109 protein-coding genes (2 of these 109 cut by a window edge) are annotated in these 110,763 nt (G+C 67.5%); 54 read left to right on the forward strand and 55 right to left on the reverse strand.

Annotation, left to right across the window (positions count from 1 at the left end):
- Positions 1-657, reverse strand: partial view of a tRNA (N6-isopentenyl adenosine(37)-C2)-methylthiotransferase MiaB gene (miaB, locus tag A9179_RS03255; RefSeq protein ID WP_187808482.1) — the beginning only. Its footprint begins 678 nt before the window's first position; the window shows 657 of its 1,335 coding nt (coding positions 1-657); its start codon is at positions 655-657; the stop codon falls past the left edge of the window.
- Positions 658-791: 134 nt separating this feature from the next.
- On the opposite strand from miaB, the gene A9179_RS03260 reads away from it, so the two are divergent.
- Positions 792-1,115 carry a DUF1820 family protein gene (locus A9179_RS03260; protein WP_187804429.1) on the forward strand — a complete coding sequence of 108 codons (324 nt, stop codon included), beginning with the start codon at positions 792-794 and terminating at the stop codon, positions 1,113-1,115.
- 59 nt (positions 1,116-1,174) lie between these two features.
- Here A9179_RS03260 and A9179_RS03265 read toward each other — a convergent pair whose 3' ends face one another.
- The 5 genes from A9179_RS03265 to A9179_RS03285 all read right to left on the reverse strand — a co-directional run bounded on the left by A9179_RS03265 (position 1,175) and on the right by A9179_RS03285 (position 5,236).
- Positions 1,175-1,771, reverse strand: coding sequence for a tetratricopeptide repeat protein (locus A9179_RS03265; RefSeq protein WP_187804430.1), 597 nt, complete (start codon positions 1,769-1,771; stop codon positions 1,175-1,177).
- Between the two features lie 91 nt (positions 1,772-1,862).
- Complete coding sequence (locus A9179_RS03270; protein WP_187804431.1) at positions 1,863-2,495, reverse strand: DUF6962 family protein; 633 nt, start codon at positions 2,493-2,495, stop codon at positions 1,863-1,865.
- Positions 2,495-3,778 carry a glutamate-1-semialdehyde 2,1-aminomutase gene (gene hemL, locus A9179_RS03275; RefSeq protein ID WP_187804432.1) on the reverse strand — a complete coding sequence of 428 codons (1,284 nt, stop codon included), beginning with the start codon at positions 3,776-3,778 and terminating at the stop codon, positions 2,495-2,497. The genes A9179_RS03270 and hemL overlap by 1 nt, the downstream gene beginning before the upstream one ends.
- A 17-nt stretch (positions 3,779-3,795) precedes the next feature.
- Entirely contained in the window at positions 3,796-4,428 is a 633-nt protein-coding gene (gene thiE, locus A9179_RS03280; RefSeq protein WP_187804433.1) for a thiamine phosphate synthase, read from the reverse strand.
- A gap of 10 nt (positions 4,429-4,438) precedes the next feature.
- Positions 4,439-5,236 (reverse strand): hydroxymethylpyrimidine/phosphomethylpyrimidine kinase, encoded by a 798-nt coding sequence (locus A9179_RS03285; RefSeq protein ID WP_187804434.1) that lies wholly within the window; start codon positions 5,234-5,236, stop codon positions 4,439-4,441.
- Positions 5,237-5,423: 187 nt separating this feature from the next.
- Here A9179_RS03285 and A9179_RS03290 point away from each other — a divergent pair, with 187 nt between their 5' ends.
- The 3 genes from A9179_RS03290 to A9179_RS03300 all read left to right on the forward strand — a co-directional run bounded on the left by A9179_RS03290 (position 5,424) and on the right by A9179_RS03300 (position 10,205).
- Complete coding sequence (locus tag A9179_RS03290) at positions 5,424-7,808, forward strand: hybrid sensor histidine kinase/response regulator (protein WP_187804435.1); 2,385 nt, start codon at positions 5,424-5,426, stop codon at positions 7,806-7,808.
- A 110-nt stretch (positions 7,809-7,918) separates the two neighbouring features.
- On the forward strand, positions 7,919-8,554 hold the full coding sequence (locus A9179_RS03295; protein WP_187804436.1) for a TetR/AcrR family transcriptional regulator: 636 nt from the start codon (positions 7,919-7,921) through the stop codon (positions 8,552-8,554).
- A gap of 1 nt (position 8,555) precedes the next feature.
- On the forward strand, positions 8,556-10,205 hold the full coding sequence (locus tag A9179_RS03300) for an acyl-CoA dehydrogenase family protein (protein ID WP_187804437.1): 1,650 nt from the start codon (positions 8,556-8,558) through the stop codon (positions 10,203-10,205).
- Between the two features lie 39 nt (positions 10,206-10,244).
- Here A9179_RS03300 and A9179_RS03305 read toward each other — a convergent pair whose 3' ends face one another.
- From A9179_RS03305 to A9179_RS03330, 6 genes are all read right to left on the reverse strand, one after another.
- Positions 10,245-10,910 (reverse strand): YoaK family protein, encoded by a 666-nt coding sequence (locus tag A9179_RS03305; protein WP_187804438.1) that lies wholly within the window; start codon positions 10,908-10,910, stop codon positions 10,245-10,247.
- A gap of 179 nt (positions 10,911-11,089) precedes the next feature.
- On the reverse strand, positions 11,090-11,857 hold the full coding sequence (locus A9179_RS03310; protein ID WP_187804439.1) for a hypothetical protein: 768 nt from the start codon (positions 11,855-11,857) through the stop codon (positions 11,090-11,092).
- A gap of 58 nt (positions 11,858-11,915) precedes the next feature.
- On the reverse strand, positions 11,916-13,070 hold the full coding sequence (locus A9179_RS03315; protein ID WP_187804440.1) for an MFS transporter: 1,155 nt from the start codon (positions 13,068-13,070) through the stop codon (positions 11,916-11,918).
- Between the two features lie 125 nt (positions 13,071-13,195).
- Positions 13,196-13,339 (reverse strand): hypothetical protein, encoded by a 144-nt coding sequence (locus A9179_RS03320; protein WP_187804441.1) that lies wholly within the window; start codon positions 13,337-13,339, stop codon positions 13,196-13,198.
- Positions 13,340-13,438: 99 nt separating this feature from the next.
- On the reverse strand, positions 13,439-14,461 hold the full coding sequence (locus A9179_RS03325) for a lipase secretion chaperone (RefSeq protein WP_187804442.1): 1,023 nt from the start codon (positions 14,459-14,461) through the stop codon (positions 13,439-13,441).
- A 44-nt stretch (positions 14,462-14,505) separates the two neighbouring features.
- The gene (locus tag A9179_RS03330; RefSeq protein ID WP_187804443.1) at positions 14,506-15,423 is read right to left on the reverse strand and encodes a lipase family alpha/beta hydrolase; all 918 of its coding nucleotides are present in this window, start codon (positions 15,421-15,423) and stop codon (positions 14,506-14,508) included.
- Between the two features lie 251 nt (positions 15,424-15,674).
- Here A9179_RS03330 and amn point away from each other — a divergent pair, with 251 nt between their 5' ends.
- Positions 15,675-17,150, forward strand: a complete 1,476-nt coding sequence (gene amn / locus A9179_RS03335) for an AMP nucleosidase (protein WP_187804444.1) — start codon at positions 15,675-15,677, stop codon at positions 17,148-17,150.
- A gap of 154 nt (positions 17,151-17,304) precedes the next feature.
- Here the strand turns inward: amn and A9179_RS03340 are convergent, their stop codons facing one another.
- Both A9179_RS03340 and ahr read right to left on the reverse strand, forming a co-directional pair.
- Complete coding sequence (locus A9179_RS03340) at positions 17,305-17,757, reverse strand: GNAT family N-acetyltransferase (RefSeq protein WP_187804445.1); 453 nt, start codon at positions 17,755-17,757, stop codon at positions 17,305-17,307.
- Positions 17,758-17,818: 61 nt separating this feature from the next.
- Positions 17,819-18,850 carry an NADPH-dependent aldehyde reductase Ahr gene (gene ahr, locus A9179_RS03345; protein ID WP_187804446.1) on the reverse strand — a complete coding sequence of 344 codons (1,032 nt, stop codon included), beginning with the start codon at positions 18,848-18,850 and terminating at the stop codon, positions 17,819-17,821.
- A gap of 140 nt (positions 18,851-18,990) precedes the next feature.
- On the opposite strand from ahr, the gene A9179_RS03350 reads away from it, so the two are divergent.
- Positions 18,991-19,620 carry a pseudouridine synthase gene (locus A9179_RS03350; RefSeq protein WP_262410519.1) on the forward strand — a complete coding sequence of 210 codons (630 nt, stop codon included), beginning with the start codon at positions 18,991-18,993 and terminating at the stop codon, positions 19,618-19,620.
- Between the two features lie 70 nt (positions 19,621-19,690).
- On the opposite strand, the gene A9179_RS03355 is transcribed toward A9179_RS03350, so the two are convergent.
- The 6 genes from A9179_RS03355 to A9179_RS03380 form a co-directional block, all read right to left on the reverse strand.
- Positions 19,691-19,909 (reverse strand): DUF2788 domain-containing protein, encoded by a 219-nt coding sequence (locus A9179_RS03355; protein WP_187804447.1) that lies wholly within the window; start codon positions 19,907-19,909, stop codon positions 19,691-19,693.
- A 92-nt stretch (positions 19,910-20,001) separates the two neighbouring features.
- On the reverse strand, positions 20,002-20,481 hold the full coding sequence (locus A9179_RS03360; RefSeq protein WP_187804448.1) for an Lrp/AsnC family transcriptional regulator: 480 nt from the start codon (positions 20,479-20,481) through the stop codon (positions 20,002-20,004).
- 381 nt (positions 20,482-20,862) lie between these two features.
- Positions 20,863-21,282 carry an MAPEG family protein gene (locus A9179_RS03365; protein ID WP_187804449.1) on the reverse strand — a complete coding sequence of 140 codons (420 nt, stop codon included), beginning with the start codon at positions 21,280-21,282 and terminating at the stop codon, positions 20,863-20,865.
- Between the two features lie 131 nt (positions 21,283-21,413).
- Positions 21,414-22,298: a cation diffusion facilitator family transporter gene (locus A9179_RS03370; protein ID WP_187804450.1), complete on the reverse strand. Its 885-nt coding sequence runs from the start codon at positions 22,296-22,298 to the stop codon at positions 21,414-21,416.
- Positions 22,295-22,801: a DinB family protein gene (locus tag A9179_RS03375; RefSeq protein ID WP_187804451.1), complete on the reverse strand. Its 507-nt coding sequence runs from the start codon at positions 22,799-22,801 to the stop codon at positions 22,295-22,297. The genes A9179_RS03370 and A9179_RS03375 overlap by 4 nt, the downstream gene beginning before the upstream one ends.
- Positions 22,801-23,217, reverse strand: a complete 417-nt coding sequence (locus tag A9179_RS03380) for a polyribonucleotide nucleotidyltransferase (RefSeq protein WP_187804452.1) — start codon at positions 23,215-23,217, stop codon at positions 22,801-22,803. Before A9179_RS03380 ends, A9179_RS03375 begins: the two co-directional genes overlap by 1 nt.
- Before the next feature lie 154 nt (positions 23,218-23,371).
- On the opposite strand from A9179_RS03380, the gene hrpB reads away from it, so the two are divergent.
- Positions 23,372-25,891, forward strand: a complete 2,520-nt coding sequence (hrpB, locus tag A9179_RS03385) for an ATP-dependent helicase HrpB (protein ID WP_187804453.1) — start codon at positions 23,372-23,374, stop codon at positions 25,889-25,891.
- 60 nt (positions 25,892-25,951) lie between these two features.
- On the opposite strand, the gene A9179_RS03390 is transcribed toward hrpB, so the two are convergent.
- Positions 25,952-26,692, reverse strand: a complete 741-nt coding sequence (locus tag A9179_RS03390; protein ID WP_187804454.1) for a type 2 periplasmic-binding domain-containing protein — start codon at positions 26,690-26,692, stop codon at positions 25,952-25,954.
- 97 nt (positions 26,693-26,789) lie between these two features.
- A complete protein-coding gene (locus tag A9179_RS03395; protein WP_187804455.1) occupies positions 26,790-27,872 on the reverse strand; it encodes an endonuclease/exonuclease/phosphatase family protein in 1,083 nt (360 codons plus the stop codon).
- A gap of 135 nt (positions 27,873-28,007) precedes the next feature.
- Between A9179_RS03395 and A9179_RS03400 the strand changes: the two genes are divergently transcribed.
- Complete coding sequence (locus A9179_RS03400; protein ID WP_187804456.1) at positions 28,008-28,823, forward strand: substrate-binding periplasmic protein; 816 nt, start codon at positions 28,008-28,010, stop codon at positions 28,821-28,823.
- 144 nt (positions 28,824-28,967) lie between these two features.
- Here the strand turns inward: A9179_RS03400 and A9179_RS03405 are convergent, their stop codons facing one another.
- Positions 28,968-29,642, reverse strand: a complete 675-nt coding sequence (locus A9179_RS03405; protein ID WP_187804457.1) for a YciC family protein — start codon at positions 29,640-29,642, stop codon at positions 28,968-28,970.
- Between the two features lie 81 nt (positions 29,643-29,723).
- Here A9179_RS03405 and A9179_RS03410 point away from each other — a divergent pair, with 81 nt between their 5' ends.
- From A9179_RS03410 to A9179_RS03450, 9 genes are all read left to right on the forward strand, one after another.
- Complete coding sequence (locus A9179_RS03410) at positions 29,724-30,233, forward strand: NYN domain-containing protein (protein ID WP_187804458.1); 510 nt, start codon at positions 29,724-29,726, stop codon at positions 30,231-30,233.
- Between the two features lie 12 nt (positions 30,234-30,245).
- Positions 30,246-30,845, forward strand: coding sequence for a 3'-5' exonuclease (locus tag A9179_RS03415; protein ID WP_187808484.1), 600 nt, complete (start codon positions 30,246-30,248; stop codon positions 30,843-30,845).
- Between the two features lie 170 nt (positions 30,846-31,015).
- Complete coding sequence (locus A9179_RS03420) at positions 31,016-32,347, forward strand: DEAD/DEAH box helicase (RefSeq protein WP_187804459.1); 1,332 nt, start codon at positions 31,016-31,018, stop codon at positions 32,345-32,347.
- A gap of 207 nt (positions 32,348-32,554) precedes the next feature.
- A complete protein-coding gene (locus A9179_RS03425; protein WP_187804460.1) occupies positions 32,555-33,379 on the forward strand; it encodes a response regulator transcription factor in 825 nt (274 codons plus the stop codon).
- A 212-nt stretch (positions 33,380-33,591) separates the two neighbouring features.
- A complete protein-coding gene (locus A9179_RS03430; protein WP_187804461.1) occupies positions 33,592-34,710 on the forward strand; it encodes an ABC transporter ATP-binding protein in 1,119 nt (372 codons plus the stop codon).
- 194 nt (positions 34,711-34,904) lie between these two features.
- A complete protein-coding gene (locus A9179_RS03435; protein WP_187804462.1) occupies positions 34,905-36,050 on the forward strand; it encodes an ABC transporter substrate-binding protein in 1,146 nt (381 codons plus the stop codon).
- A gap of 96 nt (positions 36,051-36,146) precedes the next feature.
- On the forward strand, positions 36,147-37,058 hold the full coding sequence (locus tag A9179_RS03440) for an ABC transporter permease (RefSeq protein ID WP_187804463.1): 912 nt from the start codon (positions 36,147-36,149) through the stop codon (positions 37,056-37,058).
- Positions 37,058-37,870: an ABC transporter permease gene (locus tag A9179_RS03445; protein WP_187804464.1), complete on the forward strand. Its 813-nt coding sequence runs from the start codon at positions 37,058-37,060 to the stop codon at positions 37,868-37,870. The genes A9179_RS03440 and A9179_RS03445 overlap by 1 nt, the downstream gene beginning before the upstream one ends.
- A 19-nt stretch (positions 37,871-37,889) precedes the next feature.
- Positions 37,890-39,359, forward strand: a complete 1,470-nt coding sequence (locus A9179_RS03450; protein WP_187804465.1) for an aldehyde dehydrogenase family protein — start codon at positions 37,890-37,892, stop codon at positions 39,357-39,359.
- A 6-nt stretch (positions 39,360-39,365) separates the two neighbouring features.
- Here the strand turns inward: A9179_RS03450 and A9179_RS03455 are convergent, their stop codons facing one another.
- The 4 genes from A9179_RS03455 to A9179_RS03470 all read right to left on the reverse strand — a co-directional run bounded on the left by A9179_RS03455 (position 39,366) and on the right by A9179_RS03470 (position 43,662).
- Positions 39,366-39,809: a PAS domain-containing protein gene (locus A9179_RS03455; protein ID WP_187804466.1), complete on the reverse strand. Its 444-nt coding sequence runs from the start codon at positions 39,807-39,809 to the stop codon at positions 39,366-39,368.
- A 3-nt stretch (positions 39,810-39,812) separates the two neighbouring features.
- The gene (locus A9179_RS03460) at positions 39,813-40,832 is read right to left on the reverse strand and encodes a response regulator (protein ID WP_187808485.1); all 1,020 of its coding nucleotides are present in this window, start codon (positions 40,830-40,832) and stop codon (positions 39,813-39,815) included.
- Positions 40,833-40,897: 65 nt separating this feature from the next.
- Positions 40,898-42,625 (reverse strand): bifunctional diguanylate cyclase/phosphodiesterase, encoded by a 1,728-nt coding sequence (locus tag A9179_RS03465; RefSeq protein ID WP_187804467.1) that lies wholly within the window; start codon positions 42,623-42,625, stop codon positions 40,898-40,900.
- Positions 42,622-43,662, reverse strand: a complete 1,041-nt coding sequence (locus tag A9179_RS03470; RefSeq protein ID WP_187804468.1) for an ABC transporter substrate-binding protein — start codon at positions 43,660-43,662, stop codon at positions 42,622-42,624. Before A9179_RS03470 ends, A9179_RS03465 begins: the two co-directional genes overlap by 4 nt.
- A gap of 145 nt (positions 43,663-43,807) precedes the next feature.
- Here A9179_RS03470 and A9179_RS03475 point away from each other — a divergent pair, with 145 nt between their 5' ends.
- Positions 43,808-44,659 carry a mechanosensitive ion channel family protein gene (locus A9179_RS03475; protein ID WP_187804469.1) on the forward strand — a complete coding sequence of 284 codons (852 nt, stop codon included), beginning with the start codon at positions 43,808-43,810 and terminating at the stop codon, positions 44,657-44,659.
- On the opposite strand, the gene A9179_RS03480 is transcribed toward A9179_RS03475, so the two are convergent.
- The 8 genes from A9179_RS03480 to fabR all read right to left on the reverse strand — a co-directional run bounded on the left by A9179_RS03480 (position 44,656) and on the right by fabR (position 50,519).
- Positions 44,656-45,423 (reverse strand): tetratricopeptide repeat protein, encoded by a 768-nt coding sequence (locus A9179_RS03480; protein ID WP_187804470.1) that lies wholly within the window; start codon positions 45,421-45,423, stop codon positions 44,656-44,658. The genes A9179_RS03475 and A9179_RS03480 overlap by 4 nt on opposite strands.
- A 74-nt stretch (positions 45,424-45,497) precedes the next feature.
- Positions 45,498-46,085, reverse strand: a complete 588-nt coding sequence (locus tag A9179_RS03485; protein WP_187804471.1) for an LOG family protein — start codon at positions 46,083-46,085, stop codon at positions 45,498-45,500.
- 222 nt (positions 46,086-46,307) lie between these two features.
- Positions 46,308-47,201: a hypothetical protein gene (locus tag A9179_RS03490; protein WP_187804472.1), complete on the reverse strand. Its 894-nt coding sequence runs from the start codon at positions 47,199-47,201 to the stop codon at positions 46,308-46,310.
- A gap of 137 nt (positions 47,202-47,338) precedes the next feature.
- Positions 47,339-47,911, reverse strand: a complete 573-nt coding sequence (locus tag A9179_RS03495) for a HupE/UreJ family protein (protein WP_187804473.1) — start codon at positions 47,909-47,911, stop codon at positions 47,339-47,341.
- Between the two features lie 10 nt (positions 47,912-47,921).
- The gene (gene ureG / locus A9179_RS03500) at positions 47,922-48,536 is read right to left on the reverse strand and encodes an urease accessory protein UreG (protein ID WP_187804474.1); all 615 of its coding nucleotides are present in this window, start codon (positions 48,534-48,536) and stop codon (positions 47,922-47,924) included.
- Between the two features lie 13 nt (positions 48,537-48,549).
- A complete protein-coding gene (locus A9179_RS03505; protein ID WP_187804475.1) occupies positions 48,550-49,224 on the reverse strand; it encodes an urease accessory protein UreF in 675 nt (224 codons plus the stop codon).
- The gene (ureE, locus tag A9179_RS03510; RefSeq protein WP_187804476.1) at positions 49,221-49,721 is read right to left on the reverse strand and encodes an urease accessory protein UreE; all 501 of its coding nucleotides are present in this window, start codon (positions 49,719-49,721) and stop codon (positions 49,221-49,223) included. The genes A9179_RS03505 and ureE overlap by 4 nt, the downstream gene beginning before the upstream one ends.
- 162 nt (positions 49,722-49,883) lie before the next feature.
- Positions 49,884-50,519, reverse strand: coding sequence for an HTH-type transcriptional repressor FabR (gene fabR, locus A9179_RS03515; RefSeq protein WP_187804477.1), 636 nt, complete (start codon positions 50,517-50,519; stop codon positions 49,884-49,886).
- Between the two features lie 150 nt (positions 50,520-50,669).
- Here fabR and A9179_RS03520 point away from each other — a divergent pair, with 150 nt between their 5' ends.
- Both A9179_RS03520 and A9179_RS03525 read left to right on the forward strand, forming a co-directional pair.
- On the forward strand, positions 50,670-51,758 hold the full coding sequence (locus A9179_RS03520; protein WP_187804478.1) for a flavin reductase family protein: 1,089 nt from the start codon (positions 50,670-50,672) through the stop codon (positions 51,756-51,758).
- A 33-nt stretch (positions 51,759-51,791) separates the two neighbouring features.
- A complete protein-coding gene (locus tag A9179_RS03525; RefSeq protein WP_187804479.1) occupies positions 51,792-52,871 on the forward strand; it encodes a fatty acid desaturase family protein in 1,080 nt (359 codons plus the stop codon).
- A 52-nt stretch (positions 52,872-52,923) separates the two neighbouring features.
- Here A9179_RS03525 and A9179_RS22870 read toward each other — a convergent pair whose 3' ends face one another.
- From A9179_RS22870 to A9179_RS03555, 6 genes are all read right to left on the reverse strand, one after another.
- Positions 52,924-53,517, reverse strand: coding sequence for a heme utilization protein (locus A9179_RS22870; protein ID WP_223123164.1), 594 nt, complete (start codon positions 53,515-53,517; stop codon positions 52,924-52,926).
- Between the two features lie 152 nt (positions 53,518-53,669).
- Entirely contained in the window at positions 53,670-54,407 is a 738-nt protein-coding gene (locus A9179_RS03535) for a class I SAM-dependent methyltransferase (RefSeq protein WP_187804480.1), read from the reverse strand.
- Positions 54,408-54,437: 30 nt separating this feature from the next.
- Entirely contained in the window at positions 54,438-55,376 is a 939-nt protein-coding gene (locus A9179_RS03540) for a lysylphosphatidylglycerol synthase transmembrane domain-containing protein (RefSeq protein ID WP_187804481.1), read from the reverse strand.
- A gap of 227 nt (positions 55,377-55,603) precedes the next feature.
- Positions 55,604-57,904, reverse strand: a complete 2,301-nt coding sequence (locus tag A9179_RS03545; RefSeq protein ID WP_187804482.1) for an FdhF/YdeP family oxidoreductase — start codon at positions 57,902-57,904, stop codon at positions 55,604-55,606.
- Positions 57,901-58,734: a formate dehydrogenase accessory sulfurtransferase FdhD gene (fdhD, locus tag A9179_RS03550; RefSeq protein WP_187804483.1), complete on the reverse strand. Its 834-nt coding sequence runs from the start codon at positions 58,732-58,734 to the stop codon at positions 57,901-57,903. Before fdhD ends, A9179_RS03545 begins: the two co-directional genes overlap by 4 nt.
- A 136-nt stretch (positions 58,735-58,870) precedes the next feature.
- Positions 58,871-59,770, reverse strand: a complete 900-nt coding sequence (locus A9179_RS03555; RefSeq protein WP_187804484.1) for a LysR family transcriptional regulator — start codon at positions 59,768-59,770, stop codon at positions 58,871-58,873.
- 366 nt (positions 59,771-60,136) lie between these two features.
- Between A9179_RS03555 and A9179_RS03560 the strand changes: the two genes are divergently transcribed.
- Positions 60,137-61,579, forward strand: coding sequence for a high affinity choline transporter 1 (locus A9179_RS03560; RefSeq protein ID WP_187804485.1), 1,443 nt, complete (start codon positions 60,137-60,139; stop codon positions 61,577-61,579).
- Between the two features lie 47 nt (positions 61,580-61,626).
- Here the strand turns inward: A9179_RS03560 and A9179_RS03565 are convergent, their stop codons facing one another.
- Positions 61,627-62,214, reverse strand: coding sequence for a HutD/Ves family protein (locus A9179_RS03565; protein WP_187804486.1), 588 nt, complete (start codon positions 62,212-62,214; stop codon positions 61,627-61,629).
- Positions 62,215-62,402: 188 nt separating this feature from the next.
- Here A9179_RS03565 and hutI point away from each other — a divergent pair, with 188 nt between their 5' ends.
- The 9 genes from hutI (at position 62,403) to hutC (ending at position 72,891) form a co-directional block, all read left to right on the forward strand.
- Positions 62,403-63,620 carry an imidazolonepropionase gene (gene hutI / locus A9179_RS03570; protein WP_187804487.1) on the forward strand — a complete coding sequence of 406 codons (1,218 nt, stop codon included), beginning with the start codon at positions 62,403-62,405 and terminating at the stop codon, positions 63,618-63,620.
- Entirely contained in the window at positions 63,610-64,545 is a 936-nt protein-coding gene (hutG, locus tag A9179_RS03575; RefSeq protein ID WP_187804488.1) for a formimidoylglutamase, read from the forward strand. The genes hutI and hutG overlap by 11 nt, the downstream gene beginning before the upstream one ends.
- A 25-nt stretch (positions 64,546-64,570) precedes the next feature.
- Positions 64,571-66,232 (forward strand): urocanate hydratase, encoded by a 1,662-nt coding sequence (gene hutU, locus A9179_RS03580; RefSeq protein ID WP_187804489.1) that lies wholly within the window; start codon positions 64,571-64,573, stop codon positions 66,230-66,232.
- Positions 66,233-66,245: 13 nt separating this feature from the next.
- Positions 66,246-67,778 carry a histidine ammonia-lyase gene (hutH, locus tag A9179_RS03585; RefSeq protein ID WP_187804490.1) on the forward strand — a complete coding sequence of 511 codons (1,533 nt, stop codon included), beginning with the start codon at positions 66,246-66,248 and terminating at the stop codon, positions 67,776-67,778.
- A 41-nt stretch (positions 67,779-67,819) separates the two neighbouring features.
- The gene (locus tag A9179_RS03590) at positions 67,820-68,788 is read left to right on the forward strand and encodes an ABC transporter substrate-binding protein (RefSeq protein ID WP_187804491.1); all 969 of its coding nucleotides are present in this window, start codon (positions 67,820-67,822) and stop codon (positions 68,786-68,788) included.
- Between the two features lie 82 nt (positions 68,789-68,870).
- Positions 68,871-69,722: an ABC transporter permease gene (locus A9179_RS03595; RefSeq protein WP_187804492.1), complete on the forward strand. Its 852-nt coding sequence runs from the start codon at positions 68,871-68,873 to the stop codon at positions 69,720-69,722.
- Positions 69,719-70,549 (forward strand): quaternary amine ABC transporter ATP-binding protein, encoded by an 831-nt coding sequence (locus tag A9179_RS03600; RefSeq protein ID WP_187804493.1) that lies wholly within the window; start codon positions 69,719-69,721, stop codon positions 70,547-70,549. The genes A9179_RS03595 and A9179_RS03600 overlap by 4 nt, the downstream gene beginning before the upstream one ends.
- 10 nt (positions 70,550-70,559) lie before the next feature.
- Positions 70,560-72,092: an HAL/PAL/TAL family ammonia-lyase gene (locus tag A9179_RS03605; protein ID WP_187804494.1), complete on the forward strand. Its 1,533-nt coding sequence runs from the start codon at positions 70,560-70,562 to the stop codon at positions 72,090-72,092.
- An 88-nt stretch (positions 72,093-72,180) separates the two neighbouring features.
- Entirely contained in the window at positions 72,181-72,891 is a 711-nt protein-coding gene (gene hutC, locus A9179_RS03610) for a histidine utilization repressor (protein ID WP_187804495.1), read from the forward strand.
- Between the two features lie 7 nt (positions 72,892-72,898).
- On the opposite strand, the gene A9179_RS03615 is transcribed toward hutC, so the two are convergent.
- The 5 genes from A9179_RS03615 to A9179_RS03635 all read right to left on the reverse strand — a co-directional run bounded on the left by A9179_RS03615 (position 72,899) and on the right by A9179_RS03635 (position 77,949).
- Positions 72,899-73,576 (reverse strand): carbohydrate-binding family 9-like protein, encoded by a 678-nt coding sequence (locus tag A9179_RS03615; protein WP_187804496.1) that lies wholly within the window; start codon positions 73,574-73,576, stop codon positions 72,899-72,901.
- Positions 73,577-73,746: 170 nt separating this feature from the next.
- The gene (locus tag A9179_RS03620) at positions 73,747-74,109 is read right to left on the reverse strand and encodes a cupin domain-containing protein (RefSeq protein WP_187804497.1); all 363 of its coding nucleotides are present in this window, start codon (positions 74,107-74,109) and stop codon (positions 73,747-73,749) included.
- Positions 74,110-74,135: 26 nt separating this feature from the next.
- Entirely contained in the window at positions 74,136-75,530 is a 1,395-nt protein-coding gene (locus tag A9179_RS03625) for an NAD(P)/FAD-dependent oxidoreductase (protein ID WP_187804498.1), read from the reverse strand.
- A gap of 22 nt (positions 75,531-75,552) precedes the next feature.
- Complete coding sequence (locus A9179_RS03630; RefSeq protein ID WP_187804499.1) at positions 75,553-76,836, reverse strand: glycosyltransferase; 1,284 nt, start codon at positions 76,834-76,836, stop codon at positions 75,553-75,555.
- A 183-nt stretch (positions 76,837-77,019) separates the two neighbouring features.
- The gene (locus A9179_RS03635; protein WP_223123167.1) at positions 77,020-77,949 is read right to left on the reverse strand and encodes a GntR family transcriptional regulator; all 930 of its coding nucleotides are present in this window, start codon (positions 77,947-77,949) and stop codon (positions 77,020-77,022) included.
- Positions 77,950-78,136: 187 nt separating this feature from the next.
- Between A9179_RS03635 and A9179_RS03640 the strand changes: the two genes are divergently transcribed.
- The 22 genes from A9179_RS03640 (at position 78,137) to A9179_RS03745 (ending at position 101,228) form a co-directional block, all read left to right on the forward strand.
- The gene (locus tag A9179_RS03640) at positions 78,137-79,189 is read left to right on the forward strand and encodes a polyamine ABC transporter substrate-binding protein (RefSeq protein ID WP_187804500.1); all 1,053 of its coding nucleotides are present in this window, start codon (positions 78,137-78,139) and stop codon (positions 79,187-79,189) included.
- 95 nt (positions 79,190-79,284) lie between these two features.
- Positions 79,285-80,148 (forward strand): ABC transporter permease, encoded by an 864-nt coding sequence (locus A9179_RS03645; protein WP_187804501.1) that lies wholly within the window; start codon positions 79,285-79,287, stop codon positions 80,146-80,148.
- Complete coding sequence (locus A9179_RS03650; protein ID WP_187804502.1) at positions 80,141-80,953, forward strand: ABC transporter permease; 813 nt, start codon at positions 80,141-80,143, stop codon at positions 80,951-80,953. Before A9179_RS03645 ends, A9179_RS03650 begins: the two co-directional genes overlap by 8 nt.
- Complete coding sequence (locus A9179_RS03655; RefSeq protein WP_187804503.1) at positions 80,943-82,022, forward strand: ABC transporter ATP-binding protein; 1,080 nt, start codon at positions 80,943-80,945, stop codon at positions 82,020-82,022. Before A9179_RS03650 ends, A9179_RS03655 begins: the two co-directional genes overlap by 11 nt.
- Positions 82,023-82,051: 29 nt before the next feature.
- Positions 82,052-83,338: a nucleotide disphospho-sugar-binding domain-containing protein gene (locus A9179_RS03660; RefSeq protein WP_187804504.1), complete on the forward strand. Its 1,287-nt coding sequence runs from the start codon at positions 82,052-82,054 to the stop codon at positions 83,336-83,338.
- On the forward strand, positions 83,331-83,696 hold the full coding sequence (locus A9179_RS03665; protein WP_187804505.1) for a cupin domain-containing protein: 366 nt from the start codon (positions 83,331-83,333) through the stop codon (positions 83,694-83,696). Before A9179_RS03660 ends, A9179_RS03665 begins: the two co-directional genes overlap by 8 nt.
- 61 nt (positions 83,697-83,757) lie before the next feature.
- Positions 83,758-84,102 (forward strand): cupin domain-containing protein, encoded by a 345-nt coding sequence (locus tag A9179_RS03670; protein ID WP_187804506.1) that lies wholly within the window; start codon positions 83,758-83,760, stop codon positions 84,100-84,102.
- Positions 84,103-84,106: 4 nt separating this feature from the next.
- On the forward strand, positions 84,107-85,150 hold the full coding sequence (locus tag A9179_RS03675) for an aminoglycoside phosphotransferase family protein (RefSeq protein ID WP_187804507.1): 1,044 nt from the start codon (positions 84,107-84,109) through the stop codon (positions 85,148-85,150).
- 16 nt (positions 85,151-85,166) lie between these two features.
- Positions 85,167-86,669, forward strand: coding sequence for an aldehyde dehydrogenase family protein (locus A9179_RS03680; RefSeq protein ID WP_187804508.1), 1,503 nt, complete (start codon positions 85,167-85,169; stop codon positions 86,667-86,669).
- A 100-nt stretch (positions 86,670-86,769) separates the two neighbouring features.
- Positions 86,770-87,828, forward strand: coding sequence for a helix-turn-helix transcriptional regulator (locus tag A9179_RS03685; protein ID WP_187804509.1), 1,059 nt, complete (start codon positions 86,770-86,772; stop codon positions 87,826-87,828).
- Positions 87,829-87,930: 102 nt separating this feature from the next.
- Positions 87,931-89,766, forward strand: a complete 1,836-nt coding sequence (locus tag A9179_RS03690) for an amidohydrolase (RefSeq protein ID WP_316851812.1) — start codon at positions 87,931-87,933, stop codon at positions 89,764-89,766.
- A 99-nt stretch (positions 89,767-89,865) separates the two neighbouring features.
- Complete coding sequence (locus A9179_RS03695) at positions 89,866-91,344, forward strand: OprD family porin (protein ID WP_187804510.1); 1,479 nt, start codon at positions 89,866-89,868, stop codon at positions 91,342-91,344.
- 101 nt (positions 91,345-91,445) lie between these two features.
- Positions 91,446-92,396: an NTP transferase domain-containing protein gene (locus A9179_RS03700; protein ID WP_187804511.1), complete on the forward strand. Its 951-nt coding sequence runs from the start codon at positions 91,446-91,448 to the stop codon at positions 92,394-92,396.
- A 12-nt stretch (positions 92,397-92,408) separates the two neighbouring features.
- Positions 92,409-93,890 carry an aldehyde dehydrogenase family protein gene (locus A9179_RS03705; RefSeq protein ID WP_187804512.1) on the forward strand — a complete coding sequence of 494 codons (1,482 nt, stop codon included), beginning with the start codon at positions 92,409-92,411 and terminating at the stop codon, positions 93,888-93,890.
- 185 nt (positions 93,891-94,075) lie between these two features.
- Positions 94,076-95,746: a flavin monoamine oxidase family protein gene (locus tag A9179_RS03710; protein WP_187804513.1), complete on the forward strand. Its 1,671-nt coding sequence runs from the start codon at positions 94,076-94,078 to the stop codon at positions 95,744-95,746.
- Positions 95,747-95,873: 127 nt separating this feature from the next.
- Positions 95,874-97,097 carry an RNA polymerase sigma factor gene (locus A9179_RS03715; protein WP_187804514.1) on the forward strand — a complete coding sequence of 408 codons (1,224 nt, stop codon included), beginning with the start codon at positions 95,874-95,876 and terminating at the stop codon, positions 97,095-97,097.
- Positions 97,098-97,184: 87 nt separating this feature from the next.
- The gene (locus tag A9179_RS03720; RefSeq protein ID WP_187804515.1) at positions 97,185-97,529 is read left to right on the forward strand and encodes a YciI family protein; all 345 of its coding nucleotides are present in this window, start codon (positions 97,185-97,187) and stop codon (positions 97,527-97,529) included.
- A gap of 110 nt (positions 97,530-97,639) precedes the next feature.
- Positions 97,640-98,419 (forward strand): DUF899 domain-containing protein, encoded by a 780-nt coding sequence (locus A9179_RS03725; protein ID WP_187804516.1) that lies wholly within the window; start codon positions 97,640-97,642, stop codon positions 98,417-98,419.
- A gap of 14 nt (positions 98,420-98,433) precedes the next feature.
- Positions 98,434-98,865, forward strand: coding sequence for a YybH family protein (locus A9179_RS03730; protein ID WP_187804517.1), 432 nt, complete (start codon positions 98,434-98,436; stop codon positions 98,863-98,865).
- A 30-nt stretch (positions 98,866-98,895) separates the two neighbouring features.
- A complete protein-coding gene (locus A9179_RS03735) occupies positions 98,896-99,450 on the forward strand; it encodes an SRPBCC family protein (RefSeq protein WP_262410520.1) in 555 nt (184 codons plus the stop codon).
- A gap of 93 nt (positions 99,451-99,543) precedes the next feature.
- Positions 99,544-100,470, forward strand: coding sequence for an ABC transporter ATP-binding protein (locus tag A9179_RS03740; RefSeq protein ID WP_187804518.1), 927 nt, complete (start codon positions 99,544-99,546; stop codon positions 100,468-100,470).
- Positions 100,467-101,228, forward strand: a complete 762-nt coding sequence (locus A9179_RS03745; RefSeq protein WP_187804519.1) for an ABC transporter permease — start codon at positions 100,467-100,469, stop codon at positions 101,226-101,228. The genes A9179_RS03740 and A9179_RS03745 overlap by 4 nt, the downstream gene beginning before the upstream one ends.
- Positions 101,229-101,303: 75 nt before the next feature.
- On the opposite strand, the gene A9179_RS03750 is transcribed toward A9179_RS03745, so the two are convergent.
- Genes A9179_RS03750 through A9179_RS03760 form a run of 3 tightly spaced genes read right to left on the reverse strand, consistent with a single transcriptional unit; the run spans position 101,304 to position 103,836 of the window.
- Positions 101,304-101,696 (reverse strand): hypothetical protein, encoded by a 393-nt coding sequence (locus A9179_RS03750; protein ID WP_187804520.1) that lies wholly within the window; start codon positions 101,694-101,696, stop codon positions 101,304-101,306.
- Positions 101,693-102,055 (reverse strand): P-II family nitrogen regulator, encoded by a 363-nt coding sequence (locus A9179_RS03755; RefSeq protein ID WP_187804521.1) that lies wholly within the window; start codon positions 102,053-102,055, stop codon positions 101,693-101,695. The genes A9179_RS03750 and A9179_RS03755 overlap by 4 nt, the downstream gene beginning before the upstream one ends.
- Positions 102,052-103,836, reverse strand: coding sequence for a DUF1538 domain-containing protein (locus tag A9179_RS03760; protein ID WP_187804522.1), 1,785 nt, complete (start codon positions 103,834-103,836; stop codon positions 102,052-102,054). Before A9179_RS03760 ends, A9179_RS03755 begins: the two co-directional genes overlap by 4 nt.
- 281 nt (positions 103,837-104,117) lie before the next feature.
- On the opposite strand from A9179_RS03760, the gene A9179_RS03765 reads away from it, so the two are divergent.
- The gene (locus A9179_RS03765; protein ID WP_187804523.1) at positions 104,118-106,085 is read left to right on the forward strand and encodes a methyl-accepting chemotaxis protein; all 1,968 of its coding nucleotides are present in this window, start codon (positions 104,118-104,120) and stop codon (positions 106,083-106,085) included.
- Positions 106,086-106,091: 6 nt separating this feature from the next.
- Here the strand turns inward: A9179_RS03765 and A9179_RS03770 are convergent, their stop codons facing one another.
- The 3 genes from A9179_RS03770 to A9179_RS03780 form a co-directional block, all read right to left on the reverse strand.
- A complete protein-coding gene (locus A9179_RS03770) occupies positions 106,092-107,468 on the reverse strand; it encodes an L-serine ammonia-lyase (RefSeq protein ID WP_187804524.1) in 1,377 nt (458 codons plus the stop codon).
- Positions 107,469-107,538: 70 nt separating this feature from the next.
- Complete coding sequence (locus A9179_RS03775) at positions 107,539-107,694, reverse strand: hypothetical protein (protein ID WP_187804525.1); 156 nt, start codon at positions 107,692-107,694, stop codon at positions 107,539-107,541.
- Between the two features lie 89 nt (positions 107,695-107,783).
- The gene (locus A9179_RS03780; RefSeq protein WP_187804526.1) at positions 107,784-108,896 is read right to left on the reverse strand and encodes a succinylglutamate desuccinylase/aspartoacylase family protein; all 1,113 of its coding nucleotides are present in this window, start codon (positions 108,894-108,896) and stop codon (positions 107,784-107,786) included.
- Positions 108,897-109,089: 193 nt separating this feature from the next.
- On the opposite strand from A9179_RS03780, the gene A9179_RS03785 reads away from it, so the two are divergent.
- On the forward strand, positions 109,090-109,986 hold the full coding sequence (locus A9179_RS03785; RefSeq protein WP_187804527.1) for a DMT family transporter: 897 nt from the start codon (positions 109,090-109,092) through the stop codon (positions 109,984-109,986).
- A gap of 14 nt (positions 109,987-110,000) precedes the next feature.
- On the opposite strand, the gene rloA3 is transcribed toward A9179_RS03785, so the two are convergent.
- Positions 110,001-110,516 carry a retropepsin-like aspartic peptidase RloA3 gene (gene rloA3 / locus A9179_RS03790; protein ID WP_187804528.1) on the reverse strand — a complete coding sequence of 172 codons (516 nt, stop codon included), beginning with the start codon at positions 110,514-110,516 and terminating at the stop codon, positions 110,001-110,003.
- Between the two features lie 26 nt (positions 110,517-110,542).
- A protein-coding gene (locus A9179_RS03795) for a phosphoethanolamine transferase (RefSeq protein WP_316851813.1) crosses the window boundary here: on the reverse strand, positions 110,543-110,763 show its 3' portion. 1,483 nt of this gene lie beyond the right edge of the window; the window shows 221 of its 1,704 coding nt (coding positions 1,484-1,704); its start codon lies beyond the right edge, outside the window; it ends in the stop codon at positions 110,543-110,545.

Below are 110,763 nucleotides of genomic sequence, written 5' to 3' on the forward strand. Positions count from 1 at the left end.
GGCGAAGTCGGCGATATGCCCGTCGCGGGTGTCGCCGCGGTAGCCGTTGACGTTCTGTCCGAGCAGGGTGACTTCACGCACGCCGTGCTCGGCCAGGTGGATGATCTCGGCCAGCACGTCGTCCAGCGGGCGGCTGACTTCCTCGCCGCGGGTGTAGGGCACCACGCAGAAGGTGCAGTACTTGCTGCAGCCTTCCATCACCGAGACGAAGGCGCTGGGGCCGTCGACGCGCGGCTCGGGCAGGCGGTCGAACTTCTCGATCTCGGGGAAGCTGATGTCGACCTGGGCGGTCTTGGTCGAGCGCGCGGCGTCGATCATTTCCGGCAGGCGGTGCAGGGTCTGCGGGCCGAAGACTACGTCGACGTAGGGCGCGCGGTCGCGGATGGCGGCGCCTTCCTGGCTGGCCACGCAGCCGCCGACGCCGATCACCAGGTCGGGTTTTTCCTGCTTCAACTCGCGCCAGCGACCCAGCTGGGAGAACACCCGATCCTGGGCTTTTTCGCGGATCGAGCAGGTATTGAGGAGGATCACGTCGGCTTCTGCCGGGTTCTCCGTGACTTCCAGGGCCTGGTGTTCGCCCAGCAGATCGACCATGCGCGAGCTGTCGTACTCGTTCATCTGGCAACCGTGGGTTTCGATATAGAGCTTCTTGGCCATCTGTACTTCGTCGCGGGTGGGTTCGTCAGAACCGCGCATTATAGGGTGCAGGCGGCGCGCTTCCTAGGGTTGCCCGCCCATTGGCTATGCTATGATGCGCGCCCCCGAAATTCCCTCCTTCCTGTCTGGCATCCATGAGCAAGCGCGAACCCATCTACAAGGTGATTTTCCTCAACCAGGGCCAGGTGTACGAGATGTATGCCAAGCAGATCTATCAGAGCGATCTGTGGGGCTTCCTGGAAGTGGAGGAGTTCGTCTTCGGCGAGCGCACCCAGGTGGTGGTCGATCCCAGCGAGGAGAAGCTCAAGGCGCAGTTCGACGGCGTGGTGCGCAGCTTCGTGCCGATGCACTCCATCGTGCGCATCGACGAGGTCGAGCGCCTGGGCACGCCGAAGATCAGCGAGGCCAAGGGCGGCGGCAACGTGATGCCGTTCCCCATGCCGATGCCGGAGAAGTAAGCGGTCGGTTGGCCTGTTGGCGATCTTTTGCGCTGGAACCCTGAGGGCGTAAGCCGGTTTTACGGTGCGAAGGCCGGAGCTTGCGGGGTCATGCCCGGGCTCTGGATCGGATCCGGAGTGAGGCTGGGGCCGCTGCTGTCGATGTTCTGTAGTTCCAGCAGGTAGCTGCGGAAGATCTGCCCGAGCACCTGGCTGGCCAGTTCCAGCTCTTCCCGGCCCATGCGCACCTCGACCTGGTCGGCACTGTCCATGGCCTCGTCCGAGCCGTTCACCGCGGCCATCTTCAGTACGATGTAAGCCTGCACATTGTTGGCCGGCACACCTTCGCCATTGGCGAACATGGTGCCCAGGCGCAACTGGGCCTGGGCGTTGCCCTGCAGCGAGGCCTGCTCGAACCAGTGCAGGGCCTGGGGCAGGTCGCGCGCGGTGCGCTGGCCGTCGTAATAGAACTCGCCGAGCTCGTACTGGGCCGCTGGATCGCCCTGCTGGGCGGTCTGCTGGCAGGCGGCGAGAGCTTGCGGTAGGTCTTCCGGGGCGGTGTTCAGCGAGCAGCGGCCGCTGGTGGGGATCAGCAACGAGTTGCCGCCCGCTTGTGCCAGCAGGGGGGAAATGAGCAGCAGGCAGCCCAGAGACAGGGCGCGGCCGGTGCATTTCATGGGAATCACAGCGCCTCGCGAACCAGACGGGCTTCATGCCCGGCCGACGAAACGCGCCGGCCATCACATTATGTGATAAGCCGGGGCGTCCTTACAAAGTCTTTACCGGGATTTCTGTCGCAAGGGGCAGGCGCGCCAGGCTCAGCAGCTGCCAGGCCAGCAGCGGATAGGCCAGGGTCAGCAGGCCGTGGAACAGATCCACCCGCGGCAGCGGGCCGATGAAGCCGTCGCTGCCGACGGCCAGGCCGGCGATCAGGAACAGCGCCACCACGCCAGCGCCGAGCAGGCCCGGCTGGCGCCGTGGCCAGTGCGCCAGGCCGGCATGGAGGATCAGCAGCAGGCTGGCCAGGTTGACCCCCAGGCGATAACCCGAGTCCACGCCCAGCCAGCGGGCACCGATCAGTAGGGCTACCAGGCCCAGCACCAGGGCTGTCCAGGTCGGCCGTCCCCAGGCGTTGCCGCGACCGAGGCAGAGCGCGGCCAGGCCCAGCAGGGGCAGGCCGAGGGCACTGCTGAGCTGGCTGAGCGCGCGGTGTATCTCGACCCAGCCCGGCTCCAGCCCGTAGCGCACGACGCCGCACAGCGCCGCCGTGGCGGTCAGGCCGAAACCCAGCAGCAGGGCGCGCAGCAGCGGCTGGCCGGCGAAGTGCGGGCGCAGCCACAGCAGGCTGGCCAGGCAGGCCAGGGCCAGCAGGCCGTCGCTGAGCGCCGTGCTGTACTGCATCACTTGAGCTTGGCGAAGGCGCGTTCGGCGGCGGCGAAGGTGATTTCCAGCTCCTTGGCGCCATGGGCGATGGAGGTGAAGCCGGCCTCGAAAGCGCTCGGGGCCAGGTACACGCCGCCTTCCAGCATCAGGTGGAAGAACTGCTTGAAGCGCTCGGCATCGCTGGCCATCACGTCGTCGAAGGTGACGATGTCGTCGGCACCGCTGAAGTACAGGCCGAACATGGCGCCGGCCTGGGTGGTGACGAACGGGATGCCGGCGGCATCGGCGCGTTCCTGCAGGCCAGCCAGCATGCGGCTGGTGTAGTCGCTCAGTTCGGCGTGGAAGCCTGGGCGGCTGATCAGCTTGAGGGTGGTCAGGCCGGCGGCCATGGCCAGCGGGTTACCGGACAGGGTGCCGGCCTGGTAGACCGGGCCCAGCGGGGCGATGCAGCCCATGATCGCGCGCTTGCCGCCGAAGCAGCCGACCGGCATGCCGCCGCCGACGATCTTGCCGAAGGTCGACAGATCCGGAGTCACGCCGTAGTGCGCCTGGGCGCCGCCGAGGGCGACGCGGAAGCCGGTCATTACCTCGTCGAAGATCAGCACTACGCCATGTTTGTCGCACTGCTCGCGCAGGCCCTGAAGGAAGCCCGGCGCCGGCGGCACGCAGTTCATGTTGCCGGCCACCGGCTCGACGATGATGCAGGCGACGCTCGAGCCAACTTCGGCCAGGGTCTTCTCGACGGCGGCCAGGTCGTTGAACGGCAGGGTCAGGGTGTGTTTGGCGAAGTCTGCCGGCACCCCGGCCGAGCTCGGTACTCCCTGGGTCAGCAGGCCGGAGCCGGCTTTCACCAGCAGGCTGTCGGAATGCCCGTGGTAGCAGCCCTCGAACTTGATGATCGCGTCGCGGCCGGTGTAGCCGCGGGCCAGGCGGATGGCGCTCATGGTCGCCTCGGTGCCGGAACTGACCATGCGCACCATCTCCATGGACGGCACGATGCTGCACACCAGGTCGGCCATCTCGGTTTCCATGGCGGTCGGCGCGCCGTAGGACAGGCCGTGCTGCAGCTGGTTGCGCACCGCTTCGAGTACGTCCGGGTGGCCGTGGCCGAGGATCATCGGGCCCCAGGAGCCGACGTAGTCGACGTAGCGCTTGTCGTCTTCATCGGTGACGTAGGCGCCTTCGGCGTGCTTGAAGAACAGTGGGGTGCCGCCGACGCTCTTGAATGCGCGCACCGGCGAGTTGACGCCGCCGGGGATGTGTTTCTGCGCGTTGGCGAACAGGATTTCGGAACGGGACATGGCAGCTCTCTCTCGAATCAGGATGACGGGAACAGCACGCTGAAGGCGCGTGCGCGCCTCTCCACCTCTGCGGTGGAGGGGGCGGAAAACAGGGCGTGGACGACGGCCAGCAGGTCGGCGCCGGCGAGGATCAAGGGGCCGGCGTTGTCCAGGGTGATGCCGCCGATGGCCACCAGCGGCAGGTTGAAGTGCGCGCGGGCCTGGGCCAGCAGGTCGGCCGTGGCTGCCGGGGCGCCAGGTTTGGTCTGCGAGTTGAAGAAGCGGCCGAAGGCCAGGTAGCTGGCGCCTTCGCGATTGGCCACGGCGGCCAGCTCCAGCTGGGCATGGCAGGTGGCGCCGATGATCGCCTGGCGGCCGAGCAGGGCGCGGGCGGCGGCCAGCGAGCCGTCGCCCTGGCCCAGGTGCAGGCCGACGCCGAGGCGCGCGGCCAGTTCGGCATCGTCGTTGATGATCAGCTCGGCACCGTACTGGTTGCACAGCTCGCGCAGGGCCTCGGCCTCACGCAGGCGGCGGGCGCTGTCGTCCGACTTGTCGCGGTACTGCAGCAGGCGCACGCCGCCTTTCAGTGCCGCCTCCACGTAGGGCAGCAGGCGACCGCCGTCGAGCAGCTGGCTATCGGTGATGGCATAGAGGCCACGCAACTTCTTCACAGGCGACTCTTCATTGCGCGAAGTCCAGCGGCAGGCGGCGCGGCACGAACTGGCCGCGGCCCGGCTGCTCGGCGTCGCGCAGGGTGCGCCAGGTGTAATCCAGGGCCGAGCGCACGGCGCTGGCCAGGTTCTCGCCGAGGGCCAGGCGGCCGGCCAGGGTGCTGGCCAGGGTGCAGCCGGAACCGTGGTAGCTGCCGGGCAGGCGCTGGCAGGTGAAGGTGTGGCGGCTGCCATCGCGCGAGTACAGACGATTGTGTACTTCCGACTCGTCGCCGTGGCCGCCGGTGATCAGCAGGTGCTGGATCTTCGGCAGCAGCTTCTCGGCGCATTCGTCGGCTGTGCCGTTCGGCAGTTCGGCGAGGATGCGTGCTTCCGGCAGGTTCGGCGTGGCGATGGCGGCCACCGGCAGCAGGCGCTCGCGCATGGCGTAGCCGACATCGTCCTTGCCCAGCGAGCCGCCGCCGCCGGCGCGCAGCACCGGGTCGCAGACCAGCGGCACACCCGGCAGCAACTGCATGATCTCGACCACGGTGTCGACCATCTCGACCGAGCCGAGCATGCCCAGCTTGACCGCTGCTACCGGCAGGTCGGCAATGATGGCGTGGGCCTGGGCCAGCACCCATTCGCGGTCGAGCACGCGGAAGTCGCTGACATTGACCGTGTCCTGCACGGTCAGGGCGGTGACCGCCGGGGCGGCATGGCAACCCTGGGCGAGCAGGGCTTCGATGTCCGCCTGCAGGCCGGCACCACCAGATGGATCGTGGCCGGACAGGCAGAGGACGACGGGGCGGGAGTTGTGTCTGTTCATGGCCGGCGAGCTTACCACTTGGCGGCGGAGCGCCCAAACCGCGGGCATGAAAGTTGTCCCGGTGGGTGGCTTTTTCCATCCGGGCGCTGTGCTAGAGTGCCGCCATTAGAATAGATGGACGCTGCGCCACACCCTGCGCGAGAGGAGGGCTCTCCGGTGCTGGTCGCCAGAGTCATTGCGGGGCGGCATGCGCTACGGTCTCATCCTGATTTTCTGGCTGTTCAGTTCGCTGGCGGTCGCCGTCGAATTCGACGAACACACGCGCTACATCACTCTCGGCCCGCTGATGCAGGTGTTCGAGGATGTGCGCGGCGATGCGACCATCGAAGAGGTCAGCTCGGCCGCGCTCGACGCCAGCTTCCGTACCAACGGCAAACCGGTGCTCAACGCCGGCTATTCGCGCTCGGTGTTCTGGCTGCGTGTCGACCTGCTGTACCGCCCGCTCGGCCCCGGCGCCTCGCCGCCCTGGCTGCTGGAGCTGGCCTACCCGCCGCTGGATCACCTCGACCTCTACCTGCCCGATGGCGCCGGCGGCTACCGCCTGGCCCAGCGCACCGGCGACACCCTGCCGTTCGCCAGCCGGCAGATCAAACAGAACAACTACCTGTTCGCCCTCGACCTGCCGCCGAACCAGCTGCAGCGCGTCTACCTGCGGGTGCAGAGCCAGGGGTCGATGCAGATGCCGCTCGGCCTGTGGTCGGGCCAGGCGTTCATCGAGGAGCAGCCGGCGCGCATCTACGTGCTGGGCATCATCTACGGCGTGCTGCTGGTGATGCTGGTGTACAACCTGTTCATCTTCTTGAGCGTCAGAGATACCAGCTACCTCTACTACATCCTCTACATCGCCTCGTTCGGCCTGTACCAGGTCTCGGTCAACGGCGCCGGGGTGCAGTACTTCTGGCCTGACAGTCCCTGGTGGGCGAACGTCTCCACACCCTTCCTGATCGGTTCGGCGGCGCTGTTCGGCTGCCAGTTCGCCCGCAGCTTCCTGCACACCGCCGAGCACAGCCCGTGGATCGACCGCTCCCTGCGCCTGCTGATGGCCATCGGTGCGCTGGTCATGCTGCTGGCGCTCAGCGTCAGCTATGCGGTGTCGCTGCGGGTCGCCACCTACCTGGCCCTGCTGTTCACCGTGGTGATCTTTACTGCCGGGATTCGCGCCTGGCTGCGCGGCATGCGGGTGGCGCGCTACTTCATTTTCGCCTGGAGCGCCTTCCTGATCGGCGGAGTGATCAACACCCTGATGGTGCTGGGCCTGCTGCCCTATACCTTCTTCACCATGTACGCCAGCCAGTTCGGCTCGGCGCTGGAAGTGGGGCTGCTGTCCCTGGCCCTGGCCGACCGCATCAACGCCATGAAGGAAGAGCGCACGCGCATCCTGCAGCAGGCCAGCGGCGAACTGGAGCAGCTCAACCGCGAGCTGGCCGACAGCAACCGCCTGAAGGACGAGTTCCTCGCCACCGTGACCCACGAGCTGCGCACGCCGATGAACGGGGTGATCGGCTCCCTCGAGCTGATGCAGACGGTCAAGCTCGACGTCGAGCTGGAGCAGTACCAGAGAACCGCCGCCAGCTCGGCGCGTGACATGATGCGCATGGTCAATGACATACTCGCCCTCACCGAGTTGCAGGCCGGCAAGCTCTACCCGCGGCGCGAGCCGTTCAGCCTGCGCGGCCTGTTCGACGGCCTGCGTGCGCAGTACAGCACGCGTGCCCAGGACAAGGGGCTGGCCTTCACCCTGGAGCTGGAGGACGGCCTGCCCGACACCCTCGAAGGCGACGCCGCCAAGCTGGCCCAGGCGCTGGGCTACCTGCTCGACAACGCCATCAAGTTCACTCCCCAGGGCCACGTGCTGCTGCGGGTCGGCGCGGCCGGGCCGCTGTCCGGCGAGCTGCCGCTGCGCATCGAGGTGATCGACAGCGGCATCGGTTTCAGTGCGCCGGCCGATGGCAGTCTGTACCAGCGCTTCAAGCAGCTGGACGGCTCGATGACCCGTCAGTACGGCGGCCTCGGTATCGGCCTGGCGATCTGCCGGCAGCTGGTCGAGCTGCTCGGCGGCAGCCTGCAGCACCAGTCCAGCCCCGGCCAGGGCAGCGCCTTTGCCGTGACCCTGGCGCTCAACCTGCCGATCCAGCCGCGCGAGCCGCTGGCCAGCCAGCGCCGCGGCGGCGGGGTGCCGCGCCGGCATCCGGAGCAGTGCACGGTGCTGATCGTCGAGGACAACCCGATCAACCAACTGGTGACCCGCGGCATGCTGCTCAAGCTCGGCTACCGGGTGCGCACCGCCGATGACGGTGCCCAGGCCCTGGAGCGGTTGCGCGAGGAAGCGGTGGATGCGGTGCTGCTGGACTGCCAGATGCCGGTGATGGACGGCTTCGCCACCTGCCGCGCGCTGCGCGCCATGCCCGGCTGCGCCAGCCTGCCGGTGCTGGCGATCACCGCCCACAGCCACAGCGGCGACCGCGAACGCTGCCTGGCCGCGGGCATGAGCGACTACATGGCCAAGCCGGTGAAGTTCCTCGAGCTGCAGACCCTGCTGCACGACTGGGTGCTGTGCCAGGCGCCCAGCTGAGGCTTTCCTATCGTTAACAACGATTCGGCCGCAATTTGGCCGATTCGTCGTTTCTCTCAAGAAGTGAATCGTGATTCACTGAGCTGAATTCATGAACAGGGATTCAGCTCATGGCCTATCGCACCACCGCCGCGCGTCTCGATCGCGCCCAGGAACTGCGTGAACGCATCGTTGCCTGCGCCCATGCCCGAGTCGCCGAAGGCGGCTTCGCCAGCCTTACCATGCAGGCCCTGGCCGAGGACGCTGGCATCGCCACCGGCAGCCTATACCGCCACTTCAGTGGCAAGGGCGAGCTGGCAGCTGAAGTGTTCAGCAACGCCTGCCGCATCGAGGTCGAGGTGCTCGGCGAGGTGCTGCGCGGCCCCGGCACGGCGGCCGCGCGCCTGGCAGCCGGGCTGGAGCAGTTCGCCGCCCGCGCCTGGCACAGCCGGCGTCTGGCCTTTGCGCTGATTGCCGAGCCGGTCGAACCGGAAGTCGACGAGCAGCGCCTGCTGTTTCGCGAAGCCTATGCCGAGCTGTTCATCGAACTGCTCGCCGAGGGCGTGCGTAGTGGCGAGTTCCGCGTGACCCAGCTGCCCCTGGTGGCTGCCTGCCTGGTCGGTGCCATTGCCGAAGCCCTGGTCGGCCCGCTGTCGCCACCGGCGCGGGCGGCCCGCGATGCCGGCCTGCCGGCGGTGGATCTGGCCACCGTCAGCCAATCCCTCACTACTTTCTGTCTGCGCGCCGTCGGCGCCCCGGAGTCCTGAAATGTCCCTGCAGCAGTTCGCCGAAACCCACGACGTGTTCAATCAGGTGCCCTCGCTGGATGGCGCCAACCTGTACCGCGTCGACCTGCCGCTGCAGGAGTGGATCCGCCGCTACGACGGCGGTTGGGCCGAGGACAAGTTGAACACCTACGGCGCCCTGGCCGGCGGCCCGCTGATGCAGGCCGGCTTCCTGGCCAACGAGCACAAGCCGCAGTTCAAGACCCACGACCGCTACGGCAATCGCATCGACCTGGTGGAATTCCACCCGGCCTATCACGAGCTGATGCGCACGGCCGTCGAGCACGGTCTGCCGTCGTTGCCCTGGGTCGACCCGCGCGCCGGTGCGCATGTCGCCCGTGCTGGCCTCACCTACCTGCACAGCCAGGCCGAGGCCGCCAGCGGCTGCCCGCTGACCATGACCTTCGCCGCCGTGCCGGCCCTGCGCCTGCAGCCGGAGATCGCCGAGGTGTGGGTGCCGAAGATCCTCTCCACCGAGTACGACCCGCGTAATGTCGGCATCGAACAGAAGGCCGGCGTCACCATCGGCATGGCCATGACCGAGAAGCAGGGCGGCACCGACGTGCGCGCCAACACCACCCGCGCCTACCCGGTGGGTATCGGCGGCCCGGGCCAGGCCTACGAGCTGGTCGGCCACAAGTGGTTCTGCTCGGCGCCGATGTGCGACGCCTTCCTCACCCTGGCGCAGACCGACAAGGGCCTGTCCTGCTTCCTGCTGCCGCGCCACCGCCCGGACGGCACGCGCAACCAGTTCTACGTGCAGCGCCTGAAGAACAAGCTGGGCAACTGGGCCAACGCCTCCAGCGAGGTGGAATACCGCGGCGCCCTGGCCTGGATGATCGGCGAGGAAGGTCGCGGCGTGCCGACCATCATCGAGATGGTGGCGATGACCCGTTTCGACTGCATGGTCGGCTCCAGCAGCCTGATGCGCCAGGCCCTGACCCAGGCCGCGCACCACTGCGCGCACCGCAAGGTCGGCGGCAAGCTGCTGGCCGACCAGCCGCTGATGCAGAACGTACTGGCCGACCTGGCGCTGGAGAGCGAGGCCGCCCTGGCCCTGTCGATGCGCATGGGTCGCGCCCTCGACCACCTGCATGACGAGCAGGAGGACAAGTTCGCCCGCCTGGTCACCGCCATCGGCAAGTACTGGATCTGCAAGCGCGCGCCGGAGATGGTCTACGAGGCCAGCGAGTGCATGGGCGGTGCCGGCTATGTCGAGGAGACCATCCTCCCGCGGCTGTACCGCGAGGCACCGGTCAACTCGATCTGGGAAGGCTCGGGCAACGTGCAGTGCCTGGACGTGCTGCGCGCCCTGTCCAAGGAGGCCGGGGTGCTCGACGTGCTGTTCGCCGAGCTGGGCGACGGCCATGGCGACGCGCGCCTGAAGGCGCATATCCAGCGGCTCAAGGCCGACTTCAGCGATACCGCCGAGATCCAGTACCGCGCCCGTCAGCTCACCGAGGACGTGGCCGTCGGCCTGCAGGCCAAGCTGCTGCTGGAGGCCGGTAACAGCACGGTGAGCGATGCCTTTATCGCCAGCCGCCTGGAGGGGCGTGGCCGGGTCTATGGCACCCTGCCGCGCGGCGTCGATGTCGAGGCGCTGGTGGCGCGCAGCACCCCGCATCTGGTCTGAGCAGCGTCGGCGCCCCCTAAGGACGCTCGTTGTCGGCGCTCAGGCGTGGCGCTGTTGCCGCCAGTAGAGCAGGTAGACCAGCGCCAGCAGTGCGGCCATGCCGGCCGGGCCGAGCAGGGCGCGGTAGTGCCAGGCGCCGTAGCCGAGGGCGCCGAGCAGGCCGCCGCCGATAAAACCGGCGATCAGGATCAGGTACAGCAGGATGCGCCGGCGATCCGCCGGCTGTCCGCGCAGCTTGAGGCCGAGCATGATGCCGAGGTCGGTGAACAGCCCGGTGACGTGGGTGGTGCGCACCACCGCGCCGCTGTAGGTGCTGGTCATGGCGTTCTGCAGGCCGCAGGCGGCCGAGGCCAGGTAGTGGCCGAAGTCGCTGCCGCGCTCCAGCATCAGCATCGCCAGCAGCAAGGCCAGGCTCTCGGCCAGCAGCGCCACGCTGTAACGGCGGCCGAGCTTGAGCGACTGGTTGCCGATCACGCAGCCGCTGATGGCTGCCCCCAGCACGAAACTCAGCAGGATCAGCAGCAGGTGCAGGGCCGCCGCCGCGTCGCCCCGGGCCAGCTCGACGCCGAGCAGGCTGGAGCTGCCGGACAGGTGCGACACGCCCTGGTGGTTGAAGCCGAGCAGGGCGATGGCGTTGACGCCGCCGGCGATCAGCGCCAGGCAGAAGCCGCCGACCTCCACCCAGCGCGGTAGTTTGTGGATCATGGGCAGGCACCCTGCGTGACGTGGGCGTGCCCCCGCACGCCGCTTGCGCTGTTATGCCCGATTCGCTGGCGGGCGGCCAGTCGCGGGTTGCCGGGGGACTGTTGCGTAGGGTCCGCGGTGCGCTCCGAGAGGCCCGCAGGGTGCGCCTGGCGCACCCTGCGGGAGGAGCGGGCCGGTGCTCAGCGGCGCTGCCAGGTCATCTGCCCGGTATTGCTTTCGGTGACCAGGAACGGCTCGCTGAAGTGGTAGCGGGCCGCCGGCTGGTACTCGCGGCTGCCCTGCAGCTGCACCAGCAGCAGGCCGTCGGCACTGCGCCAGCGCCCGCTGTACTGCAGCTCGCCGGGGCGGTCGTAACTCCATTCGCTGCCGCCGGCCACCGTGCGCCGCCACTGGTCGATGCTGCCGTCGGCGCGGATGCGCAGGGTGGTCACGCTGCTCAGTGAGGCGAATTCCTCGCCGCTGCTGGTGGTCATCTGCTCGTAGATCCAGGTGCCCACCAGCGCCGGATCCTGATCCGGGTTGACCGGCACCGTGGCCAGCTCGGTGGCCGCTACCGCAGTGGGGCCGGCGCTCGGGGGCGGCTCGTCAGCCACTGCCATGCGCTGGAACAGCGCCTCGCGCACCAGGGTCTGGCCATTGCCCGGATCGCGCGCGGCGATGCTGGCATTGAGCATGTCGCTGGCGTAGTTGGCGTTCATGTTGGCCAGCACCTGGCCGCTGCGTGGGTCGCTGATCTGCGCCTGCAGGGTCTGGCCGTCGAACTGGCCGCGCAGATTCAGGCGCAGGCGGTGGTTCTCGATGTACTCGCCGCTGACCTCGGCGTCCTGGCTGTGCAGGATCAGCTCGGCCGGCTGGCCGTCGAGGGTGGCCTGGTAATGGCCGTCCAGCTCGCTGGCCAGGGCGGGCTGGAGGAGGGTGAGCAGGCACAGGATGGACAGGACGCGCACGGGCGAACTCCTAAGCGGGCATAGGCCAAGCCTAGATCGCCGCGGCGCGTCCTGCCGCTCAGGCGATGCGGGCGACCGTGCTGCGCTGGCCAGTGCCGATGGCGGTGACCACGAACAGCGCCGCCGCCAGGCCCAGGGCCAGCGGCAGACCCTGCGGGCTGCTGGCCATCAGGCTGCCACTGAGTAGCGGGCCGAGCAGGCTGCCGACGCCCCACAGTAGACCGACGCTGGCGTTGGCGGTGACCAGGTCGGCGCCGCGAAAGCGCTCGCCGATCAGCACCAGAGCCAGGGTGTAGACCCCGCCGGCCACCGCGCCGAGCAACGCCAGGGCCGGCCACAGCAGGGCCGGCGTCTCGATCAGCCAGGGCAGCGCGCAGCCGATCAGCAGTGCCAGCACGCCACACAGCAGGTGCAGGTGGCTGCGCACCCAGCGATCCGACAGCCAGCCCAGCGGCACCTGGCAGAGCATGTCGCCGAGCAGGATCACCGTGACCATCAGCGCGGCAATGCCGATGGCATAGCCGTGGCCGGCCGCGTACACCGGAAACAGCGACAGCACCACGCTATCGAAGAAGGCGAAGAACAGCACGCCGGTGCACAGCGCCGGGGCGACGCGGAAGAAGCCGGCCAGGGAGAAGCTGCGCGGCTCGTCGTGGGCCGGCTCGGCCCAGCTGGCCGGCAGGCTGTGCCAGATCAGCGCCAGGGCCAGCAGGTTGGCCAGGGTGACCACGGCCACCAGCCAGGGACTCTGCGCACCGAGCAGGCTGATCAGCGCCGGGCCGAGCAGCTGGCAGCCGGTGAAGCAGGCGGCATACAGTGCCACCAGCTGGCCACGCTTGCGCTCCTCGCACAATTCGTTGACCCAGGATTCGCCGAGGATCACCGCCACGCCCATGCCGATGCCCAGCACCAGGCGCGCGCCGGCCAGCAGGTAGAGCGAGTCGGGTAACCACTCCAGGGCGCTGGTGCTGAAGGCGCACAGGGCAAAGCACAGCAGGTACAGGCGGCGCCCGCTCAGGCGTTTGCTCAGCGGGGCGACCAGGAACGCGGCGAGGATCATGCCGGCGGCCGGCATGGCCGAGAGCAGGCCGATCTGCAGCGGCGAGGCGCCACCTTCGAGCAGGCGCAGGGCCACCAGCGGCAGGGTTGCGCCCATGCTCAGGCCGATCACGGACACGGCGAAGATGAGGACGCCGAGCAACCAACGGTTCATGTGTTTCTCCTGCCCGTTACGGCCCGGGCCTGGCCAAAATGCGACGGATACCGACGCGGCAGGGCACGGCGGCACAGGGAATGACGGCAACGGGAGCGGCAGCGCGGGGCGCGCGGCCGAGTGCCTCAGCGCAGGCTGGCGGGCGGGGAGAAGGTGAAGGCGAACAGCACGCTGCGCCGGCGCTTGAGCTTGGCGTCGCGCGGCCAGGTGCGCGCCAGCAGCCGCGGGTCGGGCTGGGCAGAGCAGGGCTGGTGGGCGAGCGAAAGCATCGGGGCGCTGTGGGTCGGGCTGCGAGGGGCGCGAAGTCTAGGCTGCCTGCCGGTGCGGGTCAATCCGTAACCGGCAGGTGGTATTCAGTCCGTCCGTGACTAGTTCACCGGGGTGCTGTCCATGATTTCCACTCGCCGCTGCTCATCGGCACGAAACATCTGCTGGCGCAGCTCGTCCAGTTGGCGCTGGCGATCCTCGCTGGCCAGGGCCGCGTGGCGCAGGTTGTCGGCCTGCACCCGGTAGTCGCGGTAGCGCAGCTGCAGATCCTGTTCCGCCTGGCGTTCGGCAAGCAGGCGCTCGACCACCTCCGGCTCGTACAGCTGGCCCAGCTGGCCGCGCAGCTGCTGAGCATCCTGCGGGCTGTCGAGCAGCTGGCGGGTCTGTTCGGCCAGTTGCTGCTGCTCGGCATAGCGCTGGCGGCTGGCCTGGATCGCCGGCGGCAGCTGGCGCTCCAGTTCGGCCAGGGCCTGCTCGCGGCTGGCCGGGTCGCTGTTGCCGGCCAGCAGCTCCATGCGCGCCAGGCTGTAGTTGCCGTAGGCCTCCTCGTCGGCGAAGAAGGCCTGCGCCACCTCTGCGCCGAGGTAGTGGCGACGCATCTGCTGCAGCTGTTCGCCGACCTGGCGCAGCAGTGCCAGCTGGGCCGCCGGGTCGTGCTGCTGCTCGGCGCTGAGCGGGGCGTCCAGCAGCGCCAGCACGGCCTGCTTGTACTGCAGGTAGTGGTCGAGCAACTGGCCGAGCTGCTGGCGGGCCTTGGGTGCGAGCCGTGGCTGGGCGTCGGCATAGAGGGCGGCGGTGGCCCGGGGCAGGCCGACCAGGTCGGCGCGGCTGAGGAAGTAGTCGAGGTAGTCGCGCAGGGCGAGGTCGATCAGCAGGTCGCCGTGTTCGTCCTCGCGTACGGCGCCATCGGTGTGGGTATCGCCGGGAGCGGCAGCCCTGGCGGCGGGGGCTGTCTGGAGCGGCGTGGTCGTGACGGCGGGCGCTGCCGCCGCGCTGCTCGCCAGGCGTGGCAGCGGGCTGGGCTGCGGCAGTTCGGGGGCCAGCAGCAGGGGCATGGCCAGGGGCACAAGGGCGCCGAGCAGCAGGGCGGCAGCCAGTACGGCAAGCAGTCTGGGATTGAGCATGCGTGCTTCCTGAAAGTGCGCCGCCGGGCGGCGGCGCGTGGGGGTCAGATGCCTTTGCCCTGCAGGCGGTTGGCGTGCTGGCGGTACAGCGACACGGGGTCGGTCAGGCCGCGCAGGCCGAACATCTGGTTGACCTCGTCCATGTGGTTCATGTTGTAGCTGTCACCGATCACCAGGCCCAGGTAGCTGCTGCAGACGCCGACCAGGCCATCGTTCTTCTCGCTGCCGTAGAGGGCGCTGAGGGTCAGCAGGGACGCGTCGATCACGTCCAGGGCGTTGGTGTAGGGCGCGTTGCCCGTCCACGAGTAGTAGCGGATCGGATAGCCGTTGACGCTCTGTAGCTCGCTGGACTTGGCGCAGCTGCTGGCAGTGTTCACCCCCCAGGGATACTTCTTGGTCAGCGCCGCGCTGCCGCTGGTGCTCAGGCTGTAGAGCGCGGCCTCGGCGTCCTGCTGGTGGTAGTTGCCGGAGAGGATGCCGACCAGGTAGCCGGTGGCTTCGGCGTAGGCGGTGGTCCAGATGCTGGTGCCCTGGGCATCGGCGGCCTTGGCGCCCTTGTTGACACCGCCGACCGAGGTCACCGAGGCCACCAGATCCGGGCGCAGGCCGGCAGCCACGCGGGCGGTCGGAGCGCCCTGGCTGTGGCCGATCAGGTTGACCTTGCCGCCGCCCGCCGCGGCCCAGGGGATCATCTGCTTGACCAGCTCTGCGCCGCGCTGCTCGCTGCTGTTGAAGGCAGCCACGCTGGCGACATACACCTTGGCGCCGCTGCGCTCGAGGTTGAAGGGCACGGTGTAGAAGTAGTCGTACAGTCCGGCGATGCTGTCATAGCCCGTCAGGCCATGGACCAGCACGATGGGGTACTTGGTCTGGGTGTAGCCGGCCGCCTGGAGCGGCTGGGCGAGGCTCAGGCAGGCCAGGCTGGCCACGCCCGCCAGGGCGAGCTTGTTGAGGTTGGGCATGTGTTGGGTCTCCGCATATTGTTCTTGTTGAGGCCGGGAGACTGCATCCGGCTGCGCAATCTAGGAGCAACAGGGGCCGCGCTCCAATCGTGCCAAAGAGGGTTTTCGCCGGGGTGCGGGGCTACTCCCGGCAGGGAGGGGGAGTGGCGAAAAGGAGTGAGCGGGGCTGTCCCTCCTGCACTTGCCCGGCTGGCGGCGCGGCGGCGGATAGGCGCAAGATAGGGCCATCCCAGCCGCCAGGAAGCTGCCCCGTGTCTGCCATCGCCTCCAGTGAATTTGTTGTCGCCGCCACCGCCGAGGAAGCCGTCGAGCACCTTGCCGCCCTGCACCGCCAGGCCACCGGGGCGCTGAGCCAGGCGCTGCGCAATTACCTCAAGGAGCGCGTGCAGCCCGGCGAGGCCGAGCGCGCGCTGTTCCGTTACCCCGAGCTGCGCCTGACCTACCTGTGCCAGGGCGAGGTGCCGAGCAGCGTGCGTGCCTATGCCAAGGTGCAGGTGCCGGGCACCTACCGGGTCACCGTGACCCAGCCGGATGCCTTCCGTGGCTACCTGCTCGACCAGCTGCGCCCGCTGATGGAAGACTTCACCGTGACCGTGGAAGTCGGCTTCAGCCAGCAGAACATTCCCTATCCCTACGTGGTCGAGCAGGGTGACGAGCTGGCCGGTTCCGGGGTGACCGCCGCCGAGCTGGCGCGGGTATTCCCCAGCACCGACCTGTCCGCCGCCACCGACTCGGTGGCCGACGGCCTGTATGGCTGGGGCGACAGCAGCGACCTGCCGCTGGCGCTGTTCGACGCGGCGCGCACCGACTTCTCGCTCAAGCGCATCCAGCACTACACCGGCAGCGACTGGCGCCATGTGCAGCCGTGGATCCTGCTGACCAACTACCACCGCTACGTCGACCAGTTCATCCGCCATGGCCTGGAGCAGCTGCGCGACAACCCGCGCTTCGTGCGCATGGTGTTGCCGGGCAACGTGATCATCGAACGCGGCACCTCGGAAGAAGACGCCCAGGCGGTGGCCGACGCGGTGGTCTGGCATCGCTACCAGATGCCGGCCTACCACCTGATCGCCAACGACGGTCACGGCATCACCCTGGTCAACATCGGCGTCGGCCCGTCCAACGCCAAGAACATCACCGACCACCTGGCCGTGCTGCGCCCGCACTGCTGGCTGATGATCGGTCACTGCGGTGGCCTGCGCCAATCGCAGACTATCGGTGATTACGTGCTGGCCCACGCCTATATGCGCCGCGATGGCATCCTCGACCGGGTACTGCCGCCGCATATTCCGATCCCGGCCCTGGCCGAAGTGCAGCAGGCCTTGCAGGAGGCGGCTGCGACCGTCACTGGGGAGAAGGGCGAGACCCTGAAGAAGCGCCTGCGTACCGGCACCGTGCTGACCTACGACGACCGCAACTGGGAGCTGCACTGGGCCCACGAGCGGCCGCTGATCAACCTGGCCCGAGCGGTGGCGGTGGACATGGAAAGCGGCACCATCGCCGCTCAGGGTTACCGCCTGCGGGTGCCCTACGGCACCCTGCTGTGCGTGTCGGACAAGCCGCTGCACAGCGAGATCAAGCTGCCCGGCTCGGCCACCGGCTTCTACCAGCGCGCGGTCAGTCAGCACCTGTCGATCGGCATTGCCGCCCTCGACCTGCTGCGCTGCCAGCTCGACTCGCTGCACTCGCGCAAGCTGCGCAGCTTCGACGAGCCGCCGTTCCGCTGAGAGCCTGTTCAAAGGCTGCTGCGCGTCGGCCATGCTGCGTTGAAATCGGCCTCAGAATGCTCATTTACTACTCGTAAACTGCGCTTCTTCGCCCAATTTCGCCTTGCCTGGCTCTAGCTCGCGAGCCTTTGAAAAGGCTCTTAGGGCGCGGCCGTCAAAGGCCCAGGTGCAGGATCGGGAAGGGGCGGCCGCCGCCATCCACTGCTGAGCGACGCAGCACCCTGAAGCCCTGGCTCAGGTAGAAGCCCAGGGCCTTGGGGTTCTGCTCGTTGACGTCGACCAGGGTCGCGCCCAGGCGCTCGATGGCATCGCCCAGCAGCGCGCTGCCGATGCCGCTGCCGTGGGCTTGAGGCTCGACGAAAAGCATTTCCACCTTGCCCTCGGCATAGCCGAGAAAGCCGGCGACCGGCGTCCCGGCGACCCGGCCATCCGCGGCGCGCACGCAGCTCAGCTGCAGCTGGGGGAAGTACTGCTCGACCAGCAGCGGCTTGAGCACCTGGATGTCGTGTTCTTCGAGAAAGTCATGGCTGGCGCGCACCGCTGCCTCCCAGACCTCGAGCAGGCGCGGCAGGTCGCTGCTGCTGGGTGTTTCGATCAGGTGCGGCATAAGGGGGATCACCTGGGGCAGAAAAACAGGGGCGGATCATGCCGGCGATCCGCCCCGTCTGTCACTTGCTGGCGTCCAGCACCACCCGGTAGCGTGCCTTGCCGGCACGCAGGTGGTCGATGGCCTGGTTGACCTGGCTCATCGGGAAGATCTCCACCTGCGGCAGGATCTGATGGCGGGCGCAGAACTCCAGCATGGTCGCCATATGTGCCGGTGAACCCACCGGCGAGCCGGACAGGCTCTTCTGCTGCGGGATCAGGCTGAACACGTGCACCGGAATGGCATTCGGCGCGATGCCGACGAAGTGCAGGCGGCCCTTGCCGCGCAGGGTGGCGAGCAGGGCGTTCCAGTCCAGGTCGGCGCTGGCGGTGATCAGCAGAAAATCCAGGGTGCCGGCAATCGCCTTCAGCGCGGCGCTGTCGGTGGACGCCACCACCTTGTGCGCGCCGAGGCGCTGGGCTTCTTCCTGCTTGCTCAGCGAGGAGGTGAAGGCGGTGACTTCGCAACCCCAGGCATTGAGGAAGCGCAGGGCCAGGTGGCCGAGACCGCCGATACCGACCACGCCGACCCGGTCGGTGGGTTTGATGTCGTGCTCCAGCAGCGGCGCGAACACCGTGGAACCGCCGCAGAACAGCGGGCCGGCGGCGCTCGGCTCGAGGTTGTCCGGCAGGGCGATAGCCCAGGCCCAGTGAGAGCGCAGGCGATTGGCGAAGCCGCCGTTGCTGCCGACTATGGTCGGTTTCACTGTGCGGCACAGCTGGTGGGTGCCTTCCATGCAGGAGTGGCAGTGCATGCAGCTGCCCTTGTACCAGCCAATGCCGACCCGCTGGCCGAGCTTGAGGCCGCGCACCTGGTCGCCGACGCGAACCACCTTGCCGACCACCTCGTGGCCGGGAATGAAGGGGAAGCGTGCATTGCCCCACTCGTTGTCGATCATCGACTGGTCGGAGTGGCAGATGCCGCAGAACTCCACCGCCACTTCGACTTCCTCGGCGCCCAGCGGGCCGGGGTTGTAGTCGTAGGGTTCGAGGGCGGCGCCGGCGGCCTTGGCGGCCCAGCCGGTGAAGGTGTCGAGGACGGACTCGCTGCTCATCTGTGGCTCCTGGTTCGGGCGGAAAAACGATCTCGCCAGCATAGCCGCCCTGGCGCTCTAGCGGGGCATGATCAATGGCGCTGATAAGGCATCGGTCGGCTCGGTTACACTGCGCTTCCCCTTGCCTGATCGAACCTGCCATGTCGCGTCCGCCTCGCCCCTCCGCTCCCCGCCGCCCCGCCGGCAAACCGGCTCCACGCCGGGAGGCCAAGGCACCGCCGAGCGAACCGCGGCTGATCGTGCTGAACAAGCCGTTCGACGTGCTCACCCAGTTCCAGGACGAGCAGGGCCGCGCCACTCTCAAGGACTTCGTCAGCGTGCCTGGCGTCTACCCGGCCGGGCGCCTGGATCGCGACAGCGAAGGCCTGTTGCTGCTGACCAACGATGGCCGCCTGCAGGCGCGCATTGCCGACCCCAAGCACAAGCTGGCCAAGACCTACTGGGTGCAGGTGGAAGGCGAGCCGAGCGAGGAACAGCTGCGTCAGCTGCGCGAAGGCGTACAGCTCAACGACGGGCCGACCCTGCCGGCCGAGGCGCGCCGCCTGGATGAGCCGCAGCTGTGGGAACGCAACCCGCCGGTGCGTTTTCGCAAGAGCGTGCCGACCGCCTGGCTGGAACTGGTGATTCGCGAAGGGCGCAACCGTCAGGTACGGCGGATGACTGCTGCCGTGGGCCTGCCGACCCTGCGTCTGGTGCGGGTGCGGATCGGCCCGTGGAGCCTGGATGGCCTGCAGCCGGGCGAGTGGAAGGATCTGCTGCCGCAGCTGTAGCGGCAAGCGTAGGGCGGGTACAACCCGCGAGTGCGATCTACGCGGGTTACACCCACCCTACGGTGAGGCCTCAGCCGTGAATGCCGCGGGTCACTTCAATGATGTAGGTGATCAGCGGCTTGGCCAGGAAGGCGAACAGGCACAGGCCCAGGCCGAGGAACAGAATGGCGGTGCCGAGGCGGCCGGCTTTGGACTTCTTGGCCAGATCCCAGATGATGAAGAACATGAAGATCATCAGGCCGCCGACCAGCACGTACATCATCAGGTTTTCGAACTGTTCGGTTTCCATCGGGGACCTCGGGCGGCACTAGCGGACAACGGGGCGGCGATTATACGCGTCCCGTCCGCTTAAGCAGCAGGCATCGGTCGGCCCTGCGGCGATCAGCCGCGCAGGTGCTCCAGCGGCAGCTCGGTGCTGGCGATCACCGAGTCGAGCACGAAGCTGGAACGCACGCTGGTCACCCCTTCGATGCGGGTCAGCTGGCCGAGGAGGAATTTCTGGTAGTGATCCATGTCCGGCACCACCACCTTGAGCTGGTAGTCGGCGTCCATCCCGGTCACCAGGCTGCACTCCAGCACTTCCGGGCACTGGCGGATCACCGACTGGAAGTGTTCGAAGCGCTCCGGGGTGTGGCGATCCATGCCGATCAGGACGAAGGCGGTCAGGCTCAGGCCGAGCTTCTTGCGATCCAGCAGGGCCACCTGGCGGGCAATATAGCCGTCGTCTTCCAGCTGCTTGACCCGCCGCGAGCAGGGCGACGGCGACAGGCCGATGCGCTCGGCCAGCTCCTGGTTGGAGATGCGCGCATCGCGCTGCAGTTCGGCCAGAATGCGCAGGTCGTAGCGATCAAGCTTGTTCATTGGTTGCTCTTTTTCTTGATGGATTGCGCTGATGAATTTATCAGGGGTGAAAAATTGCGCAAGTTGCTATCTGTTGAGCAATATTCGCAATCCTGTGCCGGCGCTGGCTGGTTAAGCTTTCCCTCAGTTTCATGGCCCGGACGTATGTCCACCCGCAGCGCCCAATCAGGTGCCGCGGCGCCGGCGACCCTACCGGGTCGTGCAGGCTCCCGGGTCCGCACCGCCCAATCAGGCGGGCGAGGAAAGCGGCGACACGATCGTCAGTGCCGGACAAGAAAAAGGGGAGGCCAGGTGCCTCCCCTTTTTCTTGCCTGCAATTTAGCGAGTAGGGCGTGCCCTGTAAGGGCCAATCGGTCGCGGCCGGTGCGGGCGTTTGGCGACTCAGGCCAGCGCCGTCAGCCTGAGCAGCCACCAGACCATAATCAGCAGCTGCACCAGGAAGCCGGCAAAGCGCAGCCAGACGAACAGCGCGCTGGTGCTGATCAGGTGCATCAGCGCCTGGAACAGGCGCGCGCCGAGCAGGACGCCGGCCAGCGGGTCGGTGAGCGCGGTCTGCCCGCTGGCGATGGCGTACAGCAGCACGGCCGCCTGCATCGGCAGGTTCTCCAGGCAGTTGGCGTGGGCGCGCACCAGGCGCTGGCCGAAGCCGCTGGGGGTGTTGCTGCCGTCGGGGGCGAAGCCGTTGACCTGCATGCGCCCGCCGAGCACCAGCAGGCCACGCTGGTTGACCATCAGCAGGACGAGCAGCAGCGGCAGGGCGACCAGGCCGAGCAGGGCGAGGGCGGAAGAAGTGAGTGGCATGCGCGAATCCTCGATCTTGTTGTTGTGGGAGGGGCGCCAGTCTACGGGGTTTTAGAGTAATTGCTCTAGATGGTCGCGGTGCGTTTCATCGCCTGTCCTGCGGCCTGCAGTGTTCCCGCATGGTTCGGCCATCAATGGCCGGCGCTTTCCACCGGGTCGGGATGCACCAGTACTTCGGCGCGCGGGAACTCGGCATGGATGGCCCGCTCGACCTGTTCGCATAGGTGGTGAGCTTCCGACAGCGGCAACTTGCCCGACAGCTCCAGGTGCAACTGGACGAACCAGTGACTGCCGGAAACCCGCGTACGCAGGTCGTGGGTGCCGAGCACGCCAGGCACACTGGCTGCCAGCAGCTGGATGCGTTCACTGACCTCTGGCGCCAGCTCCTGATCCATCAGCACCGCCACTGCCTCGCGCACGATGCTCACCGCACTCCACAGGATGTAGGCGGCGATGCCCAGGCCGAACAGCGCATCCAGGCGCTGCCAGCCGAAACTGGCGAGCAGCAGGGCGAGCAGAATGCTGCTGTTGAGCAGCAGGTCGGAGCGGTAGTGCAGCGAGTCGGCGCGTACCGCGGAGGAGCCGGTCACCCGCACCACATGGCGCTGGAACAGCAGCAGCGCGGCAGTCAGCACCAGCGATGCAATCATTACCGCGATGCCCAGGCCGGGCGCGCCCAGAGGGTGCGGGTCTTGCAGGTGCTTGACCCCTTGCACGGCCACCAGCACCGCACTGGCGCCGACGAACAGGGCCTGGGCCAGCCCGGCCAGGGCCTCGGCCTTGCCATGGCCGTAGCGGTGATCCTCGTCTGCCGGGCGCAGGGCGTAGTGCACGGCGATCAGGTTGAGCAGCGAGGCGGCGCCATCCAGCAGCGAGTCGGTGAGACCGGCGAGCAGGCTCACCGAGCCGCTCAGCCACCAGGCGACGGCTTTGGCTATCGCCAGGGTCAAGGCCAGGGCCAGGGCGGCGCCGGTCGCCAGGCGCATCAGGCGTGCGTGGGAGGGATCAATGTTCATGGCAGTTCGGTCAGGGCGTAGATGTAGTCCAGCTTCGGCGCTGGCTGGCCGAGGGCGGTGAGCGCCGCGGTGATCTGCCCGCGGTGGTGGGTGCCGTGGTTGACCAGGTGGCTGACGATATCCAGCAGCGGGCGCTGGAACGGCTCGCCGGCCATGTTGCAGTAGGCGATGGGCGTCAGCAGCTCGACATCGGTCAGGCCGTCTAGCTGGTTGTGCCAGGCGGCGACGCCGACCTGCAGAAAGCTCTCCATGGCCGCACGCTCGCTCACTGCCTCGACATCCAGCTGGGTGAAAGGTGGCGCCTCGCCGCGCACCCGCGCCAGCCAGATACGGTCGACCACGGCCAGGTGGTTGAGGGTGCCGTGGATGCTGCCGAAGAACAGTCCGCACGGCGCCCGGTACTGGGCCTCGTCCAGGGTATTCAGGGCCGTGAGCAGGCGCGCATAGGCCCAGCCGTGGTAGGCCAGCAGGCGCTGCAGGTGGGTTTGCAGCGCGCCGTGCATCAGGCCGCCGGACGCAGGCCGAAGGCGGCCAGTTGCTGCAGGGTGCCGCGCTGCTGGATCAGCCGCGGGTCGTCGAGGGGCAGCTGGCGGCCGGTCTCGCGGGCGATGATGGCCTTCAGCTTGAGCGGGTCGACCTGGCCGTTGGCGCCGATGGCGTCCTGCAGTTTCTCCGGCGCTACCGAGTACTGGTCGTTCTCCAGGTAGATGGCGCCGGTGGCGAAGTCGATGCCGAAGGCGATCAGCCCGGGGATCACATAGAACAGGATGCCGATGGCATCCAGGCCGGCCACCAGCGGGTCGATCTGCCCTTCGATCTGGCCGCGGCGGTCGGGGAAGAACAGGGTGCCGCAGGCGGTCAGCTGGCTGACCAGGGACAGGGCGAGAACGCCGCCGATAACACGAGACTTCATGTGCATGGGCACCTCCGGAAAATGATGCGGCACTATACCAAGGCCGCTGTTGCAGTTGGATGGCTCGGCGCAAATCCGGCGCAGTTCTGAGACCGCGACAGCGCATGCCCGGTTCGTCGCCCCGGCGCTCTATAATCGCCGCCTCGTTTGCGGAGCCGCCATGAATCCCCTGCCCATAGATGCCGTTATTCCTGCCCTGCGTGCCGCCCTTGGCGAGCGCCATGAGGCCGTGCTGGAAGCGCCGCCCGGCGCCGGCAAGACCACCCGTGTGCCGCTGGCGCTGCTGGGCGAGCCGTGGCTGGCCGGGCAGAGCATCCTCATGCTCGAACCACGCCGCCTGGCCGCGCGTGCCGCCGCCGAGCGCCTGGCCAGCGAGCTGGGCGAGGCGGTCGGCGAGACGGTGGGCTACCGCATCCGTCTGGACAGCAAGGTCGGGCCGAAGACCCGCATCGAAGTGGTCACCGAGGGCATCCTCGCCCGCCGCCTGCAGGACGATCCGGCGCTGGAGGGCGTCGGCCTGGTGATCTTCGACGAATTCCACGAAAGAAGCCTGGATGCCGACCTGGCCCTGGCCCTGACCCTCAATGGCCGCGAGCTGCTGCGTGACGAGGCGCCGCTGAAGGTGTTGCTGATGTCCGCCACCCTGGAGGGCGAACGCCTCTCGGCCTTGCTCGGCGCTGCACCGGTGGTGCGCAGCGAGGGGCGCATGCACCCGGTGGCGATCCGCTGGGGCAGCCCGTTCCAGCCCGGCGAATGGATCGAGCCGCGGGTGCTGCAGACGGTGCTGCAGGCCCTGGCCGACGAGCCGGGTAGCCTGCTGGTGTTTCTTCCCGGTCAGGCCGAGATTCGCCGCCTGCACGAACAGCTGGCCGAGGCCCTGGGCGGGCGGGGCGACATCCTGCTCTGCCCGCTGCACGGTGAGCTCGACCTGGCGGCCCAGCGCGCGGCCATCGAGCCGGCGCCGGCGGGGCTGCGCAAGGTGGTGCTGGCCACCAACATCGCCGAGACCAGCCTGACCATCGACGGCGTGCGCGTGGTGGTGGATGCCGGCCTGGCGCGGGTGCCGCGTTTCGACCCGGCCAGCGGCATGACCCGTCTCGACACCCAGCGCATCTCCCGTGCCAGCGCCACCCAGCGCGCCGGCCGCGCCGGGCGCCTGCAGCCGGGGGTGTGCTACCGCCTGTGGTCGGAGGCCCAGCACGAACAGCTGGCCGCCTACGGCAGTGCGGAAATTCTCCAGGCCGATCTGGCCGGCCTGGCCCTGCAGCTGGCGCGCTGGGGCGTGGCGCCGGCCGAGCTGGCCTTTCTCGATGCGCCACCCGCGGCGGCCTTCGCCCAGGGCCGCGACCTGCTGCAGCGGCTCGGCGCGCTGGACGAGCGTGGCGGCCTCAGCGGCCATGGCCAGGCCATGGCCGAGCTGCCGGCGCATCCGCGCATTGCCCACCTGCTGCTGCGCGGCCAGGCCCTGGGCCTGGCCGCGCTGGCCTGCGACCTGGCGGCGCTGCTTGGTGAGCGCGATATCCTGCGTGGCGGCGGTGCCGACCTGCACAGCCGCATGAGCCTGCTGGCCGGCGAGACGCGCGCCTCGGGCAGCTCGCGGGGTGGCGTACAGCGAGCGCGCCAGCTGGCCCGGCAATTCCGTTCCTATCTGCGCGGCAAGCCCGATGCGGCGGTACTCGACCCCGAGCGCCCGCGCTGGCTTGGCTGCCTGCTGGCCTTCGCCTATCCCGACCGGGTGGCCCGCCAGCGCCGCGCCGGCGGTGGCGAGTACCGCCTGGCCAACGGCCGCGCCGCGCTGTTCGGCGAGCCGGATGCCCTGATGAAGCACGAGTGGCTGGTGGTGGCCGACCTCGGCAGCCGTCAGGGCCAGCGCGAGGAGCGCATCTACCTGGCCGCCGACCTCGACCCGGCGCTGTTCGACGGCGAGCTGGCCGAGCAGGTCAGCCAGCGCGACGAACTGGAGTGGGATGAGCGCGAAGGCGTGTTGCGCGCCGAGCGCCAGCGCCGGGTCGGCGAGCTGGTGCTCAGTCGCGAGGCGCTCAGTGGCCTGGACGAGGAGGCGCGTGCCCGTGCCCTGCTCGGCCTGGTGCGGCGCAAAGGCCTCGAGCTGCTGCCGTGGACACCCGAGCTGCGCCAGTGGCAGGCGCGGGTGGCGCTGCTGCGCGGCCTCGACCTGGCCGCCCAGGGCAGCAGCGAGTGGCCGGATCTGGGCGACGCGGCGCTGCTGGCCAGCCTGGAGAACTGGCTGCAGCCTTACCTGGGCAAGGTCAGCCGGCTCAGCCATTTCGCCAACCTGGACTTGTCGGCGCTGCTCGCCGGGCTGCTGCCCTGGCCGTTGCCACAGCGTCTCGACGAGCTGGCGCCGCGCAGCCTGACGGTACCGTCCGGTTCGCGCATCGCCATCGACTACAGCGAGGAGCCGCCGGTGCTGGCGGTGCGCCTGCAGGAGCTGTTCGGCCTGGCCACCACCCCGCGCATCGCCGGCGGCCGTCTGGGCCTCAAGCTGCACCTGCTGTCGCCGGCGCGCCGGCCGGTGCAGGTGACCCAGGATCTGGCCAGTTTCTGGGCCAACACCTATGCCGAGGTGAAGAGGGATCTCAAGGGCCGTTATCCCAAGCACTACTGGCCGGATGACCCGCTGATTGCCGAGCCCACGGCACGGGCCAAACCGCGCAAGTAACCTCCGGCGCGGCGCACCCTACGCCACAGCGCGCAGTGGGGACGAGGAGGAATTGCGGGGCTACTTCAGATCCAGGTCATGGCCGCTGGCGCGCAGCTCGTCGTAGGCGCTGTCCAGCTGCTCCAGCAGTTGCTGGCTGCCGGGGGCGTGGCGCGAGGCGATCAGGCGCAACGGCATGCGCTGCAGCACGGTGACCGGCAGCGGCGACAGGCCGAGGGTCTTGCGTGTCTGCTCGACCGGCGCCTGGTAGTCCAGCAGGTAGTCGCCGCGCTTGCGCAGGAGCATTTCCAGGGCCGAGGCATGGGTGCTGGTGCGGTGGGTGGTGATGCCCAGGGCCGGGTCGGCGAGCAGGTCGTTGACCGACTTCCAGTAGCTGTAGCCGCTGATCACGATCACCGACTTGTCGCGCAGGTCGAGGGGGATCGCCGGCGCCGGGGTGCCTGCGCGGCGGTACAGGGCCAGGCTGATCTCGCCCAGGCTGTTGCGCGCCTCGAAGGTGTGACCCTGCAGTTCACTCTTGCCGCCGGCACCGGGCCACAGCTGCACGCTGCCATCGCGCACGGCGGCATACAGGCGCGCGCCCGGCAGCGAGCGGTATTCGCCGCGGTAGCCGGCATGGCGCAGCAGGCGTTCGGTGAGGGCGAGGATCGAGCCTTGCGGCTTGCCGTCGGTGTCGGTCCAGGAATAGGGCGGGAATTCGTAATAGCCGACGTGAACCACGTTGGCGGGCGCCGGGGCTTGCGCATGGGCGGCGGCACTGCTCAGCAGCACCAGGAGGACGGCGAGAAGGAGTCTGGGCATGTCCACTTCGCGGCTGTGAGCCGTCTTGTTGTTATTGCGCTGGTTCAGGCCCAGAGCATGGCGAGCGCCTCCGCCTTTGTCCAGTGGCCTGCCGGGCTCAGTTGAGTGGCAGCAGCAGGCGCGCGCTGAGCGGCAGGTGGTTGGAGATTTCCGCGGTGTCGTGACGCCGTACCTGGGCATCGAGGCGGCTCAGGCGCGGGCTGTACAGCAGGTGGTCGAGGGTGCGGTCGGCGCTGGCCTGGCCGAATGGCGTGAAGCTGTACCACTGCTGGCGTTCGGGGCCGGCGGCATCGGCGCCGCTGGGAATGCTCGGCAGCTGGTGGGCGAGACTGGCCAGTTCGCTGTGCGCGGCATAGCCGGCGCGCTGGGTCGCGGGCAGCTGGGCGTACTGCCCGGGCGGCAGCAGGTTGAGGTCGCCGCCAAACACCCAGGGCGTGGCGCTCTGTTCCAGGTGGTCGAGCAGGCTGCGGGTCATCTGGGCCTGCAGGTAGAGGTTGTCGGCATGCCGCCCGGCCGGGGCGAAGTGGCTGTTCAGCGCCACCAGTTCGCCGCCGCCATGCAGCGGCAGGCGGCTGACCAGCAGGGCCGGCTTGGGTGCGAACGGGCGGGTCAGCGGGTTGCCGTCGCTCATTGGCAGTTGCTGGCGCTCGGCGCTGCTGATGTGGAAGCGGCTGAGGGTGGCCAGCTTCATGCCGACGCTGCCGAAGATGCGCGGATGCGGGACGAAGGCGGCGCGCCAGTAGAAGGCTTCGCTGCGGCACGGGTAGAGGTCGGAGAGGCGTTCCATCAGCAGCGCCAGCTGATCCTCGTAGTCACTGGCGCGGGCGCCGTCCTGCAGTTCCTGCAGGAAGAGGATGTCCGGCTGTTCCTCGCGCAGCACCCGCACGACCTGGTCGAGGGTGGCAGCGCGTACGGTGGCGCTGGCCTGGCGCGTCGGCGGTGCGGTGGCATCGAGCAGGTATTGCGGCACGCGGCCGCGGCCGCCGAGCGACTGCAGGTTCCAGGTCATCACCTTGAGGGCCTGGCCGGGACGCAGCTGGGGCGCGGCGATATGGCAGGCGACCGGTACCTCTTCGCGCGCGACCGGGTGCCAGGTCAGGCAATAGATCAGGGCCGCGAAAATGGCGGCGGCGCTGGCCAGGGTGAGCAGGCTGATACGCAGCGGACGAGGCAGGGTCATGGGCGAGCGGTGCGGGCAAGGAAGGCGCACAGCATACCCGAGAAGGCCGGCGCCGGCATGCCTGGCGGGCTGTCGCGATTGGCACCGGCGTGCATAATGCCTGTCAGATTCCTTACCGGTTGTCTGGAGGCGGTCATGGGTCGCGAAGTGTCCAGCCAGGACGTACGCCGCTTGCCGGCGCACGTGAGCGCGCCGGCATGGCGCGGGGCCTGGCTGGCCTTGTGGCTGGGTCTGCCGTGCGCTGGCTGGGCCGAGCAGGTGGCGCCACTGCGCGTCGAGGTCGACAACTACTGGCCGCCGTTCCGCATGAGCGATGACAGTGGGCGCCTGCAGGGGCTGGATATCGACCTGCTCGACGAGCTGAGCCGGCGTACCGGCCTGCAGTTCGAGATCCAGGTGGTGCCCTGGGCGCGGGCCCTGGCCGACATGCGCAGCGGCCATACGCAGATGATGACCGGGCTGGCGCGCACCAGCGAGCGCGAGGCCTTTATCGACTACCTGCAGCCGTCCTACTACGCCTGCTCGCCACGCTTCTACGGCCCGCCGCCACAGGCCGCGGCCATCACCGAATATGCCCAGCTGCGCGGGCCGCGCATCGGCTACGTGCTCGACTCGGCCTATTTCCAGCCCTTCGACGCCGACGCCAGCCTGACCAAGGTCGGGGTGAAGAACGAGCAGCAGCTGCTGCAGATGCAGTTGCGCGGACGGGTCGAGCTGCTGGTCGGCACCGACTGCCAGCTCGACTACCAGCTGCGCGATCCCGAGCTGGCCCGGAGTCTGGTCAAGCTGGCTTACCGGCCGCAGTCGACCACTCACCTGTACATCGGTTTTTCCCGCGAGAGCCCGCGCCCCAGGGAGCAGGCGCTGATTGGCACCGCCTTGCGCCAGATGCTGGAAGAAGGCTGGCTGGAGCAGACCGCGGCGCGCTACTGGGGTACAGCGGCCCAGTGAGCCAGGTTCTGTACGAAAAGTGTCTGCGCTCGGCCATGCTGCGTTAAAAACCGGTTCGGAATGCTCATTTACAGCTCGTAAACTGCGCTTCCTCACCGGTTTTTGCCTTGCCTGACCTTCGCTCAACGACTTTTCGTTCAGAACCTAGTTGGTGCGGCCGTCCGGGGTCGGCTGCGCGGCGCAGAGCATGTAGCAGCGGAACAGCACCACGCTGGCGAACAGCTGCAGGAAGCTGTTGACGCAGTCCAGCAGCAGGCTGTCGATCGGGTCGTGCTGCTCGCCGAGCAGGCGCAGGCTCCAGTCGTCCAGCAGCCATAGCGGCACCATCACCAGCAGCACGCAGGCCAGCAGCGACCAGAAGTGGCCGACCGTGAGCAGGAAGCTTTCGCGCATCGCCTGCAGCGGCGTCAGGCCGCGCAGCACCAGCAGGTATTCGGCGAAGGCCAGCTTGACCATCACCCACAGCGCCGGCAGCAGGTAGGCGCTGGCGGCCAGCATCAGCAGCAGGGTGGTGAAGCCGGACAGCACGGCGAAGGAGGGCCACAGCGGCAGGCTGGCGGCCAGCAGGTTGCGGATGCTCGGGCGCTTGCCCTGGCTGCGCGCGTCGAGGAAGAGGATCAGCGCGGCGCTGTACAGCGGGTAGAACAGCAGGCCGACCAGCAGCCCGTAGGCCGGCGCGTGGGCCGGTTCGACCAGGCTGGAGACCAGCGCCCGGGTCAGGCTTTCCAGGGCAATCAGCGGCAGGCACAGCGGCACGATGCTGGGCAGGTGGCGGCTGAAGAAGAACAGGGCATCGCGCAGAACGCTGAGTGGATTCATCGGCAGAAGTCGCGGCAGTACTACAGAACTTCACTGTAGCCGATGGCCGGGGGCGTCGAACATGGGGTGCTTTGGCGCATAATGGCGGCCGTTTCCTGTGTGGGCCCCAGCGTGAAGAAGATCGCCCTGTTCGTCGATGTGCAGAACCTCTATTACACCGTGCGCCAGGCCCATGGCTGCCACTTCCACTATGCCGCGCTGTGGGCCCAGGTCAGCGCCGCCGGCGAGATCGCCGAAGCCTACGCCTACGCCATCGACCGTGGCGACCCCAAGCAGCGGGCCTTCCAGCAGATCCTGCGCAACCTCGGCTTCGAGGTGAAGCTCAAGCCCTATATCCAGCGCAGCGACGGTTCGGCCAAGGGCGACTGGGACGTCGGCATCACCATCGACGTGCTGGATGCCGCGGCGCGGGTCGACGAGGTGGTGCTGGCTTCCGGCGACGGCGACTTCGACCTGCTGCTGGACAAGCTGCGCAGCGCCCATGGCGTGAGCAGTACCGTGTATGGCGTGGCCGGGCTGACCGCCAACTCGCTGATTCGTGCCGCCGACCGCTATGTGCCGGTTGAAGGCGCCCTGTTGCTGAAGAACTGAGGAGTCCCGATGCTGGAACGCATCGCCGTTATCGACTTTGAAACCACCGGCATGTCGCCAGCGCAGAATGCCCGGCCGACCGAGATCGGCGTGGCCATCATCGAGGGCGAGCGGATCGTCGAGCGCTACCAGAGCCTGATGAATGCCGGGGCGTGGATTCCGCCGTTCATCGAACAGCTCACCGGCATCAGCAATGCCATGGTGCGTAGCGCGCCGCCGGTGGCCCAGGTGATGGCCGAGGTGGCCGACTTCGTTGGCGACACACCGCTGCTGGCGCACAACGCTGCCTTCGACGCCAAGTTCTGGGACGCCGAGCTGGAGCTGCTGCGGCGTACGCGCCGGCAGGCGTTCGCCTGCTCACTGCTGCTGTCGCGGCGCCTGCTGCCGGAGGCACCCAGCCACAAGCTGGGCAATCTCAACCACTGGGCCGGCCTGCCCAGCACCGGTCAGGCCCACCGCGCCCTGGCCGATGCCGAGATGGCGGCCAACCTGACCCTGCACATGGCCGGCCAGCTGCGCCGGCGCCTGGGCTTGGGCGAGGTCAGCCACGCCTATCTGTGCAGTCTGCAGAAACTCTCCGCGGCCAAGGTGCGGGCCCTGTTCAAGGCCTGAGAAGGCAGAGTAGGGCGGGTGCAACCCGCGAGCGCTGTCTGACGCGGGTGTCACCCGCCCTACGGGCATTGCCAGGCGCTGCTCGATAGGACAGGTGCACGGCCGGCGGGCGCTGGGACGGCGCAGCAGGTAAACTGCACGCCTGTTCTTCTTTTTCGGTTCCCTGCGCCATGAGCTTCACCTCCCTCGGTCTGATCGACCCCCTGCTGCGTACCCTCGAAGCGCTCGACTACCGCACGCCGACGCCGGTGCAGAAAGAGGCGATTCCCGCCGTGCTCAAGGGCCGCGATGTGCTCGCCGCAGCGCAGACCGGCACCGGCAAGACCGCCGGCTTCGCCCTGCCGCTGCTGCAGAAACTGACCATGGAAGGCTCGCAGGTAGCGGCCAACTCGGTGCGCGCGCTGGTGCTGGTACCGACCCGCGAGCTGGCCGAGCAGGTGGCGCAGGCGGTGCAGCAGTACGCGCAGAACCTGCCGCTGCGCACCTACTCGGTGTACGGCGGGGTCAGCATCAACCCGCAGATGATGAAGCTGCGCAAGGGTATCGACCTGCTGGTGGCCACCCCCGGCCGCCTGCTCGACCTGTACCGGCAGAACGCGGTGCGCTTCGACCAGCTGCAGGCGCTGGTGCTGGACGAGGCCGACCGCATGCTCGACCTGGGCTTCGCCCGCGAGCTGGACGAACTGTTCAGCGCGTTGCCGCGCAAGCGCCAGACCCTGCTGTTCTCCGCCACCTTCTCCGACGCCATCCGCCTGATGGCCAAGGAGCTGCTGCGCGACCCGCTGTCGATCGAGGTCAGCCCGCGCAACGCGGCGGCCAAGAGCGTCAAGCAATGGCTGACCACGGTGGACAAGAAGCGCAAGAGCGAGCTGTTCCTGCACCTGTACCGCGAGAAGGGCTGGGATCAGGTGCTGGTGTTCGGCAAGACCCGCAAGGGCGTCGACGAGCTGGAGCAGCTGCTGCTGGCCGAAGGCATCGCCGCCGACTCGATCCATGGCGACAAGCCGCAGCCATCGCGCCTGCGCGCCCTGCAGCGCTTCAAGGCCGGTGAAGTGCGGGTGCTGGCTGCCACCGACGTGGCCGCGCGTGGCCTGGACATCAGCGAGCTGCCACGGGTGGTCAACCTCGACCTGCCGATCGTCGCCGAGGACTACGTGCACCGTATCGGGCGTACCGGTCGTGCCGGCGCCACGGGCGAGGCGGTGTCGCTGGTGTGCGCCGACGAAGTCGAGCTGCTGGCGGCCATCGAGACGCTGATCGGCCAGATCATCCGCCGCGAGGATGAGCCGGGCTTCGAACCGGATCACCGGGTGCCGCAGACCGCCCCCGGCGGCGCGGTGCTGAAGAAGCCGAAGAAGCCCAAGGTCAAAGTGATTCCCGGCGCCGGCAAGGGCAAGATCCACATGGGCAACTGGTTCGAGGAAGAGCCGGCCAAGCCCAAGGTCAAGGCCGTGCGCGCGCTGCCCAAGTTCGGCGAGAAGCCGCGCCCGAAAAAGGGCTGAGGCGCACTCCGGCGTCACCTTTCTGTGGCATTGGGTGACGTCTTGGCTGGCAGTCGAACCCAGGTCGGGGCAGGGCCGGGGGACGCCAGGCCCGTGGCAGAGGGCATGGCCGGGGTTTCAGCATATTGGCGCATTTCCTGCATTTTTGTGCGAAATGCTGAACGGCTACACTGAAGGTCGTGCAGCCCACCCTCAGGCAGCCAACCCATGCGCCACAAGGAACTGAAACACTGGACGAGCGGCGTCGCCCAGCTGCTGGCCCAACCCGCCGGGCGCGCGCGCCTGCTCGGCCTCAGCCAGTGGCTGCAGCAGATCTGCCACGTCGACCACTTCGTGCTCTTCGTCTACGAGGGCAACCACCGGCCGCTGGCGCTGTTCGATACCTTCCCGCCGGACAAGCGCCACGTCTATGTCGACGACTACCAGGTCGGCCCCTACCTGCTCGATCCCTTCTACCTGGCCTGCACCCGCAACCAGGCGCCCGGCCTGTGGCGCCTGCGCCAGTTCGCCCCGGATCACTTCTACCTGGGCGAGTACTACCTGACCTACTACCAGCAGACCGGTCTGACCGAGGAAGTGGCCTTCTTCATCGACCTGGCCGACGGCGCCAAGGCGGTGCTGTCGCTGATGCGCAGCGCCTGCAGCCCGGCCTACAGCCGCGACGAGATACAGCTGCTGGACTGCGCCCAGGCGGTGGTCGAACAGGTGGTCGGCCAGGCCTGGGAACTGGCTCGGGCTCAGGCGCCGCGCCCGGCCCATGACCTCGACTTCAAGATCCGCGAGGCCTTCGACCAGTTCGGCGCCCAGGTGCTGACGGCGCGCGAGCAGGAGGTGGTGCAGATGCTTCTGCGCGGCCATTCCAGCGCCTCGGTGGCGGAGCAGCTGGCGATCAGCCCGGGCACGGTGAAGATCCACCGCAAGAACATCTACGCCAAGCTCGGCATCGGCAGCCAGTCCGAGTTGCTGGGCCTGTTCGTGCGCGATCTGGGCGGCCAGCGGGATGAGCCGGAGCCGCTGCGCACGGCGGTCTAGCGCTTCCCGCACCCGCTAACGGGTGAAAATCGATCAATCACCTGCAGGCCCCGCCGCGCGGGGCCTGCAGCCGCTCATCCAGAACTTGTCCACAGCACGCTCCACAGTTTCTGTGGAGTTCCGGCCTATCCCCCGAGGGATATATACAGCCGAAAAGCCCCCTCGCTAGCCTGTTGCTACATGCCAAGCACAGCGGGAAAAAGGGGCCGGTCGTGAGCGATGCCAGCGAAACCTTCGATATCGAATTCCGTCACGTGGTGAAGCGCTACGGCGCGGTGACGGCCGTCAACGGTCTGGACTTCAAGGTACGCCGTGGCGCCTTCCATTCCTTCCTCGGCAGCTCCGGCTGCGGCAAGACCACCACCCTGCGCATGATTGCCGGTTTCGAGCAGCCCAGCGCCGGCGAGGTGCTGCTGGCCGGCCGCCCGGTGGCCGGGGTACCGGCGCACCAGCGCCCGGTGAACATGGTGTTCCAGAGCTACGCGCTGTTTCCCCACCTGTCGGTGCTGGACAACATCGCCTACGGCCTGCGCTACCGCCAGCCGCGCCCGGACAAGGCCGGCCAGCGCCGCCTGGCCGAGGAGGCGCTGGAGATGGTGCGCCTGTCTGGCTTCGGTCAGCGCAAGCCGCATGAGCTGTCCGGCGGCCAGCAGCAGCGTGTGGCCCTGGCCCGCGCCCTGGTCAACAAACCCACGGTACTGCTGCTGGACGAACCGCTGGCGGCGCTCGACCGCAAGCTGCGCAAGGAGATGCAGTCCGAGCTGCTGCGCCTGCAGCGCGAAGTGGGCATCACCTTCGTGCTGGTCACCCACGACCAGGAAGAGGCGCTGTCGATGAGCGACAGCATCAGCGTCATGCAGGACGGCCGCATCCTGCAGAACGCCAGCCCCGAGCAGCTCTACGAGACCCCGGCGAGTCGCTACGTGGCCGACTTCATCGGCGAATCCAATCTGTTCGACGGCACGGTGCGGCGCATCGAAGACGGCCGCGTGTTGCTGGAAACCGCCCAGGGCCTGCAGCTGGCCAGCCCGCAGACGCCCTCCGGCCCGGCGCTCAGGGCGGCCGAGGCGGGCTGCATCGCCGTGCGCCCGGAGCTGATCGCCATCGGCGCCGGCAACGAGACCCTGGCCCGCGAAGTCAGCCTGCCCGGCGAGGTGGTCGATCGCATCTACCTGGGCAACCTCACCGAGTACCGGGTGCGCACCGATCCTTTCGGCATCGTCTGCGTGCGGGTGCCGCGCCACGGCCTGGCCGAGCGCTCGGCCTTCGAGCATGGCGCGCCGGTACGCATCGGCTGGGATCAGGCCAGTGGCCTGGCCATGGGCCTGTAACAGGCAGGCAAAACGACAGAACCTGTTCACGATCTTTGGGACTAGAGCCAGGCAAGGCAAAAACAGGCGAGGAAGCGGAGTTTACGAGCTGTAAATGAGCATTCCGAGCCTGTTTTTAACGCGGCATGGCCGACGGGCAGGAGATCGTGGGCAGGTTCTAAGAACAATCAACCCTTGAAAGGCAGGTGGCAGCAATGGATCGGAAAGACTTCATCAAGCAACTGCGCAGCTGGCAGAACGGCTCCATCAGCCGTCGCGACTTCCTCGGCAAGACCGGCCTCGGCCTGGCCATGGCGGTGACTGCCGTCAACATGCCGAGCCTGCTGCTGGGCAACCGCGCCTTCGCCGGCGAGAAGGGCAGCATCGGCGACCGGGTGACCCTGGCCACCTGGCCCAACTACCACAACGCCGACAACCTGGCCGCCTTCGCCGCGCAGACCGGTGCCCAGGTGCAGATGAACGTGTTCGGCTCCAACGAGGAGATGCTCGCCAAGCTGCAGGCCGGTGGCAGCGGCTGGGACGTGTTCGTGCCGACCAACTACACCATCAGCACCTACGTCGAGCTGGGCCTGATCGAACCGCTGGATCTGTCGCGCTTGCCCAACTTTGACCCATCCGCCTTCGAGAAACGCTTCATGGAGCAGGGCAGCGTGGGCGGCAAGGTCTACGCCGTGCCGAAGAACTGGGGCACCACCGGCTTCGTCTACGACAGCGAGCAGATCAAGGCGCGCCCGACCAGCTGGAAGGAGTTCTGGGAACTGGCCAAGGGCGAGGCCACCGGCCGGGTAATGGTGCACGACTACCAGCTGACTGCCATCGGCAACGCCCTCAAGTCCTTCGGCTACAGCTTCAACTCGCTGGATCCGAAAGAGCTGGCCGATGCCGAGAAGCTGCTGCTGGAGGTCAAGCCGCATCTGTTCGCGATCAACTCCGACTACCAGCCTTCGATGCGCAGCGGCGATGCCTGGATGACCATGTGCTGGACCGGCGACGGCTCCCAGCTGCACCGCGACATGCCGCAGATGCAGTATGTGCTGGGCCGCGAGGGCGGCGAGCTGTGGAGCGACTTCTTCGCCATTCCGAAGAGCGCCGAGCGCCGCGATGCGGCCTACGCCTTCATCAACTTCCTGCTCGATCCGCAGGTCAACAAGCTGGAAGTGGAGGCCCACGGTTACCCCAGCGGCGACAAGCGGGTGGATGCGCTGCTGCCCAAGGAGATGCTCGACGATCCGATCATGTACCCGGCCGCCGAGCTGCTCAGCGCCCTGGAGTTCGGCGCCGCGGCGACCCTCACCAGCCCGGCCCGCGCCGAGCTGATGGCGCGCTTCAAGGCGGCCTGACCGGCAACGCTTTGGTAGGAGCGAGCTTTGCTCGCGAGCAGCGCTCGCTCCTACATAGCAAAGAAAGCCGCTTCCATGAATCGTAAGGACTCTGCCATGAACGTCGCTCTCAGCGCCCCCGCGCTGGCCGATGCGGGCCAGGCCGTGCCGGCATCCGGCCGTAGCCTCGGCCGGCGTGTCACCCTGCTTCTGCTACTGCCGTCGACCCTGTGGTTTCTCTTGCTGCTGCTGTTGCCGCTGGTGATCATCCTGGTCTTCAGCCTCGGTGAGCGCAGCCCGGTCGGTGGCTACAGCGCCGCCCTGACCCTGGACAACTACCTGAACCTCGGCTCGCGGGCCAAGGCCTTCTACAACACCCTGCTGCTGGCGCCCCTGGGCACCCTGGTGTGCCTGGTCGCGGCTTACCCGCTGGCCTACTTCCTGGCGGTCAAGGTGCAGCGCAACCGCTCGCTGCTGCTGACCCTGGTGATAGTGCCGTTCTGGACCAGCTTCCTGATCCGTACCTACGCCTGGATCTTCATCCTCGGCGGCAAGGGCCTGCCGGCGCTGCTGGCGATGGTCGGGCTGGACAATGTGCGGCTGATCAACACGCCGACGGCGGTGCTGATCGGCATCGTCTACGGCTACCTGCCGCTGATGGTGTTCCCCATCTACGTGAGCCTGGAGAAGCTCGACAAGCGCCTGCTGGAGGCCTCGTCCGACCTCGGCGCGAGTGCCTTCGAGACCTTCCGCCGGGTGACCCTGCCGCTGTCGGCGCCGGGGGTGATCACCGGCTCGATGCTGGTGTTCATCCTGCTTATGGGCGAGTTCCTGATCCCCGCCATCCTCGGCGGCGGCAAGGTGTTCTTCGTCGGCAACGCGCTGGTCGACCTGTTCCTGCAATCGCGCAACTGGCCGTTCGGCAGCGCGGTGGCGATGACCCTGGTGGCGATGATGCTGGTGATCATCGCCCTCTACCTGAAGCTGGTGGCGCGCTACGGCAAGCGCGGCACGGAGGGCATGCTCTGATGTGGCTGCGCAGCTATTCCACTTCGCTGTACCTGTTCCTCTATGCGCCGATTGCGCTGATCGTGCTGTTCTCCTTCAACGCCGGGCGCAGCGGACTGTCCTTCCAGTGCTGCTCGACCCAGTGGTTCGGCCGCGCCTTCGGCAACCCCTTCATCATGGAGGCGCTCGGCACCAGCGCGCTGATCGCCCTGTGCTCGGCGGTGCTGGCCACCCTGTTCGGCACCCTGGCGGTATTCGGCCTGCAGCGGGTGGGCAAGCGGGTGCGGATGGTGTTCGATGCGCTGATCTACTGCGCCATCATCATTCCCGGCATCGTCATCGGCATCGCCACCCTGATCGCCTTCATCAGCCTGTTCGAGGTGGTCAACCCGCTGCTGGATGTGCTGCTGGGCATCGGCCTGCCGCGCCTGCGCATGGGCCTGTTCACCGTGATCGCGGCGCACTCGCTGTTCACCATGGCGCTGGTCATGGTCATCGTGCGTACCCGTGTCGAGGCGCTGGACAAGGCCTTGCTGGAAGCCTCCGCCGACCTCTACGCACCGCCCCTGGATACCTTCCTGCGGGTGACCCTGCCGCAGATCGCCCCGGCGATCCTGGCCGGCTTCCTGCTGGCGTTCACCTTCAGCTTCGACGATTTCATCATCGCCTTCTTCGTCGCCGGCTCGGAGACCACCCTGCCGATCTACATCTTCTCCTCCATCCGCCGGGGCATCACCCCGGAGATCAACGCCATCTCCACGGTGATCATCTGCGTCTCCCTGGCGCTGCTGTTCACCTCCCGCCATTTGCAGAACCGCCGCAGCGGCGCCTGAGCGCCCATGGAGCAGAGCCATGCGTGACCAGCTGTACATCAACGGACAATGGGTCAGCCCGGATCTGGGCGGCTACTTCGAGACCTTCGATCCGGCCACCGGCGAGGCGCTGCAGCGGGTGCCGGCGGCCACCGAGGAAGACATCGACCACGCCGTGCACGCGGCCCGCCAGGCCTTCAACCGTGGCTGGGGGCAGAGCAGCGGGGCCGAGCGGGCCGGCTGGCTGGAGGCCCTGGCCGCTGAGCTGGAGCGCGGCCAGGAGGCATTGGCCACGCTGGAAGTGCGCGACAACGGCAAGCCGCTGCCGGAGGCGCAGTGGGACATCGCCGATGCCATCGGCTGTTTCCGCTACTACGCCGGGCTGGCGCGCGAGCTGGACGGCCGCCAGGACGAACCCCTGGCGCTGCCGGACGAACGCTTCAGCTGCCGCATCCGCCACGAACCGGTGGGCGTGGCCGGGCAGATTATCCCGTGGAACTACCCGCTGCTGATGGCCGCGTGGAAGGTTGCCCCGGCTCTCGCCGCCGGCGCCACCTGCGTGCTCAAACCCTCGGAACTGACCCCGCTGACCGCCCTGGAACTGGCTGGCGCCGCCGAGCGTATCGGCCTGCCCGCCGGGGTGCTGAATGTGGTCACCGGCCTCGGCGGTGAGGCTGGCGGGCCGCTCAGCCAGCATCCGGGGGTGGACAAGCTGGCCTTCACCGGCAGCGTGCCGACGGGGAGCAAGATCATGTCGGCGGCGGCGGCCGACATCAAGAACATCAGCCTGGAGCTGGGCGGCAAGTCGGCCTTCATCGTGTTCGACGACGCCGATGTGGACGCTGCGGTGGAGTGGATTCTGTTCGGCATCTTCTGGAACCAGGGCCAGGTGTGCAGCGCCACCTCGCGCCTGCTGGTGCAGGAGGGCATCGCCCCGCGCCTGCTCGAGCGCCTGGTCGAGGAGACCCGGCGCATCAGCATCGGCCCCGGCCTGGAGCGCGGCGTGCTGCTGGGGCCGCTGGTCAGCGCCGGGCAGTACCAGAAGGTCACGGGCATGATCGAGCAGGGCCGCCAGGAGGCGCGCCTGCTCACCGGCGGCAAGCGCCCGGCGCATTTGCCGCAGGGCTATTTCCTGGAGCCGACCATCTTCAGTGAGCCGGCGGATAACGCCAGCATCTGGCGCGACGAGATCTTCGGCCCGGTGCTCTGCGTCAAACGCTTCAAGAACGAGGCCGAGGCGCTGAAGCTGGCCAACGACAGCCGCTTCGGCCTGGCCGCGGCGGTGATGAGCGCCGACCTCGAACGCGCCGCGCGGGTGGCCAACGGCCTGCGCGCCGGCATCGTCTGGGTCAACTGCTCGCAGCCCACCTTCACCCAGGCACCCTGGGGCGGCATGAAGCAGAGCGGCATCGGTCGCGAGCTGGGCCGCTGGGGCCTGGACAACTACCTGGAGGTGAAGCAGGTCACCGAGTACCGCAGTCGCGAGCCCTGGGGCTGGTACCTCAAGTAGAGCGACTCAGGCCTGGCGCAGCTGCGCCTCGGCGGCTTCGGTCATGTCGTAGATCATCAGGCAGACGTGTTGCACTTCGCCGCCGGTGGCGGCCAGCGGCAGGATGGTCAGGTTCTGGTACATGAACTCCGACTGACCGGTGATCGGCCGGTAGGTCTCGAAGCGCAGCAGATAGGGGCGCTGCTGCCACAGGCTGAAGGCGCGGGTGCCCAGGCGCAGCACGGTGCCGACCTTGCGCTCCAGCCAGGTGCGGTCGATCTCCGGGAACAGCTGGAACAGGCTGCGCCCCTGCACCTGGTCGGCGCCGAGGCCCGAGTGGTTTTCCATGAAGCTGTTCCACACCTCGACGCGGAAGTTGCGGTCGACCACCAGCACGCCGACATCCAGGCACTGGACGATATCGAGCAGCCAGTGCAGTTCACGCAGATCGACCTGGGCTTGATCGGACATGGCTCACTCCATCAGGTACTGGATCTTGGCCGTCAGCCGCGGCACCGAGGCCTCGGTGAACAGCAAGAGCAGGTCGAAGTGCACGGCGTGATCCTCCAGGCCGTAGCTGATCTCCACCGCCAGGGTCTTGCGCCAGCGCGCGCCGTTGAACTGGATCAGCTCGTCGATGCTGCGCGCGTGCTGGCCGAGCAGCTGCGGATGACCCTGGGAAAAACGGATGTCGAGCTGTTCGGCGATGCCGGCCAGGCAGGCGCCGATCAGGATGCTGGCCAGGTCGAGGAGCATCTCCGAGGTGGCATCGTCGCCGCCCGGACGCAGCCCCAGCAGGCGGGCGATGTCGGCGATCTGCGAGTCGTGGAACAGCAGCAGCGCCTCGCCGGCGATGGCCTCGCCGATAAAGCCCTGGCACACCGCGCTGAGCTGCTCGCCGCGGTTGGCGTCGGCCAGTGCCATATGCAGCTCGCTGGCCTCGAACAGGTCGACGGCCGGTATGGGCAGCTGCACGAACACGCTCAGCTCTTCGGCCAGCAGGGCGGCGGCACGGCCCATGGCGACATTGCTGACTTCGCGCAGGGCGTCGCGGAAATTGACCTTGAGCGCCAGCTCGGCGCGTGGCGCGGCGGCCGCGGCGGTTGCGGCGGTTGCCGGTTCGGTGGCGACCTGGAACAGGCCATGGCGTTCGAGGGCGGAGCGCAGTTCGGCTGGCTCGACCGGTTTGCGCAGGAACTCCAGGGCGCCGAGCTCGAGTACCCGCCGGCGGGCTTCGTCCTGCACGTCGCCGGACACCACCAGCACCTGGCAGGCCAGGCCTTCCTCGCGCAGTTGGGCGAGCACCTGGTAACCGTCCATGACCGGCATGGTCAGGTCGAGCAGCAGCACCTGGCCGAGGCCCTGGCGAATCGCGTCCAGCGCCTCGACGCCCTGGGTCGCCTGGGTGATGGACACCGACCATTCGGGGGGCAGGGCGCGGATCAGCTGCTTGCGCGCCATGCCGGAGTCATCGCAGACCAGAAGCGGAATCAACACAGGTACCACGCTAGGAAGTCGCTACAGGGCATGCAGCAAGCATAGCCGCTGCCCGCACAGCGCTAGTTGACCAGGCCGGGCGGCTCGAAGGAGTAGGTATTGCGCCCGTCGTTCTTGGCCTTGTACATGGCGCGGTCGGCCTGCTGCACCAGCGACTCGATGTCGTCGCCGTCACGCGGGAACAGGCTGACGCCCATGCTGGCCTGCACCTGCACCTCGTGGCCGTCGATCAGCATGGGCAGCTGGAAGCGGTCGAGCAGCTTCTGCAGGATGCTGATCACCTGCTGGGCGTCTTCCACCACCTCGAACAGGATGACGAACTCGTCGCCGCCCAGGCGCGCCACCGTGTCGCTCTCGCGGGTGGCCGAGCGCAGCAGGTTGGCCACGGCCTGCAGCACGTGGTCGCCGAGGCTGTGGCCGAGGCTGTCGTTGAGTTCCTTGAAGTGGTCGAGGTCGATGAACAGCACGGCCAGCTGCTTGCCGCTGCGCCGCGAGTTGGCCAGGGCGTGTTCCAGGCGCTCGAAGAACACCCGGCGGTTGGGCAGGCCGGTCAGCGGGTCGTGGCGGGCCAGGTGCTCGAGGGCGTTGCGGCTCTGGTTGAGCTCCTCCATATGGTCGAGCACTTCCTGTTGCATCTGCACGAAGCTGCGCGCCAGCTGGCCCAGCTCGTCGCTGCGGCGTTCGGCCAGCGGGCTGACCTTGTGCTCGCGGGAGAAGCGTTGCACCGCCTCGGTCAGGCTCTTCAGCGGGCGAGTCAAGGTGCGTGCGGCGACGATCGCGATCAGCAGGGCCAGCACGCTGAACAGCAGTACCACCTGGCTGATGCGCTGACCGAGGTGGGCCGCGGCGGACAGTACCTTGTTCTCGGGCATGGCCAGGCCAAGGATGACGAAGTCTTCCGGGCTGTGGGCGGCGATGTCGAGGCGGGTGAAGGCGGCCACCAGCGACTGTTGCTGGTCGCTGCCGGAACGACTGACCAGGCTCTCGCGCTGGTCGTTGGTGAGCAGCTCGCGTACTTCGGGGAACTCGTCCTGGATCAGCATGCGCCGGCCCTGGTCGAAACCGAAGGTGCGCTGGTGATCCGGGTGGATCAGCAGGTCGCCCCAGTTGTTGCTCAGGTAGACCCGGTAGTAGTCGGGCAGGTCGCTCTTCAGCTGGCTGAACAGCTGATCGAGGTCGACATTGATCACGATCAGCGCGGAGGGACGCTGCTGCCCGTCGTACAGCGGTGTGGACACGTGCAGGGTCGGCCGATCCAGCGCCGAGTGGGCGCCCAGTTCGCGGTTGATCACGATCGGCGACAGCAGCACGTCGCCCTGGGCGATGCCCAGGGTCTCGAACACGTAGGGGTAATGGGCTTTTTCCTGCAGGTCGTGGCCCTCGACCCGCAGCAGGCGGTCGCCGTCGCGATCCACCCGCACCTGCTCGAGGCCATGGCCGGCGGCATTGATCAGGCGGATCTGCAGGAACTCCGGGTGCACCTGCATCTGTGCGCGGAACAGCTCGGCCAGGTCACTTTCCGCATCCAGGCGGGCGGCGTCTTCGCGCAGTTCGGGCAGTTGCCGCCCTGCGGCCACGGCGGCGAGCAGGCGGGCATCGCGCGAGACACCCTCGATGCTGCCGCGCAGGTTGCGGCCGAGCACCTGGGTGGCGGTCTGCAGGTCGCGCTCGGCGGCCTTGAGCAGCATGCTGCGGCTGTTGCTGTAGGAGTAGTAACCGGTCAGCCCGGTGACCAGCACGCCGAACAGGGCGAGCAGGCAGCCGAGCTTGAAGGCGATGCCGTACTTCATGGCGTCTCCTCCAGTGGCGGGCGTTCACCGGAGATGATGCGCTGCCACAGGCGGGCGCGGCGGCTGGCATCTTCCACCGGACGCAGCCATACCAGGCGCGAGGCGCGATCCACTTCGGCCGGTTCTTCCAGGGTGTTGGACAGGCCCTGGCGCTGGGTCAGGGTGTGGCTGATACGCGGCTCCAGGGTGAAGTCGATCCACGCCGCGGCCAGTTGCGGGTCGCGTGCGCCACGGCTGATGGCCCAGCAGTCGAGCCAGGCCAGGGCACCCTCGCGGGGAATCACGTAGCCGACATCGGCGCCTTCGTCCTGCAACTGCTTGAGTTGCTGGCGCCCGTAGTTGGCGAACAACAGCGCCACCTTGTGCTTGCGGAACAGGTTGGCGGCTTCCTCCGGCAGGGCGTAGAAGGCCAGCACGTTGCGGCGCAGGGCGATCAGCTGTTCGGTGATCTGCGGGAAGTCCTCGTCGGCGATCTGGAACGGATCGCGGCCACGGGCCTGGCTGGCGATGGCGAAGTTGTGGCTGCTGGTGTTGAAGGCCAGCACCCGGCCCTGCAGCTGCGGATCCCACAGGCTGGTGATCGAGGTCGGCGGCTCCTGGAACTGCTGGCGGTCGTAGATCAGGCCCATTTCCGAATAGGTGTAGGGGATCGCATAGACCAGGCCGGCGTGGGTGATGCCGGGAATTTTCGGGTAGTCGCGAAAGCGCCAGAGCTGGCGGGTGGTGTTGCCGATCTTCTGCGGCTGCAGCGGCTGCAGCAGCTGCTGGTTGACGTACTGCTCGATCTCCGCGGTGTTGGCGGCGATCACGTCGTAGTCGCCACCGTTGTTCGCCGCCAGCTTGCTGCGCAGCACTTCGTCGCTGCCGACCAGGGTGACCTCGACCTTGACCTCCTGGCGCTGCTCGAATTCGGCCACCAGGTCGCTGTCGGCGTAGCCGGGCCAGGCCAGGATGCGCAGTGGCGCCTTGGCCGCCAGGGCGGTGACTGGCGACAGGCTGAGCAGGGTGAGAAGCAACAACGGGCGAAGGTACGGCATCGGCGGAGTCGCGGCTGAAGGGCTTCTGCAGTGTATACGATGGCAATCTGCCTTGCCCTAGGCAGTATTACTAAAGAGCGCCGGGTAGGCGGCGTCAGGCGTGCTAGCGTTCTTCGGGTCAGCCACTTTTTGCAGGTAACCCATCATGGAAGAAAACGCTCTGCTCAGTGCCGGTACCGCCAAGGCCAACCAGTTACTGGAACTGGTCACCACCTACGGTGCCGCCTTCGCCGTGAAGATCCTCGCCGCCATTGCCTTCTGGGTGATCGGCCGCTGGCTGATCGGCTTCGCCGTCGGCCTGGTGCAGAAGGCCCTGGGCCGGCAGAAAGTCGATCCTACCGTGCTGCGCTACCTGGGTAACTTCATCACGGTGACCCTCAACATCCTCCTGGTGATCGGCATCCTCGGCTACTTCGGGGTGCAGACCACCACTTTCGCCGCGCTGATCGCCGCAGTCGGCCTGGCCATCGGCATGGCCTGGTCCGGGCTGCTGGCCAACCTGGCGGCCGGCGGCTTCATCATCGTCCTGCGGCCGTTCAAGGTCGGCGACTTCATCTGCGCCGGCGGGGTCACCGGCACGGTCACCGAGATCGGCCTGTTCGTCACCGCGATCAACACCCCGGACAACGTGCTGACCCTGGTGGGCAACAACAAGATATTCTCCGACAACATCCAGAACTACTCGCACAACGCCTTCCGCCGGGTCGATCTGCAGGCCCAGCTGTCCGGCGCCGCCGATTGGAAGGCCGCCGTGGCCCTGCTCAAGCAGCGCATCGCGGCCATCGACAACGTGCTGGGCGCGCCGGCGGTGGATGTGGAAATCCTCGAGTTCAACCTGGTCGGGCCGGTGCTGGCGGTGCGTCCCTACTGCCATACCGACCACTACTGGCAGGTCTATTTCGACACCAACAAGGTGATCAAGGACGCCCTGGGCGAGGCCGGCTTCCCGGCGCCGATGCCGGCGCAGATGGTGATAGTGCAGCAGAGCGGCGGCTAGGCCCGCTGCTGCTGGGCTTGCTCCAGCTCCTGCAGCTCACGCCGGGCCTCGCCCAGGCAGTCCTGGTGCAGGTTGCGGTAGTGGCGGGGCGCGCGGCGGGCGTAGTCGGCGATCTGGGTCAGCAGGTTGTGGGCCTCGTCGCTGCGGCCCAGCTGGCGCAGCAACTGTGCGTAGTACAGACGCGCCTCGGGCCCGGCAAAGTAGGCGACCAGGGCCTGGAACTCTTCTTCGGCCTTGGCGCTGTCGCCCAGGCGCGCCAGGGCGCGGGCATACAGCAGGTGGCCGTCGGCCGAGCGGAACTGCGGGTTGTGTTCGATCAGCTGTTCCAGGGTGGTGCGGCAGGCGCCGGCGGCATTGCCGGCGAACTGGGCGCGGGCCAGGCCGAGCATGATGTCCGGGGCGTGGCTATGGATGCCGCGCAGGGCCGTCTGGTAGTGGCTGGCGGCTTCCTCGGCCTGATCCAGGCGTAGCAGCTCGTCGGCCAGGCGCACGCGGGTTTCGCGGGTATCACTCATTTCCAGATCGGCGCGCAGGGCACGCAGATGGCGCTGCGGGTCGAGGCGGTCGTGCAGCTGGTTGACCGCGCGGCGGCCGCTGCGGCTGCCGAGCATGTCCGGCAGCATGATGGCCAGGGCGTAGATCAGGCAGCCGAGGCCGGGCAGGGCGATGATCAGGTACAGCCAGTAGCGTTCCTGGCCGCTGCGCACGACGTGCAGACCGCAGACAACCTGGCAGGCGATGAGAAGCAGGGCGAGTATGGGCATGGGACTGGTTCGGCATCCGTGCTGAGGGAGGCCTTATGTAACATGCCGCCGTTGCCCTGTCAGGCTACTGCTGCTCAGCCCGGATTGCCGGCCGGCCACTTGGGCGCCACGTCGGCCTGCCACTGGCCCAACTGGTCGAGCAGCTCCACGGGGTTTTCGCTGCGGTGCAGCATGGCGCGGTGGTGCGGGCGGACGAAGCCTTCGCCGACCAGGTGATCGAGGAAGGCGCCGAGCTGGCGGTACAGGCCGTTGACTTCCAGCAGGCCGAGGGGCTTGCCGTGGTAGCCGAGCTGGCCCCAGGTCCACACCTCGAACAGTTCTTCCAGGGTGCCCAGGCCGCCGGGCAGGGCGATGAAGGCGTCGGCCAGTTCGGCCATGCGCGCCTTGCGCGCGTGCATGCCGTCGACAACTTCCAGGCGGGTGAGGCCCTTGTGGCCGATTTCCGAGCGTTCCAGGCTTTGCGGGATGATGCCGATGACCTGGCCGCCGGCAGCCAGGGCGGCGTCCGCCACTATGCCCATCAGTCCGACCGCGCCGCCGCCGTAGATCAGGGTCAGGCCGCGTTCGGCCAGGGTGCGGCCGAGCAGGGCGGCGGCTTCGGCGTAGATCGGCTGGCTGCCGGTGCTGGCGCCGCAGAAGACGCAGACGGATTGCAGTTGCATGGGGCTCTCCCGGGGAACAAAGGCGCCCAGAGTAGAGCCCCGCGAGCGATCAGGCCAGCTCGTGGGGGCAGTTGCCGCTGGCGCCGGCGGCATAGGTGGCGAGCAGGCAGCGCAGCAGGTCGTGGACGTTCATCGGAGTCGCTCCTCGGTTGTCTGCCTTGATACTAGGCGGGCGGCGGGTGCCGTGCCGGTTGATTGTCTCGATGGTGGCGATAGAGCGATTCAGTGCGGCAGCGTGGTCAGATCCTGCTGCGCGCGCTGGGCGAAGAAGCGGTCTATCCAGGCCTGGTAGTGATGCAGGGTAGCGGGCGGCACATAGGCTTTCTGCGCGGCGATGAAGTGGCTGATGACCTCGGGCTGGCGGGCGATGGTATCGATGCGGCGGATCAGTTCGGCGCCCTCGGCGGTCTTGCTGCAGTAGATGCCACTGACATAGGGCGTGCTGGTTTCCTGCAGCGGCAGCAGGCTGAGGTCACGGGCGAAATCCTGCTGGCGCTGCACGTACTGGACGACCTCGGCGTAGTCCAGCAGGTAGTCGATGCGCCCGTGCTCGAGCATGCCGTAGAGGTTGCTGCCGGCGCTGCTGGTCTGGATACGCAGCAGTTGCGCCTGCACATCAGCGGCTTGCAGCAAGGGGTCGAGCACCGGGCCGTAGCTGCGGTCGAGCACCAGGCCGCCACGCAGGTTGCGCTCATGCAGCAGTTGCTGCAGGGAAATCTCGGCCTGGCCGGCACGGATCCGCTCGACGTCCGTGGTACGAACCACCAGTTGGTGCGGCATGGTGGCGAACAGGCCGACGTAATAACCGTGCTCGGCACGCTCGGGCGTGGGGAAGGCCGGCAGGAAACAACTCAGCGATTCGCGCTTGAGCTGTTCGAGGCCACGGGTCAGGTTGGCCATGCTGTAGCGGTGCTGGTAGTCGGGCAGGCGCTGGGTGATCTGCTGCAGCAGGTCGACGATGATGCCGTTGTCTGGCTGGCCATTGCGGATATTGATCAGTCCTGGCCAGGGGCTCATGTGCCAGGTGATCTCGTTGCTCGGCGCCTGCCCGGCCCAAGTCGGCGGTGCCGCGCAGAGCATCAGCAGAACCAGCAGGGCGCGAAGGCGCGGGGACATGGGCGAAACCTGACAGGAGGTGACCCTGCCAGTTTAGGGGCTGTTGCCGTTTCATGCTCGCTGGTGGCGGCGCCAGTTTTCCGCGCAGCCGGGCTGCGCGCCTTGCCACTGCGCGCGGCCCGGAGCCAATGGTGGGCTCAGCCGGCCAGCAGCCAGACCCCTGCCCCAGCCGAGGCCGCACCAGCCAGGCGCACCAGTGGCGCGGCCGCTCGGGGCAGACTGCGCACCAGGGCATAGCCGCTGGCATGCAGAATCGCGGTGGCGGCGACGAAGCCGGCGGCATAGCTCCAGGGGCTGGCCAGTTCCGGCAGTTCCAGGCCGTGGGCCAGGCCATGGCTGAGGGCGAACAGCGTGGTCATGCCCAAGGCCAGGCTCAGCGGCAGGCGCGCGGCCACGGTGACCAGCAGGCCGAGGGCGAGTACCGAGGCGGCGATGCCGGTTTCCATGAAGGGAATCTGCAGCCCGGCAAAACCCAGCACGCCGCCCAGCAGCATGCTGGCGACGAAGGTGGCGGGCAGCGCCCAGCGTGCGGCGCCCTGCTGCTGCGCGGCCCACAGGCCGACGGCGAGCATCGCCAGCAGGTGGTCGAGGCCGGTGAGCGGATGGGCGACGCCGGCCAGCAGCCCGTAGCTGTCGTGCCCGGGGTGGGCGAAGGCCACAGCCGGGGTGAGGAACAGGGCCAGGGCGTAGAGGGCTTTGCGTACTTGCATGAGGGTCTCCTTAGGCGGCGCTGAGCATGCCGTGGCGTTCGATGAAGGCGATGATCTCGTCGAGACCCTGGCCGACTTTCTGGTTGCTGAACACGAACGGCTTGTCGCCGCGCATCTTCTTCGCGTCGCGATCCATGACTTCCAGGGAGGCGCCGACCATGGGCGCCAGGTCGACCTTGTTGATCACCAGCAGGTCGGACTTGCAGATGCCCGGGCCGCCCTTGCGCGGCAGCTTGTCGCCGGCGGAGACGTCGATCACGTACAGGGTCAGGTCGGACAGCTCGGGGCTGAAGGTGGCGGACAGGTTGTCGCCGCCGGACTCGACGATGATCAGGTCGAGGCCGGGGAAGCGCTGGTTGAGCTGCTCCACTGCTTCCAGGTTGATCGAGGCATCCTCGCGGATCGCCGTGTGCGGGCAGCCGCCGGTTTCCACACCGATGATCCGCTCCGGCGCCAGGGCTTCGTTGCGCACCAGGAACTGGGCGTCTTCCTGGGTGTAGATGTCGTTGGTGACCACGGCGATGTTGTAGCGCTCGCGCAGGGCCAGGCACAGGGCCAGGGTCAGGGCGGTCTTGCCGGAACCGACCGGGCCGCCGATGCCGATACGCAGGGGTTGGCTGTTCATCTGAGCTTCCTTATCAAGAGCGGAAAAGACGGCTGTACTGGCGCTCGTGCGCCATGCTCGCCAGGGCCAGGCCGAAGGCGGCGCTGCCCCAGTGGGCGGGTTCGAGTGCGCTGGCCTGGCGCTGCGCCTGCTCCAGCGTCGGCAGCAGTTGCGAGGTCAGGCGCTGCGCGGCTTGCTGGCCGAGCGGCAGGGTTTTCATCAGCACTGCCAGCTGGTTTTCCAGCCAGCCCCACAGCCAGGCGGCCAGGGCGTCCTGCGCGGCGATCTGCCAGGCGCGGGCGGCCAGGGCCCAGGCCGTGGCCAGGCCGATTTCGCCCTGCTCGGCGAGGAAGGCGCGGGCGGCCTGATCCAGCTCCGGCAGGCCGTCGAGCAACTGCTTGAGCGAGTAGCCCATCTGCCGGCTCTCCAGGGCCAGCTCGCGGGTTTCGCGGCTGGCGCGATGACGTGCCGCCAGCTCGCTCAGCTGCGCCCAGTCCTGCGCGGCGGCCGCGTTGCAGTGGGCCAGCAGCAGCGGCGCTTCGAAGCGCGCCAGATTGAGCAGCAGCTGGTCGGCCAGCCAGCGCTCGGCGCTGTCTGGGTCGTGCACCAGGCCTTGTTCCACGGCCATTTCCAGGCCCTGAGAATAGCTGTAGCCACCGATCGGCAGCTGCGGGCTGGCCAGCCTGAGCAAGGCCCAGGCAGGGTTCATGGGCGCACGCCGAACTGGTGCAGGCGCGGCGCGTAGCTGAACTCGGCGTCGCCAGCATGGGAATGGTGGTGGCCGCCGCCGTAGGCGCCATGTTCGGGCTGGAACGGCGCCTCGATCACGCAGGTGCTGGCGCCGAGCTGGTCGAGCATGGCCTTGAGCACGTAATCGTCGAGCAGGCGCAGCCAGCCGTCGCCCAGCTGCAGGGCGACATGTCGGTTGCCCAGGTGGTAGGCGGCGCGGGTCAGCTCGAAGGTGCTGGCGCAGGTGACATGCAGCAGGGTTTCCGGGCGCGCACAGACGCGCACGATGCGGCCGTCCTCGGCACGCAGGAAGTCGCCATCGTGCAGCGGCGGCTGGCCGCGCTCGAGGAACAGACCGACATCTTCGCCGGCGGCGCTATAGCAGCGCAGGCGGCTCTTGCTGCGCGCGTCGAAGCTCAGGTGCAGCTCTTCGTCCCAGTGCGGCTGGGCGCCGAGACGGTGGTGGATCACCAGCATGGGGATTTCCGGCCAGGTACAGGAGCCATTGGCAGAGCAAGGGGCTTGCCAAGATGGTGCAGGGCGCGGGGATAGAGTCTGGGCGGGGGCTGTGCCAGAAGTTGGGGCTGGCGCTGTGCTGTTTTGGTGCGCAGTGGCTTTTGCTGCGCTCTTGTGGTGCCTTTACTCGGGGCGCCGGCCCAGGCCACGCCAGTGCTTGGCGCCGATGAAGATGAAGCGCAGCTGCTGGGTCATCTTGGCTTCCGGGGTCAGGTGCGCGGGGAGCGGGATGGCAGGCGGGTCGATCAGTTCCGGCAGGGTGGCGAACACGGTCTTCACCACCAGGTCGGAGACGACGTCCAGATCCGCATCGGCGAGGTGCGGGGTGCGGTTGAGCAGCTTGAGGTCGGCGGCCAGGTCGTCGGTGATCTGCTGGCGCAGCTGGCCGATGGCCTGGCGCACCGATTGCGAGCCGCCGTACTGCTCGCGGGCGAGGAACAGGAACTGGTTGCGGTTGGCGCTGACGGCGTCGAGGAAGATATGCGCACTGGCCTCGATGATGCTGCCCATCTCGAACTGGCTGCGGCGCACTTCGCGCAGGGTGCTGCGGAAGGTGGCGTCGACTTCGGCGACCAGTGCCAGGCCGAGCTGATCCATGTCCTCGAAGTGCCGGTAGAAGCCGGTCGGCACGATGCCGGCGGCGCGGCTGACTTCACGCAGGCTGAGACTGTCGAACCCGCGATTGCTGTCCATCAGGCTGCGTGCGGCATCCATCAGGGCCTGGCGGGTCTGCTGTTTCTGTTCGGCGCGTGGCGACATGGGCTCTCGAAATTCCGGCCTGCTGCGGGTTTGCGCCGCACTCTAACAAATGCCCTTTGGGGGCGTCGAACCGGTATTTCAGTGAACAAGTGTTGACTGATAAGGCTGCGCCTGCCATTTTGTGTACAAGTGTTCACTGGATGGCCGATCATGACTCTTTTTCCTCTCGCCTGGGGGCGCGCCTTGGCGCCCCTGTTGCGCCCGCTGCGCTGGCTGGTGGCCCATGCCTGGCTGCGCGAGTCGGAGATCGACGGCGTGCTGGCCTGGCTGCAGCCGACCTGGCGTCTGAACCGGGTATTCGCCCGTGTCGAAGGGCGCGAATGGGTCAGCCAGGACATGCTCGCCTTGCGCCTGCGCTGCAATGGCAACGCTCGGGGCTGGAAGGCCGGCCAGCATGTGCAGCTGTACCTGGTGCTGGATGGCGTGCGCCACAGCCGCAGCTACAGCCTGACCCGCGTCGGCGCCGGCGGGCGCATCGAGCTGGCGATCCGCCGCCAGCCGGGCGGACGGTTGTCCAACCGCCTGCTCGATCACCTGGCCGTCGGCAGCGTGCTGGAGCTGGGCGCGGTGGGTGGCGAGCTGCACTGGCCCGCGCAGGCCGGCGGGGTTGCGCTGCTGGCGGCCGGCAGTGGTATCACGCCGCTGCTCGGTCTGCTGCGCGAAGCGCTGGCGCGCGGCTTCAGCGCGCCGGTGCGACTGCTGCACTACGTGCGCGAGGCTGGGCAGTGCGCCTTCGTCGGCGAGCTGCGTCAGCTGATGCAGGAGTACCCCAATTTCTCGGTGAGCTGGTCGCTGACCGGCGTGCAGGCGCCCGCGCAGTTTCCGGTCGGGCGCCTGTGCGCCGAGCATCTGGCCGGTCTGGACGGTTTCAGCCTGCTGGCCTGCGGCTCGGCCGGTTTCGTCGAGTCGGTGCGCAGCTACTGGGCCGGGCCGTTGCAGATCGAGGCTTTCACTGCCCCGGCGCGCCGCGTCGAGCCCGGCAGCGCGGTGCAGCTGCAGTTCGTGCGTTCGCGCCAGGCCATGCAGGGCGACAACGCGCACAGCCTGCTGGAGCAGGCCGAGGCCCATGGGCTGCGCCCGGCCCACGGCTGTCGCCAGGGCATCTGCGCCAGCTGTACCTGCACCCTGCTGGCCGGCACGGTGCGCGACCTGCGCAACGGCGAGCTGTTCGCCGAACCGGGGCAACCCATCCGCCTGTGCATCAATGCCCCCCATGGCGATGTGCAGATCGATCTCTGAAACCTGTTTCTGAAACTTTTGCAGGATGCCGCCATGCGCCATGATCGCGAATTGACCCCAGCCGAGCTCGACGCCTTCGGTGCCGAGCTGGATGCCTTGCGCAAACGCATCCTGGCCGACCTCGGCGAGGTCGATGCGCGCTATATCCGCCGGGTGCGCAGCGCCGTGCGGCTGTGCTGCTGGAGTGGCCGGGCGCTGCTGATGCTCGGCTGGTTCCCGCCGACCTGGTTGCTCGGCAGCCTGCTGTTGGGACTCGGCAAGATCCTCGAGAACATGGAGCTGGGGCACAACGTCATCCATGGCCAGTACGACTGGATGAACGACCCGGAATTCGCCGGACGCACCTATGAATGGGACATAGCCGGGCCGGCTGACTTCTGGCGGCACACCCACAACCACGTACACCACACCTGGACCAATGTGCTGGGCATGGACGACGACGTCGGCTATGGCGTGGTGCGCCTGTTTCCAGAGCAGCGCTGGAAGCCGTTCTACCGCTGGCAGCCGCTGTGGGTGACTCTGCAGGCGTTGCTATTCCAGTACTCGGTGGCGATCCAGCATCTGCGCCTGGACAAGCTGTACAAGGGCAAGATCAGTCGGGACGAGGTACGCCCGCTGCTGCGCCAGTTCAATGCCAAGGTGTTGCGCCAGTGGTTCAAGGACTACCTGGTGTTCCCGCTGCTGGCGCTGGCGTTCGGCGCCAATGCCCTGGCCGTGCTGGCGGGCAATGGGCTGGCCAACCTGCTGCGCAACCTGTGGACTTTCACCGTGATCTTCTGCGGCCACTTCACCGAGCAGGCAGCAGTGTTCGCCAAGGAGTCGGTGGCCGGCGAGAGCCGTGGCCACTGGTACCTGCGCCAGCTGCGCGGGTCGAGCAACCTGTCAGGCGGCAAGTTGCTGCACATCCTGACCGGCAATCTCAGCCACCAGATCGAGCATCACCTGTTCCCCGATCTGCCGGCCCGGCGCTATGCCGCGCTGGCCGTCGAGGTGCAGGAGATCGCCGCGCGCTATGGCCAGGTCTACAACTGCGGGCGACTCTCGGCGCAGTTCGCCACGGTGCTGAAGCGCATCTGGATCTACCGCCTGCCGCCGGCGCCCAGCGTGGGCTGAAGACGTAAAAAAGCCCGGCCGGTGCCGGGCTTTTGATTGGTTTGCGTCTGGCTTATGCCGCAGTAGAGCCGCCAGTGCGCTCGTAACCGCTTTCGGCGACGGTGGAGCCGCCAGTGCGCTCGTAACCGCTTTCAGCGACGGTGGAGCCGCCAGTGCGCTCGTAACCACTTTCAGCGACGGTGGAACCGCCAGTGCGCTCGTAACCGCTTTCGGCCACGGTGGAACCGCCAGTGCGCTCGTAACCGCTTTCAGCGACGGTGGAGCCGCCAGTGCGCTCGTAACCACTTTCAGCGACGGTGGAACCGCCAGTGCGCTCGTAACCGCTTTCGGCCACGGTGGAACCGCCAGTGCGCTCGTAGCCGCTTTCAGCGACGGTGGAGCCGCCAGTGCGCTCGTAGCCGCTTTCGGCCACGGTGGAGCCGCCAGTGCGCTCGTAACCGCTTTCGGCGACGGTGGAACCGCCAGTACGCTCGTAACCGCTTTCGGCCACGGTGGAGCCGCCGGTGCGCTCGTAGCCGCTTTCATTGACGGTGGCATGGCTGGCTGGCTTCAGTTCGATCAGCGGCGGCTGGTCTTTGCCCGGCAGGGCGAAGGCGCTGGTGGTCAGGGTGGCCAGGATCAGGCTGGCGAAGATGTGCTTGTTCATCTTGGGCTCCTCGTGGGGGCGTAAGTGAGTACGGAGCCCATCTTACGGATCGCGCCAAGATTAAGAATTTGACCCTTCTGATAGTAACCATCGATGCCAGTAATACGGGCTGAAAGCCATATGGCTACTGGCTTGGTTGATTGTCTGCTCGGTCAGCTTTGCAGCTTGCTGGGGGTGAACAGACAGGTCAGGTAGCGGTTGCTGAAGCCGTAGCGCAGCATCGCGGCGAGGCGGGCGAACAGGTACAGCGGGTGCTGCCGATAGTACAGCAGCACGGCATTGCCGACACCTTCGGAGCGGTGCTGCTTGGCCTTGTCCGGGCGCCGCGAGAACAGGCCCTTGAACTGCCACCACTGGATCTGTTCCAGGTGCTGCTGCGCCTGCAGGCCATGCTGGCCGAACAGGGCAAGGAACGAGCGCCGGCTGAAATCGTGCAGGTGGTGCGGGTTACCGTCCAGGGTCGGGGTAATCGGCACCGAGGCGATCACCCGACCGCCGCTGCCCAGCAGGCGCGCGTAGTTGGCGATCAGCTGCTGCGGGCGCGGCAGGTGCTCGATGGTTTCCAGGCTGACGATGCTGTCGAACGGCGTGCTGTCGGCGAACTGCTCTGCATCGGCGCAGACATAGCGCAGGTTGGGCAGCTGGTAGTGCTGCTGGGCGTAGGTGATGGCGGCCGGGTCGATGTCGACGCCGGTGACCAGCTTGTCCGGGTGGCGCTCGGCCAACAGCGCAGTGCCGTAGCCGCAGCCGCAGGCCATGTCGAGCACCCGTGGGCCATGCAGGTGGACGGCGGCGAACTCGTAGCGCTCGAGATGAATGCGCAGGGTGTGCTGGTCATCCTGGCTGTGCGGGTCGAAATCCTTGGGGTAGATCCGCTCGATGCTGTGCATACCACAACCCTGTGGTGAAAGGAGATTGGCTCAGTCGCCGCGTCGGCGCCTGGCCCATTGTGTCCATTCGAAGCCCAGTACCACCAGCAGGGACAGGGCGAACGGCAGCAGCAGGTAGAACACCCGGAACACGATCAGCGCCGCCAGCACATCGGCGGTGGGCAGTTCCGGCATGGCGGCGAGGAAGCTCACTTCCAGTACGCCGAGGCCGCCTGGGGCATGGGACAGCAGCGCCAGGGAGAAGGAGACGAGGAACACCCCGAGCACCACCAGATAACCCGGATTGCTCTCCACCGGCAGGGCGAAATAGATGATCGCCGCGGCGCAGGCCAGCTCCAGCGGGCCGGCCAGCAACTGGCGGGCAACTATGCCCAGGCGTGGGTATTCGACATGCAGCTTGCCCCACTTCCATGGCTTGAACTGGCGCCAGGAGCCGAGCACATAGAGTGCCACCAGGCCCAGCATCAACAGGCCGAGGGCCACCGACAGCCAGGGGCTGACATTGGCCACGCGCTCGATCAGTTGCGGTTGCGAGACCAGCACCGTGCCGCCGCAGAGCAACGCGCCGAGGGCGAAGGTGAAGGAGCAGAAGAAGATCAGCAGGCCGATTTCAGGTGGCGCCAGGCCCTTGCTGGAATAGGCCCGGTAGCGCACCACGGCGCCGGAGAACACCGAGGCGCCGATGTTGTGGGCCAGCGCATAGGTGGTGAAGGAACAGAGGGTGATGAACCACCAGGAGATCTTTTTGCCCAGGTGGGCGATGGCGATACGGTCGTACCAGGCCAGGGCGAAGTAGGCACCGGCGGTGGCGCCTGCGGCCATCAGCCAGTTGTGCGCGCGAATGGCATGCAGGCTGTGCGACAGCTCGTTCAGGGAGATGGTGCGAATCTCCTTGTAGAGCAGGTAGCAGGAGAGCACGACGGCGAGCAAACCGATCAGGGTCCAGATCCAGTCGCTCCTTTTCATCATCCGCGGTGGCTCCTCGAACCCTTTTCGCCGCTCTGCTGGCGGCACGTGCAACTGAAAAAACAATAGGTGCGCTCACCGAAAATGGCGTGAAAACCGGCAGAACGGGGCGCAAATCGCGGTGCAGTATCACGGACGCGGCGGCGCGGCTCAAGTCGTTCGCCTCTCAGGACGTAACCGACTGTTTCCGCAAACGCGCTGCGCCCAGGCCCGCCGGGGCCTGGCGCGATTCAGAGGATGCGCTGTTCGGTCGCAGCCGCCTGCAGGCGAATGGCGATGAACTTCGAGGTGGGGGTGTGGCTGCCAACCCCGTAGCTGTCCAGCGGCACCAGCGGGTTGGTTTCAGGATAGTAGGCGGCGGCCTGCCCGGCCGGAGTGTCGTAGGCCAGCAGGGTAAAGCCGTGCACCTTGCGCTCGATGCCGTCGTCCCACAGGGACAGCACATCGACCTTCTGTCCGGGGACGAAACCCAGGCGCTGGATGTCCTGCGGGTTGACGAACAGCACTTCGCGCATGCCGCGCACGCCGCGGTAACGGTCGTCGAGGCCGTACAGGGTGGTGTTGTACTGGTCGTGGGAGCGCAGGGTCTGCAGCACCAGGTGCGGTGCTTCGGCCTGGCTGCGCACTTCGGCGGGGAGCAGGTGCTCGGGCAGCGGGTGAGCCAGGAAGCGTGCCTTGCCGCCCTCGGTGTTCCAGCGCCGGCTGGCGGCGGCATTGCCCAGGTAGAAGCCGCCGGGCTGGGCGAGGCGGGCGTTGAAGTCGGCGAAGCCGGGAATGCAGTCGGCGATCAGCTCGCGGATGCGCGCGTAGTCCTCGGCCAGGTGCAGCCAGTCCACCGGGCGGGTACCGAGCAGGGCGTTGGCGATGCCGGCGATGATCGCCGGCTCCGAGCGCATCTCCCGCGACAGCGGTGCCAGTTGGCCCTTGGAGGCGTGCACCATGCTGAACGAGTCCTCCACCGTCACCGCCTGCGGGCCGCCGGCCTGCAGGTCGAGGTCGGTACGCCCCAGGCACGGCAGGATCAGCGCCTGCTTGCCGTGCATCAGGTGGCTGCGGTTGAGCTTGGTGCTGATCTGCACGGTCAGCGCGCATTGCTGCAGGGCGGCGTGGGTGCGCGGGCTGTCCGGAGTGGCCTGGGCGAAGTTGCCGCCGAGACCGATGAATACCTTGCTGCGGCCCTCCAGCATGGCGTTGATCGCTTCCACCGTGTTGTGCCCCTGGGCGCGCGGCACCGGGAAGTCGAAGCGGCGCTGCAGGGCGTCGAGGAAGAACGCCGGTGGGCGCTCGTTGATGCCCATGGTGCGGTCGCCCTGCACGTTGCTGTGGCCACGTACCGGGCACAGGCCGGCGCCGGGCTTGCCGATATTGCCGCGCAGCAGCATGAGGTTGGCGATTTCCTGGATGGTCGCCACCGAATGACGGTGCTGGGTTATGCCCATGGCCCAGCAGGCGATTACCCGCTCGGCGCGGACATACAGGCGCGCAGCCTGCTCGATCTCGCTGCGGGCCAGGCCCGACTGGGTCTCGATCTGCGCCCAGTCGCTGGCCTCCACGGCCGCCAGCCAGTCGCTCAGGCCGGCGGTGTGTTCATCGATAAAGCGCTGGTCGAACACGCTGCCCGGCCGTTCGCGCTCCCATTGCAGCAGGTACTTGGCCATGCCGCGCACCACGGCCATGTCGCCGCCCAGGTGCGGGCGGAAGTAGGCGCTGCTGGTCGGTTGCGAGCCGTTGCCGAGCATTTCCAGTGGGTGTTGCGGGTGCTGGAAGCGCTCCAGGCCGCGCTCCTTGAGCGGGTTGAAGCAGACCACGCTGGCGCCGCGCTGCACCGCCTCGCGCAGCGGTTCGAGCATGCGCGGGTGGTTGGTGCCGGGGTTCTGGCCAAACACCAGGATGGCGTCGGCATGCTCGAAGTCGGCGAAGGTCACCGTGCCCTTGCCGACCCCGACGCTCTGGCCGAGGGCCACGCCGCTGGCCTCGTGGCACATGTTCGAGCAGTCGGGGAAGTTGTTGGTGCCGTAGGCGCGCACCATCAGCTGATAGAGGAAGGCTGCTTCGTTGCTGGCCCGCCCGGAGGTGTAGAACTCGGCCTCATGCGGGCTGGCCAGGCGCTGCAGCTCGCTGGCGATCAGGGCGAAGGCGCTGTCCCAGTCGATCGGCAGGTAGCGGTCGCTGGCCGCGTCGTAGCGCAGCGGTTCGATCAGCCGGCCCTGGTGCTCCAGCCAGTAGTCGCTCTGTTCGCGCAGCTGGGCGACGCTGTAGCGGGCGAAGAAGGCGCGGCCGATGCCGCGCTTGGTGGCTTCCCAGTTGACCGCCTTGGCGCCGTTCTCGCAGAACTTCACCAGGTGGCTGTCGGGCGAGTCGCCCCAGGCGCAGCCGGGGCAGTCGAAGCCGTCGTCCTGGTTGGTCTTGAGCAGGGCGCGCAGGTTCTTGATCGGTTGCTTACTGTCCAGCCAGTGCTGGGTCACGCTGCGCAGCGCGCCCCAGCCGGCGGCCGGGCCGGAGTAGGGCTGGTAACGGGGCTGGGCGCTCATGCTCGGGACTCCTCGCTGCACGGTGCCGGGCTGTAGACCCGTGGCGCGTGCTGGTGGGGCAGGTGGATCAGGTTGAGGTGGTGGTGGCGGGCCCAGTCCACGGTCAGCGCGGTCGGCGCGGACAGGCTGACCAGGCTGCCGATGCCGGCGCGTACCGCCTTGTGCAGCAGCTCCAGGCTGCAGCGGCTGGTGACCACGGCGAAGCCGGCGCGGCCATCCAGGCCTTCGTCCTGCAGGGCACCGATCAGCTTGTCGAGGGCGTTGTGGCGGCCGATGTCTTCGCGGCACAGGCGGATGCTGCCCTGCTCATCGACAAACAGCGCGGCGTGCAGGGCGCCGCTGCTGCGCGCCTGCAGCTGGGCCTCGGCAATGCGCGGGCGCAGCTGCTGCAGGTGGGCGGCGGGCGGCAGCGGGGTGGGCGGCAGTGGGGTGAGCTGCGGCAGGGCCTGCTCCAGCGCCTCCACGCCGCACAGGCCACAACCGCTGGCCCCGGCCAGCTGGCGGCGCTGGCGCTTGAGGGCCCAGAAGGCGCGGCTGCTGATGCGCACCTCGGCCTGGCGGGCTTCGCCGAGGCCTTTCAACTGGATGTCATAGATATCGTCGATGGATTCGACCAGGCCGGCACTCAGGCTGAAGCCGCGGACGAAGTCTTCCAGATCGCCGGGGCTGACCATCATCACCGCATGGCTCAGCCCGTTGTAGCTGATCGCCAGGGCGCACTCCGCAGCCAGAGCGGCTTGCGCGCAGCTGCTCGGGCTGCCCAGTTCGGCGTAGGCATAGCCGGCGGCGACGGCGCTGATGCGGCTATGAGTGATGGCGCTTGCAGGCATGATGCGGGCCTCCCGGGAGCAATTGGCTCAGCCTAGGCCTGTGGCGTAGGGGCGTCTAATCGCTGTTGCCGATAGATTGATCGAGCCAATCTATGATGTCCGCGGTCGAGCGCTGGCGCTCTGGCGAATGCGCTGTTCAGCCGGCGGTGCGCAGCTCGCTCAGCAGGCGCTCTGCCTCGACGAAGCAGGCCTCGGCCAGGGCCGAGCCGGGCGTGCCGTGGTGGCGGATCAGGCCCAGCGGGGCGAGGGTGTGGGCGTCCTCGATGGGGGTCAGCTGCAGATGTTCGCTGAAACCGTCCAGGCCGCTGTCCAGCGGCATCACCGCGCAGCACAGGCCGGCACTGGCGGCCAGCAGCAACTGGTGCACGGCGTCGCTTTCCAGGCGTGGTTGCGGGGTCAGGCCGCGGCTGCGCAGGGCGTGGTCGATCGACTGGCGAAAGTGCATGCCGCTCGACAGCAGGCCCAGCGGCAGGCCGGCCACGGCCTCCCAGCTCAGGCTCGGGCTGGCGAAGCTGAAGTGGCGGCGGTCGTGCAGCAGGCCCATGCGCGTGTCGGCCAGCTCCAGGCTGGCGAACTGGCTGCGATCCAGGCGCTCCAGGTAGGAGATGCCCAGATCCAGCTGGTTGCGCCCGAGGCGTTCGAGGATCTGCTCGCTGCTCAGGGCGAACAGGCGAAAGCGCAGCTCCGGATGGGCGCTGGCGAAGCGGCTGACCAGGCGCATCGGGTCGAAGCCGCCCAGCGGCACCACGCCCACGCGCAGGGTGCCGACCAGCTGCCCGCGGCAGGCAGCTGCCTCGGCGTACAGGCCGTCCTCGGCGGCCAGCAGGCTGCGCGCCCAGCCCAGCACGCGCTGGCCGGCCTCGGTGAAGCCTTCGAAGCGCTGGCCGCGCTGCACCAGCTCCAGGCCCAGCTCCTCCTCCAGGTTGCGCAGGCGCATGGACAGGGTTGGCTGGGTCACGTGGCAGCGGGCGGCGGCCTGGCCGAAGTGGCGGGTTTCGTCGAGGGCGACGAGGAACTTGAGCTGCTTGATATCCATGGCCGGGCCGCTGCAGGGGGGTGTGGCGACGATACTGCCTGGGCCGGCGCCTGTCAGCCGCGGCCGACAGAAAAGTGGGTGTCAAAAATATAGAACTGCCTGGTTCTGGTGCGCGCTGTAAAAGCCACTATTTTCAGTGAGTTGGTGGATGTAACAGGGCGTGTCGTCGGGTTGTCGCAGGAAAACGGCCAATTTCGTTTGACATATTTTACGCTTTTGCCACACTGCGCCCCCGCTTCGCAGGGCTGGGTCGAGTTCCGCCTGCGATAGCCCGAGGTCAATAACAAAACACCACCTGTTGTCCGCCTGGTCGCCTGCCGTGCACCACGTCGAACCAAGCGGACTGATGTATATGGACGGGGAAAAATGCTGATCTGGTTCGTTGCGCTCTACTTGCTGGTTACCGTGGGCATCGGCTTCTACGCTGCCACTCGGGTGAAAAACTCCCGCGACTTCGCCGCCGGCGGTCGTAGCATGGGCTTCCCGATCGTCGCGGCCATGGTGTTTGCCACCTGGTTCGGCTCCGAGGCGGTACTGGGCATTCCGGCCAGCTTCATCGAGGACGGTTTTGCCGGGATCATCGAAGACCCGTTCGGCTCCTTCGGCTGCCTGATGCTGGTCGGCCTGGTGATTGCCCGTCCGCTGTACCGGATGAATCTGCTGACCATCGGCGACTACTTCAAGAAGCGCTTCGGTCCGAACGTCGAGATGATCATCAGTCTGGTGATCATCGTCTCCTACCTGGGCTGGATCGCCGCGCAGCTGACCGCGCTGGGCGTGGTGTTCAACGTGATCTCCGACGGCGCCGTGACCACCACCCAGGGCATGCTGCTGGGTACCGCCATCGTCCTGCTGTACACCCTGTTTGGCGGCATGTGGTCGGTAGCCCTGACCGACTTCTTCCAGATGCTGATCATCGTCTGCGGCCTGGTCTACCTGACCTGGCTGGTCGGCGACATGGCCGGCGGTGCCGACGTGGTGATCAGCCATGCGGCCAGCGAAGGCAAGTTCACCTTCATCCATAACTTCGAGGCCAAGGACATCGTCGCCTTCATCGGCGCGGCGGTAACCATGATGCTCGGTTCGATCCCGCAGCAGGACGTGTATGCCCGGGTGATGTCGGCCAAGACCGAGAACATCGCTGCGCGCGCCTCGATGTTCGGTGCCGCGTTCTACCTGTGCTTCTGCATGCTGCCGATCTTCCTGACCTATGCCGCGTCGATGATCGATCCGGAAATGGTCAAACGCTGGCTGGCCGAGGACGCGCAGATGATCCTGCCGCACCTGATCCTCGAGCGTACCCCGCTGTTCGCCCAGATCATGTTCTTCGGTGCGCTGCTGTCGGCGATCATGTCCACCGCCTCCGGCACCCTGCTGGCACCGTCGGTGACCTTCACCGAGAACGTGCTCAAGCGCTTCATGCCGGTGATGAGTGACAAGCAGTTCCTGCTGGCCATGCGTATCACCATCGTGGTCTGCGCTGCCGCCACCCTGACCTTCGCCCTGTACTCGGACGCCAGCATCTACGAGATGGTCGGCAACGCCTACAAGGTCACCCTGGTCGCCGCCGTGGTGCCGCTGTTCGCCGGTCTGTTCTGGAAGCGCGCTACCACCCAGGGCGCCCTGGTGGCCATCGCCTTCGGTCTGACTTCCTGGATCTACCTGGAAGCCACCCTGACCGACGAGGCCTTCTGGCCGCCGCAACTGGCCGGTCTGCTGTTCAGCCTGGCCGGCATGCTGATCGGTTCGCTGCTGCCGCAACTGCATCGCAACGCCGGTGAGTCGACCATGGTGGCTCAGCCCCAGTAAGCGCAGCGTTGTCTGACAAACCCCGCCCTTTGGCGGGGTTTGTCGTTTCAGGGCTGGCGATACAGGCGACCTATATAAAGAAGGGCGCCCGTGGTGGTGCTCAGCGTCGGTTCGGCGAGAGGCTGCTCCAGCAGCAGGCCCTGGCCTTCGTCGAGGCTGTAGGCGGCTGCGCCCGGCAGTTGCACGACGAGCGGGCCGGCCTGGCAGTAGATCAGCAGGATATCGGCGGCGTGGGGCAGTATCTGTGTGCCGTCCAGCTGCAGGGCCTGCAGTTCATGGCGCCAGGCGCTGCGCCGGGTCATCAGGTTGAAGTCGCTGATCGGGCCGTCCACCAGCTCGGCGCTGACCTCGTCCTCGCCGGCGAACACCAGCGGTGGGTCGCCAGGGCGCAGCGTTCGCGGCTGGCCGTTCAGCTGCAGGTCGAGGCCTGCGCCATCGAGCAGGGCCAGGCTGCGCTCGACGCCGGCGAAGCGCGAGAACGGCCCGCTGCTGGCGACCCGTGCGCAGCTGATGCGCCAGGCGAAGTCCTCCAGGTCGGCGCCTGCCGGGGCGATCGCCAGTTCGCAGGTGGTGCCGCCGCCATTCTTCCAGGGCATCTGCCGCGCCAGGTGGCGGTCGAGTCGCTGAATGTGCATGCCGTTCGTCTCCTGGCTAAATGTATATACATAATGATCAATCCTTGAGCGCCTAGCAACTCTGCGGCCTGCGCACGATTCTGTCTAGGTTGGCGGGCATGCTTCGAGAATGCTGGCGCGATGCCATGGCTTGACGTGGTAAAGCTTTCCCTTTAAATGTATATACATTGAAGCGAGAGAGCACTTCCATGTCCCTGTCTCCTCAGTCGCGCCGGCTCTGGCGTGACGTCACTCTGTTTGATGGCCTGCATGTACTGCCTGTGCCTATGACCGTGCTGGTCGCAGGCGCGCAGGTGGCCGGCCTGTGGCCCCGGGGCGAGTTCGACGAGCGCCTGGCGGCTGGTGCCGTCGAGTCCGGCCGCGGCGGGGTGATGACTCCCGGCCTGATCGACTGCCACACCCACCTGGTGTACGCCGGCAACCGTGCCGATGAATTCGAGCAACGCCTGGAAGGCGCCAGCTACGCCGAGATCGCCAAGGCCGGCGGCGGCATCCTCAGCACCGTGCGCGCCACCCGCGCCGCCAGCGAGGAACAGCTGATCGCCGCCAGCCTGCCGCGCCTGGACGCGCTGCTGGCCGATGGCGTGACCACGGTCGAGATCAAGTCCGGCTATGGCCTGACCCTCGCCGACGAACTGAAGATGCTGCGCGTGGCCCGCCAGCTGGGCGAGCTGCGCCCGGTGCGGGTAATGACCACTCTGCTCGGCGCCCATGCCCTGCCACCGGAATACGCCGGCCGCGCCGACGATTACATCCGCCTGGTCTGCGAGGAGATGATCCCGGCGGCTGCGGCCGCAGGCCTGGCTGATGCGGTGGACGTGTTCTGCGAAGGCATTGCCTTCAGCCCGGCGCAGTGCGAGCTGGTGTTCCAGGCCGCGCAACGCCACGGCCTGGCGCTCAAGGCGCATGCCGAGCAACTCTCCAACCTCGGCGGCAGTGCCCTGGCGGCGCGCTACGGTGCGTTGTCCGCCGACCATATCGAATACCTCGACGAGGCCGGCGTACAGGCCATGGCCGCCGCCGGCACCGTAGCCGTGCTGCTGCCCGGCGCTTTCCACTGCCTGCGCGAGACCCAGCTGCCGCCCATCGACCTGCTGCGCCAGTACGGCGTACCGATGGCGCTGGCCAGCGACGCCAACCCCGGCACCTCGCCAATCTGCATGCCCAGCCTGCTGGCCAACCTGGCCTGCACCCTGTTCCGCCTCACCCCGCGCGAGGCCCTGGCCGGCATGACCGCCCACGCTGCCAACGCCCTCGGCTTGCCGGGCCTGGGGCGCATTGTCGTCGGTGCCAGCGCCGACCTGTGCCTGTGGGATATCCAGCACCCGGCCGAACTGGCCTACGCGGTGCAGGCCGGGCGCCTGCGCCAGCGCATTTTCAATGGAGCTGTCAGCCATGAACGTTGATCGTTTTTCCATGGACGCCTGGAGCGGCCGCGTCGACCCCGAGCCGGACAGCGCCCGCTGGCACCAGCGCATCCAGCCGCTCGCCGCCGACAGCCAGCCGGGCGTGGCCCTGCTCGGTTTTGCCTGTGACGAGGGGGTACGGCGCAACCATGGTCGTGTCGGTGCGGCCAATGCCCCGCACAGTGTGCGCCGGGCCCTGGCCAACCTGGCCTGGCACCGCCAGGCACCGGCCTTCGATGCCGGCGACGTGACCTGCAGCGATGGCGATCTGGAAGCCGCCCAGGCGCGCCTTGGCCACAGCGTCTGCGCGCTGATGGATGCCGGCCACCTGCCGCTGGTGATCGGTGGCGGCCACGAGGTGGCCTTCGGCAGCTGGTCCGGCCTGGCCGAGCATCTGTCCGGCCATCCGGCTCCACGCATCGGCATCGTCAATTTCGACGCCCACTTCGACCTGCGCGACCCGGCCCATGTGCATTCCTCCGGCACCCCCTTCGCGCAGATCGCCGAGCAGTGCGCCGCCCGCGGCTGGCCGTTCCGCTACGCCTGCCTGGGCGTCAGCCGCGCCAGCAATACCCGCGCGCTGTTCACCCGCGCCGCCGAACTGGAGGTGCTGGTACGCGAGGACCGCGAGATTCGCGAGTCGACCCTGGAGGCGATCGGCGCCGAGCTGGACACCTTCGTCGCCGGCTGCGATGCCCTCTACCTGACCATCGACATCGATGTGCTGCCCGCCTGCGAGGCCCCCGGGGTCAGCGCCCCGGCGGCCCGTGGCGTACCGCTGGCCCTGCTCGAACCGCTGCTGGAGCGGATCAAGGGCAGCGGCAAGCTGCGCCTGGCCGACCTCGCCGAGATCAACCCGAACCACGACATCGACAACCGCACCGCCAAAGTGGCGGCGCGCCTGATCCACCTGCTGACCCTCTAAGCCCCAACAAGAACCAGGAGCCCCCATGACCAAGTTCCGCGATATCGAAATCCGTGCCCCGCGTGGCAACCAGCTGACCGCCAAGAGCTGGCTGACCGAAGCGCCGCTGCGCATGCTGATGAACAACCTCGACCCGGAAGTGGCTGAGAACCCGAAGGAACTGGTGGTGTACGGCGGTATCGGCCGCGCCGCACGCAACTGGGAGTGCTACGACAAGATTGTCGCGACCCTCAAGGAACTGAACGACGACGAGACCCTGCTGGTGCAGTCTGGCAAGCCGGTCGGCGTGTTCAAGACCCACAGCAATGCGCCGCGTGTGCTGATCGCCAACTCCAACCTGGTGCCGCACTGGGCCAACTGGGAACACTTCAACGAGCTGGATGCCAAGGGCCTGGCCATGTACGGCCAGATGACCGCCGGTTCGTGGATCTACATCGGCAGCCAGGGCATCGTCCAGGGCACCTACGAGACCTTCGTCGAGGCCGGCCGCCAGCACTACAACGGCAACCTCACCGGCCGCTGGGTGTTGACGGCGGGCCTGGGCGGTATGGGCGGCGCTCAGCCGCTGGCCGCCACCCTGGCCGGCGCCTGCTCGCTGAACATCGAGTGCCAGCAGAGCAGCATCGACTTCCGCCTGCGCAGCCGCTACGTCGATGAACAGGCCAAGGATCTCGACGACGCCCTGGCGCGCATCGCCAAGTACACCGCCGAAGGCAAGGCCATCTCCATCGCCCTGCTGGGTAACGCCGCCGAGATCCTGCCGGAACTGGTGCGCCGTGGCGTGCGTCCGGACATGGTCACCGACCAGACCAGCGCCCACGACCCGCTCAACGGCTACCTGCCGATCGGCTGGAGCTGGGAGCAGTACAAGGACCGCGGCAAGACCGACCCGGCCGCGGTGGTCAAGGCCGCCAAGCAGTCGATGGCCGTGCATGTGCAGGCCATGCTCGACTTCCAGAAGCTGGGCGTGCCGACCTTCGACTACGGCAACAATATCCGCCAGATGGCCAAGGAAGAAGGCGTGAGCAATGCCTTCGATTTCCCCGGCTTCGTCCCGGCCTATATCCGCCCGCTGTTCTGCCGCGGCATCGGCCCGTTCCGCTGGGCGGCGCTGTCCGGCAACCCGGAAGACATCTACAAGACCGACGCCAAGGTCAAGGAACTGATCCCCGACGACGCCCATCTGCACCGCTGGCTGGACATGGCTCGCGAGCGCATCAGCTTCCAGGGCCTGCCGGCGCGCATCTGCTGGGTCGGCCTGGGCCTGCGGGCCAAGCTCGGCCTGGCGTTCAACGAGATGGTTCGCTCCGGCGAGCTGTCCGCACCGGTAGTGATCGGCCGCGACCACCTGGACTCCGGCTCGGTGTCCAGCCCCAACCGCGAGACCGAAGCCATGGCCGACGGCTCCGACGCCGTGTCCGACTGGCCGCTGCTCAACGCACTGCTCAACACCGCCAGCGGCGCCACCTGGGTCTCGCTGCACCATGGCGGCGGCGTCGGCATGGGTTTCTCCCAGCATTCCGGCGTGGTGATCGTGTGTGACGGCACCGATGAAGCGGCCGCGCGCATCGCCCGTGTGCTGACCAACGACCCGGGCACCGGGGTGATGCGTCATGCCGACGCCGGCTACCAGATCGCCATCGACTGCGCCCGCGAGCAGGGCCTTAAACTGCCGATGATCGGTTAAGGACCGCGCCCCCATGAACGCCCTGACTCTGCAACCCGGCCAGCTGACCCTGGCCGACCTGCGCGCCGCCTACCAGGCCCCCGTGCGCCTGACCCTGGACGTCGCGGCCTACCCGGCCATCGACGCCAGCGTCGCCTGTGTCGAGAAGATCATCGCCGAAGGCCGCACCGCCTACGGCATCAACACCGGCTTCGGCCTGCTGGCGCAGACCCGCATCGCCACCGAGGATCTGGAGAAGCTGCAGCGCTCGCTGGTGCTGTCCCACGCCGCCGGTATCGGCGAGGCGCTGGACGACGCCATGGTGCGGCTGATCCTGCTGCTCAAGATCAACAGCCTGGCGCGCGGTTTCTCCGGCATCCGCCGCCCGGTGATCGAGGCGCTGATCGCCCTGGTCAACGCCGAGGTCTATCCGCATATCCCGCTGAAGGGCTCGGTCGGTGCCTCCGGCGACCTGGCGCCGCTGGCGCACATGTCGCTGGTGCTGCTGGGCGAAAGCCAGGCCCGCTATAAAGGTCAATGGCTGCCGGCCAGCGAGGCGCTGGCCGTGGCCGGCCTGCAACCCATGACCCTGGCTGCTAAGGAAGGCCTAGCCCTGCTCAACGGCACCCAGGTGTCCACCGCCTATGCCCTGCGCGGGCTGTTCGAGGCCGAAGACCTGTACGCCGCCGCCACCGTCTGCGGCGCCCTCAGCGTCGAGGCCATGCTCGGCTCGCGGGCCCCCTTCGATGCGCGCATCCATGCCGCCCGTGGTCAGCGCGGACAGATCGACGCGGCCGCCGCCTACCGTCATCTGCTCGGTGCCAGCAGCGAGATCGGCCGCTCCCACGCCGCCTGCGACAAGGTGCAGGATCCCTACTCCCTGCGCTGCCAGCCGCAAGTGATGGGCGCCTGCCTGACCCAGCTGCGTCAGGCTGCCGAGGTGCTGGCGGTAGAAGCCAACGCGGTGTCGGACAACCCGCTGGTGTTCGCCGCCGAAGGCGAGGTGATCTCCGGGGGCAACTTCCACGCCGAGCCGGTGGCCATGGCCGCCGACAATATCGCCCTGGCCATCGCCGAGATCGGCTCGCTGTCCGAGCGGCGCATCTCGCTGATGATGGACAAGCACATGTCGCAGCTGCCGCCGTTCCTGGTGGCCAATGGCGGGGTCAACTCCGGCTTCATGATCGCCCAGGTCACCGCCGCGGCCCTGGCCAGCGACAACAAGGCGCTGGCCCACCCGCACAGCGTCGACAGCCTGCCCACCTCGGCCAACCAGGAAGACCACGTGTCGATGGCGCCAAACGCCGGCAAGCGCCTGTGGGAGATGGCTGCCAACACCCGTGGCGTGCTCGCCGTGGAATGGCTGGGCGCCTGCCAGGGCCTGGATTTCCGCGAGGGCCTGCACAGCTCGCCGACCCTGGAACAGGCACGCAGCGCCCTGCGCGCCAAGGTGCCGTACTACATCGAGGACCGTTTTTTCGCCCCGGACATTGCCGCGGCCGATGCCCTGCTCGCCGAGCGGGTGCTAACGCCACTGCTGCCGGCGCGTCTGCTACCCAGCTGCTGATGGCGCTTTAACAACAGCCACTACCCATATCGGAGGTTCACATGCACAACAAGAAAACTCTGCTCTCCGCTCTGCTCTCCCTCGGACTGCTCACCGGCACCGTGTCGGCACAGGCCGCGGGCTGGTGCGAATCCGGCAAGCCGGTGAAGTTCGCCGGGCTCAATTGGGAAAGCGGCATGCTGCTGACCGACATCATGCAGTTCATCCTCCAGCATGGTTACGGCTGCGAGACCGACAGCCTGCCGGGCAACTCCATCACCATGGAGCAGGCGCTGGGCAGCAACGACATCCAGGTGTTCGCCGAGGAATGGATTGGCCGCAGTGACGCCTGGGACAAGGCCGCCAAGGCCGGCAAGGTGGTCGGTGTGGGAGCGCCCATCGTCGGTGCCACCGAAGGCTGGTATGTGCCGCGTTATGTGATCGAGGGTGATAGCCAGCGCGGACTGCAAGCCAAAGCCCCACAGCTCAAGGGCGTGGCCGACCTGGGCCAGTACGCCGAGCTGTTCCGCGACCCCGAGGAGCCGGGCAAAGGGCGTTTCTATAATTGCCCGGCGGGTTGGACCTGCGAGCTGGATAACAGCCAGATGCTGAAAAGCTACGGCCTGGAAGACAAGTTCACCAACTTCCGCCCGGGTACCGGGCCGGCACTGGATGCTGCGGTGCTGTCGAGCTATCGCCGTGGCGAACCGATTCTTTTCTACTACTGGTCGCCGACGCCGCTGATGGGCCAGACCGATCTGGTCAAGCTGGAGGAAAAGGCCGGGGTGAACAAGGACGTGACCATTCAGGTCGGCCTGTCCAAGGCCTTCCACGAGGAAGCCCCGGAGCTGGTCGCCGTCCTGGAGAAGGTCAACCTGCCGATCGACCTGCTGAACCAGAGCCTGGCACGGATGGCCAAGGAAAAGCTGTCGTCGGACAAGCTGGCCAAGCTGTTCCTCAAGGAGCACCCGGAAGTCTGGCATGCCTGGGTCGCAGAGGACGCGGCGAAGAAAGTCGACGCCGCGCTCTGACGCGTTGATCCATGCCCCGGCATCAGCCGGGGGCGGCGAGGGCAACGCGCCCTCGCCTACGAACCACTAGTGAGGGTGCGCCATGTTTCCCGAACGCTTTACCTTCTCCATCGCCGACTGGGTCAACGGCTGGGTCGATACCCTGGTGACCCAGTACGGCGACGTATTCCGCCATATTTCAGACACCCTGCTGTGGGCCATCATCTACCTCGAAGGGACGCTGCGCGCCGCGCCCTGGTGGCTGGTGCTCGCGGTGGTCGCCGGCATTGCCTGGCACGCCACCCGGCGCGTGCTGCCGACCCTGCTGATCACCGGCCTGCTGTTCCTGGTCGGTGCCGTCGGCTTGTGGGACAAGCTGATGCAGACCCTGGCGCTGATGCTGGTGGCGACCGCCATTTCGGTGCTGGTCGGCATTCCGCTGGGGGTGCTCGCCGCGCGCAGCAACCGTCTGCGCGCCGTGCTGATGCCCCTGCTGGACATCATGCAGACCATGCCCAGCTTCGTGTACCTGATCCCGGTGCTGATGCTGTTCGGCCTGGGCAAGGTGCCGGCGATTCTGGCCACGGTGATCTACGCCGCGCCGCCCCTGATCCGCCTCACCGATCTGGGCATCCGCCAGGTCGATCACGAGGTGATGGAGGCAATCAACGCCTTCGGCGCCAACCGCTGGCAGCAGCTGTTCGGCGTGCAATTGCCACTGGCCCTGCCGAGCATCATGGCAGGCATCAACCAGACCACCATGATGGCCCTGTCGATGGTGGTGATTGCCTCGATGATCGGCGCCCGTGGCCTCGGCGAGGATGTACTGATCGGTATCCAGACGCTGAACGTTGGCAAGGGCCTGGAGGCCGGCTTGGCCATCGTCATCCTGGCCGTGGTCTTCGATCGCATCACCCAGGCCTATGGCCGCTCCCGCCATCAGGCCGACCAGTGAGTGACGCAAACATGAGCAAGATTGTCGTCAAGAACGTATTCAAGATCTTCGGTCAGCGTGCCGACGAGGCCCTGGCGATGATCCAGCAGGGCAAGAGCAAGGCCGAGGTGCTGAGTGCGACCAAGTGCGTGGTCGGGGTCAACGACCTGTCGCTGTCCATCGCGGCCGGGGAAATCTTCGTCATCATGGGCCTGTCCGGCTCCGGCAAGTCGACCCTGGTACGCCATTTCAACCGCCTGATCGACCCCACCAGCGGCGAGATCCTGGTCGATGGCGAGGACATCCTGCGCTACAGCCCGCAGGCGCTGCGCGAGTTCCGCCGCAAGAAGATCAGCATGGTGTTCCAGAGCTTCGGCCTGCTGCCGCACCGCACCGTGCTCGACAATGTCGCCTACGGCCTCAAGGTGCGCGGCGAAAGCAAGGCGCACTGCCAGGAACGGGCCCTGCACTGGATCGCCACGGTGGGCCTCAAGGGCTACGAGAAGTCCTATCCGCACCAGCTGTCCGGCGGCATGCGCCAGCGCGTTGGCCTGGCGCGGGCGCTTGCGGCGGACACCGACATCATCCTCATGGACGAGGCGTTCAGCGCCCTCGACCCGCTGATTCGCGCGGACATGCAGGACCAGTTGCTGGAGCTGCAGAAGACCCTGCACAAGACCATCGTCTTCATCACCCACGATCTGGACGAGGCGGTGCGCATCGGCAACCGCATCGCCATCCTCAAGGATGGTCAGCTGATCCAGGTCGGCACGCCGAAGGAAATCCTCCACCAGCCTGCCGACGACTACGTCGACCGATTCGTCCAGCGCCGCGTGGCCCATGTCTAGGAGTGCCGTGATGCCGTACCCCGAGAGCGTTCTACTGGGCGATGCGCCACTGACCTGGCGCCAGGTCGTGGCGGTGGCGCGGCACGGCGCACCGCTGGCGCTGAGCCCCGCGGCCTGGGCACGCATCGATAACGCGCGCGCCATCGTCGAGCGCATCGTCGCCCGCGGCGAGCGCGCCTATGGCATCAGCACCGGCCTCGGCGCGTTGAGCGAGGTGGTGCTGAGCGCCGAGCAGTTCGCCACGTTGTCGCGCAACACCCTGCTCAGTCACGCCTGTGGCGTCGGGCCGGTGCTGGCCGATGAGCAGACCCGCGCCATCATCTGCTGCGCCATTGCCAATTACAGCCATGGCAAGTCCGGCCTGCAGCGCCAGGTGGTCGAAGCGCTGCTGGCCTTGCTGGCGCGTGGCATCACCCCACGGGTACCGTCCCAGGGCTCGGTGGGCTATCTGACCCATATGGCGCATGTCGGCATTGCCTTGCTGGGTATCGGCGAAGTCAGCTATCGCGGCCAGGAGGTGCCCGCCCGCGAGGCGCTGGCCGCCGAAGGCCTGCGGCCGATCGAGCTGGGCGCCAAGGACGGTCTGTGCCTGGTCAACGGCCTGCCCTGCATGACCGGGCTCGCTTGCCTGGCCCTGGCCGACGCCGAGCGCCTGCTGCGCTGGGCCGATGTGATCGGCGCCATGAGTTTCGAGGCCCTGCGCGGACAAATCGCGGCCTTCGATCCCGAGATCATCGCGCTCAAGCCCCATCCCGGCATGCAGGCGGTGGGCGCCAATCTGCTCGCCCTGCTGGCGGGCAGCGAGGTGATTGCCGCCAGCCGGGGCATCCGCACCCAGGATGCCCTGAGCATCCGCTCCATTCCGCAGGTGCATGGCGCGTGCCGCGATCAATGGACGCACGCGGCGAGCCAGGTCGACCGGGAGCTCAACGCGGCCAATGACAACCCGCTGCTGCTGGGCACGCCGGACAGCTATCGAGTGGTTTCCCAGGCCAACCCGCATGGCGAGTCCGTGGCCATGGCCGCCGATCTGCTGGCGATAGCGGTGGCCGAGTTGGGCGGCATCGCCGAACGGCGGGTGGATCGCCTGGTCAATCCGCTGGTCAGCGGTCTTCCGGCCTTCCTGGTCAGCCGCCCCGGCGTCAACTCGGGCATGATGATCGCCCAATACGTGGCCGCCGCCCTGGTCGGCGAGAACCGTCAGTTGGCGCAGCCGGCAGTGGTCGACAACTTCGTCACCTCCGGCCTGCAGGAAGACCATCTGAGCCTCGGCACCAGCGCCGCGCTCAAGCTGGGCAAGGCGCTGGAGAACTGCACGCGCATTCTCGCCATCGAATACCTGTTGGCCGCCCAGGCCTTCGAGTTTCACCGCGAGCAGGCGTTCGGCGCGGGCACCGGTGCCGCCTGGCGGCTGCTGCGCGAACGCGTTCCGGCCTACGAAGAGGACCGCTGGCTGGCGCCGGACATTGCCAGCAGCGTGGCGCTGCTCGACGATGCTGCCAGTCTGGATGTCATCCTGAGCGCGATTGGCGGCATGCAATGAGCCCGTTCCGCTCCGTCCTGCTCGACGGGCCGCTGCCGAGCGACGTGGCGGGCGTTATCATGCAGGCCCCGATCTTCAAGGAGCTGCCGTGACTAGCAAGACCCCGCGCTACAAGGCAATCGAGGACTTTCTGCTCGAGCGCATCCGCGGCGGCGCCTATCCGGTCAACCACCAGATTCCCCCGGAAGAGCAGCTGGCCCGCGACTTCGACGTCAGCCGCATGACTGCCAACAAGGCCATCAACAACCTGGTGCAGCAGGGCTACCTGTTGCGCCAGGCCGGCCTCGGTACCTTCGTCACCGACCGCAAGGCCGAGTCCTCGCTGCACGAGGTGCTCAATATCGCCAGCGAGGTGCGCGGCCGCGGCCACGCCTACAGCAACGACGTGCTGCGCTGCGAGGCGGTGGAAGCCGACGACGAGGTGGCCCTGCGCCTCGGCCTGCGCCTGGGCGCTCAGGTGTTCCACAGCATCCTGGTGCACCGCGAGGACGGCGTGCCGATCCAGCTCGAGGATCGCTACGTCAATCCGCGCTGGGTGCCGCACTACCTGGAATGCGACTTCGCCAAGCAGACGCCCAACGAAGTGCTGGTGGCCAGCTGCCCGATCGCCGATGTCGAGCATGTGGTCGAGGCCGTGCTGGTGGATGCGCAGACCGCTGCCTGGCTGGATATCGATCCCGCCTCGCCGTGCCTGTCGATGATCCGCCGTACCTGGTCAGACGAGCACCTGATCAGCTACGCCCGCCTGATCCACCCTGGCGACCGCTACAAGCTGCGCTCGCGCATGAAGCGGCGCTGAGGCCGGCTCAGGCGAAGCGAATTGTGCCGAAGGTGTCCGGGGCGTGGAAGTTGAGCTCCGGCACCGGCTGCCAGGACGCCCAGTGCGGATGCGAGCTTTCGTCTGCGCACTTGAACAGGTTGCAGCGCCAGCTCTGCCCGGACAGCGCACCCAGCGGGCCGACATAGGCCTCCAGCAGGGCAAAGGGCAGGAAGAACTGCAGGCACCACTCGGTCGGCTCGCTCAGCTCCGGTTCCACCCGCGCGGGCAGGGTGGAGCGGATGGCCACCTGGCGGCCCTGCTCGGGCGTCAGTTTGACGAAGGCCTTGAAACCGCCCGGCGCCCGTTCGGCGTCGGTGATGTAGTAGCTGAGCAGGGTGCCGTTGCCGCTCATCTCCAGGTTCAGGTAACCGTTGTCCGTCGCCTGCCCGGCCTTGGGCTGGAAATACACCTCCACGCAGCTGTCCTTGCACACCAGATCCTGGAACTGCTGGTGCACGCAGCGCACGTAGCGATCCTGCACGCGGAAGATGCCGTGGATGCCGGCATCGCTGTACAGCAGCCTGGCCTCGGTGACGGGGCGGTGGTCGCTGCTCTCCGGGCGGAACTGCTCGATACGAATGATCTCGGCGGCCTGCCAGGCCGGCGCCGACCAGTCCGCCGTCAGCGCCACGGGTTCGGCCAGGTGATTCACGCAATAGTCCATCTGTCGGGGTTCCTGTTCTGGGCGTGCACAGAACCTGTTTACGAGCTTTTGGACTAGAGCCAGACAAGGCAAAAACAGCCGAGGAAGCGGAGTTTACGAGCTGTAAATGAGCATTCCGAGGCTGTTTTTAACGCCGTATGGCCGACGGCCAGGAGATCGTAAGCAGGTTCTCAGGCGCCGAGGATCACATAGACCTTGCGCACCGGGGTGAGGTTTTCCCAGGTGCCGCGGAAGCCGGCAGCGACCACGAAGGAGCTGCCGGGGCCGAACTCGCGGCTGCTGCCGTCGGCATCGGTCAGGCGCACCCGACCTTCGATCAGGTGGCAGAGCTCGTCGAAATCGCAGCTGCAGTATTCCTTGTGCGGGCCGGCTTCCCAGATCCCGGCAGTGAACTGCTTCTGCGGGTTGCTGAAGTGGCGCCAGGTGTGGCTGCGGTAGGGCGCCTCGACAATGGCCGGGTCGGTGATGTCGTTGATCTGCACTTCGACCGGGTTGCTGGCGAAGTCGACGACATGGGCGGGAAGCTTGGACATGAATGTTCCTCGTTGCGGATAGGGATTTAGGAGTCGAAGCCCACGCCGAAGGCATCCAGGGTGCGTAGCAGCAGGTTGCGCTGGCCGGTGCGGTCTTCCCGTTCCAGGCCACGCTGGGCCAGGCCCACGGCCATGTAGCGCAGCGGCTCGGGCGGGAAGGGGAAGGGCATGCGGCTGAGCATGCGCAGCGCGGTGCGCTCTGTGTGGGCGCCTTCGAGCAGGTCGAGCAGGGTGGCGGCGGCAAAGCGGCTGGCGGACACGCCCTGGCCGGTGAAGCCCAGCGCATAGGCGATGCGCCCGCCGGCGCTGCAGCCGGTGAACAGGGTGGTGCGCGCCGAGGAGTCGATGATGCCGCCCCAGGCGTGGCTGAAGCGGATATCGCCGAGCTGCGGGAAGGTGGCGAAGAACTGCTCGGCCAGGCGCACGAAGGTTTCCGGGCGCTGGGTCAGGCCCTCGTCGAGCTTGCTGGCGAAGGGGTAGATGGCGTCGTAGCCACCCCACAGGATGCGGTTGTCGGCGGTCTTGCGCAGGTAGTGGAACTGGTTGCCGGAGTCGGCGATGCCGTAGCGCCCGCGCCAGCCGATGGCGGTCAGCTGCAGCTCGCTCAGGGGCTCGGTGGTCAGGGCGTAGTCGTAGATCGGGATGACGCTGGACTTGAGCTGCGGCAGCAGGTTGGTGAACACGTTGGTGGCCAGGGCCAGGCGCTGCGCCAGCACCTCGCCGTAGGCGGTCTGCAGGGTGATGCCGTCGGCACGCGGAAGCAGCGCCTCGACCGGCGAATGTTCGTACAGTTCGATGCCTTGCTGCAGGCAGGCCCGGCGCAGTTCGCGCACCATGCGCACGGGGTTGAGCAGGGCGTAGTTGGGTTCGTACAGGCCGGCACTGTAGGCCGGCGAGTTGAGCCGATCCTTGAGCGCGTCGCCTTCCAGGTACTGGCAGTCGATACCGAAGCGCCGGTACTTCTGCTCCAGGGCGCGCAGGCCCTCCGTCTGCCAGGGTGTAGTGGCGACGTTGAGCTTGCCCTGGCGCTCGAACTCCACGTTCAGGCCCAGTTGCTCGATGTCCTGCTGCAGTTCGTCGAGGTTCTGCCGGCCCAGGCGGATCAGGGTTTCCGCCTCATCCGGCCAGCGCTTCAGGGCATTGGATACGCCGTGGGAAATGCTCGGGGCGCAGAAGCCGCCGTTGCGTCCGCTGGCGGCGCCGCCACAGGCTCCGGCTTCGAGCAGCACGATGCGTTTGTCCGGGTAGCGCCGCCGTGCCTGCAGGGCTGTCCACAGGCCGGTGAAGCCGCCGCCGACCACGGCCAGATCGCAGCGCAGCTGGCCAACCTGGCGGGTGAAGGCCGGTGGTGGGGCTGCGGCGTCCAGCCAGTAGGGCTGGGGAATGGCATGTTCGAGGCTGGCGAGGGCGCGTGGGGTCATGGACGTCTTCTTGTTATTGAGGCTATGGACTCGGCAGGCCGAGGATGGCGCGGGCAGCCACTTCGGTGCCGCGCGAGAGCTGCATCGCCGCGCCTGCCTGCTGCAGGCGCTGGCGCATGGCCGGGTCGCCGAGCAGCTGGGCGATGGCGCCGGGCAGGGCACCCAGCGGATCGGCGAAGCGCGGCAGGTAACGGCCGACGCCGACTTCCTCGGCGCGCCGGGCGTTGTCGTGGCCGTCCCAGCAGTAGGGGATGATCAGCGACGGCAGACCGAAGTACAGGGCCTCGCAGAAGCTATTGTTGCCGCCGTGGTGGATGAACAGCTGGCACTCGCGCAGCACCGCCGGCTGCGGGAACCAGCTGTCCAGGTAGACGTTGTCCGGCACGTTGTCGTACTGCTCGCGATAGGCGCCGACATTGATCAGGAAGCGGTAGGGCAGGGTCGCCGCCACGGCGATCAGGCGCTTCATCATGGCCACGTCGGCCGCGCCCAGGCTGCCGAAGCTGAGGTAGATCAGCGGCTGCTCGTTGTGCTGCGGGAACGGCGGCACCACATAGGGCGCCTCGCGGCGCACGCAGCCATCCAGGTAGACGAAGCGCTGCGGGTCGAGGGCCTGCTGGCGCTGGTAGCGCACCGGGCTGGGCGACAGCAGCAGGTTGAGCCAGGGCGACTCCTCGAGGAACAGGCCGGGCGCGCAGGGCTGGTGGCCATGGCTCTCGAGGAAGCGCGCCAGGCGCGCATGGGCCGGAGCGACGGCCTTGACGTAGTGCTGCTGGTAGCGCTCGCAGGCCTCCGCGTCGCTGGCGCTGGCGCCGGACAGGTAGGGCGGTACGGCCGCATCCGGCAGCTCGGTCTCGGCGCAGGAGATCACCCGCACCCAGGGGCAGCCGGCATTGGCGATGGCGGGGAACATCACCACGTTGTCCAGCACTATGGCGTCCGGCTTGAGCCGGGCCAGCAGCTGCTGCAGCGGCTTCTCGGCCTCGATGACGGTGTCGATGATGGCTTCCCAGGCCGGCGCCACGTAGCTGTCGATCTGCTCCAGCGGTGTCTGGTCGAAGTAGGGAATGTTGCGCTCGATGAAGCGCTCCCAGTAGTGCTGGTGCTCCGCGGCCGACAGCGGACTGTCGAGCAGCAGGGGGTATTCGGCGAAGCCGTACTCGGCGAACAGCCCCTGGAAGTGTTCGTGGCAGATGAACACCGGGCGCGCACCCTGTTCGCGCAGCGCCTGGGCGATACCGATGCAGTTCAGCGCGGCGCCGAAGCTGGCCTCGGGGAACAGGGCGATGAGTCTTTCTTTAGGCATGATCGGTTTTCTTCCATGTCCGGGGAGCTCGGGTCTCCGGCCGGTGTGTTCTAGATAATGTATTTTTTCAGATAAAAAAACATTTTTATTTTCTGCGCTGCAAATCCGCAGGGCAGGCGAACGCAATTGGCGGCGAGCATGCCATGCTCGCCGCGCCTTTGTCCGGGCTGTGGATTACCAGGCTTAGCGGCGCTGGTAGAAGCCTTGCGGAATGCCGCGGTTGGCGGTCTGCGGGCGTCCGGCGGCGGACAGGCGCAGGTGCAGGCGCAGCAGGTCGGCGGCGATCTGCAGCTGGCCGCGCTCGATGTGCTCGAGGATGCGCAGGTGCTCGCGCAGCGCTTCCTGCAGGCGGTGCACGCTGACCATCGGCAGCAGGTTGGGCAGGCGGCGCAGGCGCTGGTGCTGGAGCAGGGCGTCACCGATGAAGCGGTTGCCGCAGCAGGTGGCGATCATCTCGTGGAAGCCGATGTCCAGCTCGCGGAACTGCTCGATGTCGAAGTGCTCGATCGGTCGCGCCAGCAGCTCCTCGGTGCCGTCGCGCAGCAGTGCCAGGCGCTGGCGGTCGACGTTGAAGCCTTCGGCAAGCAGGGCTTCGGGCTCCAGCACCATGCGAAATTGCAGGCTCTCCTCGAGGGCCGTGAGGTTGTCCAGCAGTGGGCGGAAGCGCCAGGACTGGCCGGGGCCGCGCTCCAGCACCTGATCCTCGCTGAGCTGGCTGAGCACCTTCTGCGCCGCCGGCCGACCGATGTCGTAGCGGCGCATGACCTCGCTGATGCCGATGCTGTTGCTCAGGCGGCCGGCCATGCGGTCGCGCAGTACCGAGGCGGCCACTTCCTCTTCTTCGGCCTGTGGCAGGGCCGGGCTCAGTGCCTGGCTCGACGGGTCGGCGAGCAGGCTGTAGCCGCGCCCGGCCTGGTGTTCGGCCAGGCCCTGCTCGACCAACAGGTTGAGGCCGGCGCGAATCAGCGTGCGCGAAACCTGGAAGCTGCGCGCCAGCTGCTGCTCGGCCAGGGCGTCACCGCTGGCCATGCCGTTTTCCTGGGCCAGCTCGATGATCCGCCGGGCCAGTTCCAGGTGGTTGGTGCGGGGCTTCTTCTCGGTGTTCTTGCTCAAGCCGTGGCTCTCGTACGGGGTTGTTGCGCGCGACACACCTTATGCCACAGCGACGTTTGCTCAACAAGGAACAGAAAAGTGTTGACTTGCGAGTCGTGCTGGTTTTTATTTTAAAAAAAAGACACGTACCACCGCTTCATCCTTTGCTGCCTTCGAAACAACAACAAACAGTCGTTAGGTGTGCCACATGAAAAGAAGCAGAACCCTGCTGTGCGCAAGTCTTACCTTGTCCGCCGCTCTCGCGGCGCCATTGGCTCAGGCCAAGGACATGGTGATTTCCATCTGGGACGGTTACATGGCCCCGGATGCCCTGGAGAAGTTCCAGAAAGCCACCGGCATCGAGGCCGACAAGTCGCTGCACGCCACCAACGAAGAGATCATGGGCAAGCTCATGGCCTCTGGCGGTGAAGGCTATGACGTGGTGTTCGTCTCCGCCCAGTTCGCCGAGATCCTGCAGAAGCAGGGCCTGCTGGCCGAGATGGATGCGGCCAAGGTGCCCAACCTGAAGAACCTCTATCCCGAAGCGCAGGCGCTGGCCTACGACCCGGGCAACCACTTCTCGGCGCCCTACACCTGGGGTACCACCGGCATCTGCTACCGCTCCGACAAACTGGCCCAGGCGCCTGCCAGCTGGAACGACCTGCTCAAGCCCAGCGACGCGGTCAAAGGCAAGCTGACCCTGCTGGCCACCGACCGCTGGCTGCTCGGTGCCGGCTTCCTGGCCAACGGCTGGAGCGTCAACGAGGCCGACCCGGCGCATATCAGCCAGGTACGTGACGAGCTGATCCAGAGCAAGAAACGCATCCTCTCCTTCGACGACACCACCTTCTATTCCAAGCTGGCTTCCGGCGAGACGGTCATGGCCCACGCCTGGGATGGCTGGTGCAACTACGGCACCCAGGCCAACGCCAGCATCAAGTTCGTGGTGCCCAAGGAAGGCTCCGACCTGTGGGTCGACACCATGGTGGTGATGAAGAGCTCGAAGAACCTCGACGCGGCGTACAAGTTCGTCAACTTCATGCTGGAGAAGGACAACCACGCCTGGGTCGCCGAGAACATCCTCTACAAGGTGCCCAACCAGGCGGCCATGGCGGGGCTGAGCAAGGAGCTGCTGGCGCAGTACCCGAACCTCACCACGCCACCTGCCGAACTGGTCAAGCAGCAGCTGCTGCGTGACGTCGGCGGTTCCACGCAGAAGGCCTATACCCGCGCCGTGACCGAGATCATGGCCGCTCAATAGGGCTCACTGGCTCCACCCATGGAGCGGCGCCCGCCGCTCCATCATTCCAATCCGCTGCATACCACCCCACAGGCGTGGGGTTGGGGGAACTACGCATGAGTGTTTTGCACGCTGACAGACGCCTGTCGGCCTGGCTGCTGCTGCCCGCGCTGGGCTGGCTGGCGCTGTTTCTGCTGGTGCCGTGCCTGCTGGTGCTGGTCTACAGCTTCTTCGAGCGCGGTGCCTACGGCGGCATCGACTACGTGTTCACCTGGGACAACTACCTGCGTGCGCTCGACCCGCTGTACCTGGAGATTCTCCTGCGCTCGGCGAAGATCGCCGGGCTGGCCACCCTGTTCGCCGTGCTGATCGGCTACCCGGCGGCCTACGCCATCGTCCGCGCGCCGCAGCGGCGCCAGGCGATCTACCTGTTCCTGGTGATGCTGCCGTTCTGGAGCAATTACCTGATCCGTACCTACGCCTGGATCGTCCTGCTCAACCGCAAGGGCCTGCTTGCCGGCCTGCTGGAGCCGCTGGGCCTGTACGGCGAGCTGCTCGACATCCTGTACACCGAGAACGCGGTGATCCTGGGGCTGGTGTACAACTACATCCCCTTCGTGATCCTGGCGATCTACTCCTCGCTGTCGCGGATCAACCGCGAACTGTGGGAAGCCTCCAGCGACCTCGGCGCCTCCGGCTGGACGACCTTCCGCCGCATCATCCTGCCGATGAGCGTGCCCGGCATCGCCGCCGGCGCGGTGTTCGTCTTCGTCCTCAGCATCGGCAACTTCATCACCGCCGACCTGCTGGGCGGCAAGCAGGTGCTGATGGTCGGCAACCTGATCTATTCGCAGTTCCTCACCGCACGCGACTGGCCGTTCGGCTCGGCGCTGGCCTTCTTCCTGATCGCCATCATGCTCCTGCTGCTGTTCATCCAGGCACTGCTGGCCCGTCGTGCCCAGGGGGCCCGCCATGCGTAATCCATCCGCCGTGCTGCTCGGCAGTCACCTGTGGCTGGTGTATGCCTTCCTCTATGTGCCGATCCTGGTGCTGATCCTGCTGTCGTTCAACGCCAGCGGCCTGCCCACCGCCTGGGGTGGCGCTTCGCTGAAATGGTACGGCGCGCTGCTGGCCAACCAGGCGATCCAGCACGCCGCGCTGAACACCCTGATCGTGGCGCTGGTGTCCACCACCCTGGCCTGCCTGCTCGGCACCCTGCTGGCGCTGGGCGTCGAGCTGCGCGCCCATGCCAGCGGCAACCCGGCACGCAGCGCCGGGCTGGCCGACACCTTGCTGATGGCGCCGATGATCATTCCCGACATCGTCCTGGCCATCGCCCTGCTGAGCTTCTTCAACCTGCTGAAGATGAGCCTGGGCCTGCACTCGATCATCCTGAGTCACGTGGTGTTCAACATCGCCTTCGTCTGCGCGGTGGTGCGCACCCGCCTCAAGCACTTCGACTACTCGATTCTCGAGGCCTCCATCGACCTCGGCGCGAGCTGGCCGACCACCCTGCGCCGGGTGCTGCTGCCGGCGATCTTTCCCGGCGTGCTGGCCGGCGGCCTGCTGGCGTTCACCCTGTCGGTGGACGAATTCATCATCGCCTTCTTCAACTCCGGCGCCGGCAGCGCCTCGACCACCTTGCCGATGCAGGTCTACTCGATGATCCGCTTCGGCGTCACTCCCGAAATCAACGCTCTGGCGACCCTGGTGATGCTGGTCAGCTTCACCGCGCTGTTCGCTTCCCAGCGGCTCAACAAGGTGCAAAGCAAGCATGAAGACTGACAAAGCCCCGCTGCTGGTCCTCGACAAGGTCAGCAAGAGCTACGGCCAGGGCCTGGCCGTGGACAACGTGTCGCTGAACGTGCGCGAGAACGAGTTCTTCGCCCTGCTCGGGCCTTCCGGCTGCGGCAAGAGCACCCTGCTGCGCATGCTCGCCGGCTTCGAGACGCCGACCTCCGGGCAGATCTTCCTCGACGGTCGCGACATCTCGCCGATCCCGGCCAACCGCCGGCCGCTCAACCTGATGTTCCAGTCCTACGCGCTGTTCCCCACCATGAGCGTGCGCGACAACATCGCCTACGGCCTGGAGATGGAGAAGCTGCCGAAGGACGAGATCGTCCAGCGCGTCGACGCCATGCTGGAGACCGCGCAGCTGCGCGACCTGGCCCGCCGTCGTCCGGATCAGCTGTCCGGCGGCCAGCGCCAGCGCGTGGCCCTGGCCCGTGCGCTGATCAAGCGCCCGCGGGTGCTGCTGCTCGACGAGCCGCTCGGCGCCCTGGACAAGAAGCTGCGCGGCAAGATGCAGCTGGAACTCAAGCGCCTGCAGCACGAGAGTGGCATCACCTTCATCGTGGTCACCCATGACCAGGAAGAGGCGCTGGTCATGGCCGACCGCATGGCCGTGCTCAAGGATGGCCAGGTCAGCCAGTGCGGCAGCCCGGCCAACCTCTACGAGTACCCGAAGAACCGCTTCGTCGCCGACTTCATCGGCGTCAGCAACCTGATCGAGGCCCGGCGCCTGCCCGGCAACCAGGTCGAGGCCGGTGGCCAGACCCTGCAGATCGAACCGACCGCCGAGGCCGTTAGTGGCCAGGTGACCCTGGCCCTGCGCCCCGAACGCCTGCGCGTGCTCGGCACACAAGCGGCCGCTTGCGACAACCAGCTCGACGGCCAGGTGGTGGAGGTCGCGTACCACGGCCTGGACACCAACCTGCACGTGCGCACGGCGGTTTCCGCCAAGCCGCTGATCGTCCGCGTGCCGAGCGCCGAGCACGAGTTCTCCTCCTTCACCAGTGGCATGCCGATCCGCCTCGGCTGGAGCGCCGAGCATGCCCGCGTACTGTCCTGCTGAATCACAAGAACAACACCGGAGTACCGACCATGAGTGAACGCAAAGTCATCGCCTTCTTCCCCGAGGCCGCCTACGGGCCGGCGCTCAACTCCGTGGGCATCGCCCAGGCCTGCGAGGCACTGGGACACAAGGCGGTGTTCCTCACCGACCCGGGCATGACCGGGGTGTATTCGGCCTACGGCTTCGAGGAGCACTACGTGAACATGTCTGAGCCGATGCCGGCCGAGGAGATGGCACGCTACTGGAGCGACTTCATCAACGGCCATATCCCCAACTTCCGCAAGGCGCCGATCGACCAGCTCGACAACTATGTGAAGGAATGCTGGGCGGCCATCGTCGAGACCAGCAAGTGGGCGCAGAAGGGCCTGCCGGAGATCCTCGAGCGGATCAAGCCGGATCTGATCTGCGTCGACAACGTCATCCTGTTCCCGGCCATCAAGCAGTACGGCAAGCCCTGGGTACGCATCATCTCCTGCTCGGAGAACGAGGTGCACGACCCGGACATCCCGCCTTACCTGTCGGGCATGAGCGTCGACGACAAGGCCGGCCATGCGCGCTTCGATGCCAAGTTCGAGGAAGTGATCAAGCCAATCCACGAGGACTTCAACGCCTTCCTCGCCGAGTGCGGCGAGCGTCCCTATCCGCTGGGCACCTTCTTCGAGGAGTCGCCCTGGATGAACCTGCTGCTGTATCCGGATCCGGTCAAGTTCGAGCGCCGCTACCCGCTGCCGCCGGCGCGCTTCCACTACCTGCAGGGCTGCGTGCGCCAGGACAAGGCCTATGAGATTCCCCAGTTCCGCGCCAACAACGACAAGCCGCTGCTCTACGTCAGCTTCGGCAGCCTTGGCTCCGGCGACGTCGAGCTGCTCAAACGGCTGATCGCCAGCATCGGCAAGCTGCCGTACCGCGCGCTGTTCAACGTCGGCGAGTACGTCGAGCAGTACACCGACCTGCCGGACAACGTGATCGTCTCCAACTGGTACCCGCAGCCTTCGGTGATCGCCCAGGTCGACGCGGTGATCCATCACGGCGGCAACAACAGCTTCACCGAGTGCCTGTACTTCGGCAAACCGGCGATCGTCATGCCCTACGTGTGGGACGGCCACGACAACGCCATGCGTGCCCAGGAAACCGGACACGGCTTCCGCATGGATCGCTACGACTGGGACGACAGCGAGCTGGCCGACAAGCTGGCGCTGTGCGTCGGCGATGCCGCGATGCAGGCGCGCCTCCAGCACGCCAGCGCCTACATGACCTCGCGCAAGGGCCCGCAAGACGCGGCCAAGATCCTCGATGGAATCCTCAAAAATGCCTGAAGCCCGCCTGCAATCCAGCGCCCCGCACATCATCGGCGCCCGCGACTACGCCGACCTGGTGGACTGGGGTTACCAGTCCGACGCCGTCGCCGGGCAGTCCCACTCCAGCGGCCGCCTGCTGTTCAAGGGGCCGGGCAACAGTCCGGAAGTCGGCCTGTGGGTGTGCACCCCGGGCACCTGGAAGCTGTCCATCCCGCGTGACGAGCTGTGCCACTTCCTCGAGGGCGTCGCCATCTACCGCCGCGACAACGGCGAGGTGATCGAGGTCGGCGCCGACACCCTGGTCATGTTCCCCGCCGGCTGGACGGGTGAGTGCGAAGTGCGCGAGACCCTGCGCAACACCTACATGCTGGTCTGAACCGGCCCCATTCGCCGCGCCCGGCGGGCGCGGCCCTGTCTGAAAAAGCGAGTAAAGCACGATGAAAACCCCCGTTATCCACCGCCCCCTGCAGGTCACCGAACTCAAGGACTGGGGCGTGATCCCGACCATGCTCGAAGGCCAGTCGCACGTCAGCGGTGTGGTGCTGCACAAGGGCCCTGAGGGCCAGTCCGAGTGCGGCATCTGGCACTGCACGCCGGGCAAGTGGTTCTGCCACGTCACCAGCGACGAGTTCTGCCACTTCCTCGAAGGGCGTTGCACCTACGTGCATGAGTCGGGCGAAGTGATCGAGATCACCCCGGATACCGCCGCCTTCTTCCCCAAGGACTGGAAAGGCGTGTGCACCGTCCACGAGACGGTGAAAAAGGTCTACATGATCCGGTGATGCCATGAACCAGGCCCTGACCCCTTCCAGCGAGGTGCGCGCGCAGCAGCGCGCGGCCTTCGTCGCTCGCCACTGGCATGCCGAGGCGACCTTGCAGGCACTGCCGGCCGATGCCTCGGCGCGCCGCTATTTCCGCCTGCCGGGCGCGTCCCTGCTGCTGATGGATTCGCCGCCCGCGGGCGAGCCGCTGGCGCCCTACCTGCGGGTGGCCGAGCTGCTGCACGAGCAGGGCCTGTCGGCGCCGCGGGTGCTGGCGGCCGACGAGCAGGCAGGCCTGGCGCTGATCGAGGACTTCGGTCAGGCCACCTACACCCGCCTGCTGGCTGCCGGCCAGGCCGAGGCGCCGCTGTACGAGCTGGCCGTCGACTGCCTGGTGGCCCTGCACCGCGCACCGGCCGAGCAGGCCGCGGTACTGCCGGCCTACAACGACCAGCGCCTGGCCGACGAATTCGCCCTGTTCATCGACTGGTACGCGCCGCTGCTGCTCGGCGCGGCGCCATCCTCGGCCCTGCGCACGGCCTATATGGCGCTGTTCGACGGCCTCTGCGACCTGGTCGCCGGGCGTCGCGAGGCCCTGGTGCTGCGCGACTTCCACGTCGACAACCTGATGCTCCTGGAAGAGCGCAGCGGCGTGGCCGCCTGCGGCCTGCTGGACTTCCAGGACGCCCTGCACGGCGCCTGCGCCTACGACCTCATGTCGCTGCTCGAAGATGCGCGTCGCGACCTGCCGCGCGAGCTGCAGGACAACCTGCTGCAGCGCTACCTGGCGCAGCGCCCGCAGCTCGACCGCGAGGCCTTCCTCGCCGACTACGCGGTGCTCGCCGCCCAGCGTCACGCCAAGGTGCTCGGCATCTTCGTGCGCCTGGCCAAGCGCGACGGCAAGCTCGGCTACCTCGCTCACCTGCCACGGGTGCTGCGCCTGTTCCGCGAGGCACTGGAACGGCCGGCGCTGCATCCGCTACGCGATTTCCTCGATTGCCACCTCGAAGGCTGGCGCGACGACCTGCCGGTCGCCGTGCTCGACGGCCTGCGTGGCCAATCTCTCTGACTTTGCAGGAACTGCCATGACCACCTTCAACTGCGACACCCCGCTGCGCTTCATCAACCCGGACTACCAGAGCCCGGCGACCCGCCGCCTGCGCGGCATCATCGACCCGGCCAGCCTGCAGCAGGTCGGCAGCATCGGCCTGTGCGAGCAGGGCGACGTGGACGCGGCGCTGGACGCCGCCGGCGCCGCCTACCAGCAGTGGCGCAAGGTCGATGCCAAGAGTCGCGCCGCGCTGCTGCACCGCCTGGCCAACGCCATCGAGCAGAACGAGGCGTGCAACCGCGAAGTGGCGCGGCTGATGACCCTGGAGATGGGCAAGCCATTCCCCGAGGCTATGGGCGAGCTGGCCAACTGCGCGCCGATCTTCCGCTACTACGCCGAGATGGCCCGCGACGAGGCCGGCAAGGTCGCCGGCACCACCCAGCTCGGCTCCTTCCAGCATGTGCGCTACGAACCCTATGGCGTCAGCGTGCACATCATGCCGTTCAACTTCCCGATCCTGCTGATGTGCTGGACCCTGGCCGCCTCGCTGGCCGCCGGCAACGCCTGCATCGTCAAGCCGGCCGAGAGCACCAGCCTGTGCACCCTGAAGTTCATGGAGCACTTCCGCGTGCTGCCGGCCGGGCTGATCTCCTGCCTGCCGGGCGATGCGCAGACCGCCCAGCTGCTGGTGCAGTCCGAGCGCACCCATGCGGTGGCCTTCACCGGCAGCGTGGCTGCCGGCAAGGCGGTGGCGATGGCCTGCGCCGAACGCATGAAACCGGCGGTGATCGAGGCCGGCGGCAGCGACCCGATGATCATCAGCCAGCACGCGCCGCTGGAGGTGGCTGCTGCTGGTGCGGTGACCGCTGCCTTCCACCTGACCGGGCAGATCTGCACTTCGGCCGAGCGTTTCTTCGTGGTCGACGCGGTTCACGATGAGTTCGTCGCCCGCTTCGCCGAGCGCACCCGTCAGCTGCGCATCGGCCATGGTCTGGAACACAGCGAGATCGGCCCGCTGGTCAGCCAGGCCGCGCGCGACAAGGTCATGCGCCTGGTCGACGACGCCGTGGCCAAGGGTGCCCAGGTGGTCTGTGGCGGGCGTGTGCCGCCGCAGCACCCGGTCGGCTGGTTCTACGAGCCGACCATCCTCACCGGCGTCACCGCCGAGATGGCGATCTTCCACGAGGAGTGCTTCGGCCCGGTGGCGGCCATCTGCAAGGTCGCCGACTTCGACGAGGCCGTGCGTCTGGCCAACGACTCGCCGTTCGGCCTCGGTGCCTCGCTGTTCTCCACCGACCTGGCCGAGGCCATGGAGGCCGCCGACCGCCTGGAAGCTGGCATGGTCTGGGTCAACAACCCGCTGATCGACAACGACGCGCTGCCCTTCGGTGGCTGGAAGATGTCCGGTATGGGCCGCGAGCTGGGCCGCCAGGGCCTGGATGCGTTCCGCCGCTCGAAGATGGTGATCATCGACCACCAGCCGCAGATCCAGTCGTGGTGGTACCCCTACGCCGACGACCAGTTCTACCGCGTCTGAGTCAGGAGACTGCCATGAACGCCGCCGCTGCCGTAACCGCCACGCCTGCCCAGCGCAGGCGTGGCGCGCGCCTGGCTCGTGCTGCCACGGAGGTCGGCCGATGATCTGTTACGGAGCGGCCGCGGCCCAGGACAGTCTGCAGGCCTTCAACCAGTGCCTGCTGCAACTGGGGCGTCTGCCGCGCGAGCGGGACGCGGCGCAGTTCATCGCCGATGCGCTGCAACTGCTGCGCGACCTGGTGCCTTTCGACTCGGCCTGGTGGGGTGAGCTATCCGCGCCGCAGGCCGGTGCGCAGCCGCAGAACTGGATGCACGGGCGGATCGGCCTGAGCGAATCCTTTGTCGCCGAGTGGCGCCAGATCGCCGCCCGCGACAGCTTCTGCCACGACACCCTGAGTCGGCCCGGGGAAGTGTTGCGCGCCAGCGGCTTTGGCGATCCCTGCGCGGCGGTCAACGACTTCGCCCGCCGGCATGACCTCTACCACCTGCTGACGATCACTTTCGAGCTGCCCGAAAGCGGCCTGATGTTCTTCATCTGCCTCTACCGGGGCGTGGCCGGGCGGGCCTTCAGCGACGCCGAGGCCAACCTGTTCTCCTCCTTCTGCGACCACCTGCTGCAGCTCTGGCGCTTTCAACTGCAGGATCTGTTGCGCCTGGCCCCCAGCGATGCGGCGAGCGACTTCGCGGTGGCCACCCAGGATGGCCGCCTGCTGTACATCGGCGCGCGGCTGTGCAGCTGCATCGCCGCGGTGGAGCCCGACTGGAGTGGCTCGCTGTTGCCCGCCAGCTTGCTCGAGCAAGTGCCCCGGGCGCCCTGCGTGGTGCGCCTGGGCCGCGGCAACCTGACCCTCACGGTGGTGGGCGAGCAGGTGCTCCTGGCGCTCTCGGCCGCCTCGCGCAGCACGGCTCTGGCGCCGCGCGAGCGCAGCGCCGCCATGCTGTTCGCCGCCGGGCACTCGTACAAGGAAATCGCCCGGATGCTGGCCCTGAGCCCGGCCACCGTGCGCACCTACCTACGCAATTGCTACCTGCAGCTGGGCGTGCGCAGCAAGGTCGAGCTGGGTTCCATTCTGCGCCTGTCGCCACCGCTGCCGACCACCCCGGGGCAGGTGCGCAGCGCGCCCGGCGCAAGGAGTTGCCTGGGCCCTCCTCATTTGTAGAGGGCCGCAGATTTCCTCGGCTCGTTAGGCTGTCCCGGCATGCCGCAGGCATGCACATCGGTCGCTTCGACCATGTCCTGAACACTTACTGAGGTAAGGAACGTGAAACTCTCAACGTTATGTATGGCACTGGCCAGCACGACAGTTTCGGCCTTTGCGCTGCTCGGCTGTCAGTCCGCCAGCACGCCGGCGGCCGACCTGGTGCTGCGCAATGGCTACGTGTACACCGTCGATGGTCAGGAGTCGGTGCAGCAGGCGGTGGCCGTGTCCGCCGGCAAGATCGTCTATGTCGGCAGCGATGCCGGTCTGGCACCCTTTATCGGTCAGCAGACCCAGCAGATCGACCTGGCCGGGCGCATGCTGATGCCGGGCTTTATCGATGCCCATATGCACCCGGGCGACGGCGGCCGCGCCCTGTCGCTGTGCGACCTGAAATACCAGGCGATGACCCGCGCCGACTTCCAGAAAGCCATCCAGGCCTGCCTGGATGCCGATACCGGCAAAGGCCCCAACGACTGGCTGGAAGTGGGCAGCTGGGATCGCATGGGCATGAACAACCTCGATGGCGATCCGGACAAGGCGACCCTCGATGCGCTGAAAACCGACCGGCCGATTTCGGTGCGCTCCACCGATTTCCACACCGTGCTGACCAACTCGCGCGGCCTGCAACTGGCCGGCATCAGCAAGGCCACGGTCGATCCCGAAGGTGGCAAGTTCGCCCGTGACAGCGCCGGCAACCCCAGCGGCATCGCCGAGGACGGCGCCACCGAAGCCATAGTCGCGGCCATCCCGCCGGCCACCGAGGCGCAGAAGCTGGCGCAGATCCGCCTGGCCCTGGATGCCATGCGCGAGCAGGGCATCACCAGCTTCTTCGACGCCCTGTCCGGGCCGGAAAACGCCAAGGCCTTCCGCCAACTGCAGCAGTCCGGCGACCTGACCGCCCGCGCCCTGCTGGCGATCAAGCTGGACCCGGCCGCCGCCGCGGCCGACCCGGTCAAGACCATCGCCGAGGCCAAGGCCCTGGCGCAGACCTACGACCAGGGCGCCATCCAGGCGACGCCGACGGTGAACATGCGCCACGTCAAGCTGTTCATGGACGGCATCATCAACGCTCCGGCCGACACCGGCGCGCTGCTGACTCCCTATCTGCACAATACCGGCAGCGAACAGAAGCCGCACTGGATGCCGGGCAGCAACCTGGGCGAGCTGTACTACTCCGCCAAGGTGCTCGATCCGCTGCTGGTCGAGGCGGTGAAGGCCGGCTTCGACCCGCACCTGCATGCCACCGGCGAACGCGCCGTGCGCGAATCGCTGGACGGTTTCGCCTATGTCCGCCAGCAACTGCCGAACAGCGATTTCCGTCCGTCCATCGCCCATGCCGAGGTCGTCGCTCCGGCTGACTATCCGCGCTTCAAGGCCCTCGACGTAACGGCCACCATGTCCTTCCAGTGGGCCCAGCAGGCACCGTTCTCGGTCGACGGCACTGACGACCACCTGGGCGCCGAGCGCATGGCGCGCATGGAGCCGTCCGGAAGCATCCACAACGCCGGTGGGCGCATCGCCTTCGGCAGCGACTGGCCGGTCGATCCGCTCGACGAAATGCTCGCTCTCAAGGTTGGTGTCACCCGCGCCGGCGACCCTACCAACCCGCACAGCTACGGCCCCAACTACGCCGCCCGCCTCAACGCCGACCCGGCGCTGTCGCGCAGTGCCGTGCTGCGGGCGATCACCCGCAACGCCGCCGAACAGCTGCGTCTGGAGCAGGCGGTCGGCTCGGTCGAAGTGGGCAAGTTCGCCGACCTGATCGTGCTGGAGAAGAACTTCATGCAGGTGCCGGAGGAAGAGCTGGCGCGCAATCAGGTGTTGCTGACCCTGGTCGGCGGCAAGGTGGTCTTCGCCAAGGATCAGTTCGCTCCGCTGACCACCGCCAACAAGTGAGATCTGCCGCAGTCGTGTTGATCCGCCAGGTGCCGAAGCGGCAAGGGCGATCAGCCATCGGCTGCTGACCCATAACAATAAGATTCAGGAATTCAAACGATGTACATGAACAAGTTGAGCATGCTCACGCTCGCCATCGCGGCGGCAACCACCCAGTTGGCCCATGCCGCGGAAGTGGTCGACGATGACTCCAAGGCTGTGGGTACCGAACTGCTGGCCCAGGGCCTGCAGGACTCCAGCCAGGCGCAGTCCAGGGGCTTTGTGGAAGACGCCAAGCTGACCCTGCTGAGCCGCAACATGGTGTTCTACAAGAACCTCCGCAACAACGATGCGGCCGCCCAGAACTACCGCAGCGACTGGTCCCAGGCGGAAATGCTGACCTACACCTCGGGTTATACCCAGGGCACGGTTGGCGTCGGTCTCGACGCCTTTGCCAATGGTGCCGTGCGCCTCAACGGTGGCGGCGGTACCGGTGGCAGCAGCAACCTGCCCGTCGACGGCAGTCACTGTGACGAGAATGCCTTCGGCGAGACGATCAGCTGCCAGGGCCAGGACAGCTACGGCATGGTCGGCGGTGCGGTGAAACTGCGCATTTCCGAGACCGAGCTGAAAGTCGGTGACCTCAATCCGCAGAGCCCGGTGTTCGGCACCTGGGACGGCTACCTGATGCCGGCGCACACCAATGGGGTGATGTTCAGCAGCAACGAGATCAAGGATCTGGCTCTGCAGGGCGGTCACTTCACTTCGGGCAACGCCGAAAACAGCAGCAACCGCGACGGCAACCTGGGCACCATCTACGGCTATACCCGGGTCGATCGCGCCGACTATATCGGCGGCGATTACACCTTCAGCGAAACCTTGTCGGGCGGCCTGCATGCGGCCAACTTCGAGGATGTCTGGCATCAGTATTACGCCGACCTCTACCACTTCCTGGCGCTGGGCGAGGGCACCTCGCTGCTGACCAGCTTCAACTACTACAAGACCGACGATGCCGGCGACGCGCGGGCGGGCGAGATCAACAACGACTCGTTCAGTGTGTCCCTGGCGCTGACCACCGGGGCGCACACCTTCACCTTCGCCCATCAGCGCATCAACGGCGACACCCCGTTCGATTACCTGGGCATCAGCGGTTTTGACGGCGCCGATAACGGCGTCAACGGTGCCAACCCGCTGGGTGCCTACAACGGCGGCGGCTCGATCTGGCTGGCCAACTCCTCGCAGTGGTGTGACTTCAACGCCCCGGGCGAGAAGTCCTACAAGCTGCAGTACGACCTCGATGCCAGCAGCCTGGGTGTGCCGGGGCTGAGCTTCATGGCGCGCTATGTCACCGGCAAGGATTCCGATGGCAGCGGCGCCGACCCGACCGGCGCCTATGCCTGGGAAGCCGGGGTGGTCGATGGCGAGGAGTGGGAGCGCGACATCCAGGTCGCCTACGTGGTGCAGGACGGCTCGGCCAAGGGACTGTCCTTCAAGTTGCGCCAGGCCACCTACCGGGGCAACAGCGCGGCCAACCTCAACGCCGGCGATGACAACGAGGAAGTGCGTTTCATCACCGAGTATCCCCTGGACATTCTGTAGTTCGGCCATGACGCCGCCGCAGGCCCGTCTGGCCTGCGGCGGCCTCCTGAATTCCGGGAGCCTGGCGCGACTGCCAGGCTCCCTCGCAACAAGAGGCACCTATGAGCAACAGCCCTGCATTTCCCACCCTGGCCCTGATCCTCGCCGCCGGCCAAGGCACGCGCATGCGTTCCAACCTGCCCAAGGTCATGCACCAGGTCGGCAACCGTCCGCTGCTCGGCCATGTGCTGGCCACCGCCGAGCAGGCCGGCATCGAGCACCTGGCCGTGGTCCTCGGCCCGGACAGCCCGGCGGTGTTCGACTACGTGCAGCAGGTGGCACCGCGTGCACGGCGCTTCGTCCAGCGTGAGCGCCTGGGCACCGCCCATGCGGTGCTGGCCGCCCGCCCGGCGTTGCAGGCGCATGCCGAGGGTTGCGTGCTGGTGCTGTTCGGCGACTCGCCACTGATCGGCGTGCACACCCTCGAGCGTCTGCGCCAGACCCTGATCGACGGCGCCGCGGTGGCGGTGGCCGGCTTTACCACCGAGCAGCCCGGCCCCTACGGTCGCCTGCTGGTGGAGGAGGGCCGGCTGAAGGCCATCCGCGAGGCCAAGGACGCCAGCCCGGAAGAACTGGCGATCAACCTGTGCAACGGCGGGGTGATGGGCTTTCGCGCCGACCACTGCCTGTGGCTGCTCGAGCGCATCGGCAATGCCAACGCCCAGGGCGAGTACTACCTCACCGACGCGGTGGAGCTGGCCAATGCCGCCGGCCTGGCGGTGGTGGCGGTGGAGGTCGAGGAAGAGGAAATCCTCGGGGTCAACGACCGCGAACAACTGCATGCCGCCGAGCAGGTATTCCAGCGCCGCCGGCGCAGCCGGGCGATGCGCGAGGGGGTGACCCTGGCCGCCGCCGACACCGTGTATTTCAGCGCCGACACCGAGCTGGAGGCCGATGTGCGCATCGAGCCCTGCGTGGTCTTCGGCCCCGGCGTGCGGGTGGGGCGCGGCGCACACATCGCCGCCTTCAGTCGCCTGGAACATATCCGTATCGAAGCGGCCGCCACGGCCTGAGGGGAGTCAGCGATGGATATCTATCAGCACCTGTACATCGACGGGCAGTGGACGCTGCCGATCCAGGGCGGCAGCTTCGCCAGCCTCGATCCGAGCGACGAGAGCCTGCTGGCCCAGGTGCCGGCGGCCACCGCCGAGGACGTCGACCGGGCCGTGCGCGCGGCTCGCCGCGCCTTCGATGATGGCCCCTGGCCGCGCCTGTCCGGCGCCCAGCGCGGCGAGGTGCTGCGCGCCATCGCTGCCGGCATTCGCCGCCGCCTGCCGCAGCTGGCGCGCCTGGAAGTGCGCGACAACGGCAAGCCGTTGCCCGAGGCCGAGTGGGACCTGGGCGATGCCGCCGGTTGCTTCGACTATTACGCCGACCTGGCCGAGGCCGCCGACCGCGCGCCACGGCAGGGCATCGCCCTGGCCGACGAGCGCTTCAGCTCCTGGGTCGAGCGCGAGCCGGTGGGCGTGGTGGGCGCCATCATTCCGTGGAACTTCCCGCTGCTGATGGCCGCCTGGAAGGTCGCCCCGGCGCTGGCCGCCGGCTGCTGCATCGTCCTCAAACCGTCCGAGCTGACGCCGCTGACGGCCCTGGAGCTGGCCGCCATCGTCCACGAGGCGGGGGTGCCGGCCGGGGTGTTCAACCTGGTCACCGGCCTCGGCGCCGACGCCGGCGCGCCGCTGGCCGAGCACCCGCTGGTGGACAAGCTGGCCTTCACCGGCAGCGTGCCGACCGGGCGCCGGGTGATGCAGGCCGCCTCCCGCGAGATCAAGAACCTCAGCCTGGAGCTGGGTGGCAAGTCGCCCTTTATCGTGTTCGCCGACAGCGACATCGCGGCGGCGGTGGAGTGGATCCTGTTCGGCATCTTCTGGAACCAGGGCCAGGTCTGCTCGGCCACCTCGCGGGTGCTGGTGCAGCGTGCGCTGTACCCGGCGCTGCTCGAACGGCTGGTCGCGGAGACGGCCAAGATCCGTATCGGCAACGGCCTGGAGGCGGGCGTGCTGCTTGGCCCGCTGGTCAGCCTCGGGCAGTACGAAAAGGTGCTGGCCGCCATCGAGTCCGGCCGCGCCAGCGGTGCACGCCTGCTGCACGGCGGCGAGCGCCCGGCCGGGCTGGAGCAGGGCTACTACCTAAGCCCGACGATCTTCGCCGACGTGCCCACCGATAGCGACATCTGGCGCGAGGAAATCTTCGGCCCGGTGGTCTGCCTGCGCGCCTTCGACGACGAGGCCGAGGCCCTGCGCCTGGCCAACGATTCGCCCTTCGGCCTGGCGGCGGCGGTGATGTCGCGCGACCTGCCGCGCGCCGAGCGGGTGGCTCGGCGCCTGCGCGCCGGCATCGTGTGGATCAACTGTTCGCAGCCGACCTTCACCGAGGCGCCCTGGGGTGGCTACAAGCAGAGCGGCATCGGCCGCGAGCTGGGCCAGTGGGGTTTCGACAGCTACCGCGAGGTGAAACAGATCACCCGTTACGACAGCGACCAGCCCTGGGGCTGGTACATCAAGTGAGAGGTGCGTCGGTCCCCGCATGGCTGGCGCGCTGCAGTGCAGGTCGCTGACCAGGGCGGTTCTGGCGGTAGCGGCTGCGCAGGGCGTGAGCACGTCCTGCTGATCGTCAATTTACGGCAGTAGCCGCGCCCCGTGAGGGGGGCGGTTCGTATTCATCGTGGTTAAACCCTTCATGGAGATACCTCATGAGTCGCAAGTCCCGTCGTAGCAATTCCCCCCTGGCCCGCCTGTTCCGTCGTCTGCAGTGGGCCCATCACGAATCCGAGCGCACCGGCATGCCGGTGGACGAACTGCTCGACCTGCAACGCGAGCAGGAGCGCCTGGCCAATAGCCAGCGCCAGCAGCGTCGCGATTTCCTCAAGACCCTCGGTGCCGGCGTCGCCGGAGCCAGCCTGCTCGGTGGGCTCAGCCCGGCCCTGGCGGCCATGGGCGGGCAGGGCAACGGCCCCGGGCGAGTGATCGTCATCGGCGCCGGCCTGGCCGGCCTGCGCTGCGCCCACCGGCTCAAGCAGTACGGCTATGGCTGCACCCTCTACGAGGGCAATACCCGCATTGGCGGGCGCGCCTTCACCACCCGCGATTTCTTCGACGACGGCATGGCCGTCGAGCGTGGTGGCGAGCTGGTGTCCACCGAGCACAGCGCCCTGCGCAACCTGGTCAACCAGCTCGGGCTCAGCCTGGAGGACGTCAACAGTGGCGGGACGCCCGGCAGCGAGGAGCTGTACCGGGTCAATGGCCAGCTCTACCGCGAGGATCAGCTGGCCGCCGACTGGCGCCTGCTCAAAGACCTGTTCAAGCGCACCCAGCAGGCCGCGCCCTGGCAGCCGACCTACAACGCGAACAACGCCGAACATCGGCGCCTGGACGTGATCAACGTGCCGGACTGGCTCGACCAGACCGGCATCGGCCGCAACAGCAACTTCGGCCAACTGATGCAGGCCGACGTGATTTCCGAGTATGGCCACACGCCCCAGGAGCAGACCTGTCTGAACCTGGTCTACCTGATGGCCTCGAACTCGACCAACGAGCCGCTGCCATTGGCCGGCACCGACGAGCGCTTCCACATAGTCGGCGGCAACGACTCGGTGGTGTACGCCATGGCCAACCAGTTGGCGGCGGGCAGCATAGTCACCGGCAAGCGCCTCACCAGCATTTCCGGCAGTGCCATGGGCCCCTACGTCTGCGGCTTCGCCGACGGCAGCACCGACATCTGCGACCAACTGGTGCTGGCCCTGCCGTTCAGCAAGCTGCGCGAGGTGGATATCTCCCCGGAGATCCGCGCCAGCTTTGCCCCGGCCAAGCGCCTGGCGATCGCCGAGATGACCCTCGGCAGCAATGCCAAGATCCATATCCAGTGCGGCTCGCGGCCCTGGAATGCGCAGCGCCAGGTAGGTGGCGAACTGGTGCAGATGGGCGGGGTGAGCTATTCCGGCGCCGATGGCTTCGTCACCGTATGGGACACTCAGGTGGGCAAGCCGACCACCGGCAGCGTGCTGAGCAACTTCCTCGGCGGCCAGCAGGGGCGCGCGCTGAGCGCCAGCGTGCCGTTCCAGCAGGCGGCGAGCCAGGATGTGAACCGGCTGCTTGGGCAGATCGAGCCGGTGTTCCCCGGTACCAGCGCGGCCTACCAGGGCAAGGCGCTGGTATCCAAATGGCCGATCAACCCCTGGAGTGGTGGCAGCTACGCGGCGCCTATGCTGGGTCACTACACCCGCTTCTGGGGCGCCCAGTGGGAGAAGGATGTCGGCAATCGCATTCACTTCTGTGGTGAGCACTGCTCCCAGGAATACTGGGGCTTCCTCAATGGCGCGGTGGAGACCGGCGAGCTAGCCGCCCAGGCCCTGGTGCAGGGCTAAGCGGCAGCGCGGCAGGGCAGGGAGGCCCTGGCCGCGTTTGGCTGGCGTGAGGCTTTGTCGGCCCGTGTCCACCCATGGGGCACAATGGGCTACCTTTGCTTCTCCTACCGGACATGGAGAGCGGGTAATGGCGAACGGCCACGAGGCGCTGCTGACGCAGCTGTACCGCGACGAATCGCGTCGGGTGCTGGCCACTCTGATCCGCCTGCTGGGCGATTTCGATCTGGCCGAAGAGGCGCTGCACGAAGCCTTTCGCGCCGCCATGGAGCAATGGCCGGAGCAGGGCGTGCCGGCCAACCCGCTGGCCTGGCTGGTGTCCGCCGGGCGTTTCAAGGCCATCGACCAGCTGCGCCGCCAGGCGCGCTTCCAGGCCCTCGACGATGTCGACGAACCGGCCGGTGGCGAGGCCTGGGATGGCGAGCACCTGGAAGACGACCGCCTGCGCCTGATCTTCACCTGCTGCCACCCGGCCCTGGCCGCCGATGCCCAGGTGGCGCTGACCCTGCGCGAGATCTGCGACCTCACCACCGAGGAAATCGCCAGCGCCTTCCTGGCCACGCCGAGCACCATCGCCCAGCGTATCGTGCGCGCCAAGAACAAGATCCGCGACGCGCGCATTCCCTACGAAGTACCGGGGCGCAGCGAGCTGGGCGAGCGCCTGGAGGCGGTGCTGCGGGTCATCTACCTGGTGTTCAACGAAGGCTACTTCGCCAGCAGCGGCGCCGAGCTGACCCGCCAGCAGCTGTGTACCGAGGCCATCCGCCTGGGCCGCCTGCTGCTGGAGCTGCTGCCCGAGGCGGAGGTGCAGGGCCTGCTGGCGCTGATGCTGCTGGGCGAGTCGCGGCGCGCCGCGCGCACGGCGGACGACGGCCTGCCGGTACTGCTGGAGGATCAGGATCGCTGCCTGTGGGATCGCGCCCTGATCGTGGAGGGCGAGGCCCTGGTACAGGCCGCTTTCCGCTCCGGCAGCATCGGCCCCTACTGCCTGCAGGCGGCCATCGCCGCCGTGCATGCCGAGGCGGACAGCGTGGCCAGCACCGACTGGGCGCAGATAGTCGGCTTGTACGACGTGCTGCTGGGGGCCAATCCGTCGCCGGTGATCGAGCTCAACCGCGCCGTGGCCCTGGCCATGCGCGACGGCCCGGAGGCCGGGCTGCGCCAGATCGAGGCGCTGCTGCAGCGTGGCGAGCTGGCCGACTACCACCTGGCCCATGCCGCCCGCGCCGACCTCAACCGCCGCCTCGGCCGCACGGGGGCCGCCCGCGCCGCCTACCAGCGCGCCCTGCAGCTGAGCCAGCAGGGCGCCGACCGGCAGTTTCTCGAACGCCGTCTGGCCGAACTGACCGACTGAAATTTTTTTCGCCGGCCTGTCGATTCGCCGTCAGCCCGCGCGACTAGGGGATAACCGCAGCGAAAAACGCTGCCAGGGAGGAACGCGATGAAATACCTGTGCCTGATCTACAGCGACGAGAAAGTCCTGCACACCTCGCCGGACAGTCCGCACGACGGTGAATGCTACGACTACTTCCAGAGTGTGCAGCAGAGCGGTCGCATGCTCGCCGCCGAGCCGCTGGAACCGGTCGCCACCGCCACCACCGTGCGCGTGCGCGGCGGCAAGCTGAGCATCACCGATGGCCCCTTCGCCGAGACCAAGGAGCAGCTGGCCGGCTTCTACCTGATCGAGGCGCGTGACCTCAACGAGGCGCTGCAGATCGCCGGCGGCATTCCCGCCGCGCGGGTCGGCAGTGTCGAAGTGCGGCCGGTGCGCCAGCTGCAGCTTTAAGACGCCCCTCTCCCCTCGGGAGAGGAGGCTAATCGTGCACGCCCGAGGCCATGGTTTGGCCTGCTGTCTCGCCACGCATGCATCTATGGTTTGAACCGAGAGGCATCGAGATGAATCCTGACTATCCGAAAGTCGCCAGCCGCGAGGAATGGCTGGCCGCCCGGCTGCAGCTGCTGCAGCAGGAAAAAGCCCTGACCCGCCAGCGCGATGCGCTCAACGCCCAGCGCCGCGCCTTGCCGATGGTGGCGATTGACGCCGACTACCGCTTCACCGGGGCCGAGGGCGAGGTCGGCCTGGCCGAGCTGTTCGCCGGGCGCAGCCAGCTGATCGTCTACCACTTCATGTTTCACCGCGACCGCGGCGAGGGTTGCCCGGGTTGCTCCTTCCTGGCCGACAACATCGGCCACCTGGCCCACCTGCATGCCCGCGACACCAGCCTGGTGCTGGTCTCCAATGCGCCGCTGGCGGAGCTGCAAGCCTTCAAGAAACGCATGGGCTGGAACCTGCCGTGGTACTCGTCGTTCGGCAGCCGCTTCAACTACGACTTCCACGTCACCATCGACGCCAGCCAGGCGCCGGTGGAATACAACTACCGCGACCAGGCCGAACTGCAGCGCATGGGCCAGCTGGACATGGTCAAGGGCGAGCTGCCAGGCGCCAGTGTGTTCCTGCACGACGGCGAGCGGGTGTTCCATACCTATTCCACCTACGCCCGTGGCCTGGACATGCTGATGAACGCCTACCACTACCTCGACCTCACGCCGTTCGGTCGGGGCGAGGGCTGGGGCGGCATGGCCAATGTGGACGGCAAGGGCATGAACTGGACGCGCCTGCACGACCGCTACGAACCTGCCGCGGCCAGCGCCGCGGCTCATGACTGTTGCCACTGAGCGAGGAGGCAAGCATGACCAGCGAATCCACCACCCCACTACGCGCGCTGCTCGACAGCTGGGTCAAGGCCAACCTGGCCAAGGATCTGGATGCCATCATCAGCCACTACAGCATCGACGTGCTGGCCTTCGATGCCGTCATGCAGCTGCAGTTCAAGGGCCGCGAGGCCTACCGGGCGCACTGGCAGGTGTGCCTGGCAATGTGCGCCGGGCCGACCACCTTCGAGGTCGCCGAGCTGCAGCAGGAGGCCAGTGGCGAGCTGGGCTTCGGCCATTTCCTCTGCTACTGCGGCGGCACCGACGCCGAGGGCAAGGCCCAGGGCTGCTGGCTGCGGGTCAGCCAGGGCTACCGCAAACACAACGGCCGCTGGCTGATCGCCCACGAGCATTTCTCGGTGCCCTTCGACCCCGAGAGCGGCCAGGCGCTGTTTGAGCTGAAGCCCTGAGCCCGGCACCCGACAAAAGGAAAAACCACAATGAGAGGACGCAAGATGCTGGGCATTATCCTGCTGGTCGTATTGGCCCTGGTGGCCGGGTTTGCCGTGCTGGCGTCGCGCCAGCCGGATGAGTTTCGCGTTGAACGCAGCATCCTGATCCAGGCGCCGGCGGAGCGAGTGTTCGCCCAGGTCGAGGATTTCCACCAGTGGCACCAGTGGTCGCCCTGGGCCAGGCGCGACCCGGCCATGCAGGTCAGCTACGAGGGGGCGGCCAAGGGGGTAGGCGCGGTATATCGCTGGTCGGGCAACCGCCAGGTGGGCAAGGGCAGCTGCGCCATCAGCGAGAGCCGCCCGAATGAACTGGTGCGTATGCAGCTGGAGTTCCTTGAGCCCTTTCAGGCCAGCAACATCGCCGAGTTCCACTTCCAGCCCGAGGCCGCTGGCACGCGGGTGAGCTGGAGCATGAGTGGGCGTAGCAACTTCGTCAGCAAGGCCATGGGCCTGCTGTTCAGCATGGACAAGATGGTCGGCGGCGATTTCGAGCAGGGCCTGGCCAGCCTCAAGGCGCGCAGCGAGGCTCCGGCCGTCCCCTGAAATGCGCGCCTGGCGCGGCCTGCAGCGATAGGCTGCCCGCGCGGCGGCGCTTTTCCCTACAATCAGGTTTTTCCGTCAGGCTAAGGAGTCCCCGTGGCATCGGTGATTGCGGTCGAGAACCTGAGCAAGACCTACGCGTCCGGCCATCCGGCGCTGAGCAACATCAACCTGGAGATCCGCCAGGGCGAGATCTTCGCCCTGCTCGGCCCCAACGGCGCCGGCAAGACCACCCTGATCAGCATCATCTGCGGCATCGTCAATCCCGGCGCCGGCAAGGTGCGGGTGGCCGGCCATGACATCAAGGCCGACTACCGTGCGGCGCGCTCGGCCATCGGCCTGGTGCCGCAGGAGCTGGTCAACGACGTGTTCGAAACGGTGCTGGCCACGGTGCGCTTCAGTCGCGGCCTGTTCGGCAAGAAGCCCGACCCGCAGTACCTCGAGCAACTGCTCAAGGATCTGTCGCTGTGGGACAAGCGCGACGCCAAGATCTTCGAACTGTCCGGCGGCATGAAGCGCCGGGTGATGATCGCCAAGGCGCTGAGCCACGAGCCGTCGATCCTGTTTCTCGACGAGCCGACGGCGGGGGTGGACGTGGAGCTGCGCCGCGACATGTGGAACATGGTGCGCCGCCTGCGCGAGCGCGGCGTGACCATCATCCTCACCACCCACTACATCGAGGAGGCCGAGGAAATGGCCGACCGCATCGGGGTGATCCGCAAGGGCGAGATCATTCTGGTGGAGGACAAGCATGTGCTGATGCACAAGCTCGGCAAGAAGCAGCTGACCCTGCAGCTCAAGCACCCGCTGGCCAGCCTGCCGGCCGAGTTGGCCGGCTATGCCCTGGAGCTGACCGACGAGGGGCATGCCCTGGTGTTCACCTTCGATGCCCAGCGCGAGCACACCGGCATCGCCGAGCTGCTGCGCGACCTGGCCCAGCACGGCATCGACTTCAAGGATCTGCAGTCCAGCGAGAGCTCGCTGGAAGATATCTTCGTCAACCTGGTGAGGGCCAGCGCATGAACCTGTATGCCATCAAGGCCATCTACCTGTTCGAGCTGGCGCGCACCTGGCGCACCCTGCTGCAGAGCATCGCCACCCCAGTGATTTCCACTTCGCTGTACTTCGTGGTGTTCGGCTCGGCCATCGGCAGTAGCATGACCGAGGTGCACGGGGTCAGCTACGGCGCCTTCATCGTGCCGGGCCTGATCATGCTGGCGCTGCTCACCGAGAGCATCGGCAACGCCTCGTTCGGTATCTACATGCCGAAGTATTCGGGCACCATCTACGAACTGCTGTCGGCACCGGTGTCGTTCTTCGAGATCCTGGTCGGTTATGTCGGCGCGGCGGCCACCAAGTCGGTGATCCTCGGCCTGATCATCTTCCTCACCGCGCGGCTGTTCGTCGATTTCGAGGTGGCCCACCCGCTCTGGGCGCTGGCCTTCCTGGTGCTGACGGCGATCACCTTCTGCCTGTTCGGCTTCATCATCGGCGTGTGGGCCGACGGCTGGGAGAAGCTGCAGGTGGTGCCAGCGCTGATCGTCACGCCGCTGGCCTTCCTCGGCGGCAGCTTCTACTCGATCAGCATGCTGCCGGAGCTGTGGCAGAAGATCACCCTGTTCAACCCGGTGGTGTACCTGATCAGCGCATTCCGCTGGGCCTTCTTCGACGTGGCCGACGTCAACCTCGGCCTCAGCGTGGGGATGATCCTTGGCTTCCTGCTGGCCTGCGTGCTGGTGGTGAGCTGGATCTTCAAGACCGGCTACCGGCTGCGTCACTGACGGCAGCGGGGTTGCGCCGGATGGGTTGCCGAGCATGGCAGCCCACCCACCCACCGAGCAGTCCTGGCAGGGTTGCTAAAGGCCCGTGGCCTTGGCGCGAGGCTCGTCCGGAACGCCGGCCGGCATCGCCAGCGGTGTGGCGAAGTTCAATGCGGTCATGTACAGGGTGCCGCTGTCCGGTTGATCCAGGCTGGCCTGGGCACAGATGAAGTCGAATACTTCGTCGGCCTGTTGCGCATCCACTACCACGTGCAGAACCCGCGCCAGCGCGGCTTCCGGTACCTTGTCGCGGGGTGCCTTGGCCGCCTGCAGCACAGCCACGCCACGGCAGTGCACGCTGTGGGCCCGGGTGATGCCCAGCTCATCGCGCAGGCGCTGCAGCACCCGGCGATCCGTGCCGTTGTCGGGCAGGATGCAGGTGATGAGCTTGGCCGGCGCGCCCGGCAGGGCGAAGCTTGCCGCGCTCACGAGGCACTGCCTTTGCCCTGCATATCGCGGGGAATGTAGGTGGCCACTTTTTCAACCGGCGTCGCATAGATCATGCCGGCACCCGGCACGTCCAGGCCGGCGGCGTGGTAGATGGTTTCCAGCAGGGCATCCTGATAGTCGGCCGCCACCAGCAGGCTGACCACTTCCTTCTCCGCATCGATGGCAATGCTGAGCAGGCCGAGCCGCTCGCGCGGGCCGAAGCCGTGGGCGTGGTAGACGATCGCCCCCGGTGCGCCCATGCCCTGGGCCGCGCGAATCACCAGGTCGGCGCGCCCGGCGGCGACAATGCAGGTAATCAGCGCCACATCGGTCAGGTAGGTAATCCCTTCCGGTTTCATGTTGAATCCCCCGTTGCCAGTAATTGATGCGCCGGTTGCGAGCTGGCGGCCTTGGCCTGCCGCCACATCTGGATGCGGGCCCACTGCCCGAGCAGCATGACGCTGATGATGGGGCCGACCGAGGCCATGCTGAGAATGCCGAAGCCTTCGACGGCGTGGGTGGCGTTGCCCAGCCCCAGGCCCATGGCCAGCACCAGCGGCACAGTGATCGGCCCGGTGGTGACGCCGGCACTGTCCCAGGCCACGTTGACGAACTCTTCGCTGGAAAACACCGTCAGTACCGCGGCCAGCAGATAGGGCGGCAGCACCAGCCACACCAGCGGCAGGTCGAACACCAGCTTGGCCACCCCCACGGCGATACCGCAGGCGACACCGATAGACACCGCGCGGATCAGGCTGCTCTTGCGAATGAAGCCGTTGGTCAGGGTCTGCGCCGTGACCCCCAGCGCATTCAGCGCCGGCTCGGCGACGGTGGCGCCGTAGCCGAGCAGCCAGGCGAAGGCCAGGGCCAGCACCAGGCCCACCTGGTAGAGGTAGAGCGGTGATTTGTCGGCGCCGGGAATCTGCATGAAGGCCGCCGGAATCAGCGAGCCGGCACTGCCGCCGAGCTTGGACAGGCCATAGGTCAGCCCCAGGTTGAACACGCACATGCCGGCCACGGTCAGGGCGATGCCGAGGAGGATCTCGTTGCGCCGAGGCAGGCTCTGGCGCAGCAGCAGTTTCAGCACGAGCAGCAGGAAGATCACCAGGGGCACGATGGCGCGTACTCCCGAGACGATCTCCAGGCCGGGGCTGACGCTGTACCAGACCGCCGCCTGTTGCCCGGCGCCAGCCGCGGCCTGCGCCGCGGCGATGATGTCCGCCGGGGTGGCCGTGGCTGCCACGTACAGGGTCAGCAGCATGACCCCGACGACGGGAAACAGCGAGGCCAGGGTGACGATGCCGAACCCGGACAACCCGGAGCCACCCTTGCCGGCCGCCGCGGCGATACCGATGCCCAGCGCCAGTACCAGCGGTACCGTGACTGGCCCGGTGGTGACGGCGCCGGCGTCCCAGGCCAGGCCGATGACCTTGGCCAGCTCCGGATCGCGAGCCATGTACAGGGTGAGCAGCAGTACCGGCACCAGCGAGGCATAGATCAGCGGCTTCAGGCTCCAGCCATAGAGAAAGCGCAGGGTGCCGGTGACCGCGGCCAGGCCGACGCTGGCGCCGACCACCAGCACCAGCTCACCTGTCCACTGGTTGAGGATCGCCCACAGGTAGGGCGCCCGCTCTGCGGAGACATTCTGTCCGGCGGCGCGCAAGGCGCCGATGGCCGGTTCGGCGAAGGTCACGCCGATGCCCAGTAACAGGGTGATGAGCAGTACCACGGGCAGGGACGATTTGCGCGGCAGGTTGCTGCCGATGATTTCCCCGAACGGCATCAGGCCGAGCTTCAGCCCCTCCATGAACAGCATCAGCCCGACTATCACCGCGAACAGGCCGGCGGCGACCAGCAGCGAGTCTTCCACCAGCTGGCGCAGGATGATGATCTGGAACAGCGCCAGGTACAGCGCCAGCGGCACCACGGCGCGCAGTTGCTCCATCAGGCGGATGCTGACATAGGGCCTGAGTACGGCGACGACCTCATCCCGCTGCAGTCTGGCGGCCTGGTAGGGCGCGGCGCGCCAACGGCCGTCGGCCGTACGCTCCGGAGCGGGCACCAGCTCGCGCAGGGGGATCTCGCGACGCCCCGCGCCGATTCCACGCAGGTAGTCGGCATAGCGGATGGAGTCTTTCATGGGCTCATCTGCTCCGGTTGATCGAGCTGCGGATGACCTGTAGGCCAGCCGGCTGGCGATGCGGTTCTGCCCAGAAGGCTAGGGGGTCTTCGCGGGCGCGTCCAACTCCAGCGCAAGGTTGCTGCAATCACCATGACAAGCGCTCCGCTAGCCGGAGCGGGCGTCCCATGGGCTGGCAAATTACGCAAAAACGAGGGCGATTACCTAGTATGAAAATCAGCCGCTGCCAGAGCGGTACCTGCGTCAGGTTCCCTGATTATCTGCCTGAGGGCACCCCTGCCATGAGCATCAAGAGCAAACTGCTGACCAGTTTTCTGGTGGCGACCCTGGTCCCTGTGCTGATCGTGGCGCTACTGACCATCCGCAACGTCACGGCGCAGGCCAAGACCCATTTCCATGAGGCCAGCAGCCTGGACGTGCGGCTGGTGGACAACACCTTCGTCACCTTCTTCGATTCCGTCGGCCACACCGTCTCCGCCCTGGCCGACTATCCTGCGCTGCGCGACACCGCCAGCGGCGAGCTGAGCAACTACTTCGGCGAGAAGCGCAAACCCAGTGAGGTCGCCACCGCCAACGGCGGCCGCGAGAAGCAGGTGTTCGACTACTTCTCCAGCATCGGCAACAACAACCCGAGCTTCGGCTACGTCTACATGAGCGATACCCAGGGCGCCTACGTGGAGTGGCCGGGTACCGGCGAATATGGCGACTGGGATCCGCGCAAGCGGCCCTGGTACGACATCGGCAAGAACGCCAACTTCGCCCTGGCGCGCCGCGACGGCTACTACTGGGAGCCGGACGACGCGGTGTATGTCTCGGTGCTCAAGGGCTTCAAGGATCAGGCCGGCAACTTCGCCGGGGTGGTGGCGATAGACGTGTCGCTCAAGGCCCTCACCGACATGGCGCAGAAGATCCGCTTCGGCGAAACCGGCTTCTTCATGCTGGTGGAGAGCAGCGGCACCCTGCTGGTCGACGGCCACCAGCCGGAGCACAACTTCAAGAAGCTCGGCGAGCTGAAGGACGACTACTTCGCCACCATCGCCAAGACCGACAACGGCCTGATCGAGGTGAACATCGACGGCGTCGACTACATGGCCAACGTCTACACCTCGCCGGAGCTGGGCTGGAAGTTCATCGGCTTCATGCAGAGCGACGAGATATTCGCCAACGCCCATCAGCTGACCTGGCTGACCCTGGTGGTATCCGCGGTGCTGGTGCTGCTGTTCGGCATCGCCGGGGTGATCATCGCCAACCGCATCGTCACGCCGATCAACCTGGTCAAGGAAGGCTTGCGCACCATCGCCCAGGGCGAGGGTGACCTGACCCGCCGCCTGAGCCTGATGAGCAAGGACGAAACCGGCGAGCTGGCCAACTGGTTCAACCAGTTCATCGCCTCGACCCAGGAGATGATCAAGGTGATCAAGGACAACGCCATCAGCATGCACGGCGTGTCCAGCCAGACCAACGAGCGCACCACGGCCATGTCCGCCAGCCTGCAGCAGCAGCTGGGGGCGGTGGAGCAGATCGTCACGGCGGTGACCGAGATGTCCTCCGCCGCCAACGAGGTGGCGCAGACCTGCGTGCGCACGGCCGATGCCTCCAAGCAGGGCCTGGATGCGACCAGCAATGGCAAGCAGGTGATCGCCCGCAGCACGGCCGGGGTCAACAAGCTGGGCGCCAGCATCCTCGAGTCGAGCAAGGTGATCCAGGAGCTGGAGCGCGAGACGGTGAGCATCAACAACATCCTCTCGACCATCCAGCAGATCGCCGAACAGACCAACCTGCTGGCCCTCAACGCGGCTATCGAGGCCGCCCGCGCCGGTGAGCAGGGCCGCGGCTTCGCGGTGGTGGCGGACGAGGTGCGCAACCTGGCCAAGCGCACCCAGGACTCCACCGGCGAGATCAACAACATCCTCAACCTGCTGGTCAACCGCATCAGCGAGGTGACCTCGACCATGGAGCACAGCCTGTCCGAGTCGGGCAAGGCGATCGAGCTGGCGAGCGAGGTGATGGGCGCCTTCGAGAGCATCGAGGGCGCCATGCAGATGATCCGCGACATGACCATGCAGATCGCCACGGCCACCGAGGAGCAGCACCTGGTGACCGAGGACATCAACCAGAACATAGTCGCCATCAACGACTCGGTGAGCCAGGTCTCCAGCCAGGCCATGGAGGTGGAGCAGTACTCCCACGAGCAGCGCGAACTGAGCAGCGCGCTGAAGCAGCTGGTGGGGCGCTTCCGTACCGAGTGAGGTGTTTCAGCACTCGATGATATTGACCGCCAGGCCTCCCCTGGCGGTTTCCTTGTACTTGCTCTTCATGTCCGCGCCGGTCTGGCGCATGGTGCGGATCACCCGATCGAGCGAGATGAAGTGCTGGCCGTCGCCGCGCAGGGCCATGCGCGCGGCGTTGATCGCCTTCACCGAGCCCATGGCGTTGCGCTCGATGCACGGCACCTGCACCAGGCCGCCGACCGGGTCGCAGGTCAGCCCGAGGTTGTGCTCCATGCCGATCTCGGCGGCGTTCTCCACCTGCTGGATGCTGCCGCCGAGCACTTCGCACAGGGCGCCGGCCGCCATCGAGCAGGCCACCCCGACCTCGCCCTGGCAGCCGACTTCGGCGCCGGAGATCGAGGCGTTCTCCTTGTACAGGATGCCGATGGCCGCGGCGGTGAGCAGGAAGCGCACCACACCGTCGTCGCTGGCGCCGGGTACGAAGCGCCGGTAGTAGTGCAGCACCGCCGGCACTATGCCGGCCGCGCCATTGGTGGGCGCGGTCACCACCCGCCCGCCGCTGGCGTTCTCCTCGTTGACCGCCAGGGCGTAGAGGTTGACCCAGTCGATTACCGTCAGCGGGTCGCGCAGGCTGGCCTCGGGGTGTTCGCTGAGCTGGCGGTACAGGGCGGCGGCGCGGCGGCGCACCTTGAGACCGCCAGGCATGATGCCCTCGTTGCGGCAGCCGGCGCTGACGCAGTCCTGCATCACCTGCCAGATCTTCAGCAGGCCGCTGCGGGTCTCGGCTTCCGGGCGCCAGGCCGCTTCGTTGGCCAGCATCAGCTGGCTGATCGACAGGCCGTGCTGGCTGCACTGGGCCAGCAGCTCCTTGGCGGTCTTGAACGGGTAGGCCAGCGGCGTCTGATCCTCGACGATGCGGTCGGCGCCGGCCGCCTCCTCGTCGACCACGAAGCCGCCGCCCACCGAGTAGTACTCGCGCGCATGCAGCTGCAGACCGGCAGCGTCGAAGGCGCGAAAGATCATGCCGTTGGGGTGGAAGTCCAGCGGCTTGCGGATCATCGCCAGGTGTTCCTTCTCGACGAAGCGGATGAGCTTCTCGCCGCCCAGCCGCAGCTCGCCGCTGGCACGGATGGCCGCCAGGCGCGGCTCGATGGTTGTGGTGTCGATGCTGTCCGGCTGCTCGCCTTCCAGGCCCAGCAGCACCGCCTTGTCGCTGCCGTGGCCCTTGCCGGTGGCGCCGAGGGAGCCATACAGCTCGACCTTGAGGGCAACGGTGGCAGCCAGCAGGTTGTTGCGCCGCAGGCCGTCGACGAAGCGTGCGGCGGCACGCATCGGCCCCACGGTATGCGAGCTGGAGGGGCCGATGCCGATCTTGAACAGGTCGAAGACGCTGAGGGCCATGCCGTACTCCTGGTGACTGTGTAGTCAGAAGCTTACACCCGCCGGTACGGCGCCACGGTCGCGGATGCGACTAGCAGTTACCTTTCTTGGCCTGACCGGGCGGGCAGAAGGGCGGGCCGCCATGCTCGGGGTAATCGCCGACTTCGATACCTATCCCTGGCAGGTACAGGCTGCAGCCACCCAGGCTGAGCAGGGCGACAAGGGTAAGCAAGGATAGGTACTTCATGGCGGAGCTCCTCACGGCTACAGGTGCGTTCGGGTAACCCGGCACCTGTAGGTTGGATGTCCGCTGTGCAGCGATGTTCCGGGCGGGGCTTAATCGCTGAGCAGGCGGCCCGTGCGGATCGGCGTGGCGCCGGCCACCTTGGCCAGCCACAGGCCCGGCTGGGCGTAGCGCAGGCGTTCGCGGGCGTAGAGCACCCCGCTGGTGCTGGCGCGCACCACGGAGCGTTGGTCGCTGAGCGGGTCGAGCACTTCGAACAGGGCGTCGCCGGCCTGCACCCGCGCGCCCACCGGCTGCAGGAAACTGACCACCCCGGGGTGCGGGGCGTAGGCGTACTGGGCGCCGGCGAAAGGCGTCGGCTGGCAGCTCGGTGCTGGCGCCGCCGGCCACTCGCCGGCAATCAGGCCCTGCTGCGCCAGGTAGGCGAGGATCGCTTCGGCCTGGGCGATGCAGCGCGGCTCGTCGGTATCGGCCATGCCGCCCAGCTCGACGGTCGCGGCCAGGCAGGCCGAGGGGATGGCCGCTGCCGGGAAGCGCGTGGCCAGGCGCAGCCAGGGGCTGGCGCAGGACTCGTCGAACGAGCTGCCGCCGCCGTCCTCGGCCACCAGCAGGGCGCCGGCCTGCAGGCGCGCGGCCAGCGGCTGCAGCGGTTCGGCGTGCTGCGGCAGGCTGTACAGGTGCACCACGGCTTCGAAGTCGCAGTGCAGGTCGAGCACCAGGTCGGCGTCACAGGCGTGCCACAGCAGCAGGCGCTGCAGGGCCTCGAGCTGCGAGGCGGCGGGCGCCAGGGCGTCCAGCGCCTGGCGCATGCTGTGGCGGATCAGCTGCACATTGGCCGCCGCATCGCTGCCCAGGCGGCCCTCCAGCAGGGGCGCGCACAGCGGGTCGAGGTCGACGAAGTCGCGGTTGAAGTTCTTCCCGCTGCCCAGCTCGAAGCGCCCCTGGTGGGTGGCCTGGAGCAGCTGCGCCAGGCCGATCGGGTTGGCCACCGGCACCAGCTCGATGACCCCGCGCAGCTGGCCGGCGCGCTCCAGTTCGCCCAGGCGGCGCTTGAGCTCGATGGCCACGCGCATACCCGGCAGCTCGTCGGCGTGCAGGGAGGCCTGCAGGTAGGCCTTGCGCGAGCCGTTGCCGAAGCGCAGGACGCTGAGGCGGCGCTCGCTGCCGCTGGTGCTCCAGGGCAGCAGGTGATCGATCTGTTCCACGGCAGGTCTCCGAAGGCGGCGCAGGATGCCGTCGAGGATACTCCAGGGCAGGGACGCTGCCCTTACAGCGAAGTGACCATTACGGTCGAGCTGGGGTGCACGTTTAAGGCTTTGGTCGGGTTGAGTCGCCTTATTGTTCAGCGCTATCTTGCAGCAGGCTAATAATTAGCCTGCTTACAAGTCCGAGTCTTCCATGAGCCTGAATGCCGCCCCAGTTCGCGGGCACGACGAACCCCTCAAGGGCATCCTGCTGGTATGCCTGGCGATCTTCCTGTTCGCCAGCCACGACGCCCTGTCGAAATATCTCTCGGCGATCTATCCGGTGGTGATGGTGGTGTGGGTGCGCTACCTGGTGCATACCCTGCTGCTGGCCGGTTTCTTCCTGCCACGCGAAGGCTTCGCGGTGCTGCGCAGCGGCCGGCCCTGGCTGCAGCTGACGCGCGCCCTGTGCCTGATCGGCTGCAGCCTGTTCTTCACCGCCGGGCTGCGCCATATCCCGCTGGCCGAGGCGACCGCGGTGAACTTCCTGGCGCCGTTGCTGGTGCTGGCACTGTCGGTGCCGCTGCTGGGCGAGCGGGTCGGCCGCGGCCAGTGGCTGGCGGTACTCGGCGGCCTGGTCGGGGTGCTGATCGTGATTCGCCCGGGCTCGGCACTGTTCACCCCGGCGATCCTGCTACCGCTGGGTTCGGCCCTGTGCTTCGGCCTGTACCAGCTGTTCACCCGCCTGCTGGCGGCCCACGACAGCCCGGCCACCAGCAACTTCCTCACCGGGCTGATCAACACCTCGATCATGACCGCGCTGGTGCCGTTCTTCTGGCAGACCCCGCACAACCTCAAGGAGGGCCTGCTGATGCTGGCCCTGGGCAGTTGCGGGATGGGCGGCCACATGCTGCTGACCCAGGCTTACCGGCATGCCTCGCCGGGCCTGCTGGCGCCGTTCGGCTACGGGCAGATCGTCTTCGCCGGGCTGCTCGGTTTCCTGGTGTTCGGCCATATGCCGGATGGCTGGGCGCTGCTGGGCATCGCTATCATCTGCCTGTGCGGCCTGCTGGTGGCGCTGGGGCAGCGCTCGGCCGCACCGGGCGACTAACGTCGCTCCGGTGGTTATGGCGTGGCGTCGGCCTGGCAGCTCGGCTCGGTGGTGAAGGTGCGCGCCACGTCGATCGGGCCGAGGTGTTCCAGGGTGCGGCGGCCGAGCAGCACCGGGTAGAGCATCTTGCTGCGGTTGCGCAGGGAGAACTGCTCGTCGTAGCGCTGCTGACCGATGCAGATGGTCATCTGCACCACCGGCCGGTGATCGACGCCGCCGGCGCCGCGCAGCTTGACGTTGCGCAGCACCGGGCGCTCCAGCTCGCTGACCACTTCCTTGCCGGTCTTGTTATCGACCAGCTCGACCTTGAAGCGCACCCAGTGCTGGCCGTCGCGCTGGAAGCGCTGGATGTCCTTGGCATCCAGCGAGGAGGTCAGGGCGCCGGTGTCCATCTTGACCTTGACCTCGATGTTTTCCGGCAGCAGCACGCCTTCCTCGACCCAGCCCAGGGGCTCGCGGGCCTGGGCGGTGAGGCTGAACAGGCAGGCGAGGGCGGCAGGGGCCAGGCGCAGGAGGAAACGGGTGGGCATGGAGATGTCCTGTAGAGGGCCGCGCATCAGTCGGCGGCCTGATTGGAGGGGTGCGGCAGCTGGGCGATATTGGCACCGCTGCAGCTGCGGAACAGATCCAGCTGCTCCTGGTACACCGCCGTCTGCACGCCCATCAGGCCGAGAATCGAGTGGAACAGGTTGTCCTGCGACACGGCATCGCCGGCCTGCTGGCGCATGCACTGGGCGCTGATCCCGGTGCTGTGCTGCAGGCCCGGCGACAGCCACA

The sequence above is a fragment of the Pseudomonas alcaligenes genome (assembly GCF_014490745.1).
GTDB lineage: Bacteria > Pseudomonadota > Gammaproteobacteria > Pseudomonadales > Pseudomonadaceae > Aquipseudomonas > Aquipseudomonas alcaligenes_C.

What these genes read in the sequence shown, in the direction of transcription:
- A9179_RS03260 (WP_187804429.1), top strand. Translation starts at nt 792, where the DNA reads ATGAGCAAGCGCGAACCCATCTACAAGGTGATTTTCCTCAACCAGGGC.
- A9179_RS03265 (WP_187804430.1), bottom strand. Translation starts at nt 1,771, where the DNA reads ATGAAATGCACCGGCCGCGCCCTGTCTCTGGGCTGCCTGCTGCTCATT.
- A9179_RS03270 (WP_187804431.1), bottom strand. Translation starts at nt 2,495, where the DNA reads ATGCAGTACAGCACGGCGCTCAGCGACGGCCTGCTGGCCCTGGCCTGC.
- hemL (WP_187804432.1), bottom strand. Translation starts at nt 3,778, where the DNA reads ATGTCCCGTTCCGAAATCCTGTTCGCCAACGCGCAGAAACACATCCCC.
- A9179_RS03285 (WP_187804434.1), bottom strand. Translation starts at nt 5,236, where the DNA reads ATGAACAGACACAACTCCCGCCCCGTCGTCCTCTGCCTGTCCGGCCAC.
- A9179_RS03290 (WP_187804435.1), top strand. Translation starts at nt 5,424, where the DNA reads ATGCGCTACGGTCTCATCCTGATTTTCTGGCTGTTCAGTTCGCTGGCG.
- A9179_RS03295 (WP_187804436.1), top strand. Translation starts at nt 7,919, where the DNA reads ATGGCCTATCGCACCACCGCCGCGCGTCTCGATCGCGCCCAGGAACTG.
- A9179_RS03300 (WP_187804437.1), top strand. Translation starts at nt 8,556, where the DNA reads ATGTCCCTGCAGCAGTTCGCCGAAACCCACGACGTGTTCAATCAGGTG.
- A9179_RS03305 (WP_187804438.1), bottom strand. Translation starts at nt 10,910, where the DNA reads ATGATCCACAAACTACCGCGCTGGGTGGAGGTCGGCGGCTTCTGCCTG.
- A9179_RS03315 (WP_187804440.1), bottom strand. Translation starts at nt 13,070, where the DNA reads ATGAACCGTTGGTTGCTCGGCGTCCTCATCTTCGCCGTGTCCGTGATC.
- A9179_RS03320 (WP_187804441.1), bottom strand. Translation starts at nt 13,339, where the DNA reads ATGCTTTCGCTCGCCCACCAGCCCTGCTCTGCCCAGCCCGACCCGCGG.
- A9179_RS03325 (WP_187804442.1), bottom strand. Translation starts at nt 14,461, where the DNA reads ATGCTCAATCCCAGACTGCTTGCCGTACTGGCTGCCGCCCTGCTGCTC.
- A9179_RS03330 (WP_187804443.1), bottom strand. Translation starts at nt 15,423, where the DNA reads ATGCCCAACCTCAACAAGCTCGCCCTGGCGGGCGTGGCCAGCCTGGCC.
- A9179_RS03340 (WP_187804445.1), bottom strand. Translation starts at nt 17,757, where the DNA reads ATGCCGCACCTGATCGAAACACCCAGCAGCAGCGACCTGCCGCGCCTG.
- ahr (WP_187804446.1), bottom strand. Translation starts at nt 18,850, where the DNA reads ATGAGCAGCGAGTCCGTCCTCGACACCTTCACCGGCTGGGCCGCCAAG.
- A9179_RS03350 (WP_262410519.1), top strand. Translation starts at nt 18,991, where the DNA reads ATGTCGCGTCCGCCTCGCCCCTCCGCTCCCCGCCGCCCCGCCGGCAAA.
- A9179_RS03355 (WP_187804447.1), bottom strand. Translation starts at nt 19,909, where the DNA reads ATGGAAACCGAACAGTTCGAAAACCTGATGATGTACGTGCTGGTCGGC.
- A9179_RS03360 (WP_187804448.1), bottom strand. Translation starts at nt 20,481, where the DNA reads ATGAACAAGCTTGATCGCTACGACCTGCGCATTCTGGCCGAACTGCAG.
- A9179_RS03365 (WP_187804449.1), bottom strand. Translation starts at nt 21,282, where the DNA reads ATGCCACTCACTTCTTCCGCCCTCGCCCTGCTCGGCCTGGTCGCCCTG.
- A9179_RS03370 (WP_187804450.1), bottom strand. Translation starts at nt 22,298, where the DNA reads ATGAACATTGATCCCTCCCACGCACGCCTGATGCGCCTGGCGACCGGC.
- A9179_RS03375 (WP_187804451.1), bottom strand. Translation starts at nt 22,801, where the DNA reads ATGCACGGCGCGCTGCAAACCCACCTGCAGCGCCTGCTGGCCTACCAC.
- A9179_RS03380 (WP_187804452.1), bottom strand. Translation starts at nt 23,217, where the DNA reads ATGCACATGAAGTCTCGTGTTATCGGCGGCGTTCTCGCCCTGTCCCTG.
- hrpB (WP_187804453.1), top strand. Translation starts at nt 23,372, where the DNA reads ATGAATCCCCTGCCCATAGATGCCGTTATTCCTGCCCTGCGTGCCGCC.
- A9179_RS03390 (WP_187804454.1), bottom strand. Translation starts at nt 26,692, where the DNA reads ATGCCCAGACTCCTTCTCGCCGTCCTCCTGGTGCTGCTGAGCAGTGCC.
- A9179_RS03395 (WP_187804455.1), bottom strand. Translation starts at nt 27,872, where the DNA reads ATGACCCTGCCTCGTCCGCTGCGTATCAGCCTGCTCACCCTGGCCAGC.
- A9179_RS03400 (WP_187804456.1), top strand. Translation starts at nt 28,008, where the DNA reads ATGGGTCGCGAAGTGTCCAGCCAGGACGTACGCCGCTTGCCGGCGCAC.
- A9179_RS03405 (WP_187804457.1), bottom strand. Translation starts at nt 29,642, where the DNA reads ATGAATCCACTCAGCGTTCTGCGCGATGCCCTGTTCTTCTTCAGCCGC.
- A9179_RS03410 (WP_187804458.1), top strand. Translation starts at nt 29,724, where the DNA reads ATGGCGGCCGTTTCCTGTGTGGGCCCCAGCGTGAAGAAGATCGCCCTG.
- A9179_RS03420 (WP_187804459.1), top strand. Translation starts at nt 31,016, where the DNA reads ATGAGCTTCACCTCCCTCGGTCTGATCGACCCCCTGCTGCGTACCCTC.
- A9179_RS03425 (WP_187804460.1), top strand. Translation starts at nt 32,555, where the DNA reads ATGCGCCACAAGGAACTGAAACACTGGACGAGCGGCGTCGCCCAGCTG.
- A9179_RS03435 (WP_187804462.1), top strand. Translation starts at nt 34,905, where the DNA reads ATGGATCGGAAAGACTTCATCAAGCAACTGCGCAGCTGGCAGAACGGC.
- A9179_RS03440 (WP_187804463.1), top strand. Translation starts at nt 36,147, where the DNA reads ATGAACGTCGCTCTCAGCGCCCCCGCGCTGGCCGATGCGGGCCAGGCC.
- A9179_RS03445 (WP_187804464.1), top strand. Translation starts at nt 37,058, where the DNA reads ATGTGGCTGCGCAGCTATTCCACTTCGCTGTACCTGTTCCTCTATGCG.
- A9179_RS03450 (WP_187804465.1), top strand. Translation starts at nt 37,890, where the DNA reads ATGCGTGACCAGCTGTACATCAACGGACAATGGGTCAGCCCGGATCTG.
- A9179_RS03455 (WP_187804466.1), bottom strand. Translation starts at nt 39,809, where the DNA reads ATGTCCGATCAAGCCCAGGTCGATCTGCGTGAACTGCACTGGCTGCTC.
- A9179_RS03465 (WP_187804467.1), bottom strand. Translation starts at nt 42,625, where the DNA reads ATGAAGTACGGCATCGCCTTCAAGCTCGGCTGCCTGCTCGCCCTGTTC.
- A9179_RS03470 (WP_187804468.1), bottom strand. Translation starts at nt 43,662, where the DNA reads ATGCCGTACCTTCGCCCGTTGTTGCTTCTCACCCTGCTCAGCCTGTCG.
- A9179_RS03475 (WP_187804469.1), top strand. Translation starts at nt 43,808, where the DNA reads ATGGAAGAAAACGCTCTGCTCAGTGCCGGTACCGCCAAGGCCAACCAG.
- A9179_RS03480 (WP_187804470.1), bottom strand. Translation starts at nt 45,423, where the DNA reads ATGCCCATACTCGCCCTGCTTCTCATCGCCTGCCAGGTTGTCTGCGGT.
- A9179_RS03485 (WP_187804471.1), bottom strand. Translation starts at nt 46,085, where the DNA reads ATGCAACTGCAATCCGTCTGCGTCTTCTGCGGCGCCAGCACCGGCAGC.
- A9179_RS03490 (WP_187804472.1), bottom strand. Translation starts at nt 47,201, where the DNA reads ATGTCCCCGCGCCTTCGCGCCCTGCTGGTTCTGCTGATGCTCTGCGCG.
- A9179_RS03495 (WP_187804473.1), bottom strand. Translation starts at nt 47,911, where the DNA reads ATGCAAGTACGCAAAGCCCTCTACGCCCTGGCCCTGTTCCTCACCCCG.
- ureG (WP_187804474.1), bottom strand. Translation starts at nt 48,536, where the DNA reads ATGAACAGCCAACCCCTGCGTATCGGCATCGGCGGCCCGGTCGGTTCC.
- A9179_RS03505 (WP_187804475.1), bottom strand. Translation starts at nt 49,224, where the DNA reads ATGAACCCTGCCTGGGCCTTGCTCAGGCTGGCCAGCCCGCAGCTGCCG.
- ureE (WP_187804476.1), bottom strand. Translation starts at nt 49,721, where the DNA reads ATGCTGGTGATCCACCACCGTCTCGGCGCCCAGCCGCACTGGGACGAA.
- fabR (WP_187804477.1), bottom strand. Translation starts at nt 50,519, where the DNA reads ATGTCGCCACGCGCCGAACAGAAACAGCAGACCCGCCAGGCCCTGATG.
- A9179_RS03520 (WP_187804478.1), top strand. Translation starts at nt 50,670, where the DNA reads ATGACTCTTTTTCCTCTCGCCTGGGGGCGCGCCTTGGCGCCCCTGTTG.
- A9179_RS03525 (WP_187804479.1), top strand. Translation starts at nt 51,792, where the DNA reads ATGCGCCATGATCGCGAATTGACCCCAGCCGAGCTCGACGCCTTCGGT.
- A9179_RS22870 (WP_223123164.1), bottom strand. Translation starts at nt 53,517, where the DNA reads ATGAACAAGCACATCTTCGCCAGCCTGATCCTGGCCACCCTGACCACC.
- A9179_RS03535 (WP_187804480.1), bottom strand. Translation starts at nt 54,407, where the DNA reads ATGCACAGCATCGAGCGGATCTACCCCAAGGATTTCGACCCGCACAGC.
- A9179_RS03540 (WP_187804481.1), bottom strand. Translation starts at nt 55,376, where the DNA reads ATGATGAAAAGGAGCGACTGGATCTGGACCCTGATCGGTTTGCTCGCC.
- A9179_RS03545 (WP_187804482.1), bottom strand. Translation starts at nt 57,904, where the DNA reads ATGAGCGCCCAGCCCCGTTACCAGCCCTACTCCGGCCCGGCCGCCGGC.
- fdhD (WP_187804483.1), bottom strand. Translation starts at nt 58,734, where the DNA reads ATGCCTGCAAGCGCCATCACTCATAGCCGCATCAGCGCCGTCGCCGCC.
- A9179_RS03555 (WP_187804484.1), bottom strand. Translation starts at nt 59,770, where the DNA reads ATGGATATCAAGCAGCTCAAGTTCCTCGTCGCCCTCGACGAAACCCGC.
- A9179_RS03560 (WP_187804485.1), top strand. Translation starts at nt 60,137, where the DNA reads ATGCTGATCTGGTTCGTTGCGCTCTACTTGCTGGTTACCGTGGGCATC.
- A9179_RS03565 (WP_187804486.1), bottom strand. Translation starts at nt 62,214, where the DNA reads ATGCACATTCAGCGACTCGACCGCCACCTGGCGCGGCAGATGCCCTGG.
- hutI (WP_187804487.1), top strand. Translation starts at nt 62,403, where the DNA reads ATGTCCCTGTCTCCTCAGTCGCGCCGGCTCTGGCGTGACGTCACTCTG.
- hutG (WP_187804488.1), top strand. Translation starts at nt 63,610, where the DNA reads ATGAACGTTGATCGTTTTTCCATGGACGCCTGGAGCGGCCGCGTCGAC.
- hutU (WP_187804489.1), top strand. Translation starts at nt 64,571, where the DNA reads ATGACCAAGTTCCGCGATATCGAAATCCGTGCCCCGCGTGGCAACCAG.
- hutH (WP_187804490.1), top strand. Translation starts at nt 66,246, where the DNA reads ATGAACGCCCTGACTCTGCAACCCGGCCAGCTGACCCTGGCCGACCTG.
- A9179_RS03590 (WP_187804491.1), top strand. Translation starts at nt 67,820, where the DNA reads ATGCACAACAAGAAAACTCTGCTCTCCGCTCTGCTCTCCCTCGGACTG.
- A9179_RS03595 (WP_187804492.1), top strand. Translation starts at nt 68,871, where the DNA reads ATGTTTCCCGAACGCTTTACCTTCTCCATCGCCGACTGGGTCAACGGC.
- A9179_RS03605 (WP_187804494.1), top strand. Translation starts at nt 70,560, where the DNA reads ATGCCGTACCCCGAGAGCGTTCTACTGGGCGATGCGCCACTGACCTGG.
- A9179_RS03615 (WP_187804496.1), bottom strand. Translation starts at nt 73,576, where the DNA reads ATGGACTATTGCGTGAATCACCTGGCCGAACCCGTGGCGCTGACGGCG.
- A9179_RS03620 (WP_187804497.1), bottom strand. Translation starts at nt 74,109, where the DNA reads ATGTCCAAGCTTCCCGCCCATGTCGTCGACTTCGCCAGCAACCCGGTC.
- A9179_RS03625 (WP_187804498.1), bottom strand. Translation starts at nt 75,530, where the DNA reads ATGACCCCACGCGCCCTCGCCAGCCTCGAACATGCCATTCCCCAGCCC.
- A9179_RS03630 (WP_187804499.1), bottom strand. Translation starts at nt 76,836, where the DNA reads ATGCCTAAAGAAAGACTCATCGCCCTGTTCCCCGAGGCCAGCTTCGGC.
- A9179_RS03640 (WP_187804500.1), top strand. Translation starts at nt 78,137, where the DNA reads ATGAAAAGAAGCAGAACCCTGCTGTGCGCAAGTCTTACCTTGTCCGCC.
- A9179_RS03645 (WP_187804501.1), top strand. Translation starts at nt 79,285, where the DNA reads ATGAGTGTTTTGCACGCTGACAGACGCCTGTCGGCCTGGCTGCTGCTG.
- A9179_RS03650 (WP_187804502.1), top strand. Translation starts at nt 80,141, where the DNA reads ATGCGTAATCCATCCGCCGTGCTGCTCGGCAGTCACCTGTGGCTGGTG.
- A9179_RS03655 (WP_187804503.1), top strand. Translation starts at nt 80,943, where the DNA reads ATGAAGACTGACAAAGCCCCGCTGCTGGTCCTCGACAAGGTCAGCAAG.
- A9179_RS03660 (WP_187804504.1), top strand. Translation starts at nt 82,052, where the DNA reads ATGAGTGAACGCAAAGTCATCGCCTTCTTCCCCGAGGCCGCCTACGGG.
- A9179_RS03665 (WP_187804505.1), top strand. Translation starts at nt 83,331, where the DNA reads ATGCCTGAAGCCCGCCTGCAATCCAGCGCCCCGCACATCATCGGCGCC.
- A9179_RS03670 (WP_187804506.1), top strand. Translation starts at nt 83,758, where the DNA reads ATGAAAACCCCCGTTATCCACCGCCCCCTGCAGGTCACCGAACTCAAG.
- A9179_RS03675 (WP_187804507.1), top strand. Translation starts at nt 84,107, where the DNA reads ATGAACCAGGCCCTGACCCCTTCCAGCGAGGTGCGCGCGCAGCAGCGC.
- A9179_RS03680 (WP_187804508.1), top strand. Translation starts at nt 85,167, where the DNA reads ATGACCACCTTCAACTGCGACACCCCGCTGCGCTTCATCAACCCGGAC.
- A9179_RS03685 (WP_187804509.1), top strand. Translation starts at nt 86,770, where the DNA reads ATGATCTGTTACGGAGCGGCCGCGGCCCAGGACAGTCTGCAGGCCTTC.
- A9179_RS03695 (WP_187804510.1), top strand. Translation starts at nt 89,866, where the DNA reads ATGTACATGAACAAGTTGAGCATGCTCACGCTCGCCATCGCGGCGGCA.
- A9179_RS03700 (WP_187804511.1), top strand. Translation starts at nt 91,446, where the DNA reads ATGAGCAACAGCCCTGCATTTCCCACCCTGGCCCTGATCCTCGCCGCC.
- A9179_RS03705 (WP_187804512.1), top strand. Translation starts at nt 92,409, where the DNA reads ATGGATATCTATCAGCACCTGTACATCGACGGGCAGTGGACGCTGCCG.
- A9179_RS03710 (WP_187804513.1), top strand. Translation starts at nt 94,076, where the DNA reads ATGAGTCGCAAGTCCCGTCGTAGCAATTCCCCCCTGGCCCGCCTGTTC.
- A9179_RS03715 (WP_187804514.1), top strand. Translation starts at nt 95,874, where the DNA reads ATGGCGAACGGCCACGAGGCGCTGCTGACGCAGCTGTACCGCGACGAA.
- A9179_RS03720 (WP_187804515.1), top strand. Translation starts at nt 97,185, where the DNA reads ATGAAATACCTGTGCCTGATCTACAGCGACGAGAAAGTCCTGCACACC.
- A9179_RS03725 (WP_187804516.1), top strand. Translation starts at nt 97,640, where the DNA reads ATGAATCCTGACTATCCGAAAGTCGCCAGCCGCGAGGAATGGCTGGCC.
- A9179_RS03730 (WP_187804517.1), top strand. Translation starts at nt 98,434, where the DNA reads ATGACCAGCGAATCCACCACCCCACTACGCGCGCTGCTCGACAGCTGG.
- A9179_RS03735 (WP_262410520.1), top strand. Translation starts at nt 98,896, where the DNA reads ATGAGAGGACGCAAGATGCTGGGCATTATCCTGCTGGTCGTATTGGCC.
- A9179_RS03745 (WP_187804519.1), top strand. Translation starts at nt 100,467, where the DNA reads ATGAACCTGTATGCCATCAAGGCCATCTACCTGTTCGAGCTGGCGCGC.
- A9179_RS03755 (WP_187804521.1), bottom strand. Translation starts at nt 102,055, where the DNA reads ATGAAACCGGAAGGGATTACCTACCTGACCGATGTGGCGCTGATTACC.
- A9179_RS03760 (WP_187804522.1), bottom strand. Translation starts at nt 103,836, where the DNA reads ATGAAAGACTCCATCCGCTATGCCGACTACCTGCGTGGAATCGGCGCG.
- A9179_RS03765 (WP_187804523.1), top strand. Translation starts at nt 104,118, where the DNA reads ATGAGCATCAAGAGCAAACTGCTGACCAGTTTTCTGGTGGCGACCCTG.
- A9179_RS03770 (WP_187804524.1), bottom strand. Translation starts at nt 107,468, where the DNA reads ATGGCCCTCAGCGTCTTCGACCTGTTCAAGATCGGCATCGGCCCCTCC.
- A9179_RS03775 (WP_187804525.1), bottom strand. Translation starts at nt 107,694, where the DNA reads ATGAAGTACCTATCCTTGCTTACCCTTGTCGCCCTGCTCAGCCTGGGT.
- A9179_RS03785 (WP_187804527.1), top strand. Translation starts at nt 109,090, where the DNA reads ATGAGCCTGAATGCCGCCCCAGTTCGCGGGCACGACGAACCCCTCAAG.
- rloA3 (WP_187804528.1), bottom strand. Translation starts at nt 110,516, where the DNA reads ATGCCCACCCGTTTCCTCCTGCGCCTGGCCCCTGCCGCCCTCGCCTGC.